Here is a 111634-nt window from a genome sequence, read left to right on the forward strand (position 1 = left end):
CGGCGCGGGCAACCAGGGTGGTGCGGGCGACCAGGGCGGCGCGGGCAACCAGGGTGGCGCGGGCGACCAGGGCGGCGCCGGTGACCAGGGTGGTGCGGGCGACCAGGGTGGTGCCGGTGACCAGGGCGGCGCGGGCAACCAGGGCGGCGCGGGCAACCAGGGCGGTACCGGCAACCAGGGCGGTGTGACCGGTGGTGACACCGGCTCCACCACTGGTAACGCCTCCTCCGGCACCACCGGTGGCGACACCAACACCTGCACCGTCGACCTCGACGGTGCGAACTGCGCGGACAACACCACCCCCGACTCGGCCGGCAACCAGCCGGTCGAGCAGGGCAAGGGCAAGGACGAACTCGCCGAGACCGGTGCCGCAGAGACCACGTTCCTGCTGGTCGGCGCCGCGACGATGATTGCCGGAGGCATCGGCTTCCGGATCCTGCCGCGCCTGATGAACGGCCGTACGGTCGCCTAAGGGCCGCCTGCGGTAACAGGTACGCACAGAGGGGCCCGGGACGCCTGTCGGCATCCCGGGCCCCTCTGCGTACACGTACACGCTCCTGCAGGCGGACGGACGGCCTCGACTACACGGTCTGGTGCGCCAGCAGCGCCAGCGCGCCCAGCAGCACCACCAGCAGGGCCACCAGCGTCACAGGGTTCAGCCCCGCGAACATTCCCTGCCCCTGTTCCTGCTGTAGCCGTGCGCGGCTGGCCCGGCACACAGGGCAACGGCCCTCGTTCACGGGCGCCGCGCAGTTTGCGCACACCAGTCGGTCATAGGTCATGCGCTTTCCTCCTCCCGCGCGGCGGAGCCGCATACGCCTTCACTCCGCACAACGCTCACGGAAACGCAACCGTTCCCCCTACCACTGTGCCAGCTCGCGCGGATTTCGGCGCGGCCCGCCGGACATCACCCGTTCCGTGGTGCTTCGGCCCCGCTTCCGACCGATCCCGTTCCGCCATAAATCACCCATCCCCGGACGCGCGCCTGCACGCGTCAGCCCGGTTCGCGTATGGTCACGCACACCTACTCCCGGCCGACCGTGGTGCATCCGTGATCCGATTCGACAACGTCTCCAAGACCTACCCGAAGCAGAGCCGTCCCGCTCTACGGGATGTGTCTCTCGATATCGAGAAGGGCGAGTTCGTCTTCCTGGTGGGCTCCTCCGGCTCCGGCAAGTCCACCTTCATGCGACTCATCCTCCGCGAAGAGCGCGCCAGCCAGGGCATGGTTCATGTCCTGGGCAAGGACCTCGCGCGCATGTCCAACTGGAAGGTGCCGCACATGCGCCGCCAGTTGGGCACGGTGTTCCAGGACTTCCGCCTCCTCCCCAACAAGACCGTTGCGGAGAACGTGGCGTTCGCGCAGGAGGTCATCGGCAAGCCGCGCGGTGAGATCCGCAAGGCGGTGCCCCAGGTTCTCGACCTGGTCGGCCTCGGCGGCAAGGAGGACCGGATGCCCGGTGAGCTCTCCGGTGGTGAGCAGCAGCGCGTGGCGATCGCGCGGGCTTTCGTGAACCGTCCGATGCTGCTGATCGCGGACGAGCCGACCGGCAACCTCGACCCGCAGACCTCCGTCGGCATCATGAAGCTGCTGGACCGGATCAACCGGACCGGCACCACTGTGATCATGGCGACTCACGACCAGAACATCGTCGACCAGATGCGCAAGCGCGTCATCGAGCTGGAGCAGGGCCGTCTCGTACGTGACCAGGCCCGCGGCGTCTACGGCTACCAGCACTGAGCACCGAGCACTGAAAGGACGCCATGCGCGCCCAGTTCGTCCTGTCGGAGATCGGCGTCGGCCTCCGTCGCAACCTCACGATGACCTTCGCCGTCGTCGTCTCCGTCGCCCTCTCGCTCGCCCTGTTCGGCGGCGCGCTGCTCATGCGCGAGCAGGTCAGCACGATGAAGGACTACTGGTACGACAAGGTCAACGTCTCGATCTTCCTGTGCAGCAAGAGTGATGTGACCTCGACGCCCAAGTGTGCCAAGGGCGCTGTCACCGCCGAGCAGAAGAAGGAGATCGAGGGCGATCTCAAGAAGATGGACGTCGTCCAGACCGTCACGTACGAGTCGGCCGACGAGGCGTACAAGCACTACCAGCAGCAGTTCGGCGACTCGCCCATGGCGAGCAACATCACGCCGGACCAGATGCAGGAGTCGTTCCGGGTCAAGCTCCACGACCCGAAGAAGTACAAGGTCGTCGCCACCGCCTTCGCCGGCCGTGACGGGGTGCAGTCCGTCCAGGACCAGAGATCCATCCTGGACAACCTCTTCCAGCTGATGAACGGCATGAATGTGGCCGCCCTTTTCGTGATGGCGCTGATGCTGGTCATTGCGCTCATGCTGATCGTGAACACCGTCCGGGTGTCCGCGTTCAGCAGGCGGCGCGAGACCGGCATCATGCGGCTCGTCGGCGCCTCGGGCTTCTACATCCAGATGCCGTTCATCATGGAGGCCGCGTTCGCCGGTCTCATCGGAGGTGTGCTCGCCTGCGTGATGTTGCTGGCCGGCCGGTACTTCCTGATCGACGGCGGTCTGGCACTGCAGAGCAAGCTGAATCTGATCGACTTCATCGGCTGGGACGCGGTCTTCACCAAGCTGCCCCTGGTCCTGGCAATCGGTCTGCTGATGCCCGCCGTTGCCGCTCTCTTCGCGCTCCGCAAGTACCTGAAGGTGTGACGAGCGCCCCTGTGGCGCACGGCCAACCGGCCGTGCGCCACAGGGGCGTTGTCCTAGACTCGACGCCATGTCGGGCCCCACGCAATGTTTCGGGCCCCGCGGCGTGCGCCGCGGGGCGGCCCTGACATTGGTCTTCGCGACCGTGCTGGCCACCGCGGCGGCCACCGGCTCGCTGCCGCACGGCGGTGCGAAGTCCTCGGACATAGCCGCCCGTTCCGTCGCCTCCACCGTCGACGGTGACGAGGTGGTCGAAGCCGCCGCCCGCGCCGTCGCCGACGGCAAGTCCGGCAAGGAGGCGGCCGAGGAGGCCGTCAGCCGCAGCGGCGACCGCTGGGGTGCGGTGTACGACGAGCGGCAGTACGAGGAGTTCGAGCAGGCCCTCGACGGCTCGTACACCGGTGTCGGGATCGCCGCGAAGCGCTCCGCGGACGGGCTGGTCGAGGTGGCCCGGGTCCAGCCGGGCGGCCCCGCCGACCGGGCCGGCATCGAGCCGGGCGATCTGCTCCGTACCATCGACGGTCACCGGATCGACAAGCGCCCCGTCGCCGAGGCCGTGGCCCTGCTGCGCGGAGACCGTACGGAGGCGGACGCGGGCACCACCGTCGTGCTGGGGGTCCAGCGGGGCGCCGCCCTTCGGACCGAGACGCTGCACCGGGCCAGACTCACCACCGAGGCCGTCACCGTGCGGCGCATCGGACCGGACCGTTCCGATTCCTCCGCGGCTGTACTGATCGAGGTCGACTCGTTCACCAGGGGCTCGGGTGCCAGGATCCGCGACGCGGTCCGGGACGCACCGGCGGGCGCCGGGGTGCTCCTCGATCTGCGCGGCAACTCGGGCGGCCTGGTCACCGAGGCCGTGACCGCCGCCTCCGCCTTCCTGAACGGCGGCCTGGTCGCCACGTACGACGTGCACGGCAAGCAGCGTGCCCTCTACGCGCAGCCGGGCGGCGACACGGTCCGCCCCCTCGTCGTCCTCGTCGACGGCGGAACGATGAGCGCCGCCGAGCTCCTCACCGGCGCGCTGCAGGACCGGGGTCGCGCCGTCACCGTCGGATCGCGCACCTTCGGCAAGGGGTCGGTCCAGATGCCCAGCAAGCTTCCGGGCGGCTCGGTGGCCGAGCTGACCGTCGGCCACTACCGCACCCCGGCGGGCCGCGGCGTCGACGGCCGCGGCATCACCCCGGACCTCGCGGTCGGCTCCGGGGCCGAGCAGCGGGCCGAGACGGTATTGAGTGGCCTCGGGGGTGGGTCGTAGTGCGAAAATGGTCTCACTATGGCTAAGGAAAAGGACACAGGGCGCAAGCTCATCGCGCAGAACAAGAAGGCGCGGCACGACTACCACATCCTCGACACCTACGAGTGCGGTCTCGTACTCATGGGTACCGAGGTCAAGTCGCTGCGTCTGGGCCGGGCCTCCCTGGTGGACGGCTTCGTCCAGATCGACGGGGGCGAGGCCTGGCTGCACAACATCCACGTCCCCGAGTACGTGCAGGGGACCTGGACCAACCACTCCGCCAAGCGGAAGCGCAAGCTGCTGCTGCACCGGGCGGAGATCGACAAGCTGGAGTCGAAGGCGGGCGAGACGGGTCACACGATCGTGCCGCTCGCGCTGTACTTCAAGGACAGCCGGGTCAAGGTCGAGATCGCGCTCGCCAAGGGCAAGAAGGAGTACGACAAGCGGCAGACCCTGCGCGAGAAGCAGGACCTGCGGGAGACCAACCGGGCGATCTCGGCAGCGCGGCGGCGCCAGCGCAGCGCGTAGCCGGGGAGCGTAGGGGCGGGCCGGCAGGAATAGGCTGGCATCGTCGTGCGTTGGTCACGTACGATGGCACTGCACCTCACAGCGGGTGCGTGTTTTGAGAGGTTGACAATTAAATACGCCAACATGGGGATGATCGGTTTCGACAGCGGATGTCGAAGCAGGGGAAGCGAGTCGAGGAAGCGGCAATGATCTCGTAAACCATATGTCGCAACCAATAATCGCCAATTCCAAGCGCGATTCCTCCGCCTTCGCCCTCGCTGCCTAATTAGCAGCTAAGCGAAGACTCTGCGGAGTGTCAGCCCGGGGTTGATCCCGACCCGGATCCTGACATCATCAAGGGATCTAAACTTCTGGACCCGGCCACGGGGCCCAGAAGGAAATCAAACAGTGGCTGGGCCCGTCGGCGGCTTGTCCGCGTGACTGCCGGGGCCGAGAAAAGCGCAGCGGACTGCACTCGGAGAAGCCCTGATTCTGCACCGTTGGACGCGGGTTCGATTCCCGCCATCTCCACAATTCCCATGTGAACGAGGACCCCGTTGCCCACCGGCATCGGGGTCCTCGTTTTTGTGCCGGTCATCAGTTCCGGGGGGCCCGGACCCCGGCCGCCGCGACGACCAGCGCCAGCCCGGCCGCGCACACCGGAACGACATAGCCCGTCACCTGCCCCATGTGCTCCACCATCCAGCCACCGGTCGCCGAACCCGCGGCGATCCCGCCCAGCAGCGCGGTCACGGCCAGGGTCATGCCTTCGTTCAACTGGCCCTCGGGGGTGAGGCGTTGCACCAGCGTCATGCCGGTGACCATGGTCGGGGCCGTCGCCGCACCGGCGAGCAGCAGCGCGCCCGCGAGGGCGAGCAGCGAATCCGTCGAGGAGGCGGCCAGGAGGGGCAGGGACATCAGCGCCGTCATTCCGGCCAGACAGCCCAGCAGTCGGCGCCGCATGTCCGCGGCCGGGCGCAGTGATCCGTACAGCAGCCCCGCCACACACGATCCGGCAGCCTGGAGGGCCAGGATCGCGCCCCCGGCGTGGGCGATCGTGACGACCTCCATCGTGCCGAAGACCGCGCCGGTGGCGAGGAAGGCGGCGAGCAGGGCGGGCATGCCCGGGGCGCGGAGGGGGGAGCCCGCGTGGGTGCGGGGCGCCACCGGCGGTTCGGTGGCGCGCTGGGCGGCGAAGATCAGCACGCCGGTCATCAGCAGGATCGCCCCGACGAGTGTTCCGGCCTCCGGGAAGAGCGCCGCGCACAGCAGGGCGGCGAGGGCCGGACCGAGCATGAAGCAGAGTTCGTCGGCGGCCTGTTCGAAGGAGTTCGCGGTGTGCAGGGCCGCCGGATCACCCCGGTGCAGATGTGCCCAGCGAGCCCGGGACATCCCGCCGGTGTTGGGGGTGGTGGCGGTCGCGGCGTAGGAGGCGAAGAGCGTCCAGGACGGGGCCCCGTAGTGCACGCAGAGCAGCAGTGCCAGCGATCCGAGCGCGGCGATCGCGGTGGCGGGTACGGCGACCCTGGCCTGCCCGTACCTGTCGACGAGCCGGGCCGTCCACGGCGCGACCACCGCCGTCGCGGCGAGGCCGGTCGCGGTCACGGCGCCGGCCAGCGCGTACGAGCCGCGCGAACCGGCGATCATGATCACCGCGCTGACACTGAACATGCCCATGGGAAGCCGGGCCAGGAGATTGCCCGCGGTGAAGGCGCGGGCACCCGGGGTGGCGAGCAGTCGGCGATAAGGGTTGGTGGGCGCCGGCCTGGCGGCGGCGGTGCGCGGGGCTATGACCAGCAGGTCCCCGGAGACGGCGAGCATGGGGTCGGTGTGCGGGGCTCTCTCGTACGGCATGGACCAACCCTCACGGCGCATGGCCCGTGGGGTCCAACACCTTCTCCGTACCGATTAACGCATCTGTGTTGTAAATTCCTGGGTGTGGCCTCCTCCGCCGCCGATACGGGCACCCAGACGCATACCCATACCGACCCTCGGCTGCTCCGTGCCTTCGTGGCCGTCGCCGAGGAGCTGCACTTCACCCGTGCCGCCGCCCGGCTCTACATCGCCCAGCAGGCACTGAGCCGGGACATCCGCCGGCTGGAGCGCGAGCTGGGTGCGGAACTGTTCGTACGCACCACCCGGCAGGTCGCCCTCACCGCCGACGGCGAACGGCTCCTCCCGCACGCCCGGCGGGTGCTGGAGGCGCACGCCGATCTTGCCGCGGCCTTCGCCGACCCCGCGGCCCGGCCGCTCTTCGTCGACCTCAACACCGACGGCATGACGGCCGCCCGCGTACTCGCCCGCGCACGGGAGCTGGCTCCGGCGTGCGAGCTGATGGCGCGCTTCGAGAGCGGACTCACCTGGGCCGCCGACGAGATACTCGCCGGGCGGCTCGACGTCTCCTTCGGCCGCGCCGCCGGACTCGACCCCGTGGTGCGGGCGCGGCTCGGCGTACAGCCGGTGCGGTACGAGCCGATGGCCGTTCTGCTCCCCGCGGATCACCCCCTCGCCGCGCACGAGGTCGTTGCACCGGACGACCTGGCCGGTGAGACCGTCTACGCGGGCGCCGGGAATCCGCGCACCGAGGAGTGGACGGACCTCGCCCGGCTGCTCTTCGCCGAGTGGGGCATCGAGCTGGCGCCGCCCGCCCCACTCGCGATCGGCGTGGCCGAATTTCAACGGGTCATGGCAAAGTCGCGGCACCCGGTTCTGTGCATCGTCGACTTCCCTCCGTTGCCGGGCACCGTGGTGCGCCCGCTGGGCCGGCCCGTACCGCTCTCCCCGCTCCTGATGGTCTGGCGCAAGGGGCTGCGCCACCCCGGCCTGGACGCATTGCGTAAAGCCGCAGCTCAACTGGGCTCCGAGGAGGGCTGGATGGTGCGGCCGGACGGAAGCTGGCTGCCCGAGATCGATGCATCCCTCATGTTGAAATCCACCTGATTGGGGGAAAGAAGTGACGTTTCCGTGCGCTACATTCATCGCCCGGGTGCAATGTGGTGGGGGCGCGGACAGGGTGGGGGCCCGGTCCGGAAGCACATAATCGGACAGTCGTGCGCACCCGATCCTTGAGTGGGGGAAGTGCGTACACCTGTGGAAACCTGGCGTGAAGGTGCCCGTTCGGGGCACACACATGAGCCGAACGAAGTCACGGTCCAGCTCGACGGTCTGGGCCGGCAGCTCTCCGAGCTGACCGCGCAGCCGAGCGAACCGGAAGGCTCGGACGGTCCCGTGTTCGTCGACGAGAGCGGCCGACGCAGCAAGACGTTCCGGCGTCTGGGCTGGATCCTCGCCGCAGCCTGTGCCTGCTATGCGGTGACGCTGGCCGTCGCGGTGCTCGGCGGCAGTTCGAGCGCGCCCTGGCTGCCGCTCTCCGGTCAGGAAGGGCACAAGAACGCGGACGTGGTCCGGGCGCCGCCCGCACCGACGGGCGGCGCCCGTGAGGAGCTCCCGCCCGGCAGCGCGCCCGCCCGCGCCACCACCGGCCCGACGCCCGGCAGCGCGGCGACGACCTCGGGCAGCGCAGCCGCCGAACCGGAAGGTTCGGACGGCCCCGGCAAGGACACCCCGGCATCCTCACGCGTCGTATCGCCCAAGGCGCACGACGACACCGGCGGCGGCCAGAAGCCCGGACCGGTGTCCTCGGCCCCCGTACCGCCCTTCGACACCGCGACTCCGTCCACCGGCACCTCGACTCCGTCCGCGGGCAGCACGACGCCGCCGGCCCAGTCCCCGGAACCTCCTGTGCAAGAGCGAGAAGGCACCGAGTAAATGACCTCCCCTGCCCCGCGGGGCAGGCGCAACGTCAGGAAGCAGAGCGGGCGGCGCAGATTTCCCATGCGTTATCTGCTGCCGTCACTGCTCCTCGTTGCCCTGCTCGCCATGTTGATGCTGCGCGGCTATGTGCACAGCGAAGTCCTCGCCGACCACCGGGTCCGGCCCCCGGCGGCCACCGACCGGGTGCCCGATCAGATCCTCGACGGTGGCCCGGTCATCGACGCCCGGAACACCATCGGGCCCGCCAGGTCGCTGAGCATCCCCGGCCACCGCATCGTCCTGACCTTCGACGACGGGCCAGACCCGGTGTGGACCCCGAAAGTGCTCGACGAGCTGAAGAAGCACCACGCGCACGGCGTCTTCTTCGTCACCGGAACCATGGCCTCGCGCTACCCGGAGCTCGTGCGGCGCATGGTCGACGAGGGGCACGAGGTCGGGCTGCACACCTTCGACCACCCCGACCTCTCCTACCGGTCCCACTCCCGCATCGACTGGGAACTCTCCCAGAACCAGCTGGCGTTGGCGGGCGCGGCCGGTATCCGTACGTCCCTGTTCCGCCCGCCGTACTCCTCGTTCGCCGACGCCATGGACAACAAGTCCTGGCCCGTCACCCGCTACGTCGGCAGCCGCGGCTATCTCACCGTCGTCAACAACACCGACAGCGAGGACTGGGAGCGCCCGGGCGTCCCCGCGATCATCGAGCGCGCCACTCCCAAGGGCGGCAGAGGCGCCGTCATCCTGATGCACGACTCCGGCGGCAACAGGTCCCAGACCGTCGCCGCCCTCGCGCGGTTCCTGCCGCGGATGCAGCAGCGGGGTTACGAGTTCACCAACCTCACCACCGCCCTCGATGCCCCCAGCGCGCACACTCCGGTCACCGGATTCGCGCTCTGGAAGGGCAAGGCGTTCGTCTATGCCGTGGGCCTCTCGGAGAACGTCACCGGCGTCCTGGTGGCCGGGCTCGCGGTGATCGGCGTACTCGTCCTCGTCCGCTTCGGGCTGATGCTGCTGCTGTCCTTCCTGCACGCCCGCAAGGTGCGGCGAAGACACTTCGGCCGGGGGCCGGAGCGGGCCCGCCCGGTCTCGGTGATCGTGCCCGCGTACAACGAACGCGAATGCATCGCCAACACCGTGCGTTCCCTGGTGGCGAGCGACCATCCCGTCGAGATCATCGTCATCGACGACGGCTCCACGGACGGAACAGCCGGCATCGTCGAGGCGATGCGGCTGCCGCAGGTGCGCGTCATCCGCCAGCGCAACGCCGGAAAGCCCGCCGCCCTCAACAACGGGATCGCGCACGCCCGTCACGACATCGTCGTGATGATGGACGGCGACACCGTCTTCGAACCCGCCACCGTCCGCGAACTGGTCCAGCCCTTCGCCGACCCGCGCGTCGGCGCCGTCGCCGGGAACGCCAAGGTCGGCAACCGCGACTCGCTGATCGGCGCGTGGCAGCACATCGAGTACGTGATGGGCTTCAACCTGGACCGCAGGATGTACGACATCCTGCGCTGCATGCCCACCATCCCCGGTGCGGTCGGCGCCTTCCGCCGGGAAGCACTGGACCGGATCGGCGGCATGAGCGAGGACACCCTCGCCGAGGACACCGACGTCACCATGGCCCTGCACCGCGACGGCTGGCAGGTCGTCTACGCGGAGAACGCCCGCGCCTGGACCGAGGCCCCGGAGACCGTGCAGCAGCTGTGGTCACAGCGCTACCGGTGGTCGTACGGCACCATGCAGGCGATCTGGAAGCACCGCCGCGCCGTCGTCGAACGCGGCCCGTCCGGCCGCTTCGGACGCGTCGGACTGCCCTTCGTGGCCCTGTTCATGGTTGTCGCCCCGCTGCTCGCCCCACTCATTGACGTCTTCCTGCTGTACGGACTCGTCTTCGGCCCCACCCGGAAGACCGTCCTCGCCTGGCTCGGCGTCCTGGCGGTACAGGGCATCTGTGCCGCGTACGCGTTCCGGCTCGACCGGGAACGCATGACGCATCTGATCTCGCTGCCCCTTCAGCAGATCCTCTACCGGCAGCTCATGTACGTGGTGCTGCTCCAGTCCTGGATCACGGCGCTCACCGGCGGGCGCCTGCGCTGGCAGAAGCTGCGCCGTACCGGCGTCGTGGAAGCGCCCGGCGTCACGCCGGGCCGGCGGCGGAGCAATGACCGGAGGCCCGTCGCATGAGCCACCCGAGACACCTCCCCACGCATCCGACCGGTGTGCGGCGGACCGTGCCGTTCCCGGTGCAGGGTCCCTCCGCGCCGCCGGTCGCGGAGGCCGCGGCGCCGCCCGCCGGCGCGTTGCCGGGCGGCCGGGACCGCTATCTCGACCTGCTGCGCGCCGTCGCTCTCGTGCGCGTCGTCGTCTTCCATGTGTTCGGCTGGGCCTGGCTGACCATCCTGTTCCCCTCCATGGGCGTCATGTTCGCGCTGGGCGGTTCGCTGATGGCGCGCTCGCTGGCCCGCCCGGCACGGGACGTCATCCGCGGCCGGCTCCGCCGGCTGCTGCCCCCGATGTGGGCGTTCGCCGCCGCTGTCGTCCCGGTGATGTTCCTGCTCGGCTGGAAGCCCGTGAAGGAGGAGGGCATCTGGTGGTTCATCAAGCTGGGCTGCTACCTCCTTCCGGTCGGCGCCCCTCCGTATCCCTGGGAGAACGGCTCGCCGAGCGGCCTCCTGGAGACGTCCTGGGCCGACCAGGCCGTGGGCCCGCTCTGGTACATCCGTGCCTACCTGTGGTTCGTGCTCGCTTCACCGCTCCTGCTGAAGGCCTTCCGCCGACTGCCCTGGCCGACGTTGCTCGCTCCGATCGGGCTCACCGCCGTGGTCGGAACCGGACCGGTCACCATTCCCGGCGAGACCGGTGAAGGGCTCGTCGACTTCGCGGTGTTCGGGTCCTGCTGGATCCTCGGCTTCGCCCACCACGACGGTCTCCTGAAGAAGGTCCCGCGCTATCTGACGGTCTCGCCGGCCGCGTTCGTCATGGCGTTCGGACTGTGGTGGGCCTCGGGGCACCTCACCGAGGAGGGCTGGAACCTCGACGAGATCCCGCTCGCCCAGGCGGCCTGGTCGTTCGGCTTCTGTGTGATCCTGCTCCAGTACGCACCGTCCTGGCGCCAACTGCCCGGCAGGCTGGCCCGGTGGGACGGGCCGATCACCCTCGCCAACAACCGTGCGGTGACGATCTACCTCTGGCACAACCTGCTGATCATGGCCACCGAGCCGGTCATCGACCAGCTGTGGAACATCCCGTACTTCGGCGACCGCTTCGGTACGTACATCGGCGCCTCGTACATGGCGCTGATGCTGCTCCTCGTCTGGCCGCTGATGGCGCTGACGATCCCGGCGATCGGCTGGGTCGAGGACGTAGCGGCGAAGCGCGCACCGAGGCTCTGGCCGAACGGCTCGCGGAAGCGGCCTGGGTGACCGGGGAACGGTATACCTTCGCCGGACCGGACCCCGTCCTGCCCGTGTCCGAGAATCCGCAGCCCAGCCGCACCGAGGCGCGATCGTGACCGATCGATGTCATCTGACGTAACGGGCGGGAAATATGGGTGAACCAGCTCTGTCACGCACTGTTGGCAGGCTCGGCCCCCGGCATCATCGGGCAGCAGCGGGACGAGAGCCGGGTAGACCACATGCACGAGGACAAACAGCACGGGCCCCTCGCGGGCTTCACCGTCGGGGTCACCGCCGCACGGCGCGCGGAGGAGTTCGGCGCGCTGCTCGAGCGACGGGGTGCCGCCGTTCTGCACGCGCCCGCCCTGCGGATCGTGCCGCTCGCCGACGACAGCGAACTCCTCGCCGCCACCCGGCGAATCGTCGACTCCGCCCCCGAAGTGGTCGTCGCCACCACCGCGGTCGGCTTCCGGGGCTGGATCGAGGCCGCCGACGGCTGGGGCCTCGGCGACCGGCTGCTGGAAACCCTGCGCGGCACCGAACTGCTGGCCCGCGGCCCCAAGGTCAAGGGCGCCGTCCGGGCCGCCGGGCTGACCGAGACATGGTCGCCCGCCTCCGAGTCCATGGCCGAGGTACTGGACCGGCTCCTGGACGAGGGCGTCGAGGGCCGCCGGATCGCCCTTCAACTGCACGGCGAACCCCTCCCCGGCTTCAGCGAGTCGCTCCGTGCCGCGGGCGCCGAAGTCGTCGCCGTACCCGTCTACCGCTGGGTGGACCCCGAGGACATCGCCCCGCTCGACCGGCTGCTGGACAGCACCCTGGCCCGGGGCCTGGACGCCCTCACCTTCACCAGTGCCCCGGCCGCCGCCTCGCTGCTCGGCCGGGCTGAGAAGCGGGGGCTGATCCCGGAGCTCCTGAGCGCCCTGCGGGACGACGTCCTCGTGGCCTGCGTCGGACCGGTCACCGCCCTGCCGCTGCGGGCCCGTGGCATCGACACCGTCCAGCCGGAGCGTTTCCGGCTCGCCCCGCTCGTCCAGCTGCTGTGTGACGAACTCCCCTCCAGGGCGCGCATGTTGCCGATCGCCGGGCACCGGGTGGAGATCCGCGGTCACGCCGCGATCGTCGACGGCGAACTGCGCACGGTGCCACCCGCCGGAATGGCCCTGCTGCACACCCTGGCCCGCCGGCCGGGCTGGGTGGTGGCGCGCGCCGACCTGCTGCGCGCGCTGCCCGGCAGCGGAACGGACGAACACGCGGTGGAGACGGCCATGGCGAGGCTGCGTTCGTCACTGGGCGCACCCCGCCTCATCCAGACGGTCGTCAAGCGCGGCTACCGGCTGGCGCTGGACCCGGCGGAGGACAGCGAGTACGGCGATTCCTGAGGAGGCCGCGGATACTGCCGCGCCGTCAGGAACGCGGCACGCAGGAGAAGCGCGAGTGCGGCCGTGCACAGGACGGCCCGGACGGCGTTCCAGGCCACCCACGCGTCCTCGAACCTCTCGCGCACGGCTCCGGGGTCGGCGATCCTGGCCGGATCCCCGGCGTGTGCAAGGGCGTTGTTCAGCGGGACGTTGACGCCCGAGGTGAGCAGGAAGGCGACGGCGTACACGGCGAGGGCGGCGAAGATCCACAGGCGCGGACCGGGGGACCGACGCTGCTGCCAGGCGGCGACCGCCGTGAGGATCAGTGCCCCGAAGAATCCGGCGAAGAAGACCGGATTCTCGATGACGTCGTTGATGTTCTGCATGACCTCGATGAAGGTCCGGTCGTCGCTGCGCCCGAGGGCCGGCATGACCGCGCAGGAGAACACGTAGAACGTGCCTGCGACCAGTCCGGTGGCGACGGCGGCACCACCGAGCACGAGGTGCTGCGGGGCGCGGGAGGGGCGCATGGGCCGAGTGGTTGTCATGTCTCCCAGTGAAGTGGCGGGGACGGTCCCGCTCCATCGTTCAGGCGCGCAGCTCCATGCGCGGGCGTCCAGGAGCGCACGGCACTCGGGCCGCCGTCGTCGGTGCGGCTCGCCGGAACGGAGCCCGTTGTCGCCGGTGGGGCTTGCTGGGACGGAACCCGGGCGTTGTCAGTGCGGCTTGCTGGAATGGCCGCAGGCACGGAACGACGACCGGAGGGGGCCCTGTGGGTACCTGGGGCAGTGGGAATTTCGACGACGACACGGCGGCGGATCATCTGTCGGGCATCACCGGGCGGCTTGTCTCGGAGATCGAGGAGGCGATGGCCGGCGACCCGGTCGGCCTGGAGCCCGACGACTACTGGGGCGTTGCCGTGCCGTGCAACGTCGAGCTGCTGTGTCTGATCGCCGAGCAGCACTACGTCGGTGCCATGGTGCCCGGGGCGGCGGTGGTCGAGCGCTGGAAGAGGACCTTCATGGACGTGTGGGAACGGGCCATCGACGGCCTCGAACCCGAACCGGAATACAAGGAGAGGAGGCGGGCGGAGCTGATCCGTACCTTCGACCGTCTGGCGGTCCTGTCCGGGCGGGAGGCGGCGTGACGGTGCGACGAGGCCGGGCGGAGGCGGCGTGATGACGCCGGGGTAGCGTGACGGGGTGATCGACGACATCCACCGGCTCGACGCGGAGGTACGGCTCCGTCCCGCCGCCCCGGCCGACGCCGCCTCCCTGGCTGTGTCCCTGACCCGCAGCCGCGCGTACATGCAGCCCTGGGAGCCGGATCGGCCCGACACCTTCTACACCGAGCAGGGGCAGCGGGAACGCCTGGCCGGAATGCTCGCGGACCGCGACGCGGGGCGGGTGATGCCGTGGGTGCTCGCCGATGAACAGGACCGCGTGGTGGGCGGGTTCAACCTCAACGGCATTGTGCTCGGGCCGTTCCGCAGCGGGGTTCTCGGATACTGGGTCGACGTCGAGTACGCGGGCCGCGGGCTGGCCACGGCCGCCGTCGAGCGGATCTGTGAGCTGGCCAGGGACGAACTGCGCCTGCACCGGGTCGAGGCAGGGACGGTGCTGGACAACGTGGCGTCGCAGCGGGTGCTCGCCAAGTGCGGCTTCGAGCAGTACGGGATGGCTCCGCGCTACCTGCACATCAACGGTGAGTGGCGCGACCACCGGCTGTTCCAGCGGATCCTGCACGATGGGCCGTTGACGGGGTGACCGTTGACTGTGGGAGCGTCCTCGAACGCCGGACGGGCTCGCTTTCGCCGTGCGGGCGTGAAAGCCGAGCGCTGCTCGGCGATTGAGGACAAGGACGGCTACCGGACACCCCCGGTACGCCCCCGCGCATGCCGGTGTCCGTCCAGCGTCCACGGCGGCCGTGCCGGAAGAACCTCCGCGAAGCCGTATCCGCTCTTCTCGGCAACCCGGCAGGAGGCCTCGTTGTTCATCTGATGCAGCAGGTCCAGCCGCACGAGCCCGTCCGCGGCGAACGCTTCGAACGCCCAGTCGGTGAGCGCCCCGAGCGCCCGCGGCGCGATTCCGCGGCCGCGTGCCCGCGCTGTCGTCCAGTAGCCGACCTCCGCGCTGTCGGAGCCCGGTGCGGGGTACTTGAGCGCCACATTGCCGACCAGTTCGTCGGAGCGATCGCGATCGACCACCGCGAAACTGAAGCGGCTGCCGGATTCCCGGCCCTCCTGCTGCACGTGCAGCCAGTGCTGAGCCTCCGCCACGTCCGTGACCAGTGTGCGCAGCATGGCGCGCATCGCAGGGTCGCGATACGCCTCGATCAGGGCCGGCCCGTCGTCGGGCAGCCACGGCCGGAGCAGGAGCGGGCCGGCCTCAAGGGTGGCGGTGCGGAGATCGTCGTCCATCAGGGCAGCGTACGGGTACGCGTGCACCGACCCGCGTGGCATCAGGGGTTCCGGGTCTGCCGCCCGAGGGGCACTCTGGGGGAGACCTCCACCGGAGACCCCGAGGCGGTGACATGCACATGGCGGCGGGCAAAGGCTCGTACGACTGGCGGTTCGACTCCGGCCGCCCCTGCCTGGATCTGGTGGCCACAGGAATCGGCACCTCCGGCGCATGCGAACTGCTCGACGGCGCCGAGCGGCTCGCCGACTGGCTGGTGGCCGCCGGACTCGTACCGAGCGGCACCCACCTCGGCGCGGTGGACGACACCTGGGTGGTGCGCTTCCGGCAGCTGAGGACCGGCGTCGACCGCCTGCTGACCGCCGAACTCGGCGGCCGCAGAGCAGAGAGCGCCCTGGAACGGGTCAACGCGCTCGCCGCGACCGCACCACCGGGACTGCGGGCCGTACGCGGAGGAAGCGGCACGCTGGTACGGACACTGAGCGCCGATCCGGAATGCGGGGCACTGCTGGCCGCCGTGGCCCGCGACGCCGTGGAACTCCTGACCGACCCCGTGGCGCGAGCCGGCCTGCGCCGCTGCGAGGCCGGCAACTGCCGCCGCCTCTACCTGGACACCTCGCGCGGCCGCCGGCGTCGCTGGTGCTCCAGCGAGGTGTGCGGGAACCGGGAGCGGGTGGCCCGGCACCGGCGCCGGGCGGCGGCCGTGGCGATCACGGACGCGGACGCGGGAGCGTCGTAAAGAATCTTGAAACCGGATTGAATGGATTGCGGTTCCCGCTCGTGTTCATGGTCAAGGAGCCCAACAGGGGCTCGACCGGGAGGTTCGGGTGCGCAAGGATGCGGCCGTGGCCGATGACCGTCCGCACAGGGCTCGACATCGCAGTGAGCCGCCTTTGTCCCCCTCCGATGTCCCCCACGAGGAGTTGATGCGGGCGCTCTACCACGAACATGCCGGACCTCTGCTCGCGTATGTGCTCCGCCTCGTCGCCGGCGACCGACAGCGCGCCGAGGACGTGGTGCAGGAAACGCTCATCCGTGCCTGGAAGAACGCCGGTCGGCTCGACCGGGCCGCCGGCTCCGTCCGCCCCTGGCTGGTGACGGTCGCCCGGCGCATCGTCATCGATGGCCACCGCAGCCGGCAGGCCCGGCCGCACGAGGTCGATCCGTCGCCGCTGGAGGTCATTCCCGCGGAGGACGAGATGGACAAGGCGTTGCGGCTGATGACGCTCTCGGACGCGCTCGACGATTTGACCCCCGCTCACCGGGAAGCGTTGGTCGAGACCTATTTCAAGGGCCGTACGGTCAATGAGGCGGCTGATGTGCTGGGCGTCCCCAGCGGGACGGTGCGGTCCCGGGTCTTCTACGCACTGCGCTCGATGAAGCTTGCTCTCGAAGAAAGGGGGATCACGGCATGAGCGACCACGAGTGGGAGCCTTTCGGGCCCCGGGCGGCCGGTCCCTCCGGCCCCCGAAACTCCGGCAGCCCCAGCGGCCCCCGCAGCCCCGGTGGCCACACAGCCTCGCGCGGAGCCGCCGAGGGGCCCGGGCACGACGCCGCCGGTGCGTATCTCCTCGGCATTCTGGACGATGCCGAGGCCTCCGCCTTCGAGGCGCATCTGGCCGACTGCGACCTGTGCGCCGCCCATCTCGACGAGTTCGCCGGCCTGGAACCCATGCTCGCGTTGCTCTCGGAGTCCCCGGCCGCCGTACCGGGCGCCCGCCCCGTCCCGCACGTCCCGCAGCCGCCCGCGCCCCGCATGCTCGACCGGCTGGTCGACGAGGTCGCGGTCGAACGGGCCGGACGCAGGCGCCGCTCCAGGTATCTGGTCGCGGCGGCAGCCGCGCTGATCATCGGCGGTCCGGCGGTCGCGGTCCTGGCGACCGGCAACGACGGTACCTCGGCGCGGGCGGCCGACCCGTACCCCACCAGCCCCGCCGAGGACGTCTTCTTCCACCACATGATGGAGAAGGTGCGGGCCACCGACCCCACCACCAAGGTCGACGCCACCATCGGCATGGAGAAGAAGGCATGGGGCACCCACACCGTGCTGGAGCTCAAGAACGTCACGGGTCCGGAGAAATGCAGCCTGGTCGCCGTGTCGAAGACCGGTGAGGAGGAGATCGTCACCTCCTGGTCCGTACCGAAGTGGGGATACGGCATCAAGGACTCCCCGCACCCGGCCTCGAAGTACCCGCTCTATGTCCACGGCGGCGCGGCGATGGACCGCGGCGACATCGACCATTTCGAGGTGCGTACGTTCGACGGCAGGCGACTGGTGGAGGTCGACGCCTGATCGAGACTCCGCCGTGCCATTTCGATACGCGCGGCAGGGTGCGCGGCGGCCCCCGCTTCGCATAGGGTTGACGGCTGCCCAATGCACGTCAGAAGGGGGCCTCGGTGGCCGCGCAGGATGCCGCTGTCGATTCGATGCGGGACCGGGAAATCGGTGTCGAGCAGGAACATCTCGACCGTGTTTATCACCGCCTCGAAGAGAAGATCCACGAGGCGGAATTTCTCATGAATGACGCCGTCAAGCGCGGCCAGGTCGGTACCCCCGGAGCGCTCGCCGAGCGCGACGCCCAGGTGTTCCGGGCCGGAATCCACCTCAACCGGCTGAACAGCGAGTTCGAGGACTTCCTCTTCGGAAGGATCGATCTGCTGCTCGGCAAGGACGGCGAACGGGGCCCGGACGGCGCGTACACCTCCGTCGAACCGGCCGACGACGCCGTACGCGACGACAACTCCGCCGATATCGCGGAGACGCTGCACATCGGCCGGATCGGGGTCCTCGACTCCGACTACGCGCCGCTGGTCATCGACTGGCGCGCACCGGCCGCCGCACCGTTCTACCGGTCGACGCCGAAGGAACCGGGCAGGGTGGTACGCCGCCGGGTCATCCGCTCCAAGGGCCGCAAGGTCCTCGGGGTCGAGGACGACCTGATGCGCCCCGAGCTCACCGCGTACCTGGGCGGCGACAAGCTCCCCGTCATCGGCGACGGCGCCCTGATGGCGGCGCTCGGCCAGGCCCGCAGCCACACCATGCGGGACATCGTCTCCTCCATCCAGGCCGAACAGGACCTGGTGATCCGGGCACCCGCCGCCTCCGTCACCGAGGTGTCCGGCGGCCCCGGCACCGGTAAGACCGCCGTCGCCCTGCACCGCGCCGCGTACCTCCTCTACCAGGACCGGCGGCGTTACGCGGGCGGCATCCTCGTCGTCTCGCCGACCCCGCTCCTTGTCGCGTACACCGAAGGCGTGCTGCCGTCGCTGGGCGAGGAAGGACAGGTCGCGATCCGTGCGGTCGGTTCGCTCTCCGACGAGGCGGCCGGGGTCGAGGGCGCCACCACGTACGACGAACCCGCCGTCGCCCGGATCAAGGGGTCCTCCCGGATGCTCCAGGTGCTGCGCAAGGCGGCACGCGGCGCACTGGAACAGCCCGGCACCCCCCGCAGGACGGAGGACCGGGACGGCCAGCTGTCCTTCGGCGACGGAGCCGACGAGGCCCCGGCCACCCCGACCCGGCTGCGGGTCGTCGCGTTCGGCGCCCGTGTCGAACTGAACGCCGACGAACTGCACCGCATCCGGCAGTCCGTCCTCGGCGGCACCGCCCCGGTCAACCTGCTGCGCCCGCGCGCCCGCAGACTGCTCCTGGACGCCCTGTGGAACAAGTCCTCGGGCCGGGGCCGCTACACCGACCCCGAGCTGGCCGCCGAACTGCGCTCCTCCTTCGACGAGGACGTCTCCACCGAGACGCCCTTCCTCGACTTCCTGAACGCCTGGTGGCCCGAACTCACCCCACGCGGGGTGCTCGCCGCGATGGCCGACGAGAAGCGGCTCGGCCGCTGGGCGCGCCGGGTCCTCAACCAGGGCGAGGTGCGCCGCTTCGCCCGCTCCCTGAAGCGGCTCGACAGCGAAGGGAACGGGCCGCTCTCCGTACACGACGTGGCGATCCTCGACGAGCTGCAGACGCTGCTCGGCACCCCGCACCGGCCGAAGAAGAAGCGCGAATTCGACCCGCTGGACCAGCTCTCCGGTCTGGAGGAGCTGATGCCGCAGCGCGAGGAGACCCAGCGCGAGCGGGCCGAGCGGCTGGCCGCGGAGCGTACGGAGTACGCGCATGTCATCGTCGACGAGGCGCAGGACCTCACCCCCATGCAGTGGCGCATGGTCGGCCGCCGTGGCCGCCATGCCACCTGGACGATCGTCGGAGACCCGGCGCAGTCCTCCTGGTCGGATCCGGACGAGGCGGCCCGGGCGCGCGACGAGGCACTCGGCAACCGGCCGCGCCGCCGCTTCACCCTCACGGTCAACTACCGCAACCCGGCCGAGATCGCCGAGCTGGCCTCGAAGGTCCTGGCGCTCGCGATGCCCGGAATGGAGTCACCGGCCGCGGTCCGTTCCACGGGTGTGAAGCCGCGCTTCGAGACCGTACGCGACGGCGATCTGGCCGCATCGGTGCGCGAGGAGGCGCGGCGGCTGCTGGCCGAGGTGGACGGCACGGTGGGTGTGGTCGTGGCGATGCACCGCCGGGCGCAGGCCCGCAACTGGCTCGCCGAGCTCGGCGAGCGGGTGGTGGCGCTGGGCAGCCTGGAGGCGAAGGGCCTGGAGTACGACGCCACGGTGGTCGTCTCGCCCGCGGAGATCGCGGACGAGTCCCCGGCCGGTCTGCGGGTGCTGTACGTGGCGCTGACGCGGGCGACGCAGCAGCTCACGGTGGTATCGGGGGAGCGGGACCTGCCCGACGAGGACGGCGTCCCGGACCTGCTGAGGGACTGAGACAAGGAGCAGAGGCGCCGCCGGCGAGGCAGATTTTCGAACCGACCTGTCCTGCGGGAATCACTTCTGTGGGGTCTTTGTTAGCCTGGTGTCGGCACCGGCTCGATCCAAGCCCCCGGGCCCAACCTTCGTCGCTTCGAGCGACCACTTGCCGCGAGGCGAGCATGGCGGGTCGGTGCCGTTGAACAAGAAGACAGACCCGCGTCACCTTCCGGTGGCGCGGGTCTGTTGTTGTTTGCGGACCTGGCGGCTTCTTGACGGGGCTTGGCGGTTTCCGGCCCCGCGGGGAGCGGTGGGGGGTTCCGCTGAAGCCGCTGTCTCTCGTATGGTGGAAAATACTTTCCGAAACGCGGCAGTCATTACCGGCTACCAGCCAGTAGGTGCGACGATCGGGAAGCGTGTCCGAGGCGAGCGCCCCGGCCGCGCGGCAATGAAGCTAAGGAAAGCGAAGGACTCGGCCATGGCAACGGCTCCCAGCGTCTCGTACTCGATGACGGTCAGGCTGGAGGTGCCCGCGAGCGGCACAGCAGTCTCCCAGCTGACCACGGCCGTGGAGTCCTCCGGCGGTTCGGTCACCGGCCTCGATGTGACCGCCTCCGGCCACGAGAAGCTGCGGATCGACGTCACCATCGCCGCCACTTCCACCTCGCACGCCGACGAGATCGTCGAAAACCTGCGCGGCATCGAGGGTGTCGTGCTCGGCAAGGTCTCCGACCGTACGTTCCTGATGCACCTCGGCGGCAAGATCGAGATGGCGTCCAAGCACCCCATCCGCAACCGTGACGACCTCTCGATGATCTACACCCCGGGTGTGGCCCGGGTCTGCATGGCGATCGCCGAGAACCCCGAGGACGCCCGCCGCCTCACCATCAAGCGCAACTCCGTCGCAGTTGTGACGGACGGCTCCGCCGTGCTCGGCCTCGGCAACATCGGTCCGATGGCCGCCCTCCCGGTGATGGAGGGCAAGGCGGCCCTCTTCAAGCGGTTCGCCGGCATCGACGCCTGGCCGATCTGCCTGGACACCCAGGACACCGACGCCATCGTCGAAATCGTCAAGGCGATCGCCCCCGGCTTCGCGGGCATCAACCTGGAGGACATCTCCGCACCCCGCTGCTTCGAGATCGAGGCACGGCTGCGCGAGGCCCTGGACATCCCCGTCTTCCACGACGACCAGCACGGCACCGCGATCGTGGTCCTGGCCGCGCTGACCAACGCACTGCGCGTGGTGGGCAAGGGAATCGGGGACGTGCGGGTCGTCATGTCCGGCGCCGGAGCAGCCGGTACGGCCATCCTGAAGCTCCTCATCGCCGCGGGCGTCAAGCACGCCGTCGTCGCCGACATCCACGGCGTGGTGCACGCGGGCCGCGAGGACCTGGTCTCCGCCGACGCCGACTCGCCGCTGCGCTGGATCGCCGACAACACCAACCCCGAATCCATCACCGGCACCCTCAAGCAGGCCGTCGTGGGTGCCGATGTCTTCATCGGCGTCTCCGCTCCGAACGTGCTGGACGGCGCCGATGTCGCCGCCATGGCCGACGATGCGATCGTGTTCGCGCTCGCGAACCCGGACCCCGAGGTCGACCCGGCAATCGCCCGCCAGACGGCGGCAGTTGTCGCCACCGGCCGCTCCGACTTCCCGAACCAGATCAACAACGTGCTGGTCTTCCCGGGTGTCTTCCGCGGTCTGCTGGACGCCCAGTCCCGCACCGTCAACACGGAGATGATGCTCGCCGCGGCGCGCGCCCTCGCCGATGTCGTCGCCGAGGACGAGGTGAACGCGAACTACATCATCCCGTCGGTCTTCAACGACAGGGTGGCGGGAGCGGTCGCCGGTGCCGTCCGGGAGGCCGCGAAGGCGGGGAGCGGCGCTGTGACGGGCTCGGGCGACCTCGACTGAACCGTTCACTCACAGAACCCGCCACGGCCCCTGTCGGCGTCGCCCACGGCCGTGGCGCCCCTCACGTTGGCCTGACGTACGGCGCGTCGCGGGTCGCGGCGCCACAAACGCCCCTTTAGGGTGGGCGGGCGGCGCGTCCCGCAGAGCCCCGCATCCGCTGCGGACCGCTTTCGGGGAGTCGACGGAACGTCACCACGACGAGGCAGTGGTGCTTTTCGTGTGACTCCGGAGGGTGCCGGATTGGCTTTCCCGCCGCAGGTGGGGGCAGGATGCGTAATCGGGCGCGAGGGTCTGACGACAGACCCGGGTCCGGGGACTGTCCGAGGGCCCTGGCAGCATCGGCTTCGATCTCACGCCTCACAGGCAAGAAGAACACGGGAGTAACAACATGAACCGCAGTGAGCTGGTGGCCGCCCTGGCCGACCGCGCCGAGGTGACTCGCAAGGACGCCGACGCCGTGCTGGCCGCGCTCGCCGAGACCGTCGGTGAGATCGTCGCCAAGGGCGACGAGAAGGTCACCATCCCCGGCTTCCTGACCTTCGAGCGCACCCACCGTGCCGCTCGCACCGCTCGTAACCCGCAGACCGGCGACCCGATCAACATCCCGGCCGGCTACAGCGTGAAGGTCTCCGCGGGCTCCAAGCTCAAGGAAGCCGCCAAGGGCAAGTAAGCCCCACAGGCGCGACGAAGGGCGGTCACCCGACCAGGGTGACCGCCCTTCGGTGCACCGGCCCCAGAGGGCCCGTTTCCGGGCTTCTGCCGCCATTGCGGACCAGGGGTGCGGGCCCGGCCCCTCCCGCAAACGGAGAACGGGGGCCCGGGGCAGCGCCCCGAACCCCCGTCAGCAACCCTCGGGCGCCGCGCCTCAGACCAGCGCCCCGCCCGGCAGCTCCACCTTCGCGCCGAGCTTCTCCAGCTTCTCCATGAAGTTCTCGTAGCCGCGGTTGATCAGGTCGATGCCGTGCACCCGCGACGTGCCCTGCGCCGCCAGCGCGGCGATCAGATACGAGAAACCGCCGCGCAGGTCCGGAATGACCAGATCCGCGCCCTGCAGCTTCGTCGGCCCGGACACGACCGCGGAGTGCAGGAAGTTGCGCTGACCGAAGCGGCAGTCGGAGCCGCCCAGGCACTCGCGGTAGAGCTGGATGTGCGCGCCCATCTGATTGAGCGCGGAGGTGAAGCCGAGCCGGGACTCGTACACCGTCTCGTGGACGATGGACAGGCCCGAGGCCTGCGTCAGGGCCACGACCAGCGGCTGCTGCCAGTCGGTCTGGAAGCCGGGGTGCACGTCCGTCTCCAGGGCGATGGCGTTCAACGCGCCGCCCGGGTGCCAGAAGCGGATGCCCTCGTCGTCGATCTCGAACGCCCCGCCGACCCGGCGGAAGGTGTTCAGGAACGTCATCATCGAGCGCTGCTGTGCGCCCCGCACGTAGATGTTGCCCTCGGTGGCCAGCGCCGCGGACGCCCAGGAGGCCGCCTCCAGACGGTCCGGGATCGCCCGGTGCGTATAACCGTCCAGCCGGTCGACACCGGTGATCCGGATCGTCCGGTCGGTGTCCATCGAGATGATCGCGCCCATCTTCTGCAGTACGCAGATGAGGTCCTCGATCTCCGGCTCCACGGCCGCGTTGGACAGCTCGGTGACGCCCTCGGCGAGCACGGCCGTCAGCAACACCTGCTCGGTGGAGCCCACCGACGGGTACGGCAGCCGGATCTTCGTGCCGCGCAGCCGCTGCGGGGCCTCCAGATACTGGCCGTCCGCCCGCTTCTCGATGGTCGCGCCGAACTGCCGCAGCACGTCGAAGTGGAAGTCGATCGGCCGGCCGCCGATGTCACAGCCGCCGAGCCCCGGGATGAACGCATGGCCCAGCCGGTGCAGCAGCGGGCCGCAGAAGAGGATCGGGATGCGCGACGAGCCCGCGTGGGCATCGATGTCGGCGACATTGGCGCTCTCGACATGGGTCGGGTCCAGGATCAGCTCGCCCGGTTCGTCACCCGGCCGGACCGTCACACCGTGCAACTGCAGCAGCCCCCGCACCACCCGCACGTCGCGGATGTCGGGCACATTGCGCAGCCGGCTGGGTCCGCTGCCGAGCAGCGCGGCGACCATTGCCTTCGGCACCAGGTTCTTGGCGCCTCTGACGCGGATCTCGCCCTCCAGCGGGGTTCCGCCGTGGACAAGCAGGACATCGTCTGTGCCGGTCATGAATCTCGCGTTCCGGAGTGGTCGGGCAGGGGGCCAACCGAAAGGGTAATGGCCCACAGCCCCCTCCGTAAGGGAGCGGGGGTGTGCGAACGTCATGAATTCGCCACAACACGCTCTGCTCCCCGACTCTTGCGGAGGGTTACCGTCCGCAACGCCCTCCGGGCGGCGCGCTCCCCGTGCATCCGTACGCCCTGAGCTGCGCCCGGTCCCCCTCGGCGACCGGGCGGCCCACTTGGTCCCCGCGGAGAGCGAAGATGCGGGATCATTTCTGCCATGACCGAGGTGTCCTCGCTCACAGGGCGACTGCTCGTGGCCACACCCGCGCTCGCGGACCCGAATTTCGACCGCGCGGTGGTGCTGCTCCTCGACCACGACGAGGAGGGCTCACTCGGCGTGGTCCTCAACCGCCCGACCCCCGTCGGCGTCGGCGACATCCTCACGTCCTGGGCCGGCCTGACCGGCGAACCCGACGTCGTCTTCCAGGGCGGCCCGGTCTCGCTCGACTCTGCGCTCGGCGTGGCCGTCATCCCCGGCGACGAGGGCCCGCTCGGCTGGCGCCGGGTGTACGGGGCGATCGGCCTGGTGGACCTGGAGGCCCCGCCGGAACTGCTGGCCGCGGCGCTCGGCTCGCTGCGGATCTTTGCCGGGTACGCCGGCTGGGGCCCCGGACAGCTGGAGACGGAACTCGGCGAGGGGGCCTGGTACGTCGTCGAGTCCGAGCCCGGAGACGTCTCCTCCCCGCGCCCCGAACACCTCTGGCGAGCGGTCCTGCGCCGCCAGCGCAGCGAACTGGCGATGATCGCCACCTATCCGGACGACCCTTCGCTGAACTGATGCTCCGGGCTTTCAGTACCCTTGGCGTTTATGAGCACTCTTGAGCCCGAGCGCGGGGCAGGTACGGGCACCCTCGTAGAGCCGACGCCGCAGGTGTCGAACGGCGACGGCGACCACGAGCGCTACGCCCATTACGTCCAGAAGGACAAGATCATGGCGAGTGCCCTGGAGGGCACCCCCGTGGTCGCACTGTGCGGCAAGGTCTGGGTCCCGGGTCGCGACCCGAAGAAGTATCCGGTCTGTCCCATGTGCAAGGAGATCTACGAGTCCATGGGTGCCGGCGGCGACAAGGACAAGGGCAAGGGCGGCAAGGACAAGAATTGACGATCCTCTCCCGGCTCCGAAGCCGGGAGATTCCCTTTGGCTACCCGAAGGTGGCCGGTTGGGTTTCACGCGTCCGCCTCCGCCGGAGGGCGGGACTCGGCACCAAAGGGCGCCTGTGCGTGCTGTTGTTGACCGAGCCACCCTCCCCCATAGCCCGAAGGGCATGGGAGGTTCCCCCCTGGCGGGCTCGGGCCTCGATCTCGACCGAGGCGTTGTGGTCAGCGTCGTCCTCGTGCCCGCAGTGCACGCACGCGAACAGTCGGCCGCAGCCTTTGCGGGACTGCGGATCCGTCCGGCCGCAGGCCGCGCAGGTCTGCGAGGTGTGAAACGGCGGCACCGGTCGCAGCTCGGAGCCGTACAGGAGGCATTTGTATTCCGGCTGCCGCCTGCGTTCACCGGGGCAGTTGTCGAGGATGGATCGGTTGAGTCCGGCCTTCTGCCTTACGTTGCGGCCGGGTTGCTTTGCGGCGCCTTTGGCGCTGGCGGTCATGTTCGTCACGCGCAGGTCCTCGATTTTTCGAGTTGGTCAGCTCGCTCAAGGCGGCTCCTCCCGTCGCCTGCGCCAGAAGTACTTCACCTCCAACCCGAAGGGCCGAGAACTGCGCATGAATCATCGGTAGCGGGTGCCGCTCTTCGCCGGTTGACGGGCGAAGGCCCCGGGCGCGTGCATCGGCGCTGATCGGGGACTGCTGCGCGCACTCGCCCGAGCAACCGACCTCACCGGGATGGCACTTCATCTGAGACGCTGAACCCATGGATCTGATCCCCGCGCCCGTCGCCGTCGAAGGCCTGGCCCCCGATGGTTTCCTGCTGGACCGGAGCACCACGCTTTACGCGGCGCCCGGCACAGAGACCACGGAGCGCTGGCTGCGTTCCATGGTTGGTCCTGCCCTCGGTCTGCAACTGCTGCCGGGAGATGAAAGGGCCAAGAATTCGGTCGCGCTGCACATCGACGACGCCCTGGAGCCCGAGGCGTACAAGCTCGGTGTGGTCCGGAGCCAGGGCATTGAGATCCGCGGCGGCAGCGCGGCTGGGGTTTTCTGGGGGGCCCAGACCCTGCGTCAGCTCCTTGGCCCCGACGCTTTCCGCCGCGCGCCTGTCCACTCCGACAAGAAGTGGGTCATCCCCTTCACGGAGATCGAGGACAGCCCCCGCTTCCCCTGGCGCGGCATGATGCTCGACGTGGCCCGGCACTTCCTGCCCAAGGACGACGTCCTGCGCTACCTCGACCTCCTTGCCGCGCACAAGCTGAACGTCTTCCACTTCCACCTCACCGACGACCAGGGCTGGCGCATCGAGATCACGCGCTACCCGCGTCTCACCGAGGTCGGCTCCTGGCGGTCCCGTACCAAGCACGGCCACCGGGCCTCCGAACTGTGGGACGAGACCCCGCACGGCGGCTACTACACGCAGGACGACATCCGCGAGATCGTCGCGTACGCCGCCGAGCGGCATATCCGCGTCGTCCCCGAGATCGACATCCCGGGCCACTCGCAGGCCGCCATCGCCGCGTACCCCGAACTGGGCAACACCGACGTCATCGACACCACCACCCTCTCCGTCTGGGACACCTGGGGCATCAACGCGAACGTACTCGCCCCCACTGACAACACCCTGCGCTTCTTCGAGGGAGTCCTCGAAGAGGTCCTCGATCTCTTCCCCGCCGCCACCTCGCCGTTCATCCACATCGGTGGCGACGAGTGCCGCAAGGACCAGTGGAAGGAGTCCCCGGCCGCCCAGGCCCGGATCGAGGAATTCGGCCTGGCCAACGAGGACGAGCTGCAGTCCTGGGTCATCCGGCACTTCGACACCTGGCTCACCGCACGCGGACGCCGGCTCATCGGCTGGGACGAAATCCTCGAAGGCGGCCTCCCGGCGGGCGCCGCCGTGTCGTCCTGGCGGGGGTACGGAGGAGGCATCGCCGCCGCCGAGGCCGGCCACGACGTGGTGATGTGCCCGGAGCAGCACGTGTACCTGGACCACCGTCAGGACGGCGGCGCCGACGAGCCGATGCCCATCGGCTTCGTCCGCACCCTGGAGGACGTCTACCGCTTCGAACCCGTACCTCCGGGCCTTTCCGAGGAGGCGGCCCGTCACATCCTCGGCACCCAGGCCAATGTCTGGACCGAGGTCATGCAGAACCGGGCCCGCGTCGACTACCAGGTCTTCCCACGCCTCGCGGCGTTCGCGGAGGTCGCCTGGTCGCCCCTGCCCGCCTCCGCCGAACGGGACTTCACCGACTTCGAACGCCGAATGACCACGCACTACGCCCGACTTGACGCGCTCGGCGTCGACTACCGGCCGCCGAGCGGCCCGTTGCCCCGGCAGCAGCGCCCGGGCGTCCTCGGGCGCCCCCTTGAGGGACCGCCCCCGAACGTGTGATGCCGGTCGCGCTCCGGCTCCGGCCGTCACCCTCCCCGGGAGCGTGACGGCCGGCGTTCGTTCCCCTGTGACGCACCCCGCCGGAACGGAATACCGGAACGCGTTCCGTCGGCACGGAGCAGCCGGAAGCGGCCACACTCGGACCGGAACGCGTCACCGCCGGACCGGAACGCGGCACCGCTGGACCGGAATGCGCCCCCGCCGGACCGGAACAGCCGTAACGGAACAAGCCGAACAAGGCTCGCCGAAGAGTGACAATTCGCGCTCTGTGTCGAAGCGGGGCGAATCGTGACCATCCCCCTGGTCGGGGACGGATGCGCCCTTCGCGGACCCTCGCGTCGGGTCGGTCGGAAGATGTGCCAGAGTTGCCACGTCCGGGCTTTGAGCACGTACCGTACGGCGAAACGAGCCGGACCGCCGGGACACCGGGAAGGGGCAGCTGGGTTGACCACGCACGCACCGCAGGCGACGCAGTCCGTGACACTGCCGGCCTCGCTCGACGAGGCCGTGGCGGCGCTGGGCGCCATGCCCGCCGCCGTTCCTGTGGCAGGCGGTACAGACCTGATGTCGGCCGTCAACAAGGGGCTGCTGCGCCCCTCGGGGCTGGTCGGGCTCGGCCGGATCAGCGAGCTCCGCGGCTGGCACTACCAGGACGGCCACGCCCTGCTCGGCGCCGGACTCACCCACGCACGCATGGGGCGGCCCGACTTCGCCGCCCTCATCCCCGCCCTGGCCGCGTCCGCACGTGCCGCGGGCCCGCCCCAGATCCGTAACGCCGGAACACTCGGTGGCAACATCGCCACCGCCGCCCCGACCGGTGACGCCCTGCCGGTGCTCGCCGCGCTGGAGGCCGAGCTCGTCATCGCGGGCCCCGGCGGCGCCCGCCGCGAGATCCCGGTCTCGCACCTGCTGGCCGGCCGCGACATGCTCGAACCCGCCGAACTGATCGGCTTCGTCCGGGTACCGCTGCTGCACGCCCCCCAGGTCTTCCTGAAGGCCACCGGCCGCACCGGTCCCGGCCGCGCCACCGCATCCGTCGCGATCGTCCTCGACCCGGCCCGGCGCGGAGTGCGCTGCGCGGTCGGCGCCATCGCGCCGATGCCGCTGCGGCCGCTGGAGGCCGAGCGCTGGATCGCCTCACTGATCGACTGGGACGGCGAACGGGGCCTGGCCCCCGATGCGCTGGCCGCCTTCGGCGAGTACGTCGCCGCGGCCTGCATCCCGGACCAGGCACCGCCCGCCGACGGGGGAGAGGCGCCACCGCTGCCCCCCGCCGTACTGCATCTGCGGCGAACCGTCGCCGCGCTGGCCCGACGAGCGCTGGGGAGGGCACTGTCGTGAGCAACGAGGACCACAACGATCAGCACGGGCAGCGGGAGCAGCCGCAGCACGGGGGCTGGCAGCCGACGCCGCAGGGCGGCGAGTACGACGCCGAGGCGACGGCCTTCGTCCATCTGCCGCCGGAGGACCTGGCGGACATCCCGCTGGCCGCGCCCGGCCACGGCTACGTACCGCCGATGATCCTGCCGCTGACCCCCGCGGCCGGGCTCGACCCGGCGGCCACGGGCAGCTGGGTCATGCAGACGCAGAGCCGGCAGGAGCGCGGGCCGGAAGCGGAGCAGCCGCCATCCGACGCGGTGCACTGGCCGGACCCGAACCAGCAGCAGCCGCAGTACGGGTACGAGTACCCGCAGCAGGAGCAGTACCGGGAGACGCCGGCCGCGACGGGCCAGTGGAACTTCGCCGAGTCCGCCGAGCCCACCGAGTTCGGTGAGTTCGGCGGTTACGCGGACCACAGTGGTCAGGCCGGACACGCTGCTCCGGCCGAGCACAGCGGTCAGTCCGGGCACGGCGGCCAGCCCGACCACAGCGGTCAGCCCGAGCACAGTGGTCAGTCCGGGCGCAGCGGTCATGCCGATCCCGCCGGACACACCGGCCAGTGGACGATTCCGGTCGCCGACGGTGACCTCCCGGAGGAGTCCGGCGAGTTCGCGGCGTCGGCTCTGGCCTCCCAGTGGTACGCGGACCGGACCCCGCCGGCCACGCTGCCGGGCGGTGCGCCGGCACCGTGGGCGACCCAGCAGCCGGTCGCGGACCCCGAGCCCGAGCTCGCGGTGGATCAGTCGGCACCCGGAGCGGACGTCGAGCCGGAGCACGCGTCGGGAGCCGACTCCGCGCCTGCGGTGGAGCCGTCCGCGTACGAAGACAGCACCCTCCAGGCTCCGGAGGCAGCACCGAGGACGGCTGCCGACGACGTACCCGTACCCGCTGCCGGAGACACCCCCGCTCTCGGGACGGACGTCGCACAGATCCCGGCCCCCGACACCGTTCCGGCGGCCGGCACCCCGGCCGAGCACCCGGTGGAGGCCACGCCCGAGCACCACCCGGCAGAGCCGTCGGTGGAGGCCACGCCCGAGCACCACCCGGCAGAGCCGCCGGCCGACACGGCACCCGGCCCCGAGCCGGAAACGGCCCCGGACGCACCATCACCGGACGCCCCGCCGGAAGCCTCACCGCTCCCCAGCGAGCACCCCGCCGCCTCCTACGTCCTGCATGTGAACGGCGCCGACCGCCCCGTCACCGACGCCTGGATCGGCGAGTCGCTCCTCTACGTACTCCGCGAGCGCCTCGGCCTCGCCGGTGCCAAGGACGGCTGCTCGCAGGGCGAGTGCGGTGCCTGCAACGTCCAGGTGGACGGCCGACTGGTCGCCTCCTGCCTGGTCCCCGCGGCGACCGCGGCCGGCAGCGAGGTCCGTACGGTCGAGGGTCTGGCCGTGGACGGCGAGCCGTCGGACGTCCAACGCGCCCTCGCCAAGTGCGGTGCCGTCCAGTGCGGCTTCTGCATCCCCGGCATGGCCATGACCATCCACGACCTGCTGGAGGGCAACCACGCCCCCAGCGAACTGGAGACGCGTCAGGCGCTCTGCGGCAACCTCTGCCGCTGCTCCGGCTACCGGGGTGTCCTCGACGCCGTGAACGAGGTCATCGCGGGCCGTGAGGCGATCACCGACCCCGCCTCGTCGGACTCCTCGTCCCCGGAGTCCGACGAGGCCCGCATCCCGCACCAGGCGGCCCCCGGCGCGGGTAGTGTTCAGCCGCACCTGCAGGACGGAGGCATGGCGTGAGCAACGACGCAGCCACCGCTGCCAACGCGACCAGCACACGGATCACCACACCGCCGGTCGAAGGCCCCGACACCGAGCCGCCCGCACTCGGCCTGGGCGTCTCCCTCCCGCCCGCCGACGCGCGCGCCAAGACCGAGGGCACCTTCCCGTACGCCGCCGACCTCTGGGCCGAGGGCTTGCTGTGGGCAGCCTTCCTCCGCTCCCCGCACCCGCACGCCCGCATCCTGTCCATCGACACCTCGGCCGCCGTCGAGATGCCGGGGGTACGGGCCGTCGTCACGCACGAGGACGTACCCGGGGAGAGCGCGTACGGGCGCACGGTCGTAGACCGCCCCGTCTTCGCCTCCGACCTGGCGCGCCACCACGGCGAGCCGATCGCCGCGGTCGCCGCCGACCACCCCGACACGGCCCGGCTCGCCGCCGCGGCCATTGCCGTCGAGTACGAGGTCCTCGAACCGGTCACCGACCCGGAGAAGGCATTCGAGGCCGAGCCCCTGCACCCCGACGGCAATCTGATCCGCCACATCCCGCTGCGCTACGGCGACCCGGATGTCACCGGCGAGGTCGTCGTCGAGGGCCTGTACCGCATCGGCCGTCAGGACCCGGCCCCGATCGGCGCCGAAGCCGGACTCGCCGTGCCCCGCCCCGACGGCGGAGTGGAGATCTACACCGCCTCCACCGACCCGCACACCGACCGCGATCTCGCCGCCGCCTGCTTCGGCCTCGAACCGGACCGGGTGAAGGTAGTCGTCACGGGCGTCCCCGGAGCGACCGGCGACCGGGAGGACCCCGGCTTCCAGCTCCCACTCGGGCTGCTCGCCCTACGCACCGGCTGCCCGGTCAAACTGGCCGCCACCCGCGAGGAGTCCTTCCTCGGCCACGCCCACCGCCACCCGACGCTGCTGCGTTACCGCCATCACGCGGACGCCGAGGGCCGGCTGGTGAAGGTCGAGGCACAGATCCTGCTCGACGCGGGCGCGTACGCCGACGCCTCGTCCGAGTCGCTGGCCGCAGCGGTCGCGTTCGCCTGTGGACCGTACGTCGTCCCGCACGCCTTCATCGAGGGCTGGGCGGTCCGTACGAACAACCCGCCGTCGGGTCATGTGCGCGGCGAGGGCGCGATGCAGGTCTGCGCGGCGTACGAGGGCCAGATGGACAAACTGGCCGCCAAGCTGGGCATCGACCCGGCCGAATTGCGCCTGCGCAACGCCCTGTCCACCGGGGACATCCTCCCCACCGGCCAGACGGTGACCTGCCCGGCACCGGTAGCCGAACTTCTTGACGCTGTACGGGACTTCCCCCTCCCCGACCTCCCCAAGGACGCCCCGGAGGACGACTGGCTGCTCCCCGGCGGCCCGGAGGGCGCGGGCGAGCCCGGTGCGGTGCGCCGAGGGGTCGGCTATGCGCTCGGCATGGTCCACATGCTCGGGGCGGAGGGCGCCGACGAGGTCTCCACGGCCACGGTCAGGGTCCACGACGGCATCGCGACGGTCATCTGCGCCGCGGTCGAAACGGGCCAGGGCTTCTCGACCCTCGCCCGTCAGGTGGTCCAGGAGACCCTGGGCATCGAAGAGGTCCACGTAGCGTCCGTCGACACCGACCAGCCCCCGGCGGGCCCGGCGACGCACGGCCGCCACACCTGGGTCTCGGCAGGAGCGGTGGAACGCGCCGCCAAGATGGTCCGCACCCAGCTTCTCCAGCCCCTGGCCCACAAGTTCGGCATGTCCACGGAGCTGCTGCAGATCTCCGACGGCAAGATCACCTCGTACGACGGGGTGCTGTCCACGACGGTCACGGAAGCGATGGACGGCAAGGAACTCTGGGCCACCGCCCAGTGCCGCCCCCACCCGACCGAGCCCCTGGACGAGTCGGGTCAGGGCGACGCCTTCGTCGGCCTCGCCTTCTGCGCGATCCGCGCGGTGGTGGACGTCGACATCGAACTCGGCTCCGTACGGGTCGTGGAGATGGCGATCGCCCAGGACGTCGGCCGGGTCCTCAACCCGTCCCAGCTGGCGACCCGTATCGAGGCGGGCATCACCCTGGGCATCGGCGCCGCCCTCACCGAGAACCTCCGCAGCGCCCGCGGCCTGATCCGCCACCCCGATCTCACCGGCTACGCACTCCCGACCGCCCTGGACGCACCGGACATTCGCATCGTCAAACTCATCGAAGAGCGCGACGTGGTGGCCCCCTTCGGCGCCAAGCCCGCGTCAGCCGTACCCGTGGTGACCTCCCCGGCAGCAGTGGCCGCAGCCGTGCGAGCGGCCACCGGCCGCCCGATCAACCGCCTCCCCATCAGGCCCCAGGCGGCGGTGGCGGCCCCCAAGTCCTGAGCCCTGCAAGGTTGGCGTGATCCGGGTTGCACATGCAACCCGGAGGTGCGCACTGTCACCGCTGCTGGCTAAGGTGAACCCCGAGGCTGAAGTCGAAGCGTCAATCGGCTGTTGCTAAACGGGGGAGGGTGTTGTGGGGCAGAGTGATCCGGGGGCGGAATCACCGGCGTATCCACTGAGTTTCGTGGGTGCCGTGGGCGGCATGGGGGCGGTGGCACCGGGCGCCGCGAGCGAACTGTTCACCGAGCTGTCGTCGTTCACCAAGTTCCGCGACCGCGTCGACGAGCTCCTGCGCAACCTCAAGGCGTCTCCGGCCGGGCCGGGGAAGGTCGGCGAGGACACGATGGGGCGCGAGCGGTTTGGTGGCGGCAAGGGTGAGTGGGTGGAGGCGGATGGCCTCCACGGCTCGTACTCCAAGGTCATCAAGGAGCTGGAGGGGCTGTCCCAGCTACTGTCCGACTCCATCGAAGGCATGAGCATCGCAGTCCTCGGGGCCCACAAGGGCTACGAGTCCGTCGACTTGGACGTTCGTCAGCGCATGCTCGCGATCAAGCACAGCACGGAGACCCACCACCAGGCAGAACAGGCCGCGGCGGACGCTGCGGCGAAGAACGCACACAAGCCTTCGGTCAAGTCGGAGGAGCCGGGGGACACGTCTGACAGCCGTGCCTATTGATACCGGTGGAGATGTTCTCTGCATGCGAAGGACGGGGACGAGGACGGGGAGAGGGGCGGCGTCATGGGTACGGATTTCGACAAGAAGACTCACGAGGAGATGCTGAAGTGGCTGGACCAGGCCAACAGTGGTGAGATCCAGGGGGCTGCTGATCGTCTGAAGAGCGCGGCGTCGGAGATTCGCAAGATTGCCGAGGACTTGAAGGTCCGCCCGCAGTGGGTGGAGTGGAAGGGCGAAGGGGCCAACGCGTTCCGCACGTGGAGTGCGGACCTGGCCAACGCGACGCTGCGCCTGGGGGATTACAGCGAGGGCGCCTCGAAGTGGCTCGGTGAGGCATCGAACGCGATCGCGTCGGCACAGGTGTCGATTCCTCGGACGGAGGCGGGCGCACAGGCGAATCTGGAGGCCGCCCTCGCCGCACGAAACGACCCTGATGCGTCGGCGGTGGCGAAGAAGTCAGCAGAGACGTTGATCGCGTCGAGGGAGAAGAACCGCGAAGAGGCGGCTGCGCAGATGCGGAGGTTGGCGCAGACGTACAGCTTCTCGTCGACGCAGATGGCGGGCCTGGAGAAGCCGGTGTTTCCGGCTATGCCAGAGGCGATCGCGCCGCAGGGTGCACAGAAGCACGACGGGGCACAAGACGGACACGTCGTGCTTGGAGGTGGATACGGGCCTGCTGCCAGCGGCGCGGGTTACACCACCACTGCATCGGGACATGAAACCGATGCAACAGTTGGTGTGACGGCGCCCGGGGGCATGGGCATGACCTCGCACACCGTGTCGCCCCCCGCCTCGAGACCGGTGGATATGGGGATTGATGGACTGGCCGTGCTGCCGGATGCTCCATCCACCCCGCCCGCCAACCCTGCGGTACCGCCGACCGGACCCAGGCAGGACACCGTCCTCCCGCCGACTGTGGGCGTACTTCCGCCTGTCCCCAGTGTCAACCCCTCCGCACCGCCCCGCACCAGTGGAGGGGGCAGAACGCTCGGGATGCCACGTCCGCCGGTGTCTGCCCCGGGTGTGAATCCGCTTGCCCCTGGGCCCGTGGGCCGTTCCACCGGGCCAGGGATCACCGGCGGGCGTGTTGTGCCCCCAACCTCAGGCCGTCCTGCGGTCGGTATTCCGCGTGGGATGGTCATGGGCACCGAGAACGCTCACGGCTCGGCACCCATGGGACGTGCTCCGGGCATGAGCGGTGGGATTGGTCCCGGCGTTTCTCCGAACTCAGCTGGCGGCGGACGTCGACTGGCCAGCGAGGCGGGTGGCGTGGTCGGGGGACGCCAGCAGCAGGGTCGACCGGGTGTGCGACCGTTCACGCCTGGAGGGTCAGGTCTGCTGAGAGGTGGCGCCTCGGGGGAATCCGAGCGCGGCGCAGGGCTGGCAGGACGGGGTGGTGGGATCGCTCCTCAAGGCTCTCGGACGCATGGGGCAGGGCGCGACGAGGGCGGCGAGCGGCCGGACTACCTGGTTGAAGACGATGAGACCTGGCAGCAGGGTGAACGACGGGTTGTCCCGCCGGTCATCGACTGATCAACACAGAACTGACAAGGGATTCGGATGCGCATCAGGAGCTGGGAACTTACACGACGGCGAACCGCGACGTCGGTCGCGTTGAGCCTGCTTCTGATGGGCGCCGCCGCCATGCCCGCGTCTGCCGACACCGCACGCTCCATGCAGTGGCACCTCGATGTCATGAAGGCCGAAGAGATGTGGAAGACGAGCACGGGCAAGGGAGTCGTTGTGGCCGTGCTCGACAGTGGTGTGGATCCATCGAACCCTGACCTTGGCGGACAGGTGCTCAAGGGAAAGGACTTGGAGCCGGATGCCGCGGGTGACGAGCACACCGACTACGACGGTCATGGTACGAGCATGGCAGGGCTGATCGCAGGGACGGGAAGAAGTAACGGAGGAAGAGGCGCGTTCGGGCTTGCGCCGGGGGCCAAGATTCTCCCAGTCCGCATGCCTGAGTCCGGAGTTGGCGCAAACCAGGCAGAGGGGGACGCCGAATTCAATCGGGTTGCTCCCGTGGCGATTCGGTACGCGGTCGACCGAGGCGCAAAGGTCATCAACATTTCCCTGGGCGCCCACGCAGGGTCGCAGGCCCTGACGGATGCCGTGAAGTACGCACTCGACAACGGATCGTTGATCTTTGCTGCCGCCGGCAACAGCGGTAAAGGGTCCAACATGCTGGAATACCCGGTCGGAACACCAGGGGTTGTCGGTGTTGGGGCCATCGACCAGGATGGGAAGAAGACCGACGAGTCCCAGTACGGGCCGCAGATCGATTTCACGGCGCCAGGCATTGACATGGTCCACCCCTGCACAGGCGGAACTCAGTTGTGCAAGACGAGCGGAACCAGTGATGCCACTGCCATCGCCTCCGCGTCTGCCGCCCTCATCTGGTCCAAGCACCCTGACTGGACCAACAATCAGGTCCTCCGCGTCATGCTGAATACGGCCGGTGGTCCGACCAGCGGTGCCAAGCGGAATGACTACGTGGGTTACGGCTCTGTCCGCCCCCGCATTGCCCTGAAGACCCCGGGCGACCCCGGCCCGGCCGACGCGTACCCGCTCCCCGACCTCGCGGCGGCCGAGAGCCCCAGCCCTTCTGCCGAGCCTTCCAAGGCGACCGGAAGTTCAAAGGACACTGACAAACCCGCCACAGCAGCCTCGGCATCCGGCGACACCAGCAGCAAGACCGGCCTCTGGATCGGCCTAGGTATCGGCGCAGTCGCGCTCATCGGCGCGGCGGCCGCCGCCTTGGCCGTCCGCTCCCGCCGCCGCAAGGCCGCCGCAGCCGCACCGCCCGCGTACCCGTACCAGCCTCCGCACCCCAACCCGTACCAGCAGCCCCAGGCGCAACATCAGCCCACGCCCCCGAGTTTCGGGCCCCCTCCCCCTGGCCACCCCGGCTTCAACTCGCCCTACGGCGACCCTCCGTACGGTGAAGGGCCAAGGAACTGATCAGGCGTTGAAGGACAACAAAGCCGGTCGGCCGCCAGACGGGACGACATTGTCGGCGGCCGCCCTGCTCCGCAGGCTTCCGGCCGGCCGACGAGCAGTCTTCCTCGCGGCACCGTCATCGGTGGCGAGGAACCCGCTCCGTCCGTGAGTCAATGGGGCGTGGCATGGGCGGCACGGTGGTGGTCGACGTCTGGCAGGTGAGACCGGTTGGGTGGCCGGTGGCCGCCCACAGCAGCCCGGACGCGCGAGCGCTCGCGCGTACGAACCAATCTTCGTATCTGTACCGGCCTTCTTGCCCTCAGCATGAGTTCACACCCCGGCGGCCTTCCGGCCCCCTCCCGCAGCCCCTCACGGCTCCAACTTGCCGCACGGCGGAGCTCCATAAGGTCGGCCGAGCAGTTGAGTTCGCATTCATGTCCCCTTTCCCGCGTCCCTGTGCTGCGCCGGGGATTTGGGGTGGGCAGGCGGGTTCCGTGCCGGCAAGGTCATTGACGGCGACTCGGTGCTTTTGGTCGCCTTGCGAGGGCGTAGAAATAACCAAGCACGAGAAGCAAGCCTAGTATGCCAAGCCCGACAAATGAGAGGATTTCACGCACTCCTGCCCCATTGGAAATGCCGGAAACTGTTCCCACGACACCCGCCAGGGTTCCCAGAATTCCCATAATGAAGATTCTGTGATTCCCGAAAATGCCATCGATCAAGAACCGCCCGCCTCGCCCCGACAGGCCTTCCCCTCTGTTCATTGCACGCCTCACTTCCAATGCACTCTCCCTGGGTCTCGGGGTGCCATTATTTTCGCGTCCGGCCGTTCCGAGGCGCTCTGTGCAGGGGTGTAATAGAAATCCAGCCCGGTGGCAACGACGCCGGCAGGAAAACCGAAGACCTTTCCGCCCAGCCCTCCGATCTTGTTCATCAGCGTCGGCTTTCGATGTAGCCCTCCACCGCCAGATGTTTCCACCAACCATGCCCCCATGCCAGCCGCATAGGCGGGCGTCCCGCCGATAAAATACGACCTGGCGCTGGCCCAGTCACGTTTCTGGATGCTGTCGGCGCTGTTTAGCCTTGGCCCCCGAGGCGACCGCGGCAACGTCCTGCACTGGTCCGCCTGACGCCTCCGCCACCAACGCCGAGCTGCTGAAACCCGCCACCTTAACGACCTGACGGACTCGACCTCGGTCACGTTCTCACTGGTCATCAATACATCTTCCATGACCGGGAGTTGCACCGAACGTTTTACAGTCCCGGAACGAGGGCCTCCAGTCTCAAGTTACGATCAGTTCTTTGCGGTGACTCTAGGATTTCGATCACGTGTATGACTTACTGAGGCCATGCCGTCCTAACGAGGGACGCCTAGGGGAAAGGTGCCTCGTGAGCATCATCAAACGGGGATCAGTAGGTTCCGTCATCGCGTTCGCTGTACTCGCCGGGATAGCGACGGCGCCCGCGTACGCGCGGCCGGCATCGGCTGTTTCAGCCGATGACCCGGAGCCGGTGGGCACCGCTCCGCCGATGGAGCCGGAAGAAGGCGATCTGGTCGACGCCACGGATCCCGAGCCCGAGCCGGAGGAGACTATTCCGCCGGGCAAGCCGGGTGACACGACGAACGGGGAGTATTGCGGTCCGACGCAGGCCGTCTACACACCCAAGACCAAGGGCACCAAGTACCACAAGGGTGTGGGACCGACGAACGCCAACTACAACGGGACATCACGCACCGCGCGTTCGACGTTCACCTCCGAGGTCACCGGTGAAGTCGGAGTCAGCATCACGGCAGGCCTGACGACCAGCATCGACGCGATGATCGCGAAGATCGAGGGCAAGTGGGAAGTCAACCTGAGCGCCAAGCTGACAGCGAAGATGGGCAACCAGATCTCGGTGGACACGCCTCCGAAGACGACGACGAACGCCAGCTACGGCGTCTACCGGCTCAAGAACACCGGCACGAGCTACAAGATCTACAGCAACTGCAAGACCTCAGCAGTAAAGACCATTACCAGCTACACACCCATGAAGGTGGGCTGGGCCCTGTGGGAGGGCTGAGCTTTCCGGTTCCTGCCCGTGTTTCTTCCTGCCTCGCTGCGACTGTCATGACCGCGCTGGCGCTGGCTGGATGCAGCGGGGAGAAGGAGCCCTCAGCAACCGAACCAACCACCTCGCGATCTGCACGGCCCAGCCCCTCCCAGATTAGTGACCGGGCCGAGCACATCGAAGGCGAGACGGTTTCCCGGGCGCCCAAGCCTGTCAATGACGGGCAGGTTCTGTTGTCCGTCACGTCCAAGCAAGGGAATGCTGAACTTCCTCTGACCAAGGAAATCGGCGCGGGAACGCTGGCCATCCAGGTCAATTGCCAAGGCAAGGGAATCCTTAACGTCAACGTCGACCCCGTGGGGCTCTCCTTTCCTCTGAACTGCGTCAACGAGGAAGTCAGTAGCACCTACAACGAAATCCATCTAAAAAGAGCGCGCAGCGAAGGCACCGTGCGGGTATCGGCCCCCTCGACGGTTCGCTGGGCCCTCACAGCCGAGCAATAGGCCTCACTCAGCAAGGAGGACGAGGCACGCTTGCGGGAAATGATGAAGGAAGCGTTCAGGGAAGAGCCGACGATCGCCTCCTGATCTCCGGATCGTACGAGAGAAGGCGACTGCCCGCGCCGCGCGCAGGGTGGTCGCCTTTCGTATGTGGGGACCCGGTGCAGATGCGGGTCGGTGGAAATCGCTTTATATGCATGGAGTTGAGTAGGTTCCCTGAGTGGCCCAGCGACTGCGGCGGGGGCGGCTCGCTTGCCGCTCGAGACGGTTCTCCGGCTGGAGGAGTTGCTGTTCCCGTCGATCACGGACGTGGCGGTGTTGTCGGTGGACGTGAACAGCGAGGCGATACGTGTCGAGGCCCGCAGGACCACGACCGGGGAGGCGAACGCCGGTTCCGGCTTGCGGTTTCCGCTGCGTCAACTCCTACGGTCGTCTGTGTGGCCGGACAGACCGGCCTGGCGATGGGAGGCACGGCAATGGCCTGGTCGATCGCGGATGTGGCCCGGATGTCCGGGGTGACGTCCCGGACGCTGCGGCATTACGACGAGATCGGTCTGCTGCCGCCTGCGTGGATCGGAAGCAATGGGCATCGCAACTACGAAGAGGCCGATCTGCTGCGGCTGCAGCAGATCTTGCTGATGCGGGAGTTGGACCTGGGGCTGCGCGAGATCCAGGCGGTTCTGGACAGTCAGGTCGACCGGGTGGCCGTGCTGCGCGAGCACCGCCGGCGGCTGCTCAGGGAGCATGACCGACTGGAGACGCTCGTCCGCACGGTTGAGCGGACCATCGCCGAACTGGAGGAAGGCAAGGACAACAACGACATGGAAAAGATCAACAGGCCGGAGAACCTGTTCGAGGGATTCGAGCCCTCCCCTGCTGAGGCCGAGGTGCGCGAGCGGTGGCCGAAGGCGTGGGAGCAGTCCCGGCAGGCCCTCGAGACGATGACCGCCGAGGACCAGGAGCAGTGGCAGCGTGAGGTGACGGCACAGATGATCCGCTTTGCGGAGTTCATGGTGGCCGGCACCCCGGTTGCCGATCCTGCGGTGCAGGTCGAAGTGGGCGCCCACCATCAGGGCATCTGCCGGTTCTGGACCCCGAACGCGGTTGCGTACAAGGGACTGGGCCGGACCTACGTCGACGACCCGCAGATCCGCGCGAACTACGACAAGATCGCCGACGGGCTGGCCGTCTACCTGCGCGACGCGATGGTCGTCTACGCCGATGCCCAGCTGAGCTGACCGACGGCTCACACTGCCGGGGGGCTGCAGACCCCCGGCGACAAGCAACTCTCCGCCGTGCTCAGAACACCCGACCCACCGGCCACGATCGCGGCGGCACGCCGGCTACTCCTACTCCTACTGCTCCTCCTCGTCGTACTCGTCGGAGTCGCCCAGCAGGTCGGAGAGGCGCTGGGTGGTGGGGTTGCCCAACTCATCTTCGGTGGAGAACAGTCCGTGCACGGCGCCCATCGGATAGATGGCCTCCTCCGTGTCTTCTCCGGGTACCCCCACGCAGGGGTCGTCGACGACCCCTGACGGATCCGCCTCCCCGAACAGGGACGGCAGTTCGGCGCCCTTCACGGCGAACGGCTCGAACTTCCACACCGCCCCCTGGGCGCGGCAGACCACTTCCCCGATGTACCAGCATGCCCCTTGAAGAAATGCGTCGCGTCGCGCTGCGAGGCTCTCCGTGTCGCCGTTGCACCGGCTGCGGATGAGGCCTTCCAGCGTGTCCAGGGACTGCGGGGAGAAGTCCCATGTCTCGGGGGTGCCGGTGGCCTCGGCCCAGTGCTCGAAGCTCTGGACGCGTTCGGTCAGCCACGCCGGCAGGTCGGGGTGAGTCTGCGGGGCGACGCCGGGGTCTGCGCGACCAGCCATGACACCCACTGTAGAGAGCCTCTCGGGTGGTAGGGGCGAACTGTCCTTCCTGTAAGCCCAGTTGACACGCCGATCCTCAACAACCCGAACGGCCCACGCTTCTCCTGTCGGTCCCTTCCAGTTGCAACTCACTTATGACTGAGGATAGTCGGGGCGCGCATCGGCCTGCGGAGTGTCTCTCATTTCGAGGGTGTCGGCGAGTCCTGGTGGGGTGCGGCGAGGAGTCGACGAACGGTAGGCATGGCTGCCCTTGGTTTCCATTTTATTCTGTTTCGCGAGAAAAGTGAGCACCTCCCGGGGTGCATCGGCTGAAACTGAGCGGCTAGCGTGAGCGTCGGTGAAAATGGCTTCGACGGCATCCAGGAATGGGTAACGGGGGAATTCGTGACGTTCGACGCAGAGTGGGCGGCACTTCGTGCGGAATCGACACAACGGGTCGATATGCGGCTCAACGGGGTCGAGGGCGGCACTGGTGGCCAAGCCGGCCCGGCCAACCCTGATCTGGCGGTCAATCAAGACCACTTGGGTGCCATTGGGCATGATGCGTACGGTTTGCGCACCCGGCTGTCCAAGGAGGGTGACCGCGCCCGGCCCGCGACCTTCGAAGCGGCGATCGCGCTTACCAATGGCAACTTCTCCAGTGGGACGGGACTGTTGAAGGTCCACGATCGGTGGAACACGCACCTGAAGACACTTCTTGATGCTTGCGCGCAGATTTCGAACCACCTTGATTACAGCAAGTCCGCCCATGCGAAGGACGATGTGCAGATCGGTGGCGATCTGATTTCTGTTTCCAAGCTCAACGAGTATCTGAAGTAGTGCGTGGGGGAACAGGGACATGCTGAAGTTCGAGGACATCGTCGATGCGCCCGTGGGCAAGCTGAAGACGGCAGCTGACGACTGGTCGAAGATGGTCACCGATCTGGACCGGCTGGCCGACGACGCTCAGGACGGCATGAAGGCCAAGGCGGACAAGGCCGAATGGGAGGGCGCCAACGCGGGCGTCACCAGGGGGTTCATCACCAAGACCGTCAATGAGTTCAAGGACGCCGCGGCCGAGGCCAAGGGTGTCAAGCAGATCCTCGAAGACGCCCACACGGCCATCAAGAAGGCCAAGGACGAACTGATCCGTATCCGCGACGACGAGGGGCCGGCGGCCGGAATCCATGTCGATGCCAAGGGCAAGGTGACAGCTCGGCACCCGCTGGAAAAATCCGGCATCTCACCCAACCAAGATCCCGACTACTTCGAAATTTTGGGCCAGCAGAAGAAGACGATCGAGGCATGGCAGAAGAAGATCGATCTCATCGTCGACAACTGCAACGACACCGACGTCGCCTTCAAGAACGCCCTTGAGGCCAACGTCACCGAGGGCCAAGACTTCAGTGCGCCGAAGTACAAGAACCTGGACCAGGAGGAGGCGGCCCGCGCCGCCGCGCTCGCTGCCAAGGGCCGCGACATCACACACACCGAACTCCAGGCCCTCAACGAGCTGCTTCACGACAACGGCAAGTCGCCCGAGTTCGCGAAGAACTTCTACGAGAAGCTCGGCCCGGAGAAGTCGCTCGCGTTCTTCGGTCAGCTCTCGACGGACACATATGAGTACGGAAAGGTCAACAAGGAACGGCTGAAGGACGTCCAGGACCTCCAGAAGAACCTGGGGCTCAACCTCGCCACCGCGTCCCACGACAAGAACTTCACCGCTGAGTGGGGTCCGGAGCTGCGCAAGCTCGGTACGGAGCGCATCCCGCTGGCCAAGCACGACAGCGGTGGGCCGTTCGGCTACCAGCTGCTGGGCGGGATCATGCGGTACGGGAACTACGACGCGAAGTTCCTGAACCCGATCGCCGAGCATGTGGCGCAGTTGCATCAGAAGGACCCGGACATGTTCGCCGACAGCAAGGTGGTGAACAGCCTGTTCAAGAACCCGTTCAACCCCTCCGGTGTCAACGGTTCCGGCTATGACCCGACGGTGTCCATGCTGGAGGCGCTCGGGAACAGCCCGGACGCGGCGAAGCACTTCTTCCACGACGACCCGACCGCGTACAACGAGGACGGCACCGTCAACGAGGGTGCCACGGCCGAACTCGGCAAGGACAAGGACGGGAAGGAGATCAAGAAATACCTCGACTTCTTCGGGGCCGAGAAGTGGGATACCTTCGGCGATGTCGACTCGCTCGACGAGAAGGAACTCAAGGCGTCCCTCAATTACATGCCGGATGCTCTCGGACATGCGCTGGAAGCGGCGACTCTCGGATATCCCGCAGGTCACCCCGACGCAAGCGTCGCGAGGGATGATGCCAATGCCGAGATCATGCGGAACGTGATGGAGAAGTACTCGGACGCCAAGCTGCTCAAGACCCAGGAATCATTGTCCGACAGCCTGGGCGCGATGGGCGCAGGGTATATCGATGACATCAACTGGGCGATGGACAAGAACAAGGAGGACAGCGTCTTCGCGCCTGGCGGGAACAGGGAGGGCCACCTCGACTTCTCCGACACCCTCGATTCCACCGGCGGCCGTGACATCGCCAGGAAATTCCTCGGCGCCCTGGGACATCACCCGGACGCCTATGCATCTTTGAGCGCCGCCGAGCAGGTCTACACGAGCAGCGCGCTTGAGGCGCAGGTGGGCAAGGACGGCGAAATCGACACGGGCGACGTCCGGCGGACAGTGAAGATCGGAGCCGAGGTTCAGGGAATGCTGGACCAGTCGCGTGCGGACCAGGTCGTGGCCGACGGTGTCAAGGCGCACGAGGACTTCGAGAAGGCTGCGGAGAAGCGTTCCGGCTGGATCGAGTTCGGTAGTACCGCCGCACTCGGGGCCGGAGTGGCAACGGCCGCCTTCTTTCTCCCTGCGGCGCCTGTCATCGGTGCCGGTGCGCTCCTGGTGCCGATGTTCACCGACGTGGGGACCGGGGCCCTTGAACAGGTCATCGGTGATGTGGTCGGCGGCATGGGGGAGGACGCGATCGACAAGAACAAGGAAAAGGTCGACGATCTCACCTCCGAGCAGCAGGCACTCATCTACTCGGCGGGAGAGAGCTATACGGAGACTCCGCTCGAGAGCTTCGTCGCTCGCCACCAGGACAAGATCGATGCGCTCGACGCTGAGACGCAGGGGGACTTGGCCGAGGACCTCGACGATTCGAGGATGCTCGGCTACGGGGACGGGAACCTTCGCGCGCGTGTCCAGGGTGTAGGCCCCGAGTCCTGATCGCCCGTGACGAAGGCCTGGGTGCCGAGGTGCTGGACGGGCGGAGGCGGCCCCGTGGTCGTTGCGGGGCGGAGTGGCGGCGGGCGGGAAGGTCCGGCGCCCGCATATATCGGCCGGCGGCCGACGAATCAGCTGATGACGAGAAGGGTTGGCGGGATGAGCGAAGTGGGTGTGCACGGGTGAGGCGATGGCTGATGGCCGCCGGCCTGGTGATGGCCTTGGGCGCCGGGAGCGTGGCGTGCGCTTCGGAGAAGAAGGAGGAGAAGACGTTCGTCGGGGCCGCGGAGGTCTGCGGCGACGTGTTTGCCGGTCCCCTGGCGGAGATGGTCGAGAAGGTGACGGGGGACAAACTCTTCTTCGCGAAGAGCCCGAAGGGCATGGAGAGAGTGGTCGCGGCACTCAAGGAAGGGTATGAGTCCGGGCGTCCATGGGCTGCGGGGGACGTGCTCTGCCTGTTGCATCCGAAGGACTCGGCTCAGACGGATGACGGGGGAGTGAAGTTCTCCATGTATGCGCCACAGGATGTCGAGGACGAAGGCCTCCCGGCCGGCTTCGAGTTGTACACCATGGGTGTGCAATCCTCGGTCGGGCGAGGCGGCGCGGGGCTCTATTTCGAGTGCGTCAGTCCCCAACTGAAAGGTTCGGACAAAACTCCACTGCGCATCCACGGCAGCTTCGGGCGTGGTGTGAGTGATGCACCGGACACGCGTGAGTACCGCAACCTGAACATGACCATCTTGCATGCCGTTTCCCTGAAGCTGGTCAAGGAACTCGACTGCGCGAACAACGGTGGCCTGCCTAAGTCTCCCGTACTCACGCCGAAGTAGCAGGTTCTGCGTCCGGCAACGACCGGGAGGACCGGCAGGGCAGCGACCCGGAGACCGGCTGATGGCGGGTGGAGGCCGTGGGCCGAAGCTATCGGTCCAAGCCGTCGCTGGACCCGGCATAAACCCAGAGCACAGCGGAACGGTGCACAGCGGAACGGCCGCCCCCGCACCGTGGGGGCGGCCGTTTCATCCATGTGGAGGCCGTGACCGGATTCGAACCGGTGTAACTCGAGTTGCAGTCGAGCCCCTGAACCACTCGGGCACACGGCCGTGTGTTCCTCGTCGTGGTCCGACCGTAGGGCCCGGTGTCCGCGCTGCTCAAGAGTGCGGGGCGGGCCGCAATGCGACTGCCATACCGCGTTCACGATCGGGGTCTGCCGCCGCCCGCGAGGCGCGTCGCGGTCCTACGACCAACGGACGAGCGGCGGACCGACTCGCGACAGGGGCGACATAAGATCTTGCCCCTTACTCTTGGGCTCATGAGTGCCCTGGAGCCACGAGACGCCGGTACCGGTACCGAGAGCAATGCCGGCACCGCTGTCGAAGCGGCGACACCGGTCCCGCCCGCCGAATCAGGAGGGGTGCTCGGGCGTACCTACCGGGCACTCAGTGTCGGCATAGTCTCCGTCGTGTTCCTGATCGCCTTCGAGGCGACGGCCGTGGGGACCGCGATGCCGGTCGCCGCCCGTGAGCTGCACGGCATCCCGCTCTACGCGTTCGCGTTCTCCGCGTACTTCACCACCAGCCTGTTCGCCATGGTCCTCTCCGGGCAGTGGGCGGACCGGCGCGGGCCGCTGGGGCCGCTGGCCACCGGGATCAGCGCGTTCGGGGCCGGGCTGCTGCTGTCGGGCACGGCGGGCAGCATGTGGATGTTCATCGCCGGGCGGGCCGTCCAGGGGCTCGGCGGCGGGCTGGTGATCGTGGCGCTGTACGTGGTGATCAGCCGGGCCTACCCGGAGCATCTGCGGCCGTCGATCATGGCCGCGTTCGCCGCGAGCTGGGTGATTCCGTCCGTCGTCGGGCCGCTCGCCGCCGGGAGTGTGACCGAGCACCTGGGGTGGCGGTGGGTCTTCATCGGCATTCCCGTACTGGTCGTGTTCCCGCTGGCGCTCGCGCTGCCCGCGATCCGGCGCCGGGCGTCGGGGCCGGCCGATCCGGCGGCGCCCGTCGAGCCGTACGACCGGCGCCGCATTGTCCTCGCGCTCGGGATCTCGGTGGGGGCGGGGCTGCTCCAGTACGCCGGGCAGGAGCGGAACTGGTTCGCGCTGCTTCCGGCCGTCGTAGGTGTTGCTCTGCTCGTTCCCGCCGTGCGCGGGCTGCTGCCCCCGGGCACGGGCCGGGCGGCGCGTGGGCTGCCCTCGGTGGTGCTGCTGCGCGGGGTGGCGGCCGGGTCGTTCATCGCCGCCGAGTCGTTCGTACCGTTGATGCTGGTGACCCAGCGCGGCCTGAGCCCGACGATGGCCGGGCTCTCGCTCGCGGCCGGGGGCGGGACCTGGGCGCTCGGTTCGTACGTACAGTCCCGGCCGCGCCTTGAGCCGTACCGGGAGCGTTTGATGGTGGGCGGCATGGTGCTGGTCGCCGCGGCGATCGCGGCCGCGCCGTCCGTGCTGATCGACTGGGTGCCGGTCTGGACCGTGGCGGTGGCCTGGGCCTTCGGGTGCTTCGGCATGGGCATGGTGATCGCGTCGACGAGTGTGCTGCTGCTGAAGCTGTCGGCGCCGGAGGAGGCGGGGGCGAACTCGGCCGCCCTCCAGATCTCCGACGGGCTGTCGAACGTCCTGTTGCTGGCCGCGGGCGGGGCGGCCTTCGCCGCGCTCGGTGGCGGTGCGGTGGGGGCCGTGCACGGGGCGGCGGAGGCGGGGGCCTCCGGATCTCATCCGGGGGCGTTCGCGGTGGTCTTCCTACCGATGGCGGGGGTGGCGCTGGTGGGGGCGTGGGTGGCGGCGCGGGTGCGGACAAAGCCTTAGTACCGCGTGGTACCACGCGGTACTATCCGTACATGGCTGGTCTGAATCTGCGGTTCACCGAAGAAGAGCTGGACGCACTGCGTGCACGCGCCGAGTCGGAGGGGCGGAGCATGCAGTCGTTCGCCCACGACGCGGTGATCACCGCCATAAACGAACACGCGCGCCTCTTCAACGAGGCTGCGGACCACGTGCTGAAGGTGAGTGAGGAGCTCAACCGGAGGCTCGCCTGATGAAGTACCTGACACTTCCCGAGCTGCTCAACCTCGCCGAGCGCCTCGGGGCTGCCGAGGTGCGCGACTACGGGCTGCTCGATTCGGCACTCGCCCGCCCGCAGGCGAGCGTGTTCGGCCAGGACGCCTATCCGGACGTGTGGCAGAAGGCCGCGGCGCTCATGGAGTCCCTGGCGCGCAATCATGCACTCGTCGACGGAAACAAGCGCATCGCCTGGTATGCCACCTGGGTCTTCCTGCACATCAACGGGCATCGCCTGAGTGCGGACTTCGATGTCGACGAGGCCGAGAAGTTCGTGCTGGACGTGTGCCAGGGGGCCCTCGACATGCCCAGGATCGCGGAAAGGCTCCCTCGATTCGCCGCGTAACGCTGTTCTGTGAAGAGGGTCTCAGCGGGGCCGAACCGCCGCTCGTCCGTACGGGGTTCCGCCCGGCCCCCCGGTAGGGTGGCCCGGTTGTCGTATCGCGTACGAGTCCGTCCCGGCCCGTACGGACAGCGCCCCACGTACCCGAGAGACCCGAACCGGAGACCGTGACTACTACCGCCTCCCACCACCTCTCACCCGCCTTTCCCGGCCGCGCCCCCTGGGGCACGGCCGGCAAGCTGCGAGCCTGGCAGCAGGGCGCCATGGAGAAGTACATCCAGGAGCAGCCGCGCGACTTCCTCGCGGTCGCCACCCCCGGCGCGGGGAAGACCACGTTCGCGCTGACCCTCGCGTCATGGCTGCTGCACCACCACGTGGTGCAGCAGGTCACCGTCGTCGCGCCGACCGAGCACCTGAAGAAGCAGTGGGCCGAGGCCGCGGCCCGGATAGGGATCAAGCTCGACCCCGAGTACAGTGCCGGCCCGCTGAGCAAGGAGTACGACGGCGTCGCCGTCACCTACGCGGGTGTCGGGGTCCGGCCGATGCTGCACCGCAACCGGTGCGAGCAGCGCAAGACCCTCGTGATCCTCGACGAGATCCACCACGCCGGTGACTCGAAGTCCTGGGGCGAGGCCTGCCAGGAGGCGTTCGACCCGGCCACCCGGCGCCTCGCGCTCACCGGTACGCCGTTCCGGTCCGACACCAACCCGATCCCCTTCGTCGTGTACGAGGAGGGGAACGACGGCATCCGGCGCTCCTCGGCCGACTACACCTACGGCTACGGCAACGCGCTCGCCGACGGCGTCGTCCGGCCCGTGATCTTCCTCAGCTACAGCGGCAACATGCGCTGGCGCACCAAGGCCGGTGACGAGATCGCCGCCCGGCTCGGCGAGCCGATGACCAAGGACGCCATCGGCCAGGCCTGGCGTACCGCTCTGTCGCCCACCGGGGACTGGATCCCCAATGTGCTGAGCGCCGCCGACAAGCGGCTGACCGAGGTGCGCAAGGGCATTCCGGATGCGGGTGGGCTCGTCATCGCCACCGATCAGGAGTCGGCGCGCGAGTACGCCAAGATCCTCAAGAGGGTCACGGGTGAGAAAGCCACCGTGGTCCTCTCCGACGAGAAGGCCGCGTCGAAGAAGATCGACCGGTTCAGCGAGGACGAATCGCGCTGGATGGTCGCGGTCCGCATGGTGTCCGAGGGCGTCGACGTGCCGCGCCTCGCCGTGGGCGTGTACGCCACCACCATTTCCACACCGCTCTTCTTCGCGCAGGCCGTCGGCCGTTTCGTGCGCTCGCGCAGGCGTGGCGAAACCGCTTCCGTCTTCGTACCGACCATCCCGATGCTCCTCGACTTCGCCAACGAGATGGAGGTCGAACGGGACCACGTCCTCGACAAGCCCAAGAAGGGCAGCGACGAGGAGAACCCGTTCGCGGAGGAGGACAAGCTCCTCGCCGACGCCGAGAAGCTGGAGGACGAGGAGACCGAGGACCAGCTGCCCTTCGAGGCTCTCGAATCCGACGCGGTCTTCGACCGGGTGCTGTACGACGGTGCCGAATTCGGCATGCAGGCACACCCGGGAAGCGAGGAGGAGCAGGACTACCTGGGGATTCCGGGGCTCCTGGAACCCGATCAGGTGCAGTTGCTGCTCCAGAAGCGGCAGACCCGGCAGATCGCGCACAGCCGCCAGAAGCCGGCCGCGGATGCCGATCTGCTGGAGAAGCCGGCCGAGGCGCGGCCGGTGGTCACGCACAAGCAGCTGCTGGGGCTGCGCAAGCAGCTCAACACGATGGTGTCGGCGTACACGCATCAGAGCGGCAAGCCCCACGGTGTGATCCACACCGAGCTGCGGCGGGTGTGCGGCGGGCCGCCGAGTGCGGAGGCCACGGCCGGGCAGATCCAGCAGCGGATCCAGAAGGTGCAGGAGTGGGCGACGCGTATGACGTGAGGGCGCTCTCGTGGGGTGCCGGCCCGGGGCGGGGACAGCGGTCCTCGCCCCGGGCCGGCGTCGTCGGCGCGGATCAGATGCGGATCAGGCTCGGCTGCCGGGTGCGGATCGGGTGCGGTCGCCGGGTGCGGTTGCCGGGTGCGGGTCGGGCGTCGTTGCCGGGTGGGTGGATGTCGTACGTACGGCTACCAGACGAACGCTGCGGACTGGTTGACCGTGGCCACGCACGGAACCGTGGCCGACGTCGGGGACGACGCCACGATCTGCAGTGACCAGTTGGTGGCGCTCGGCGGACCGGACAGCACCACGGAATTCGTGGTGTCACCCGCCGCCAGGGTGCCGGAAGTGAGCTTCAGCGGTCCCAGAGTGATCGGGTTGGGGCTGGTCATGCCGGGGTTGGTCTTCCCGGAGAACTGCACCTGACTGGTGACGCCGCCCGAGGTCTTGGTGAGCTTGAGCGTCGTCGTGATGCTGTTCGGGTCGGCACTGGTGCCGGTCGGCATGGTGATCGCGGTGGAGTTGATCTTGATGGTCTTGGACGTGCCCGAGTCGGCGGCGGTCAGGGTGGCGAGACCGCTGCCCCAGGTGCCGCAGTCGTACGTGGCCGTCGCGGTGAGCGGGGTCACCGCCTGGGCCGACGGCGCCAGGGCGAGCGCGGCGGCCGCGGAGCAGGCCGCGGCGAGCACGAGCGGGACGCGGACGCGTCTTCGGTTCGACGGCCTTGCAGAAGTGATCGACATGACGGGAGAGACTCCTTCCGGTTGAATTCCGCAGATTCGAAGAAATCGCCGTATGCGATCTTCTTGCGGATCTGCGTGCCGGGCCCGGCATGTCGGATGCAGTGAAACTGTGATCTTCGGAGATGTCAATAGATGTCAACAGGTGCGTGGAAAGTGCTTGTAGAAATGCTTTTCGGGCATTTCAGATGACGATCATTCTCCGGATAAGGATCAGTCAATTCTCTCTTGACTTCTCTGCGTGTGACCTCCTCAATGTGCGCAAATCAATGGGCCATGGAGGGGTGTCTGGTGATCCGACGACGAAGACCCGGTGTGACCGGTCTGCTCGCTGCCTGCTTCGTACTGTCCCTGAGCTGCGTCGGGGCCACCGCCCAGTCCGCGCCACCGGCCGGACGCCAGGCGGCCGGTACGGTCACCCCGACCGTTCACTGCACCCTGCCCGCCGGTCAGGGTGAGGCGACCGGGCCGCAGCAGATGACCGTCGAGCTGTCGCCCGCGGTCGTCGCCCCGGGCGGCAAGGTGCACGCGAAGGTCACGCTCGGCCCGTCCCCCGCCACCAGCGCTCTCGCGCTGGACGATGTGCCGACCATCCCCAGCCTCGACCTCGCCATGTCCGGCGGGGCCACCGGAACCGTCACCGTGCGGGGCGCCGAGTTCACGATGGACATCCCGGCCGGGACGCCCATCGAACTCCCGCCGTACGAGGGCGACTTCCTGGTACCGGCGGACGCCTCCGGCGACATCTCGTTCGCCCCGGTCCGTACGCTGACGCAGACCAAGGTGCTCGGATCGGTCTTCGAGACGCCCTGTGACGTGGTCGGCGGGGGCGGCTCCATCGGCACCGTCACGGTGGAGGGCACCGGCTCCGAGCCCGCCACACTGACCGCCCCCGCCGATCCCGTACGCCCCAACACCCCTGTGGCGCTGGGTGGTTCGGGATGGACGTCGGGCGGCGCACCCGTGCCTTCGCTCTGTGCGGTGGGCGGTGGCGGCTGCGATCCGCTGAAGTTCAAGGGCCACACCCTCACCATCGACAGCTACGGAACGCTGCACGGCACGGCCACCCTCGCGGAGGCCGGGGCGGTGCCGGACGGCGCGTACGAGGTGAAGGTCAACGACGGTACGAAGGAAGCCACCGCTCCCCTCACCGTCAAGGCCGTCACGGCCGGCGACCGCGAGATCTCGCTCTCGCAGAACAGTGGACCTGTCGGCAGTGTGATCACGGTCAGCGGCAGGAACTACAACCCGGACCGCTGGATCAATGTCATCGGCCTCGACGCGACGGGCACCGGGCTCGACGACAGCGCGGTCTACGTCAAGAGCGGCTCGGACGGCACCTTCGCCGTCGAGTTCACCGTGATCTCCGATGCCGTCGTCGCCGTCCAGGCCGACGAGGGCAACGATCCGGCGACCGTACGGACCGCCCCGTTCACCGTCTCCACGGGCGGGGAGGGGGCGGCGGCACCGCCGACCAGAAGCTGAACACCTCGGTCAGGGCAGGGACACTGTCCATGGTCCAGGACGGCGACACCGTCGACTTCGGTACGACGGTCCTGGGCACCGGCAGCGGTGTGCAGCGCTCCCGGCTCAACCGGGTCGAGGTGGAGGACGCCCGCGGCGTCAACAGCGGCTGGTCCCTGACCGCCACCCTCACCGGCTTCACCAGCGCCGACGGGGGCACCATCCCGGCGGGTGCAGTCCGGTGGACACCCAAGTGCACGGCGCAGAACGGGAGTGTGGGGGTACCGGTGGCCGGGTCGCCCGCCGCGCTCGGGAGCGAGGCGGCGAGTCTCTGCCGAATGAATCCGGACGGATCCCGTCCGTTCACCGGCGGCCGATTCGACGCCGACGCCGATCTCACACTGACGGTTCCCGGATTCACCCGGCCCGGAGATTACAGCGCCACCCTGACACTCACTCTTCTCTGAGAGCCGTCAGGGGAAGGACCCGGAGACGCCCGCCTGCTCCGTATCGCAAGGGAGCAGGCGGGCGTCGCCATTTCGAATTCGGAGAAATCCCGTAGCCATGGAGGAGTCGCATGTTCGTACGGCCGAGATCGAGAAGACCGGACGGATCGAGAAGACCGGAAAGGCCGGGTGCGGTGTTACGCCGCGCCGTCGCCCTCACCGCCGGGGCCGTGCTCGCCTGGACAGGCGGAACCGTCGCATTCGCCCCCGTCGCCCACGCCGGCACGGTGACCCCGACCGTCCACTGCACCCTGCCCGCCGGGCAGGGCGAGGCCACCGGGCCGCAGCAGATGAGCGTCGACCTCTCGCCGGCCGTCGTCGACCCGGGCGGCAAGGTCCACGCCAAGGTCACCCTCGGCCCGTCCCCCGCCACCAGCGGACTCAGCCTGAGCGATGTGCCCACCACCCCCAGCATCGACTTCGCCATGTCGGGCGGTGCGACCGGCACGGTCACCGTCACCGGACCCCAGATCAACCTCGACATCCCGTCCGGGAAGCCGATCGAGATCCCGCCGTACGAAGGGGACTTCATCATCCCCGCCAGTGCGAAGGGGCCGATCTCCTTCACCCCGGTACGCAATCTGACGCGTACGAAGGTGCTCGGCTCCACCTATGAGACCCCGTGCGACGTGACCGGTGGCGGCGGCTCCATCGGCACCGTCACCGCCGAGGGCACCGCGGGCCTGCCCGCCACCCTGGCCGCCCCCACCACCGCCGTCCGGCCGTCCACCGCGGTCGCCCTGACGGGCAGCCTGTGGACCGCCGGCGCCACCCCCGTGCCCTCTCTGTGCGCGGCGGACGGCGGTGGCTGCGACACCGGAAAGTTCGTCTCCAGCACCCTTGCGATCAGCGGCTCGGGGGAGCTGACCGGAAGCGCGGTCCTCGCCCCCGCGGGCACGGTGCCGGACGGCTCGTACCTGGTGAAGGTCGGCGACGGTACGAAGGAGGCGACCGCGCCCCTGACCGTCAAGGCGTATGTCCCCGGCGGGCCGCGGGCCATCGCGCTCTCCCGCGCCGGTGCGCCGGTCGGCAGCGTCGTGCAGGTCACCGGCAGCAACTACTTCCAGGACCGCTGGATCAACACCGTCGGCCTGGACGCGAGCGGGGCGACACTCGACGACACCGCCGTCTATGTGAAGAGCACCCCCGACGGCACGTTCAGCGTCGACTTCACCGTCTCCGACCCGGCCATCGCCTCGATCCAGGTCGACGAGGGCAACGATCCGGCCACCGTGCTGACCACGCCGTTCACCGTGACCGACGCCTCCGCGACGCTCTCCGCGGGCGCGGCGAAGGTCAAACCCGGCGGGACGATCACCCTCTCCGGCGGCGACTGGCCGACCGGCACCACGCCCACCGCCGCGCTCTGCGCGGCCGACGGCAGCGCCTGCGACAGTGCGCGGATCAGCGGCTCCACCCTCCGGATCAACGCCGACGGAACGCTCGCCGGTACGGTCACCGTCGCCGGATCCACCCCGCGCGCCGTGTACGCGCTCCAGGTCACCGCGGGAGGAGCGCAGGCCCTCACCCCGCTGACCGTCGCCCCGACCTTTGTCGTTCTCACCCCGTCGGCCGGGCCGAAGGGCACCGCCGTCACCGTCCTCGGGCAGGGGTTCGCGAAGGTCGCCACCGTATCCGTCGTCGGGCTGCGGGCCGACGGATCGCAGACGTCCGACCCGGTGAGGACGAAGGTGGTCGGGCTGGACGGGGCGTTCTCGCAGACCTTCACGGTCAACGCCACCGACACCGTCGCGATCCGGGTCCGGGAGGTCCTCGTCAACCCGCGCACCGAGACGGCGGCGTTCACCGTCCAGGACGGGACCGTCCCCGCCGGACCGTCCTTCGCGCTCTCGCCGTCCGAGGGGCCCGTCGGCACGGTGGTCCAGGTGACCGGCCGGGGCTTCGCGCCCGTCGCCACGGTCTCGGTGACCGGCCGCACCGCGGACGGGAAGCAGACCTCGGACTCGTACGTCACCCGGGTCATCGGACTCGACGGCACCTTCGCCCTCAACTTCGCCGTCCGCGACCCGGCGACGAGGGCGATCAGAGCCTGCGAGGTGCTCGTGAACGGAAAAATTGTGCAACAGTCGTTCACGGTGAGTTAACGCCCGTTCACGTCCGGTATGCGGACGTGTCGCCGAGGCGTCGGCCGACCTGGACGCGCGTAGACGTCCAGATTTCGGCCGACGCCGCGCTGACCGGCGCTTATCCTTCTTCACCGCACCTCCACTTCCGCTGACGCCCGGATTCTGGACGAGGTCTTCCGCTGAGCGGACTGGCTCGCTACTGTCCAAAAAAATGCACGCCCCGTGGCAGCGCCGCCGCGGAGCGCAGCCGGTTGCCTTGGCCAGGCCGGCGGCCTCTCCGTGCGTCGCCGCTGGGACCGGTGGCACACATCCCGTGGGGACAAGCCGCCGCCGCTCACCAAAGAGGAGAGGGCGTCGTGACCGCGGAGACCTCCCAGACGCTCGACCGGGGACTACGGGTCCTCAAGCTGCTTGCCGACACCGACCACGGTCTGACCGTCACCGAGTTGTCCAACAAACTCGGCGTCAACCGAACCGTGGTCTACCGCCTGCTGGCCACTCTGGAACAACACGCCCTGGTACGCCGCGATCTGGGCGGCCGGGCCAGGGTGGGCCTCGGCGTGCTGCGTCTGGGCCGCCAGGTGCATCCGCTCGTACGGGAAGCCGCGCTGCCCGCGCTGCGGTCCCTCGCCGAGGACATCGGGGCCACCGCCCATCTCACGCTGGTCGACGGCAGCGACGCGCTGGCGGTCGCGGTCGTCGAGCCGACCTGGACCGACTACCACGTGGCCTACCGGGCCGGCTTCCGTCACCCGCTGGACCGGGGTGCCGCGGGCCGGGCGATCCTCGCCGCCCGCCAGAAGCCGGTGGGTGAGACCGCCTTCACCCTCACCCACGGCGAACTGGAAGCCGGGGCGAGCGGGGCGGCGGCCGCGCTGATGGGGGTGACGGGGGTCGAGGGGAGCGTCGGCGTGGTGATGCTCGCGGACTCCGTACCCGAACGTGTCGGCCCCCGGGTCGTGGACGCGGCCCGCGAGGTCGCGGACGCGCTCCGCTAGTGCTGCGACCGGAAAGGTTCACGGGCTCGCGACGCCCGGCACGGCATCTCGCCGCGTTGTCGCATCACCCGAGTACATCCAGTACGCGGGCAATGCTCCGCCTTGCGATGCACCGCACCGGACGCCGCGAGCTTTCCGGCAAACCTTTCCGGTCACAGCACTGGGCAGTTCAAACCCGTCCGGCGGTTGAGGACGAAGCGGCCGACCGGACGCCCCGGCCCCTCGTGGGAGCGCGGGCGGCCGGGCGGGCCGGGGCGCCCCACCAGCCGGGTCGCTCCACCACCTGGCCCGTGCCGGCGCCCCGGCGGTTAGATTGGGCGGGTGCTCACTCGTCTCTCGCGCTCCCGCACCCGCACTCTCGCCCTGTGCGCCCTGCCCGTCCTCGCCCTTTTCGGCGTGGCCGCCTTCGCGCCGCTGCCGTTCACGCTGGCGCAGCCCGGCACGACCGCGAACGTGCTCGGGAACGATCACGGCACTCCCGTGATCAGCATCAAGGGCGCGCCCACCCGCACCCCCAAGGGCGAGCTGCGGATGACGACGATCGTCGCGACCGGGCCCACCGCCGATGTCGGCATCGGTGATGTGGTCGACAGCTGGTTCCGTACGGACCGGGCGGTTCTGCCCCGCAACTCCGTCTACCCGACGGGCGGCTCCGAGAAGGAGATCGAGAAGCACAACCTGGAGGACATGAGGAAGTCGCAGAACTCCGCCGTCGACGCGGCCCTGAACTACCTCGGCAAGCCCAAGGGATCGGTCGACGTCACCCTGCACCTCGCCGATGTCGGAGGTCCCAGCGCGGGCCTGTTCTTCGCGCTCGGCATCGTCGACAAGCTCGACGGCGACGGCTCCGGTGGCGATCTCACCGGTGGCCGCACCATCGCGGGCACCGGAACGATCCAGGCGAACGGTGCGGTCGGCGCGGTCGGCGGGGTGTCGCTCAAGACTCAGGCCGCGCACCGCGACGGTGCGACCGTCTTCCTCGTCCCGAAGGCCGAGTGCAGGGAGGCGGGTGCCGAGCTCCCCAAGGGGCTCCGGCTGATCCCGGTCACGACTCTGAAGAGCGCGGTGTCCTCGCTTCAGGCGCTGGAGCAGGGGCGCACGGTCCCGAGCTGCTGACCTCGGTGGATGGTGATGGTACGGAGGCCTCCGCCGCCGTGCCCCCGGACCCGGACCCGGCCGCGTCCATCGTGCGCCACGCCGGGAACACCAACGGGCTCAGCGTCGCCAGCAGGTACACCGTGCCCATCGCCAGCAGGGCGCCTCGCGCGCCTGCGCTCTCCACCAGCAGGCCGGCCGCGAGACCGCCCACCGGCATGGCCAGTTCGCCGCCCGCCGTGAGCACACCGGAGACCCGGCTGCGCAGCTCGTCGGGCACGCTCCCGTAGATCACCGTCGTCAGGATCGGGTTCAGCACCCCGCCCGCGATGCCGCTCAGCGCCATGGTCACGGCGAGCGGCAGCGTCGTCCCGGTCAGTGCCGCGACCGCATACCTGGGCGCGCCGCACAGCACCACGCACACCGTGAAGACGGCCCGCCGCGAGAAACGGTGCCCGAACGCTCCGTACAGCAGCGCCCCGGTCAGCCCGCCCGCGCCGAACAGTGCGGTGAGCAGCCCGATGTCCCTGGCCCCGCCCAGTTCGGCGGAGGCGTGCACCGGCAGCAGGACGGCGTTCCAGCCCTGATCGGTGCCGTTCATGAAGAGGACCATCACCACGACGGCCAGCAGCAGCCGGTTGCTCAGCAAGTAGGTGTATCCCTCGCGCAGTTCGGCGCGGTACGCCCGCAGCGAGACGGGCGTCGCGGCCTTGCGGGGCTCGGCCGCGCGTACCCCCCGCACCCCGGCCGCGATCAGCAGCGCGGAGGTCAGGAACGTCGCGGCATCCAGCAGCAGTACGGTCTCCGCGCCGACCAGTGCGATCAGTACGCCGGCCAGTGCCGCCCCGACCATCCGGGCGCCGCGCGAGACGGCGTCGAAGAGGCTGGCGGCGCGGGCGAGGGTGGTGCCGGCGTGCTCGGCGAGATCCGGTACGAGGACGTAGCGGGCCGTGTTGCCCGGGGTGTGCAGGAGTCCGCCGACCGCCATCAGCGCGCACAGCATCCAGAAGGCCAGGGCGTTCGCGTAGTGCAGCAGCGGGATGGCGGCTACGGAGACGCCGCACACCAGGTCGGAGGCGACGGAGACCCGGCGGCGTCCGATCCGGTCGATGACGGGTCCGCCGATCAGTGCGGAGACGACGATCGGCAGAGTCGCGCAGAAGGCGACGACGCCGGCCCGTCCCGCGCTGCCCGTGGTCTCCAGGACGAACCACGGGACACCGATGAGGGTGAGTGAAGTACCGGCCGTGGATATGGAGTTGGCGGACAGTACGGCGATGAGCGGGGTGCGGTTCCGGTCCCCCCGGCCGTTCATGCCGTACCGGGTGCGACGGAGGCGCGGCCGGGGTGGCGGGGCAGGACGCGCAGTCCCAGGTCGACGAGGGCCCAGCCCAGCCGGGTGCGCAGCCCGGTGTGCGAGGCGGCCGGTGCGAGGCCGAACTCCGTTGCGGGCCGTCGCAGTTCGGCGGAGCGCAGGCTGTGCAGCAGCAGATGGGTGTCGGAGTGCATGACGGTGTCCTTCCGGTCGGGAGGGGCTGGCTACTCCGCGGGGCGCGGGAAGAGGTGCACATGGCTGCGGACGTTGGCCGATCCCTCGGTGCCCTCCGGTACCCGGCCCCGGTAGCTCTCGATGAGTTCGTGGATCTTCTCGATCAGCTCCTCGGAGAGATCCGGGGTGAGGCGCACCTGGAAGTCGCTGATGTCCCAGCCTTCCTGGCGCCATGCGTCGGGCCATTCGCGCATGGTGCCGATCCAGGTGCTCAGCTCCTGGGAGTGTGTGGTGGCGGTCTCGTGGAGTACGACGTCGACCGCACCGCGCACCTCGGGATCCGGGTGGCTCAGGAATCTGCTGCTGTCGAAGACGGTGCCCCGGTGTGCGGCCCGCCACCAGCGCTCGCGGCCCTTGCCGCGTTCCGGGTCGTCCTCGACGAAGCCGTACGCCGCCAGCTGCCTGAGGTGGTAGCTGGTGGCGCCGCTGGACTCGCCGAGCCGGTCGGCGAGACCGGAGGCGGTGGCGGGGCCGTACTCCCGCAGGGCGGCCAGCAGGCGCAGCCGCAGGGGGTGGGCGAGCCCGCGCAGGGTGCGGGCATCGACCTTGTGGATGTTTTCGGCCTCGGCGGGGGTCTCGGCGCCGTCCTCTGGTGCGGGCATGGGTAAACCGTAGAGTTGCAAAGCTCTCTTTGCAACAGGTTCTTTGCATTAGATTCTTTGCAACGGAATCCTTGTAAGACCGACCGGCAAATGGGGGGCGATGCCCGGGGGAGGGCCGCGGCGCAGGCTTCCCGGCTCATCCCTTCTTGATGAACCCCTCCTTGATCAGCCAGTCCTTCGCCACCTCGTGCGGGTCCTGCCCGTCGACATCCACCTTCGCGTTGAGCACCTGGGCGACCTCCGTCGTGAGCTTCCTGCTCAGCGGGTCGAGCAGCCCCGCGATCTGCGGATACTTCTCAAAGGTCCTGGTGTGGATGACGGGCGCCGCGTTGTAGTTGGGGAAGAAGTGCTTGTCGTCCACGAGCACATCGAGGTCCATGGCCTTGATCCGGCCGTCCGTGGTGAACACCTCGCCCAGCAGGCAGGAGTTGGACTTCGAGACCTGGGTGTAGATGATCCCGGCGTCCATCTTCTTGATGTTGGCGGCCGGGATCGACATCCCGTACGCCTTCTCCATGCCCGGCAGCCCGTCGTCGCGCGAGGCGAACTCGTTCTCCACGCAGATCGTCACCGCCGACGGGTCCATCTTCGCCAGCGCGGCAACATCGGAGAGCGTCCTCAAGTGGTACTCCGCGTTGTTCTTCCTGCTGATGGCGAGCGCGTAGGTGTTGTTGAGGGTGGACGGCGTCAGCCAGGTCACCCCGTTCTTCCGGTCCTCGTCGCGGACCGCCTTCCACTGCGCCAACGGGTCGGCGATCGGCTTCGCATGGCCCAGATAGGTGATCCAGCCGGTGCCCGTGTACTCGTACATCGCGTCCGCGCCGCCCTTGATGATCGCCTCGCGCGCACTGATCGAACCGGGCAGGTTCGTCCGGTCCAGGACCTCCGCGCCGGCGGCCTTGAAGACCAGGCCGATCATCTGGCCGAGGACGATGTTCTCGCTGAAGTTCTTCGAGGTGACGGTCAGCGAAGCACCGTCCAGCGGCTTCCCCTGACCCACGGAGCCCGGGACCACGTCGTCCACCATCGGCGAGCCGCTCTTCAGACCGCACCCGGAGAGCGTCAGAGCCAGGGCGACCGCCCCCACGAGTCCGGCACGCACCTGCCGCCGGCGCATCTCACCCCACCTCCAGTCCGCGCGGCATCAACGCCACCTCGACCAGCGAGGCCAGCCAGTCCACCAGCAGCGCCAGCACCACCGTCAGTACGGAACCGAGCACCAGCACCGGCATCCGCTGGGTCTGGATGCCCGAGGTGATCAGGTCCCCGAGGCCGCCACCGCCGACGAACGTGGCCAGGGTCGCCGTACCGACGTTGAGCACCAGCGCCGTCCGTACACCGGCCAGGATCAGCGGGACGGCGAGCGGCAGTTCGACCTTGGCGAGCGTCCCCATCGCCGACATGCCGATGCCGCGCGAAGCCTCGACCAGGCTCGGTTCGATCGCCTTGAGACCGGCCACCGTGTTGGAGAACACCGGCAGCACCGCGTAGATCACCATGCCGATGACCGCCGTCGACGGGCCGATGCCCAGCCAGATGACCAGAAGCGCCAGCAGACCGATCGCGGGAGTCGCCTGCCCGATGTTGGCGAGGGCCGTGACCACCGGGGCGCCCTTGCGCAACCGGCGCCGGGTCAGTGCGATCCCCAGCGGGATGGCGATGATCAGAACCCAGAACGTCGAGATCGCGGTCAGTTTCACATGCTGCCACCAGCGCAGCTGCACATTGCCGCCGGTGAGCGAATTCCTGGCGATCGAGTCGAGGTGGGTGTTGGTGATCCACAGATAGGTGATGGCCAGGACGATCGCGAGCGCGGCCGGCAGCAGTACCAGCTTGCGCCAGGTGATCCGGCGCCGCGGCCCCGCCGGTGGCGGTGGGGGTTCCTCCTCCTCGTCGCGGAAGGCAAGGCCCATGACGTCGTGTTCGCCGGGCGGGCGGTCCTTGTCGGACGCGGGCGCCGGGCGGGGGGAGCGCGGAGTCCGCGCCGATTCGGGATTCCGCGAGGAGTCGGGATTCATGCGCCCGCACCGCCCTCCAGCTCCTGTTCGGTCTGGTGGGCGCGCGTTTCCTCCAGGTCGTGCTGGTGCTCGACGGCGGCGAGCCGGTCGGCCTCCAGCAGTTCCTGGACGGAGTTCATCAGGGTGTGCATGTCGACGACCCCGATGAACTCGCCGCGCCGGCCGGTCACCGCGACCCGCCCGCCGCTGTCGGTGAGCACCGCCTCCAGTGCGTCGTGCAGCGTGCCGTCCCGCGTCACCGTGTCATGGACCAGCTGCCCGGCACGTGCCAGCGAACCCCGCGCCCGCATCAGGTCGCCGCGCCGCAGCCACTTGTACGGGCGGTTCCTGCGGTCCAGCATCAGGAGCTCGTTGTGCGGGCCGCTGCGCAGCTTGTTGAAGATCGACTGGAGCGGGTCGTCGACCGTCACCGTCGGGAACTGGGCCATCTCCACATCCCGGACGCGGGTGAGGTTGAGCCGCTTCAGCGCGGCCCCGGCACCGACGAAACCCGAGACGAAGTCGTCCGTCGGGTTGGTGAGAATCGCCTCCGGGGTGTCGAACTGCGCGATGTGCGAACGCTCCCGCAGTACCGCGATCCGGTCCCCCAGCTTGATCGCCTCGTCGAAGTCGTGGGTGACGAAGACGATCGTCTTGTGCAGCTCGTGCTGGAGCCGGATCAGCTCGTCCTGCAGGTGGTCGCGGGTGATCGGGTCGACCGCGCCGAACGGCTCGTCCATCAGCAGCACCGGCGGATCGGCCGCCAGGGCCCGCGCCACGCCCACCCGCTGCTGCTGTCCGCCGGAGAGCGCCCGCGGGTAGCGCCCGTGGAACTCCCGGGGGTCGAGGCCGACCAGATCGAGCATCTCCTCGACCCGGTCCTTCACCTTCGACTTCGACCAGCCGGCCATCCTCGGTACGAGGGCGATGTTCTCGGCGACCGTCATGTGCGGGAAGAGCCCGGACGACTGGATCGCGTAACCGATCTTGCGGCGCAGCTTCACCGGGTCGATGTCGGTGACGTCCTCGTCGTTGATCCTGATCCGCCCGGACGTCGGCTCGATCAGCCGGTTGATCATCTTCAGGGTGGTGGACTTCCCGCAGCCGGACGGGCCGACGAAGATCACCGTCTCACCGGCCTTGATGTCCATCGTGACGTTGTCCACCGCCGGGCTCGGACTGCCCGGATAGCGCTTGGTCAGATTGTCCAGATGGATGGTGGCGCCGGAAGCGGCCTTCGTCGACCCGGCGCTGTCGGCGGCCGTGCTCCCGTCGGCGGTATCGGAGCCGGTGTTCCCGGCACCGGCGGTCTCAGACACGGATCCCCCTGGGAATGGTGAGCCGCCCGAGCAGTACGTACGCGGCGTCGAAGAGCAGGGCGAGGATGACGATGCCGAGCGTGCCCGCGAGCACCTGATTGAGCGCGTTGGCGCTGCCCAGCGAGGCGATGCCGCGGAAGATCTCATTGCCCAGGCCGGGGCCCGACGCGTAGGCGGCGATGGCGGCGATGCCCATCAGCATCTGTGTGGAGACCCTGATGCCGGTGAGGATCGGCGGCCAGGCGAGCGGCAGCTCCACCCGGCACAGCCGGGCCGGCCGCGACATCCCGATGCCCTTCGCCGCGTCGACGAGCGACGGATCGACGCCGCGCAGCCCCACGATCGAGTTACGGACGACCGGCAGCAGCCCGTACAGCGTCAGAGTGATCACCGTGGGCGCGACCCCGAGCCCGACCAGCGGGATGAGCAGACCGATCGCGGCGAGGGAGGGAATGGTGAGGATCGTCGCCGTCGACGTGATCGCCAGCGACCCCGCCCATCCGCTGCGGTAGGTGACGACCCCGATCAGGACACCCAGCACGGTGGCGATGACCATGCACTGGAATACGGCACTGACGTGCTGATACGCGTCGGTGAGCAGCTGTTGATGCCGGTTGCCCAGGTACTCCCAGAAGCTCACACGCCACTCCTCGGCTCAGTCGTTGTCCCCTGCGGCCTGCTCGACGAGCGGGATGATGCGCAGCGGAACCGGGTTCTCCATGACGATGGCCGTGGAGGCCCGGACGATGCCATCAAAACCGACAACCCGGTCGATCACCCGTTGAAGATCGGCGTTGGAACGCGCGACGAGACGGCAGAGCATGTCGCCGTGCCCGGTGGTGGTGTGCAGCTCCAGCACTTCCGGAACACCGGCCAAGTGGGCCCGTACATCGGCGCCTTGACCCTGTTTGATCTCCAGCGTCGCGAACGCGGTGACGGGGTAGCCGAGCGCCGCCGGATCGACGGTCGGGCCGAATCCGCGGATGACTCCATTCGACTGAAGCCGGTCGAGGCGCGCCTGCACCGTCCCGCGCGCCACGCCGAGCCGGCGCGACGCCTCCAGGACGCCGATACGGGGCTCGCGGGCCAGCAGTACGATGAGCCGCCCGTCCAGGTGATCGATCGCCATGGTGCGCCTCCGGGGGGTCGCTGTGATGGTCATCATGTACAGATAGCCCGGCCATCATCGCTATCGGCTGTGCAGATTGCCCAGCGGATTCGCGAACTGTTGCGCACCTTGCGAAGCGGCGAGAGCCTTCGACCATGACTGAGACTCTGCACACCACCCCCGACACAGCCCGGCAGGCCGACCCCTTCCCGGTCAAGGGAATGGACGCGGTCGTCTTCGCCGTCGGCAATGCCAAGCAGGCCGCTCACTACTACTCGACGGCCTTCGGCATGAAGCTGGTCGCCTACTCCGGACCGGAGAACGGCAGCCGCGAGACGGCGAGTTACGTCCTGACCAATGGCTCCGCCCGTTTCGTCTTCACCTCCGTCATCAAGGCGTCCACCGACCACGGCCGCTTCCTCGCCGACCACGTCACCGAGCACGGCGACGGCGTCGTCGACCTGGCCATCGAGGTGCCGGACGCCCGCGCGGCCTACGCGTACGCGGTCGAGCACGGCGCCCTCGGCCTCGCCGAGCCGCACGAGGCCAAGGATGAGCACGGCACGGTCGTACTGGCCGCCATCGCCACCTACGGCAAGACCCGTCACACCCTCGTCGAGCGCACCGGCTACGACGGCCCGTACCTGCCCGGCTACGTCGCCGCGGCCCCCATCGTCGAGCCGCCGGCCAAGCGGACCTTCCAGGCCATCGACCACTGCGTCGGCAATGTGGAACTCGGCCGGATGAACGAGTGGGTCGGCTTCTACAACAAGGTCATGGGCTTCACCAACATGAAGGAGTTCGTGGGCGACGACATCGCCACCGAGTACTCCGCCCTCATGTCGAAGGTCGTCGCCGACGGCACCCTGAAGGTGAAGTTCCCGATCAACGAACCGGCGATCGCCAAGAAGAAGTCCCAGATCGACGAGTATCTGGAGTTCTACGGCGGCGCGGGCGTCCAGCACATCGCGCTCGCCACGAACGACATCGTCGCCTCGGTGCGCGCGATGCGGGCGGCCGGCGTCCAGTTCCTGGACACCCCCGACTCGTACTACGACACCCTCGGCGAGTGGGCGGGCGAGACCCGCGTCCCCGTGGAGACCCTGCGCGAACTGAAGATCCTCGTCGACCGCGACGAGGACGGCTACCTGCTGCAGATCTTCACCAAGCCGGTCCAGGACCGCCCGACCGTCTTCTTCGAGATGATCGAGCGCCATGGCTCGATGGGCTTCGGCAAGGGCAACTTCAAGGCCCTGTTCGAGGCGATCGAGCGCGAGCAGGAGAAGCGCGGCAACCTCTGAGCTCCCAGAGCGTGAACGCGGGGCCCCGGCGAACCCGGGGCCCCGCCTCATGCGCCCAGGGCCTCGACCCCCTCCAAAGGACCGGGGCCGAGGCCCACGCCACCCTGCGCCGGTGGACGGTTCGGGCAGCGAGGGAATTCGCCGGACGGCCCGCTATGTGCGGGCGGTCCGGCGACCGGACCGACGAGGAACCCGGACGAAGTACCGCCTGCCCCGTCAGCGGCTGCTCAGCACATGCGAGGCCGGGGCCTCGGCGGGTGCGTGTCGCTGCGGCGCCGGTGCGACGGGCCGCGGCTTCGCCGCCGACGCGGGGCCCCGGGCCGGCTGCGGGACGTCAGCCGGAGGGCCGCCCAGGGCATCCAGGGCCTTCTGGGCCGCCGGGCCTTCCAGCGGCGAGAAGTGCGGGTTGATGAGCAGGGCCTCCGCCAGATTGCGGCGTGCCGGACCGTAGTCCTTCAACGCCTGCTGGATCGCGCCCAGATGGGACATGTACGGGGCGCTCTGCCCATCCGTGGCGACCGCCCGCGTCGCGTACTGCAGCGCGGCGGACGAGTCCCCGGAGCGATGCAGCGCCCAGCCCAGCGCGTCCGCCACCGCCGCGCTGCGGTGCGACCGGTCCCATTCCGCCTTCAGCAGCTTCACCGCCGCGGCCGGGTCCCCGTGATCCGTCTCGAAACGGCCGCGCAGAGTCGCGTTGTCCACGCCCTCGCCGGCGTCACGCGTGAGAGCCGTGCCGAGCTGTGCGTACTGGCTCCGCGCATCTTCGTCCCGGCCCAGCGACTCGTACAACTCGCCCAGCTCCAACATGTATTCGGGCCGGGGGAGGCCGGCCAGCGCCGCCTTGTAGTCGCGCTCGGCCTCGTCCGTACGGCCGAGCGCCACCATCGCCCTGGCCCGGCCCGCGAGCGACGGATGGGCACGGTCGGTCCGCAGCGCCGCGCTGTACTGCGCCACCGCCTTGTCGGGCTCGCCACGCTCCCAGGCCAGTTCGCCCAGCAGATACAGGCATTCCGCCTTCTGTGCCGGTGTGGTGGCCCGGTCCGCCGCGGCCTGCGCGTCGGCCCGCGCGTCCTCGCGCCGGCCGAGGTCCCGGTACCTCTGCGCCGTCCGGAGGAGCGCCGGGGCGCCGGAGTGCAGCGCCGTGAACTTCTCCACCGCCGTGTTCGCGGACCTGTAGTCACCGAGGCCGTTGTACGCGTCGATCAGGGCCGGATACACGTTCCACTGTTTCGGCTGCCGTGCCCGTACCGTCTCGCCCCACTTCTTCGCCGTGACGAAGTCGTGCCGGGCATTGGCGAGCGTCGCGAGCCCCACCCAGGCCGCCGTGTTCCCGTTCTCACCCGGCTGGATGTCCAGCGAACGCTTCAGCGCCTGTTCGGCCCGGCCGTAGTACGCCGCGTCCGCGGAACGCTGCCCCCACTCCACAAAGGCCGTACCGAGCAACGCCCACGACGGCGCGTCGGACGGATGCGTGCCCACCCACTGCTGCCGGTCCCCGATCAGCGCCGTCAGATCGGAGAGCGAGGCGGGGGAGCCCATGTCCCGGGCCTTCAGGGCCCGCGAAACCGGACCGGGCGCGGGCGGCGGCGCGGACTTCTTCTCGTCGTCCGGCACGGCCACCACCGCACCCGTCACCAGTACCGCAGCCGCCACCGCACCCATGGCCGCCCTGCGCAGCGTCGTACGCAGCGAAAGGGGCGGCAGCTCGGCCGGGTCCGGGTCCGGAGGGGCGGGGCCGGTTTCGGGGGGCTCAAGGGGAGGCTCGGTCGAATCGGGGGACTCCGGAGGCTGCTGCGGCATGACATCCATGCCGATCACTCTGCGTCAGTACGAAGAGCACACCGCGTCTTGCGGAGGCTGCGGCAGACGGGTTCACACCAATGGGCCCGAGTGCCACGCTTGGATCATGAACGGTCTTCTCGAACAACTGCGTGCGGGTCTGCCCGCCGAGGCCCTGATCACCGATCCGGACGTCACCGCCTCCTACGCCCACGACATGGCGAGCTTCTGCGATGCGGGCACGCCGGCCGTCGTCGTGCTCCCGCGCACGGTCGAGCAGGTCCAGCACGTGATGCGCACAGCCACGGCCCTGCGTGTCCCGGTCGTCCCGCAGGGAGCCCGTACCGGTCTGTCGGGCGCGGCCAACGCCTCCGACGACTGCATCGTGCTGTCCCTGGTGAAGATGGACCGGATCCTGGAGATCAGCCCCGTCGACCGGATCGCCGTCGTCGAACCGGGCGTCATCAACGCGGTGCTGTCCCGGGCGGTCAACGAGCACGGTCTCTACTACCCGCCGGACCCCTCCAGCTGGGAGATGTGCACCATCGGCGGCAACATCGGCACCGCGTCCGGCGGTCTGTGCTGCGTGAAGTACGGGGTCACCGCCGAATACGTACTCGGCCTGGAGGTCGTCCTCGCCGACGGGCGGCTGCTCACCACCGGCCGCCGTACCGCGAAGGGCGTCGCCGGATACGACCTCACACGGCTCTTCGTCGGCTCGGAGGGCAGCCTCGGCATCGTCGTCAAGGCCGTGCTCGCGCTGAAGCCCCAGCCGCCGCAGCAGCTGGTTCTGGCTGCCGAGTTCCCGAGCGCGGCCACCGCCTGCGAGGCGATCTGCCGGATCATGGAGCGCGGTCACACCCCGTCACTCCTCGAACTGATGGACCGTACAACAGTGCATGCCGTCAACCGGATGGCCAACATGGGCCTCCCCGACACCACCGAGGCGCTGCTGCTCGCCGCCTTCGACACCCCGGACCCGTCGGCCGACCTGGCCGCCGTCGCCGAGCTGTGCACCGCGGCGGGCGCCACCGAGGTGGTCCCCGCGGAGGACGCCGCCGAGTCGGAAATGCTGCTCCAGGCCCGGCGGATGTCGCTCACCGCACTGGAGACGGTCAAGTCGGCCACGATGATCGACGACGTCTGCGTACCGCGCTCGAAGCTCGGCGCGATGCTCGAAGGCACCGCCGCCGTCGCCGAGAAGTACGACCTCACCATCGGCGTCTGCGCGCACGCGGGCGATGGCAACACCCACCCCGTCGTCTGCTTCGACCACACCGACGCCGACGAGTCCCGGCGGGCCCGGGAATCCTTCGACGAGATCATGGCGCTCGGCCTGGAACTCGGCGGCACGATCACTGGTGAACACGGCGTCGGTGTCCTGAAGAAGGAATGGCTCGCGCGCGAGCTCGGCGAGGTGAGCGTCGAACTGCACCGGGGCATCAAGCAGGCGTTCGACCCGCTCGGGCTGCTCAACCCGGGCAAGGTGTTCTGACGGCCGGCCAGGACCGCACCCGCTCACGCGTCGCCGTCCTGCCACTCGTCCGACGCCCACGGGTCGCTCAGCCACAGGTCGTCGGCCGGCAGCGGCGCGAGCAGCTCGGCGAGAGCCTCGTCGATGCCGAGCCGCTCGGTCTCCGTACCCGGCGGAACCAGTCGCAGAGTCCGCTCCACCCAGGCGGCCACCACGACGGACGGCACCTCCAGAAGGGCGTCGCCGTCGGGCGAGGTCAGGGCCACGAAGATGACGTTGCGCCGGTCGACCTTGGTGGGCCAGATCCGTACGTCCCCCTGGCCGCACGGCCGGAACACGCCCTCGACCAGCAGATCGCGGGCGAACGTCCAGTGGACGGGGAAGTCGGAGCCGATGTGAAAGGCGACGTGCACGGCGTACGGGTCCTCCGTGCGGTACGTCAGCCGGGCAGGGACGGGGATGCTGCGCTCGGGCGACAGAACCAGCTTGAGCTCCAGCTCGCGTTCCACGACGGTGTGCATGAGTGCGTCCTTTCGGTGCCTGTGGGCCGGTCCCGCGACCGGTCCGCACAGGGAGAGAGCGCCTTCCCCGCCCTCTATTACGCGACTTCCGGAAAAATTTCCGCGTGACCGGAAAGTGGCCCAAACCCCTGGACTGGCCCAGGGGTGCGCGGGCGTCTGGTAGATGTGGACCCGTTGTATTGAGGCCTCGAAGAGATACGGGACCACGGTGATGAGCGCCCCAACCCCGGCACCCGGTGACGAAAGCCCCCGCGAGGGGTACTACCCCGACCCGTCCATTCCCGGATATGTCCGGTACTGGAACGGTGCTTCGTGGGTGCCCGGCACGAGCCGGCCCGCCCCTCAACAGGGCGAGCCGATGCCCGAGACGTCGTCCGGAGCGGCGGCCGAACCGCAGCCGCAGCCGCAGCCATCGGCCCCGGCGCCCGCGCCGGTGGACGAGACCGGTCCGGTCTTCCTCGACGAGGAGCCGTACGCGGACAACCGCCCCGAACCGGCCACCGCTTGGCAGGCCGACGCCTCCCGGCAGACCGGCTTCGGCGGCGAACGCGACCGGCGGGTCTCCTGGGGCGGCGCCGGGCAACCCGGCGGACAGGGCGAGCAGAGCCGGCCGCCGTCGGGGCCGGAGTCCGGGGCGGGGTCCGGCTCGGGACCGGAGTCCGGCCGGGATCCGCGTACGTCTGCGGACCGGACCCCGGCCGACCGTGTCCCTGCGGTCCGGGAACCCGTCGATCGGGCCCCTGCGGTCCGGGAACCGGTTGATCGGGCCCCTGCGGTCCGGGAACCGGTTGATCGGGCCCCTGCGGTCCGGGGACCTGTTGATCGGGCCCCTGCGGTCCGGGAACCCGTCGACCGTGCTCCCGTGGACCCGCGCCGGCCGGCCTCCCCGGATCGGACGGGCGGTGCGCTGCCGGGCATGCGTGACGGCAGGAGCCAGGCCCCCGAGAACACGGTCGCGATCCGTGCCGTGGGCCGGGGCGGCCGTCCGTCGGCTCCCCGGATGATGGAACAGGAGCCTGCGGACGGGACGATGGCGATCCGTGCGATCGCCCCCGGGACCGACGCGCAGCCCCCCGCACAGGCCCAGGCGCAGCCCCCCGCACAGCCCCCCGCCCCGGCCCAGAGCCAGCCCTCCGCCCCGGTAACCCCGGTACAGGCCCCCGCCCCGGCTCCCGCCGAGCTCAACAGTCCTCTCACCCCGGGCCCCGGCGGCGGTGTCGCCTCCTGGGCGCAGCAGGTCCACCAACTCGCCCAGCCCGACCAGGCAGCCCGCCCGCAGTCCCAGCAACACCAGCCCCACCTCCCGCTCCAGGGGCAGCAGTCTCCCTCGCAGCCCGGTGCGCACGGTGGACAGCCGGACCAGCCCGTCGTGCCCTGGAAGCCCCCGGTCAACGACCCCTTCCAGCAGCTCGCGCAGGCCCAGGCATCGGCCAGGCCCGCCGGACTCGGCAGGAGGTTCGCCGCTCGGCTCGTCGACACGGTGGTGCTGGCGGCGCTCGTCGGCGCGATCGGCTTCCCGCTCGTCTCGCGGGCGATGGACCACATCGACGAGAAGATCAGCGCGGCGAAGCTGTCCGGTGAGACGGTCACCGTCTGGCTGGTGGACTCCACCACGGCCGGTCTGTTCGGTGGGGTGCTCGGCGCGTTCCTCGTGCTCGGCGTCCTGCTGGAGGCGCTGCCGACCGCCAAGTGGGGCCGTACGCTCGGCAAGAAGCTCTGCGGTCTCGAAGTGCGGGGCATCGAGTCCCACGAGGTCCCGTCCTTCGGCGCCGCGCTGCGCCGCTGGCTGGTCTACGGCGTGCTGGGCATCCTGGTGGTCGGGGTGGTCAATGTGCTCTGGTGTCTGTTCGACCGGCCGTGGCGCCAGTGCTGGCACGACAAGGCGGCGCACACCTTCGTAGCGGGCTGATTCCGCGCGAGGGCCCGCGGAGGCCACTCCTCCGGCTGACGGCTCATCGGGGGAGTGGCCTTCGGGGGACGTGCCGTTCCCCCGAACGCACCTGAGCCGTTGCGGGCGCCCGTGGGCCGGGGTGCACTGCCCCCATGAGCAACGATCAGCCGACGTCCGGTCAGCCGCCCGAGGACGACCCGTTCCTCAAGAAGCCGCAGGAACCGCAGGGGCCGGAGCCGCAGGGGCCGCAGGGGCCACAGGGGCCGCCGTCGGGTTCGCCCTACGACAGCGCTCCGCCTCCTCCTCCGCCGCCGTACGATTCCGGTCCCTACGGCGGCGGTGGTCCGTACGGGGGCGTGGATCCGCTGGCCGGTATGCCGCCGCTCGGCGAGCCCGGCAAGCGGATTCTGGCCCGGCTGATCGACTTCCTGATCATCTCGATCCCGCTGTATCTGATCTCGTTGCCGTGGGGCGGCGCGGTCGAGATGCGCGACAACACCAGCAGCAACAGCAACTTCAGCGATGTCTTCAGCCAGACGTACAGCGCGCACCAGCTGCTCTGGTCGCTGATCGGTCTGGTGGTCTACGTCGGGTACGACACGTACTTCACACACAAGGACGGCCGGACCATCGGCAAGCGGCTGCTGAAGCTGCGGGTCGCGATGCTCAACGACGGCCGGGTACCGGACACCAGTGCGTCGTTCCTGCGGGCCGTGGTGCTGTGGCTGCCGGCGCTGCTGTGCTGCCCGTGCCTGTGGTGGCTGATCAACATCGTGCTCATGTTCACGGACAAGCCCTACCGGCAGGGCCTCCACGACAAGGCGGCGAAGACGGTGGTCGTCCAGACCGACTAGGGGTGCCGGACGCTCCTGGGTCCCTCCTGCGCCATACGGCCTCGGTCTCCGTACAGACTCGAAAGCCATGTCTGTACGGAGACCGAGGCCGTATGCGTCAGCGCCGCAGGGAGTGCTCGCCCAGCAGCTCGTCGACACGCGCTGTGGCGCGCTGCTCGGCCGTGCGGGCTGCCGGGATCGAGGCCTGGACTCCGTCGCGGGCGAGGCCTTCGGCCTCGACGGCGGCCGAGACCGCGTCCTGGTTCGTACGAACTGCGGCACCGGCCTTCGCCGACTTCGCTGTTTTCGCCCGGGACGGGTGGGGTACGGTCACGGCCACCAGCAGGCCGAGCGCAAGCGCCGCGGTCCCGATGACGGCGATGCCGAGGCCCGAACCCGTACGGGAGAGCAGCAGCATGGCGAGGGTCGAGAAGACGACGGTGACCGAACCGTAGGAAAGCTGTGCGGCAGTGATACGCGGCATGTCGGTATCCGTCCTCGGGGCATCGGATGGGCAGTCTCTCAACACGGTCGCACTGTCGAGCGACTCTACGACGGTGGATGCCCGTGAGGAACCGGTAGTAAGCGTCACCTAACCCGCGGTACCGGTGCACGGGGGGCGCACGGAGTCATTCCGCTCCCCAACCGCGTTCCTTGACGCGCTGGTTGCCTGCAGGGTGAACGTCCGGATAACGGAAATGTGCTCCTGCATAGTGCACTTGGCCTGTTCAAGTCAAGGTCTGTCTTTTCTCGCGTAACTCCGGTCGAATGTCGTCACTTGTGACGCGTATCCGCGCGCGGCCCCTTCACACCACCCCAGGCCGCAGCCGCGGACGCCGGGGAGGACTGCATCAAGTGACCACTAACAGACGGGCGCTTCGCGCCGCAGCGGTTGTCGTGGCCATGGCCGCCACTGCCGCCACGGCGTCGGCTTTCGCCACTGCCCAGGCGGATGAACACACATCGGGGGCGAAGGCGTCGGTAGTCGACCGCCGCGACCCGGGGTCGGCCAAGGGCAACGAGCACGACCTGCAGGGCCCCTTCAGCAAGCAGCAGGACGCCCAGCGTCAGGCCGCTCTGGAACAGGTCATATCGGGCGACAAGAAGATAACGAAGCGGGGCGGCTCCCAGGTCGTCAAGCTCGACGACAAGAAGTACGTCGAGCTCGGCCGCGAGAAGACCGACAAGATCTTCACGGTCCTGGTGGAGTTCGGCGACAAGGTCGACAACACGACCATGTTCGACCCGGACGGCGACGGCCCGAAGCCGGCCGTCCCGAAGTACGGCGGCACGCCCGGACCGGCGCACAACAAGATAGCCAAGCCGGACCCCAAGAAGGACAACAGCACCGCCTGGCAGGCCGACTACAACCAGGCACACTTCCAGGACCTCTACTTCGGTACGGGCGCCGGCAAGAACTCCCTGAAGACGTACTACGAGAAGACGTCCTCCGGACGCTACTCGGTCGACGGCGAGGTCTCCGACTGGGTCAAGGTGCCGTACAACGAGGCCCGTTACGGGTCCAACTACTGCGGCTCGACCAACTGCGCCAACGCCTGGGACATGATCAAGGACGGCGTGAACGCCTGGGCCGCCGACCAGAAGGCCAAGGGCCGTACTCCCGAGCAGATCAAGACGGACCTCGCGAAGTACGACCAGTGGGACCGCTACGACTACGACAACGACGGCAACTTCAACGAGCCCGACGGCTACATCGACCACTTCCAGATCGTCCACGCCGGTGAGGACGAGTCCGCGGGCGGCGGCGCCGAGGGCAAGAACGCCATCTGGGCGCACCGCTGGTACGCGTACGGCACCAACGCCGGTGCGACCGGCCCGGCCGACAACAAGGCCGGCGGCACCGAGATCGGTGACACCGGCATCTGGGTCGGCGACTACACCGCGCAGCCCGAGAACGGCGGCCTGGGCGTCTTCGCCCACGAGTACGGCCACGACCTGGGCCTGCCCGACCTGTACGACACCACCAACACCGCCGAGAACTCGGTCGGTTTCTGGTCCCTGATGTCGGCCGGCTCCTGGCTCGGTACCGGCAAGAACCAGATCGGTGACCTGCCCGGCGACATGACCGCCTGGGACAAGCTCCAGCTGGGCTGGCTGAACTACGCCGAGGCCAAGGCCGCGACGAACTCGACCCACAAGCTGGGCGTGTCCGAGTACAACACCAAGGACAAGCAGGCGCTCCTCGTCACGCTGCCCGACAAGCCCGTCACCACCGCTGTCACGAAGCCCGCCGAGGGCTCCAAGCAGTGGTGGAGCGACATGGGTGACAACCTCAACAACACCCTGTCCCGTTCGGTCGACCTGACCGGCAAGTCCAAGGCGTCCCTCGACCTTTCGGGCTGGTGGGACATCGAGAAGGACTACGACTACCTCTACACCGAGGTGTCGGAGAACGGTGGCACCAGCTGGACCGCGATCGACGGCACGGCCGACGGCAAGGCGATCCCGCGCGACGCCAGTGACAAGCCGGCCCTGACCGACGTCTCCGGCACGTACCAGAAGCTCTCGTACCCGCTGGACGCCTACGCGGGCAAGAAGATCGACATCCGCTTCCGTTACGCCACCGACGGCGGCGCGGGCGGCGTCGGCTTCGCGGCCGACACCATCTCGGTCAACGCCGACGGTGCCGCGCTCTTCACGGACAACGCCGAGGGCGACGACAACGGCTGGACCGCCAAGGGCTTCTCCCGCGTCGGCGAGTCGTTCACCAAGGACTACCCGCAGTTCTACATCGCGGAGAACCGCCAGTACGTCAGCTACGACCAGACGCTCAAGGTCGGCCCGTACAACTTCGGCTTCTCCAAGTCCCGTCCGGACTGGGTCGAGCACTACCCGTACCAGAACGGTCTGCTCATCTGGCTCTGGGACACCTCCCAGAAGGACAACAACGTCTCGACCCACCCGGGCAAGGGCCTGATCCTGCCGATCGACGCGCACGCCAAGCCGCTGAAGTGGGCGGACGGCACGGTCATCCGCAACAAGATCCAGCCCTTCGACGCGCCCTTCAGCCGGTACGCGACCGACGGCTTCACCCTGCACAACGCCGATGTGCCGGTGCAGATCAAGCCGCAGCTCGGCATCCCGGTCTTCGACGACCACAAGGGAACCTACTGGTACAGCGAGAACAAGACCGGAAGTGTTCAGGTCACTGACACGAACACCCGGATCACGGTCGTCAGCGAGCCGCGCGACGGCTCGACGATGATCGTCAAGGTGGGATCCTCGCACAAGTAATCCCGCATCACCGCAGGTCAGAGCTTGATCGGCCGTCGCCCCCTAGCGGGCGGCGGCCGATCGTGTTTAGGTGCGTCTTGTTCAGATCCTTATTGACACGACGTCTCACGGGGGAGCGCGGAGCATGGCAGGCGGAGGGTTCAGCAAGTTGCCGAACGGCAGTGTGGTGGTGGCGATCACCCTGACCGGTCCGACGGACGGAACGGGTCCGGGCACCCCGGTCCGGGTCCTGGTGCACGCCGCCAACCGGGCCCGCGCGCTGACCCGGCTGCGCAATCTGGGGCTGCGCGCCGTCTACCTCCGCGGTAACGCCGAGCCGCCCACACCGGACGAGATCACCGCCGTGCTGCACCACCCGGACGGGATGCTCTGGCGAGCGAGACCGGAGCGGGCCCAGGAGCTCTGGCATCCGATCCGAGCGCTGCTCCGCCCACGCACGGCCTGAGGCGCGGGGCCGGGGCCGGTCACGGGCGTGAGTGGGTGAGAGCGGTGAGGAATCGCGGCGGCTCTCGCCCGACTACGCCACGACGGGCTTGCCGGAAAGCTTCACGCCCGCCCTGCGGAGCTCCTCCAGCGCCCGCTCCGTGGTCTCCTCGGCGACCCCTGCGGTCAGATCGAGCAGCACGTGCGTCGTGAGGCCTGCCCGGACCGCATCCAGCGCCGTTGCCCGCACGCAGTGGTCGGTCGCGATGCCGACCACGTCGACCTCGGTGACCCCGCGGTCCCGCAGCCAGTCGGCCAGCCCCACACCGTTCTCGTCGAGGCCCTCGAAGCCGCTGTACGCCGCGGCATAGGCACCCTTGTCGAACACCGCGTCGATCGCCCCCGAGGCGACCGCAGGGGCGAAATTGGGGTGGAAGCCCACCCCTTCCGTACCGGCGACACAGTGCGCCGGCCAGGTGTGCTCGTAGTCCGGCTGCTCGGAGAAGTGGTTGCCCGGGTCGACATGGTGGTCACGGGTGGCCACCACATGGCGGTATCCGGGCTGGGCCTCGCCGATCAGGTCGGTGATGGCGGCGGCGACATCGGAGCCCCCCGCCACGGCGAGGCTGCCGCCCTCGCAGAAGTCGTTCTGGACGTCCACGACGATCAAGGCGCGGTGCATGGCGGGTGTCCTTCGGTGGGGGACGGTCGGCGGTCATGAGGGGCGTATTCGAGCCTAGAGACTCCGGAGCGGCTTAGGGAGGGGACGTCATCAAGCCCGCCGAGGGGCCCCTCCCGCGCGCTTCGGGCCATGGGGGAGATCGAGGGCGGAGCGGTGACCGGGCGCCCCGGTCTTCGCCCCGCCGCCCCCGTCATATGTACTCCGTGGGAATCACCGGCTCCCCGCGGGACAACTGCATCGCCGACATCGGCAGCACCGACCGCGCCGCCATGTGCCGCTCGCGCGCCGCGTCCAACGGCTCACGGGCGATCACCTCACCACCCCTGACCAGCTCGGCCAGCAGCTGCCGGTCGGCCAGCTCGGCCGGTACGGGGCCGGTGCCGACCACCTCGGCCTCGGCCACCCCGTTCTCGTCCAGTCGGCGCGCGGCCCACTTGCGACCGCCCGTGGACGTCTTCGCGCCGAGCGACTTCTTGGCGACCGGACGCACCGGCTCCGCGGGGTCGGCGGACACGGCGCGGGCGACCAGCTTGTAGACCATCGAGCAGGTGGGCTGCCCGCTGCCGGTCACCAGCTGCGTGCCCACCCCGTAGGCGTCGACCGGCGCCGCGGCCAGCGACGCGATCGCGTACTCGTCCAGATCCGACGTCACCACGATCTTCGTCCCGGTGGCGCCCAGCTCGTCCAGCTGCTGCCGCACCCGGTGCGCGACCAGCAGCAGGTCCCCGGAGTCGATCCTCACCGCACCCAGCCCGGTACCCGCGACCTCGACCGCCGTACGGACCGCCTCGGCGACGTCGTACGTGTCGACCAGCAGCGTCGTGCCCCGGCCCAGCGAGTCGACCTGGGCCCGGAACGCGTCCCGCTCGGTGTCGTGCAGCAGCGTGAAGGCGTGGGCGCTCGTCCCGACGGTCGGGATGTTGTAGCGGAAGCCCGCGGCCAGGTCGGATGTGGTGTCGAAGCCGCCGATGTACGCGGCACGCGCCGACGCCACCGCCGACAGTTCATGGGTGCGTCGCGCACCCATCTCGATCAGCCCGCGCCCGCCTGCCGCGGCGGACATCCGCGACGCCGCCGCGGCGATCGCCGAGTCGTGGTTGAGGATCGAAAGGATCACCGTTTCCAGCAGCACGCACTCGGCGAAGGAGCCCTCGACCCGCAGGATCGGCGAGCCGGGAAAGTACACCTCGCCCTCGGGGTAGCCCCAGATGTCACCGCTGAAGCGGTAGTCGGCCAGCCATGCGAGCGTGGGCCCGTCGACGACGTTCTGTTCGCGCAGGAAGGTGAGCATCTCGTCGTCGAAGTGGAAGTTCTCCACCGCGTCCAGTACCCGTCCGATGCCCGCGACGACGCCGTAGCGCCGTCCCTCCGGCAGGCGGCGGGTGAACGCCTCGAAGACCGAGCGCCGGTCGGCCGTGCCGGCCTTCAGGGCGGCCTGCACCATCGTGAGCTCGTACTGGTCGGTGAAGAGCGCGGTCGACGGCACACCGACCCGTCGCCCAAGGTCCGCAGAGTTCATGTTCCGGATGCTACCTCTATGTCGTCAGAGTGACGAGATCTCGGGTCGTTTGTGCGATGACCCCTCCCGGGTGGCAGCATGGGGTGGGTGAGTGTCGCCCCCACTGAGATCGAGCGTCCCGAATCGGCCGAGGAGAGTCTTGTCGTCCCCGAGCCCGACGTCCCCTGGGTGACGCTGGTCCACAACGACCCGGTCAACCTCATGAGCTATGTGACCTATGTCTTCCAGGCCTACTTCGGCTACTCCAAGGACAAGGCCCACAAGCTGATGCTGGACGTCCACCACAAGGGCCGCGCCGTCGTCTCCAGCGGCAGTCGCGAGGAGATGGAACGCGACGTCCAGGCCATGCACGGCTACGGGCTGTGGGCCACCCTCACGCAGGACCGCAACTAGACCGATCCTCCTCTGCCCCGCCCGACCCACCATCGGAGAAAACCCATGGCCGGCCACTTCGAGGCCACCCCCGGCGGCGGCGCGGCCGTCGCGCTCGACGAGGTGGAGATCGCAATCCTGCGCTCCCTCGCCGTCCAGCTGCTGGAACTGATCGGCCCCGGCGACGAGCCCGCCGAGGGCGCGGACCCGCTCGCCGCCCTCTTCGCCGAGGGGCCCAGCGAACCGCCCACCGACCCCGCCCTGGCCCGCCTCTTCCCCGAGGCGTACGGCGACGAGGACAGCGAACTGCGCGCCGCTTCCGCCGAGTTCCGCCGCTTCACCGAGAACGATCTGCGCAGCCGCAAGCGCGACGATGCCCTCACTGTCGTGCGCACCCTGGATGCCCTCTCCATCACCGAGGACGGCGACGCCGTACTGGAGCTCACCGGCGACGAATGCCGCAATTGGCTCGGCGCGCTCAATGATCTCCGGCTGACCATCGGTACCCGCCTCGAGGTCTCCGACGACGACGAGGGTGAGGCCGGCTCGCTCTACCGGCTCCCCGACAGCGACCCGCGCAAGCCGATGGTCATGGCCTATCTCTGGCTCGGCGCGCTCCAGGAAACCCTCGTGGAAACCCTGATGCCGTAGTTCCCGCATGCGGAGTTCCCGATCACTCGTTTGCGGACTTTCCGAGCACTCTTTTGCGGACTTCCCGTCCGGTCATGCATGGTGTTCGCTCAAAGGACGCTCAAATTCGAATAACGATCCCGTCACCTGAACGGTCTCTTTTGCGGCGACTGGAAACACTTGTCCGCTTTTTCCTGTGGTGTGCCCCACATAATGTCCGATGATCCGCCCATGTGACCGTGATAAATCTTCACGACCACTCGAGGACACCACCCATGCTCCCGAGGGCGCTACAGGCCGGCGACCGCCGGCGGCACTCCATCCATATCCGGGGGGATCAGGACCTGATCCGCAGCCTCAACGGCGCGGATCAGCGTGGAGAAAGGCGCAGCACATGACATCGGCGCAGGTCGACAAGGGACAAGACGGCCGCAAGGTCGCAGCGGTCGCGGATGCCGGCACGGCGGGCGAGGGGTACCAGCGAGCCCTCGGTGCCCGTCAGATCCAGATGATCGCCATCGGCGGCGCCATCGGCACCGGCCTCTTCCTCGGTGCGGGAAAGGCGATCGCCAAGGCCGGGCCCAGCCTCATCCTGGCCTATGCCATCGCGGGCCTGGTGATCTTCTTCATCATGCGGGCCCTGGGTGAACTCCTCATGTACCGCCCCGTGTCGGGCTCATTCTCCGAGTACGCCCGCGAATTCATCGGCCCCTTCGCCGGCTTTGTCACCGGCTGGACCTACTGGCTGTTCTGGGTCGTCACCGGAATCACCGAAGTCACCGCGGCCGCCCAGTACATGACGTTCTGGTTCGACATTCCTCAATGGGTGTCGGCACTGATCTTCACGATCATCCTGTACGGCGTGAACCTGATCTCCGTAAAGCTCTTCGGGGAACTCGAATTCTGGTTCTCGATGGTCAAGGTGACCGCCATCGTCGGCATGATCCTCATCTGCGCCGGAATTCTCACCCTCGGCTTCTCCGACGCCGGGGACAGCGCGTCCGTCACCCACCTCTGGGCCGACGGCGGCTTCTTCCCGCACGGCATCAAGGGCACCTTGCTGACCCTGCAGATCGTGATGTTCGCCTTCCTCGCCGTGGAACTCGTCGGCGTCACCGCGGGCGAGTCGAAGGACCCGAAGACCGTCCTGCCCAAGGCCATCAACACCGTGCCGTGGCGCATCGCCGTCTTCTACGTCGGCGCCCTCATCATGATCCTTTCCGTGGTCCCGTGGACCGAGTTCCAGCCCGGCATCTCGCCGTTCGTCGCCGCCTTCCAGAAGATGGGCCTCGGCATCGGCGCCGGCATCGTCAACTTCGTCGTGCTGACCGCGGCCCTCTCCTCCTGCAACTCCGGCATGTACTCCACCGGCCGCATGCTCCGCGACCTCGCCCTCAACGGCCAGGGCCCGAAGTTCTTCACCAGGCTGACGAAGACCGGCACCCCGCTCATCGGCACCACCTTCTCCGCCGCCCTGATGCTCGTCGGCGTCTGGATCAACTACCAGTGGCCCGGCGACGCCTTCACCTACGTCGTCTCCTTCGCCACCATCTCCGGCATGTGGGCCTGGATCATGATCCTCATCTGTCAGATCCGCTACCGCGGCCTCGCGGACCGCGGCGTGCTCCCGCAGTCCACGTTCCGGGCCCCCGGCGCCCCGTTCACCAGCGTCTTCGCGCTGGCCTTCATCGCCATGGTCATCGTGATGATGGGCATCGACAAGGACGCCAGGATCTCGCTGTACTGCGCCCCGCTCTGGGCGGCCGTCCTCGGCGTCTCGTACCTGGTGCTCAAGGCCCGTAACCCCGAGAACAAGGCCTTCGCGAAGAGCTGAGGCCACTCCGTACGAACCCCGAACCATCCCCGGACAGTCGCGGCCCCAACGGGCGCGTCCACCATGCGGGCCCCTGCGTACCACCGCTCGGTACGCGGGGGCCCGCCTGCGAAGGCGGGCCCGCCTATCCTGGCGCCATGCTGACCATCACCCAGGTGCTCTACGACCAGATCGTCGCGCACTCCCGCGCCGACCACCCCGACGAGGCGTGCGGCGTGGTCGCGGGGCCGGCCGGAACCGGCCGCGCCGAACGGTACATCCCCATGCTCAACGCCGCCCGCTCGCCCACCTTCTACGAGTTCGACTCGGGCGACCTCCTCAAGCTCTACCGAGAGATGGACGACCGCGACGAGGAGCCGGTGATCATCTACCACTCCCACACCGCGACCGAGGCCTACCCGTCCCGCACCGACGTCACGTACGCCAACGAACCCGGCGCCCACTACGTGCTCGTCTCCACCGCGGACACCGACGACGCGGGCCCCTTCCAGTTCCGCTCGTACCGGATCGTGGACGGCGAGATCACCGAGGAGGACGTCGAGGTCGTCGAGGCGTACGAAGCCGCCTGACCTCCTCGCACAGCCCGACCCCGGCACTCCACCGGCCGGACGGGACCGGGCCCACCACGGTCCCGTCCACCTGTCGAACACCGACCTTCCATCAGGTGAGATCACATTCCGGGTCACGGACCGGGAATCGATACGATGACCGCATGGTTCCCCATGACGTGAGCGACAAGACGCCGGGCATGCTGCTCGTTGCGCGGCTGCACGTCGACCTGTGCAGGCTCTCCAGCGCGATCTGTACGAGCCGCCTGCCCGCCGGCCGCGAGGCCTGAGCCGGGCTCGCGGCCTGAGCACCCATTCGTCACGCACCAACCCCTGCGCGGGGGCAGAGCCGCGCGCCCCACGCCACCTCCCCGCTTTCGACAGGAGCCCACGCCATGGCCATCGAGGTCCGCATCCCGACCATCCTCCGCACCTACACCGACGGCGCCAAGGCTGTCGAGGGCAACGGGGAGACCCTCGCCGACCTCTTCACGGACCTGGACAGCCGCCATAACGGCATCCGTGAGCGCATCGTCGACGGTGACCAGCTCCGTCGCTTCGTGAACGTCTACCTCAACGACGAGGACGTCCGCTTCCTCGACGGCATCTCCACCAAGCTCAGCGACGGTGACAGCGTCACCATCCTCCCGGCCGTCGCCGGAGGAGCCGCCGGGGCGAAGCCCCGTCCGGCCGGGGTGGCGGTCGGGCGACGGGCGGGCATGAACTGATGCGGTACGACAGCCCGCTCGCCGCGGTGGGCAACACCCCGCTCGTCCGCCTGCCGCGGCTGTCACCGTCGGACGACGTCCGCATCTGGGCCAAGCTGGAGGACCGCAACCCCACCGGCTCGATCAAGGACCGCCCCGCGCTCCACATGGTCGAACAGGCCGAGAAGGACGGCCGGCTGACCCCCGGCTGCACCATCCTGGAACCCACCAGCGGCAACACCGGCATCTCGCTCGCCATGGCGGCCAAGCTCAAGGGCTACCGCATCGTGTGCGTCATGCCGGAGAACACCTCCCAGGAACGGCGCGACCTGCTCGCCATGTGGGGCGCCGAGATCATCTCCTCCCCGGCGGCGGGCGGCTCCAACACGGCCGTACGCGTCGCCAAGGAGCTGGCCGCCGAGCACCCCGACTGGGTCATGCTCTACCAGTACGGCAACCCGGACAACGCGGGCGCCCACTACGCCACCACCGGCCCGGAGATCCTTACCGACCTCCCGTCCATCACCCACTTCGTGGCGGGCCTCGGCACCACCGGCACGCTCATGGGCGTCGGCCGCTACCTGCGCGAACACAAGCCCGACGTCAAGATCGTCGCCGCCGAGCCGCGCTACGACGACCTGGTCTACGGGCTCCGCAACCTCGACGAGGGCTTCGTCCCCGAGCTCTACGACGCCTCCGTCCTCACCACCCGCTTCTCCGTCGGCTCCGCGGACGCCGTCACCCGTACCCGCGAACTCCTCCAGCAGGAGGGCATCTTCGCGGGCGTCTCCACCGGCGCCGCACTCCACGCCGCGATCGGAGTGGGAAACAAGGCCGTCAAGGCGGGGGAGTCGGCCGACATCGTCTTCGTCGTCGCGGACGGCGGCTGGAAGTACCTGTCGACGGGCGTCTACACGGCCCCGACAACAGAAGCGGCCATCGAAACGCTGCACGGCCAGCTCTGGGCGTAGCCCGTCCCGATTCGCCGGACGAGCTGAACGTCCAGCCCGTCCGGCGATGGGGGACATCTCTCGGCCTCGCCGGTCTTTGAGGCGCGAGGCCCGCGGCGGAGCCCCGGTGCACACCCCAGCCTCTCCGGCGCTTGAGGAGCAGGGCCCGGGAGGGGCCCCGGTTCCGGGAAGGAGCGGGTAGGGGAACAGGCCCGCCGCAGGCACCCCCGCCGCGGCCACGCCTCCACGGTCACCCGCGCCCCGCCGTAGGTGCCCGCCTCACCCAAGCCCCCGCACCCGCTCCCACACCGCCGGATCCACCACCCCCACCCGCCGTCGGAACCCCCGCACGGCAACCTCCCGCAACTCATCCGTCTCCAGGAAGCTCTCCCGCCCCCGCGCATCCCCCACCGTTCCCGCGGGCAGCGCTATCACCCCGGGCCGCTCCTCGTGATACTTGCTGGTGATCTTCGCGACGAGTGCCGAGTCACCCCGTACCGACAGCACCAGACAGGGCCGGTCCTTCGCCCCGGGCCTGTCCTCGTACGGCACCTCGGCCCACCAGATCTCACCCGGCCGCGGCCTGCGCTCCGGCCCCGGCCCACGCCCCGGCCCCGCCGGCGGACGCGTCCGCCCGCCCGGACGCCCGCCGGAGCGCGTACCCACCGACCTGCCGGAGCGGCCCCGGGGCCGTTGCCCGCCCCGCCCCCGCCCATCGGCGACCGCCACGACGAGCGCGAGCAGGACGACAACGGCAAGCGCGATCCACCACCAGGACATGTCCATGCCCCGACCGTACCGGCGTCCCCGACTCTTCCATCGAACCGGTGACAGAGCAGGTGAGTTCCCCCACAACGGACGGCCATGGAGGAGCGACCGGCTGTTTCGCGCTTTACGCTCGACAAACCGCTCAACAGACCGCACGAACCCTCCCCGTTCCCACGTCTCGGAGGTTCACGCTCCATGAAGCTCACCGTCGTCGGCTGCTCCGGCTCGTTCCCGTCCGCGGGATCAGCATGCTCGAGCTACCTCGTAGAGGCCGACGGCTTCAGGCTGCTCCTCGACATGGGCAACGGTGCCCTCGGCGAGCTGCAGCGCCATGTCGGTCTCTACGACCTCGACGCCATCTTCCTCAGTCACCTCCATGTCGATCACTGCATCGACATGTGCGCGTACTTCGTCGTCCGCTACTACCGGCACGACGGCGGCCGTCCCGCCCCGATCCCGGTCTACGGTCCCGACGGCACCGAGCAGCGGCTGACCACCGCCCATGCCGACACCCCGTCCGAGCGGGCGATGAGCGAGGTCTTCGACTTCCACACGCTGAAGCCGGGCTCGTTCGAGATCGGCCCCTTCTCGGTCCGTACGGAGAAGGTCTGCCACCCCGTCGACTCCTACGCCATCCGGATCGAGCACGGCGGCCGCTCGCTCACGTACTCCGGCGACACGGGTGCCTGCGAGGCCCTGGACGAACTCGCCGAGGGCGTCGACCTGTTCCTCTGCGAAGCATCGTTCGTCCATGGCAAGGAGGACATCCCGGACCTCCACCTCAATGGCCGCGAGGCCGGCGACATCGCCGCCCGCGCCGGGGTGGGGCGGCTCGTCCTCACCCACATCCCGCCGTGGACCGACGCCGACCGCAACCTGGCCGATGCCCGCCTGCTCTACGGCGGGCCGGTGGAGGTGGCGGCACCCGGCGCGGTCTATGAGATCTAGTGCTGTGACCGGAAAGGCACAGCACCGGCCGTCCCGCACATCCGGCACGACGAAGCCCTCACCTCCTGCGGCGGAAGGTGAGGGCTTCGTCGTGCGCCGGGGTGAGGCCCGCGGTGGGGCCTACTTCGCCTCGGCCTTGAGGAGCTCGGCAAGCTCCTCGTCGGACTCGCGGCCCGGAGTCGGCAGGTTGAACTTGGTGATCGCGAAGCGGAAGACCACGTAGTAGACCACCGCGAAGCAGAGGCCGACCAGGACCAGCATCCACGGCTTGCTCGCGATGCCGAGGTTCAGGCCGAAGTCGACCAGGCCGGCCGAGAAGCCGAAGCCGTCCTTCATGCCGAGCGCCCAGGTCAGGGCCATGGACACGCCCGTAAGGACCGCGTGGATCGCGTACAGCACCGGGGCGATGAACATGAACGTGAACTCGATCGGCTCGGTCACACCGGTGACGAACGAGGTGAGCGCGAGGGAGAACATCATGCCGCCGACGACCTTGCGGCGCTCGGGGCGGGCACAGTGGACCATCGCGAGGCAGGCCGCCGGGAGGGCGAACATCATGATCGGGAAGAAGCCGGTCATGAACTGTCCGGCCTGCGGGTCACCGGCCAGGAACCGGGCGATGTCGCCGTGGGCGCCGTTGTAGTCGCCCGCCTGGAACCACGGGAACGAGTTCAGCAGGTGGTGCATGCCGACCGGGATCAGCGCACGGTTGGCGACACCGAAGATGCCCGCGCCGACAGCGCCGGAACCGACCAGCCACTCACCGAAGTTGTGCAGACCGGTGCCGAGGACCGGCCAGATCAGACCGAAGACGATGCCGATGATCAGACCCGCGAAGGCCGACAGGATCGGGACGAGGCGACGGCCGCTGAAGAAGCCCGCCCAGTCGGGCAGCTTCGTCCGGTAGAACCGCTGATAGATCAGGGCCACGACTATGCCCATCACGACGCCGCCGAGCACACCGGCGTTGACCGGTGCGTCGTTCATGACGATCTTGCCGTCCACGACGCTCGCGACCTGGGGCAGGTTGCTGTCGGTGAAGGTGGCGAGCACCTTCTGGAAGACCAGGTAGCCGGTGACCGCGGCGAGGGCCGTCGAACCGTCCGACTTCTTGGCGAAACCGATCGCGATACCCACGGCGAACAGCAGCGCCATGTTGTCGAGAATGGCACCGCCGCCCGCGGACATGTAGCCGGCGAGCTTCGTGATGAACGTCGGGAACGAGTCGCGGCCGAGCATGTCCGCGTTGCCGAGCCGGACCAGCAGTGCGGCCGCGGGCAGCACCGCGACCGGCAGCATGAGGCTGCGGCCGATGCGCTGCATGACCGCCATCACGCCGGCGCCCTTCTTCTTGGTGACCGCGGGTGCGGTGTCTGCCGTGGACATCAACTTCCTCCATTGGACAAGGCGCCGCCCAGGTCGTTGACGGGGGGAGGCGGCGACTCGAGAAACGCGGCAGAACGCACGCGGTCTGGACCACTCAGTGGTGTAGACCAGTTGTAGCACGGTGTGGGTTGGATAAGGAACCTGCAATTCCCGACTACTTCGCATGAGCTATCACCCACGCTCGGTCACACGGCGAAGGCCCCCGGGCCGCAAGGGTCCAAGGGCCTGCTCAGGCCGGGCCGAAAGCCCGCCTGAAGTGCTACTTCGTGAGGTTCCTCTCGATCTCCTCCTCCAGCTCATCGGGCTCCCGGCCCGGAGTCTGGAGATTGAATTCGGTGATCGCGAACCGGAAGATCACGTAATACACGACGGCGAAGGCCAGGCCGAGCGGAATGATCAGCCAGGGTTTGGTCGCCAGGTGCCAGTTGATGACGTAGTCGATCAGCCCGGCGGAGAAGCTGAAGCCGTCCTTGACCCCGAGCGCCCACGTCACGGCCATCGAGACGCCGGTGAGCACCGCGTGGATCGCGTAGAGCAGCGGTGCGACGAAGAGGAACGAGTACTCGATCGGTTCGGTGATTCCCGTCACGAACGACGTCAGGCCGACCGAGAGCATCATGCCGCCGACCGCCTTCCGGCGGTGCGGCTTGGCGCAGTGGTAGATCGCCAGCGCCGCCGCCGGGAGGGCGAACATCATGATCGGGAAGAAGCCCGAGGTGAACTGACCGGCCGTCGGGTCGCCCTGCAGGAACCGGTTGATGTCACCGTGCACGACCGTCCCGTCCGGCTTGGTGAAGTCGCCGAACTGGAACCAGACGAAAGTGTTCAGGAACTGGTGGAGGCCGATGACCAGCAGCGCGCGGTTGGCGACACCGAAGATGCCGGAGCCCGCCCAGTCCAGGTCCACCAGCCACTTGGAGAAGCTGGTCAGGCCGTCGCCGATCGGCTGCCAGAGCCACGCGCACAGCGCCCCGAGGAGGAGGCCGACGAACGCCATGATGATCGGGACGAGCCGGCGGCCGTTGAAGAAGCCCAGCCAGTCCACCAGCTTGACCCGGTGGTACCGCTGCCAGAACCAGGCGGACAGCAGACCCATCACGATGCCGCCGAACACCCCGGGGTTCTGGTACTCCGCGGCCGTGACCTTGGCATCGCCGGTGACGCAGGTGCCGAACCAGGTGCCGCCCGAAGTGAACGTGGAACCGGGCGCGCAGTCCACCGGGAAGGCGTGCAGCACCGCGTAATAGACGAGGAAACCGGTGACTGCGGCGAGCGCGGTCGAACCGTCCGACTTCTTCGCCATGCCGATGGCGACACCGACGCAGAACAGCAGCGGAAGGCCGAGCCCCGAGTCGAGCAGCGCTCCGCCCGCGGCCGCGAACACCTTGGCGACATTGCCCCAACGCAGGCCCTTGTCGCCGAATACGTCCGGCTGGCCCAGCCGGTTGAGAATGCCTGCCGCCGGCAGAACGGCGATCGGGAGCTGGAGGCTGCGGCCCATCTTCTGCAGGCCCTGGAAGAGGCCGCTCCACCATGCCTTCTGTGGAACCGCGGCGCTGCTCGAGCTCATCGGCATCCTCCCGGAACAAGACGCGTTCGGCGGTCGTTGCACACTGGTGTAGACCAGTTGAGGTACGGTGCGTAACCCGCCTGGAAGACAGGGCACCGGTGATCGTCATCATTGGGGAGGGGGCGATGGCCCGCTCGCGAAGCTGGGCCAAACGTGCGTTACGGTGACGAAACGGACCCATGGTGGGCCGTCGCATGCATGGGAACAACCAGGGAGAAGGCCATGGCCAGCAAGGCTGAGAAGATCGTCGCCGGGCTCGGCGGTATCGAGAACATCGACGAGATCGAAGGCTGCATCACGCGCCTCCGTACCGAGGTCCACGACCCCAGCAAGGTCGACGAAGCCGCGCTCAAGGCCGCCGGAGCCCACGGTGTCGTCAAGATGGGCACCGCGATCCAGGTCGTCATCGGCACCGACGCCGACCCCATCGCCGCCGACATCGAAGACATGATGTGACCAGCCGCCGAACCCCCCGCTGAGCCCGACCACTCAGCACCACGCAGGCCCTGCCCACCCGGACGGGGCCTGCGGTGCACCCGAACGGCCGCCACCCCGCACCCGATAAAGTCGACACCATGTCTCGTATCGACGGCCGCACCCCCGAACAGCTCCGCCCCGTCACCATCGAACGCGGATGGAGCAAGCACGCCGAAGGCTCCGTACTCATCTCCTTCGGCGACACCAAGGTCTTCTGCACCGCCTCCGTCACCGAAGGCGTCCCCCGCTGGCGCAAGGGCAGCGGCGAAGGCTGGGTCACCGCCGAATACTCCATGCTGCCCCGCTCCACCAACACCCGCGGCGACCGCGAATCCGTACGCGGCAAGATCGGCGGCCGCACCCACGAGATCAGCCGCCTCATCGGCCGCTCCCTGCGCGCCGTCGTCGACTACAAGGCCCTCGGCGAGAACACCATCGTCCTCGACTGCGACGTCCTCCAGGCCGACGGCGGCACCCGCACCGCCGCCATCACCGGCGCCTACGTCGCCCTCGCCGACGCCGTCACCTGGGCCCAGCGCAAGAAGCTCGTCAAGCACGGCCGCAAGCCGCTGACCGACACCGTCTCGGCGATCAGCGTCGGCATCGTCGACGGCACCCCCCTCCTCGACCTCTGCTACGAGGAGGACGTCCGCGCCGAGACCGACATGAACGTCGTCTGCACCGGCGACGGCCGCTTCGTCGAGGTCCAGGGCACCGCCGAGGCCACCCCCTTCGACCGCAAGGAACTGGGCGCCCTCCTCGACCTCGCCACCGTCGGCTGCGCAGACCTCACCGTCTTCCAGAACGAGGCCCTGGCCCGCACGCTGAGCGAGTAAAGAAGCAACCCAATACGCACCACAACGCGTCATTACGAACACGGGCGCACGGTCGAACCGTGCGCCCGTCCGCGTATCCGCACCTGGAGAGGAACCGCACCATGGCCAAGGCCACCCGCCACCGCCGCATCACCGTCGCGCTGACCCTGACCGCCCTCGCCCTCACCGCGACAGCCGGCTGCAGTGGCCTCGACAAGACAGTCGACTGCGTCCGCACCGTCGACGCCATCACCACCAGCGTCGACAACCTCCAACAGGCCGTCTCCAACGCCTCGAACGACCCCACCCAGGCATCCGAAGCCCTCGACGACATCGAGAAGGAACTCGGCAACCTCGGCGACAAGACCGACAACGCCGACCTCGGCAAGGCCGTCGACGACCTGCAGTCCGGCGTCGGCAACGTCCGCGACTCCATCGACAAGGGCGACGCCACCCCCGACATCAGCCCGGTCACCGACGCCGCCGAGGAGATCGGCAAGGTCTGCATGCCCTGACAGCCCCGATACTGGGTGACATGACCCGCCTCATCCTCGCCACCCGCAACGCCGGGAAGATCACCGAACTCCATGCGATCCTCGCCGACGCAGGCCTCGACCACGAGCTCGTCGGCGCGGACGCGTACCCCCACATTCCCGACGTCAAGGAAACCGGCGTCACCTTCGCCGAGAACGCCCTCCTCAAGGCCCACGCCCTCGCGAAGGCCACCGGCCACCCCGCCATCGCCGACGACTCCGGCCTCTGCGTCGACGTACTCGGCGGCGCCCCCGGCATCTTCTCCGCCCGCTGGGCCGGCACCCACGGCGACGACCGGGCCAACCTGGACCTGCTCCTGGCCCAGCTCTCCGACATCGACACCCCGCACCGCGCCGCCCACTTCGCCTGCGCGGCAGCCCTGGCCCTCCCCGACGGCACGGAACGCGTGGTCGAGGGCCGACTGCTGGGCACCCTGCGCCACACCCCGTCCGGCACGAACGGCTTCGGCTACGACCCGATCCTCCAGCCGGACGGCGAAACCCGCACCTGCGCGGAACTGACCCCGACGGAGAAGAACGCGATCAGCCACCGCGGCAAGGCGTTCCGGGCACTGGTGCCGGTGGTGCGGGAACTGGTGAGCCAGGCGTAACGGGTACGAGAACGGCCTGCGCACCAAGTACCTTGATTCGCAGGCCGTTTACTGTGCGGCGGAAGGGATTCGAACCCTCAAGCCGTTTCACGGGCCACAGATCCTAAGTCTGCTGTGTCGCCATTGCACCACCGCCGCCAGCCGTCAGACATGCTACCGGGATGTGCCGACGGGCCGGCGGGTACGGGGTCAGAACTTCGGATCCGGCGTCCGGGCCGCGGCCAGTTGAAGAGGGCCGGGAGGGCGGTGGTTTCGATGCTGTCGGCGGCCTCTGTTGCGTGGGCGGCGCCCCCTTCCGGTTTCTGGGAGGCGGGGGTTTCGTCGAGGCGCAGTCGCAGGCAGAGGCCGAGGGGGCCCGCGACGAGGAACGGTATGCGCCGGCCGTAGTCGTCCATCTGGCCGGAGTCGAGGATCGCGGTCAGCGCGGTGACGAGTCCGGCGGCGCCGATGTGGCCGGCCAGGGGTGGGGTGGCGTTTGACCGCTCCCGGATCGGCCGCCTGATGGGGGTCGGGGGCCGCCATGGCCGGGTCCTTTCCTCGGTGGGTGTTCAAGGAAGGGCTTCTGCGCGGTCATGGCGGCTGCAAACCGAATCGATGGCCGAATGGGATGTCCCTCACATCTTCGCGGCCGTCCGAGGCGGTCCTCGACGTGCTCGGCTCAGATGCCGAGGTCCTTGATGATCTTGGCGACATGGCCGGTGGCCTTGACGTTGTAGAGGGCTCGTTCGACCTTGCCCTCTTCGTCCACGACGACCGTGGAGCGGATGACGCCCGTCACCGTTTTGCCGTAGAGCTTCTTCTCGCCGAAGGCGCCGTATGCCTCAAGAGTCTCCTTGGTGGGGTCGCCGACCAGGGTGACCTTGAGGTTTTCCTTCTCGCGGAACTTGGCGAGCTTCTCGGGCTTGTCGGGGGAGACGCCGATGACGTCGTATCCGGCGCCGGCGAGCAGGTCCAGGTTGTCGGTGAAGTCGCAGGCCTGCTTGGTGCAGCCGGGGGTGAGGGCGGCCGGGTAGAAGTAGACGATGACCTTGCGGCCCTTGTGGTCGGCGAGCGAGATCTCGTTGCCGTCGGCGTCGGGGAGGGTGAAGGCGGGGGCGGTGTCGCCGGGCTGGAGTCGCTCGCTCATGGTTCTCCTCAGGTGGCACGTGGGGTGTACGGGACCGAGCGTAATAGGGGTGCCGCCGGGTGCACGGGCGGTCGAGCTGACAGACTGTCGATGAAGGTTTACCGGACGAGGACCACGGAGGCGGCGCAGTGTCGGATGCCAGGACCCCTGCGCAGATCGAGGCGGACATCATCGGCAGGCGTGAGCAGCTTGCGGTGGTGCTCGATGAGATCGGGGTGCGGGTGCACCCGAAGACGATCATGGGTGATGCGAAGGCCAAGGCCGCCGAGGCCGTGGACCGGACGGCCGGGCGGGCTTTTGTGGCGGTGAACCGGACGGTGTCGGACGTGAAGGCGCAGTTTGTGTCCGAGGACGGCGCCCCGCGTCTGGAGCGGGTGATTCCGGCGGCGTTGCTCGCGGTGGGCGTCGTGGGTCTGCTCGCGGTGTCGAAGCGGCGGCGGAAGAAGTGATGCCGCGGTCCGTGTACCCCGGAGGCGTGCGGAGCTGCGGCGGACAGGTAGGTTGCGGGGCGTGAGCGAGAACACCGACGACAAGCTGCCCATCCGCATGCTCCATGACCGTGTGCTGGTCCGGTCCGATACGCCGGAGGGCGAGCGGCGCTCGGGTGGCGGCATTCTGATTCCGGCGACGGCTGCGGTCGGCCGTCGGCTGGCCTGGGCCGTGGTGGTCGCGGTGGGTCAGAACGTGCGGACGGTGGAGCCGGGTGACCGGGTGCTGTACGACCCCGAGGACCGGGCGGAGGTCGAGGTGCGCGGTGTGGCGTATGTGCTGATGCGCGAGCGGGATCTGCATGCGGTGGCGGCGGACCGGTTCGAGGGGTCGGTGGATTCGACCGGGCTGTATCTGTAGGCGGCAGCAGTTGCGAGTGGGGCCTGGTGACCGATGTCACCAGGCCCTTTGCATGTTCTTTGCTACGGTGGGGTGACCCCGACGAGACGCGCCGTACCGGGTTCTGCAAAGACGACGCACCCCGTGTTGTTCGCGTTTTCTGTCTCGTCGGAGGTTCCGTCATGGCGTGGGTTCTGCTGGTTGTCGCCGGTCTGCTCGAAGTGGGCTGGTCGATAGGGATGAAGTACACCGAGGGGTTCACCCGGCTGTGGCCGAGTGTGTTCACAGGCCTCGGGATCGTGATGAGCATGGTGCTGCTGTCCCATGCGGCGAAGACGCTGCCGATCGGTACGGCGTACGGCGTGTGGGTCGGTATCGGTGCGGCCGGTGCGGCGGTTCTCGGCATGGTGGTGCTGGGTGAGCCGGTGACCGCCGCCCGGATCTTCTTCGTCTCTCTGCTGCTGGTGGCCGTGGTGGGGCTGAAGGCGACCTCGGGTCACTGACGCGGCGCCGGGGCGCTCTGCGGTGCCGGGGCGCTCTGGGGTGCCGGGGCGCTCTGGGGTGCCGGGGCGGTCTGCGGTGCCGGGGTGCCGGGGGCGCCCGGGAGGAAGTCGTAGCGGTCCCGGTCACCGCTGTCCGCGCCGCCGTTCTCCGCGCCGCCGATTTCCGTTCCGCCGCCGGTCGGCGTGCCGGTGTCCGGGCCGCCGGTGGCGGGTTCGCTGTTCCAGGGGCCCGGCAGGAGGCTCCCGGGGCTGCTGGGCAGTGTGCCGGAGGGGGTCTCCGACGGTGTTCCGGTGGTGCCGGGGCTGGAGTTCTCCTCGGTGGGCTCGATGGTTTCCTCGGCGCCGCTCTCGAGGCTGAGGTCGAAGTTCTCGACCGTGGTGCCGCGCAGCGCGGCCTCGGTGTACTGGGCCCAGGTCTGGGCGGGCGCGCCCGCGCCGTTGATGCGGGCCAGGCCGAGTGCTCCGTAGAGCGGTTTCTGTGCGCCGGTGTCGGGGTCCTGGCCCATGACGGCGATGACGGTCGTGAGGTCGGGGGTGTAGCCGGCGAACCAGGCGGCCCTGTCCTCTTCGGCGGTGCCGGTCTTGCCCGCTGCGGGGCGGCCGGCGCCCTGGGCGGCGATGCCGGAGCCGCTCTCGACGACGCTCTGGAGGACGGCGGTGGTGGTGTCGGCGGCTTCGCGGCTGACGGCCTGTTCGATGTTCCTGCTGGGGAGTTCCAGGTCCTCGCCGCCCTTGGTGATCTTGTCGACGAGGGTGTACGCGCCGTGCCTGCCGTGGTTGGCGAGGGTGGCGTACGCCTCGGTCATGTCGAGGACGCTGGCGGTGGCGACGCCGAGCGCGATGGACGGGTAGGGGGTGAGATCGGGGGTGCTCCTGGGGATACCGAGGTCGATGGCGGTCTGCTCGACCTTGTCGGGGCCGACGTCCTCGGCCATCTGGGCGTAGACGGCGTTGACGGATTTGTCGGTGGCGACGCGGACGGTGATGGGCCCGTAGCTGATGTCGTCCTCGTTGGAGGGGGCGTATCCGGTGGGTCCGTTCGGTCCCTGGACCATGCGTTTGTTGGTGCCGTCGTACACGGTGTTGGGGGTGATGCGCCGGCCGTCCTGGGTGGTGGAGCCACCCGCGACGGCGGAGGTGAAGACGAAGGGCTTGAAGGTGGAGCCGACCTGGTAGTCGCGGCGGGTCGCGTTGTTCACGTACTGCTTGGTGTAGTCGACGCCGCCGTACATGGCGACGACCCGGCCGGTGCCGGTGTCGATGGAGGCGCCGCCGACGCGGACATTGCGGTCGGCCTCGCGCTCTGTGCTCGTCTGGGACATGACGTTGTCGTCGACGGCTTTGACGAGCGCGTTCTGTTTCTCCTTCTCCAGTGTGGTGGTGATCCGGTAGCCGCCGGTGGCCAGGGTGTTCTCGTCGATGACCTCGTTGTCGGTGAGGTAGTCCTCGACGGTCTGGACGATGTAGCCGCGCTGTCCGGACAGCCCGGTGGACGGCTTGACCTTGCCTGGTACGGGGAACTTCATGGTGGCGCGTTCGCCGGCGGCGAGCCACTTCTCCTTGACCATGCCGTCGAGTACGTAGTTCCAGCGCGCGAGGGCCGCGGCCTTGTTCTGGGGGTGGACGACGACGTCGTAGGCGCTGGGGGCGTTGAGCAGGGAGGCGAGGTAGGCGCCCTCGGCGGTGGTGATGTCGCCGATGTCCTTGCCGTAGTAGGCCTGCGCGGCGGCTTGGATGCCGTAGGCGTTGCGGCCGAAGTAGCTGGTGTTGAGGTAGCCCTCGAAGATCTGGTTCTTGGACTCCTCGCGGTTGAGTTTGACCGCGATGAAGAACTCCTTGATCTTGCGGATGACGGTCTGTTCCTGGCCGAGGTAGTAGTTCTTGACGTACTGCTGGGTGATGGTCGAGCCGCCTTGTCTGCCCTTGCCGGCGAGGGTGTTCCAGGCGGCGCGGACCATGGCTGTGAGGTCGATGGCCCGTTCGGAGTAGAAGTCGCGGTCCTCGGCGGCGAGGACGGCGTGCTGGACGTCGAGCGGGACCTGGGCGAGCTTGACGTTCTCCCGGTTGACCTCGCCGGAGCGGGCGATGACGCTGCCGTCCTTGTACAGGTAGACGTTGGACTGCGCGGTGGCGCTGGCGTTGGCGGGCGGGATGTCGACGAGCTGGTATCCGGCGATGAAGCCGCCGATCAGGAGCAGGGCGACGACGACGGCTGCGCCGACGGTCATCCGCCAGGTGGGGAGGGCGCGCCGCCAGCCGGTGCGCTTGGGGCGCGCGGGCTTCTTCGCCCGCCCGGCTTCGCCGCTCTGATCTGCGCTGTTGCCGCTGTTGCTGCCGTGGGCGGACGGGTCCCTGGGGCCCCGGCCCCGGGGTTCGTGTTCCCCGTTCGGCTGCTGTGGCTCGTCGCTCATGTCCGTGCAGACTCCTCGGCCGCGGTCAGTTCCCCCATAGTGCCCTTTTCTGTGGAATAAGCCCTGGATCGACCCCTGAAAAGCGGTCGCGGCGGCCGTCTTCGTTGGACTAGGGTCGTGCGCTTTGGTGTCCAACGCCGTTGGGCACCCGGGCGATGGGGGGTGGTGCAGTGCGGCTGTACGCGGTGGTGGCGGCGGGTGGGTTCCGGCGCTATGCCACTTACCGGACCGCGACGGCGGCGGGGGTGTTCACCAACACCGTCTTCGGTTTCATCATGGCGTACACCTATGTGGCGCTGTGGGACGAGCGTCCGCAGCTCGGCGGTTACGACATGCCCCAGGCGCTCACCTATGTGTGGCTGGGGCAGGCGCTGCTGATGACCTGCGCCATGATGGGCGGCGGATTCGAGGACGAGCTGATCGAGCGGATCCGCACGGGCGATGTGGCGGTGGATCTCTATCGGCCGGCGGACCTCCAACTCTGGTGGCTGGCAGGCGACTTGGGGCGGGCCGCATTCCATCTGCTGGGCCGCGGCATCGTGCCGATGCTGCTGGGGTCGCTCGCCTTCGATCTGGCGCTGCCCGCCTCGCCGGGGGTCTGGCTGGCCTTCCTCGTCTCGGTGGCCCTCGGCGTCGTGGTCAGTTTCGCGATCCGCTATCTGGTGGCGCTCTCCGCCTTCTGGCTGCTGGACGGGGCGGGGGTGTCGCAGATGACGTCCTTGGCCGGGATGTTCTTCTCCGGGATGCTGCTGCCGCTGACGCTGTTCCCCGGGGTGCTGGGCGACGTGGCGCGGGTGCTGCCGTGGTCGTCGCTGCTCCAGGTGCCGGCCGATGTGCTGCTCGGCAAGAGCACGGGGTGGGGGCTGGTGGAGGCGTACGCCTTCCAGGGCGGCTGGGCGCTGACGTTGCTGTTGGTGGGGCGGTTGGTTCAGTCGGTGGCGACGAGGAGGGTGGTGGTTCAGGGTGGCTGAGACGGCCGGTGCGGTGAAGGTGGCCGGGGCGGCGGACACACCCGAGGTGGTGTTCGTCGAGCGGTCGAGGCTCGTCGAGGGGGTCCGGGCGTACGGGCTGATCGCGACGATGTGGCTGCGCTCGACGATGGCGTACCGCGCCTCGTTCGCGATGACGGCGTTCGGGAACTTCGCGGTGACCGCCTTCGACTTCGTCGCGATCCTGCTGATGTTCCAGCACGTGGATGCGCTGGGCGGATACACGTTGCCGGAGATCGCGCTGCTGTACGGGGCCTCGGGTACCGCGTTCGGTCTCGCCGACCTGGTGATGGGCTCGATGGACCGGCTGGGTCGGCGGGTGCGCGACGGCACGCTGGACACGTTGCTGGTACGGCCGGTGCCAGTGCTCGCCCAGGTCGCGGCCGACCGGTTCGCGCTGCGCAGGATGGGGCGGATCACCCAGGGGGCGCTGGTCCTCGGCTACGCGCTGGTGACGCTGGACATCGGGTGGACACCGCTGAAGGTGGCGATGATTCCGCTGATGCTGCTCAGCGGGGCGGCGATCTTCGCGGCGGTGTTCGTGGCCGGGGCGGCGTTCCAGTTCGTCGCGCAGGACGCCTCCGAGGTGCAGAACTCCTTCACGTACGGCGGGAACACGCTGCTCCAGTACCCGCCGTCGATCTTCGCGAAGGACCTGGTGCGCGGCGTCACGTTCGTGGTGCCGCTGGCCTTCGTGAACTGGCTGCCCGCGCTGTATGTGCTGGGCCGGGACTATCCGCTGGGCCTGCCGGACTGGGTGGCGTTCCTGCCTCCGGTGGTGGCGGGCCTGTGCTGGCTGCTCGCGGGCCTGGCCTGGCGCTCGGGCCTGCGCGCGTACCGCAGCACAGGCAGTTGACGAGAACATCGAGCAGGGCGAGGGCAAGGGCGAGGGCATCGGACATGAACGCAGAGACCCACACGGAGAACGGCACCGATACCGGCACCGATACCGGCACCGGCACCGGCACCGGCACCGGCACCGGCACCAGTACGGACACCGACTTCATCGAGCTCGACAACGTCGAAAAGGTCTTCGACGTGCGCCGCAAGACCGGCTTCATGCGCAGTGAGCGCCGCCAGGTGCGAGCGGTCGACTCCATCAGCTTCCGCGTTGCGCGCGGCGAGATGGTCGGCTACATCGGCCCGAACGGTGCCGGGAAGTCGACCACGATCAAGATGCTGACCGGCATCCTCACCCCGAGCGGCGGCCGGCTGCGGGTGGCGGGCATCGACCCGTCCAGGGAGCGTACGAGGCTGGCTCACCGCATCGGTGTGGTGTTCGGCCAGCGCACCACGCTCTGGTGGGACCTGCCGCTGCGCGACTCGTACCGGCTGATGCACCGGATGTACCGGATTCCTGACGCCCGCTACCGCGAGAATCTGGACCGCTGCATCGAACTCCTGGATCTGGGCGAGCTGCTGGACGTACCCGTACGGCAGCTTTCGCTGGGGCAGCGGATGCGCGGCGACATCGCGGCGGCGCTGCTGCACGATCCCGAGGTGCTGTACCTGGACGAGCCGACGATCGGCCTGGACGTCGTCTCCAAGGCCAAAGTCCGTGGATTCCTGCGGGACTTGAATGCCGAACGCGGCACGACCGTGCTGCTCACCACGCACGATCTGACGGACATCGAGCAGCTCTGCAAGCGTGTGATGGTGATCGACCACGGCCGTCTGATGTACGACGGGGCGCTCGACGGACTGCATGAGGTGGGCGAGAGTGAACGGATGCTGGTGGTCGACCTGGAGCGTCAGCTCCCGCCGATCCGGCTGGAGTCCGCGCCTTCGGTCCGTACGGTGAAGGTGGAGGGGCCGCGTCAGTGGCTGGCCTTCCCGGCCTCGGAGTCGGCCGCACCGCTGGTCGCCCGGATCGCGGCGGACTACCCGCTGGTCGACCTGTCGGTGCGGGAGCCCGACATCGAGGCCGTGATCGCGAAGATGTACGCGTCGGCCGGGGGCATGTAGATCGGTGACGGGAGCGTACGAATAGGCTGAGCGGTATGACAAGTGACCTTCCGGAAATGCGTGCCTCCGATGCCGAGCGTGAGCGTGTCGCCGAGACCCTGCGCGAGGCGGTGGCCGAGGGCCGGCTGGAGATGGAGGAGTTCGAGCTTCGGCTCGAAGCGGCCTACAGGGCGCGTACGCATGGGGAGTTGGAACCACTCCTCCGAGACCTTCCGTCACCGGGCACGGCAGTTGACCCGGTGGGTGCGGCCCCGGTACCGACCAGCTCGGCGGTGCGCTGGGCGGACCGTATCGGCAAGCCCGCCACGTCGCGCGGCGCGTTCGCGGTCTGGGGAGGGTTCGGCCGCCGGGGAAACTGGACGGTGGGCCGGAAGTTCACCGCGTTCACGATGTGGGGCGGTGGCGAGATCGATCTGCGCGAGGCGAACTTCGAGGACCGCGAGGTGGTCATCCGCTGCTTCACGATCATGGGTGGTATGCGCGTGACGGTCCCCCCGGAGCTGAACGCCGAGGTCACGGGCATCGGCATCATGGGCGGCTTCGGCGAGCGCTCGAAGGACGCGGGAGTTCAGTCGCCGGATTCCCCGCGGGTGCGGATCACCGGGCTCGCGTTGATGGGCGGAGTCGGCGTGGAGCACAAGCGGAGCAAGGCGCAGAAGCAGCGGCTGAGGGACGCGGAACGGGCGCGGGAGCTGGACCGGGAGCGCGGGCGCGAGCGGGGGCGGCTGGAGAAGGGCCGGGGGGCGTCGGACCGCTTCGAGGACTGAGCCCGAGACGTCCTCCGGCCTTCCGCCGGCCCCGGCCCCGCCGTCAGAACCGGTCGGAGACGGGCCGGTCGTGCTGCAGGGCCGACAGGTCGACCAGTGAGCCCAGCCGCTGGTAGCCCGTGTCGTTCAGGTGGAGATGGTCGCCGCAGTCGTAGGCGGGCAGCAGCCGGGCCGGGTGGTGCGGGTCGCGGGCCGCCTTGTCGAAGTCGATGACCGAGTCGAAGATCCCGCCGGCCCGGATCAGCTCGTTGACCTGCTCCCGTACGGCGTTCCGCGCGGGTGTCCAGGTGCGGAACCCCTCGTACGGCATCAGCGTCGCCCCGACGACCCGCAGCCCGCGTGCGTGGGCGCGCCGGGTCATGGACCGCAGCGCGTCCGTGATGCGCTGCGGGTCGGTCTCCTGCGGGAACTGCTGCACATCGTTGATGCCGAGTGCGATGACGACCGTCTTCACCCCGGCGACGTCCAGTACGTCGCGGTCGAAGCGGGCGCTCGCCCGTACGCCGCGGCCGTCGCGCAGGATGCGATTGCCCGCGATGCCGGCGTTGACCACTCCGTACCGGCCGCGCAGCCGGTCGGCGAGCACGTCGGGCCAGCGGCTGTTCGCGTCGAGAGTGGAGCCGGTGCCCGCGGTGAGCGAGTCGCCGATCACCGCGATCGTTCCGGCGGCGGTCTCGTTGTGCACGTCGACGGCGGTGAGGTAGCGCCAGTCGGTGGTGCGCCGGGTGCCCCGCCCGTCCTCCACGTACGACGTCTGGTGGGTGCCCGGGTGGATGGTGACGGGGCCCTCGGCGGTGGGGGTGCGCAGGGTGACGACGAGATCGGCGTCGGCGGCGACCGGGACGAGGACCGGGTCGCTGACGATCTGTCCGCCCGCGGCGACGGTCACGGCGGCGGCGCCCCGGAAGGTCACGGGGCGGGTGTTGACCGTGGCGTGGTCCACGACCAGCGGGTGCGTGCCGAAGAGGTTGGAGAGGGTGATGCGGGCCGCGTCGCCGCCGATGCTGGTGTGCACGACATCACGGATGGTGCGCCGGGTCAGGTCGCCGCCGTTGTACGTGTCGATCACCCCGGTGGTGGGGGCCGCCGCCCAGGTGCCGAGCCAGAGGCCGGTGGAGTGGGCCGGTGCGGCGGGCGTACGGGCCACGGACCGCGGGTCGGGTGCGGCGGCCTGCTGCGGCCGGGTGCCGGAGCCGGAGAAGAGGAGGGAGCCGGCGAATGCCACGCCGGCGGCGAGCGCTGCGGTGCCCGCCACGAGGGCGATGAGCAGGGCGTACCCCTGGCGCCTGGGCATGGACGGTGTGTCTCCTGGTTAATCGGACTGATCCCATGATGGGGCAAGGTGTCGGGAACTCGACGTGCGGCCCGGGAGTAGGTCAGGTAAGGACAATGCGTACGGGACACCGGGGGCGATGCGTACGCGGACGGGTGGAGCGGATGGAACGGATCGATGGGACCGGACCCGGCGAACGGGGTGCGGGGCAGCCGGAGCGTGCCCGGGAGCAGGTGGCGGGCGCGGCCCGTCCCGCAAGCGGCGGCCACCCGGCCCCTCTCGCCTCGTTCGCGTACACCGCAGCCGACGAGGAGAAGCGCCGCGGCGTACGCCGGATGAAGACCACGGCCACGGGCCTCCTTCTGCTGGTCGCGCTCGTGTACGTCCTCGCCACCTGGGCGAAGAACGCGGGGGTGGGCGGCTGGCCCGGCTTCGTCGCCGCGGCCGCCGAGGCGGGGATGGTGGGTGCGCTGGCCGACTGGTTCGCCGTCACGGCGCTGTTCAAGCGCCCGCTCGGCCTGCCGATCCCGCACACCGCCATCATCCCCACCAAGAAGGACCAGCTGGGAGCCTCGCTGGGTTCCTTCGTCGGCGAGAACTTTCTCTCCGGCGATGTCGTACGCAGCCGTATCAACGCCCTGGGTGTCGGTGGCCGGCTCGGCGCCTGGCTGGCCGAGCCGGAACACGCCGACCGGGTGACCGCCGAGCTGTCGACCGCGCTGCGCGGTGCGCTGACGGTGCTGCGGGACTCCGATGTGCAGGCCGTGGTGGGTGAGGCGATCACCCGGCGGGCCAATGCGGCGGAGATCGCTCCAGGTCTCGGCAAGATGCTGGAGAAGATCGTCGCGGACGGCGGCCACCGCAGGATGGTGGACCTGATCTGTGTGCGCGCCCATGACTGGCTGGTGCTGCACGGCGATTCGGTGATGGACGCGGTGCAGGGCGGGGCACCGGGCTGGACGCCGCGGTTCGTCGACAAGCGGGTGGGGGAGCGGGTCTACAAGGAACTGCTGCGCTTCATCACGGAGATGCGGGACATGCCGGGGCACCCGGCGCGCGGTTCGATCGACACGTTCCTGACGGACTTCGCGGCCGACCTCCAGACGGACTCGGACACCCGGGCACGGGTGGAGCGGCTGAAGTCGGAGATCCTGGGGCGCGGCGAGGTCCAGGAGGTCATCGCGTCGGCCTGGTCGTCGGTGCGCACGATGATGATCGCGGCTGCGGACGACGAGCAGAGCGAGTTGCGGCTGCGCGCACGGGCCTCACTGCTGACGTTCGGTGCGCGGCTGGCGACGGACGGGCGGATGCAGGCCAAGCTGGAGGGCTGGCTGGAGGACGCGGCGGTCTATGTCGTCACGACGTACCGCGCGGAGATCACCTCGCTGATCAGTGACACGGTCGCGAGCTGGGACGCGGACCAGACGTCGAAGAAGATCGAGGCGCACATCGGCCGCGACCTGCAGTTCATCCGGATCAACGGCACGGTGGTGGGTGCGCTGGCGGGGCTGCTCATCTACACGGTGTCGCAGGCGCTGGGGGCGTAGGGCCCGGGGTTCCGGCTCGTCGGAGCCGGAGCCTCGGGGGTTCCGGGTGCGTACCCGTCCTGTCGTACGGATACGCACCCGGCTCACGCGGGGGAGCGCCCTTGAACACGTACATGGTCCCGCCCGCGTTCAGCGCGTCCGGAAGATGATCACCGGCTGATCACCGGCAATCCGTCCGCGATTCAGGCGGCCCGGCGGGTGACCGCCCACGACGCGGCGGCCACACTGCCCGCCACGGCGAAGACGGCGGGCCAGGCGCCGACCTTCTTGGCCAGCGGATGCGAACCGGCGAACGCGGCGACATACGCGGTGGTCAGCCCGACGGCCGCGCGCGGCCCGGCCTGCCGGTTCCACTCGTACGCGGCGACGGTGCCCGCGGCGGCGAGAGCGACCCCGCCCAGCGGCCGCTTCTTGGTCCACCGTGCGACGGCGTACCCGCCGACCAGCCCGCTCGCCGCCACCGCCGCTGCCGGAACCTTCGCCATCGCAGCCACCTTCGCCTTCTTGTCTGAGTTGTCCGGGCCCGGAGCCCGGGTCTTCGAGGCTAACGCGGTGTGCGGACTTCCTGTCGCCGAGGGGGTGCACAAGCGTTTACCCTTGGGGGTGAACGAGCGTGCACCCCTGCGCGAAGTCCCTGCCGACGAGCACCGTACGGAGAGCCATGCCCGCGGACATACCTGCCTCGACCGCCGCCACGGATGAGGCCCCGCATCCCCGTTTCGCCGTGGGCGTCCTCGCGTTCTGCGGTGTCGTGGTCGCGGTCATGCAGACGATCGTCGTCCCGCTCCTCCCGCACATCCCGGCCCTCACCGGCGCGACCCCCGCAGCCGCGAGCTGGCTGGTCACCGTCACCCTCCTGACCGGCGCCGTCTTCACGCCCGTCCTGGGCCGGGTCGGCGACATGTACGGCAAGCGCCGGGTGCTCGTCGCGTCGCTCACGGTGCTGGTGGTGGGCTCGGTCCTGTGCGCGGTCAGCTCCCACATCGGGGTGCTGATCACCGGCCGCGCCCTGCAGGGTGCGGCGCTCGCCGTCGTACCGCTGGGCATCAGCATCCTGCGCGAGGAACTCCCGCCCGAGCGGGTGCTGTCCGCCGTGGCGCTGATGAGCTCCACGCTCGGCATCGGCGCGGCGGTCGGGCTGCCGGTCGCCGCCCTCGTCGTCGAGAACTTCGACTGGCACACGATGTTCTGGGTCTCGGGGGTGATCGGCGTCATCGACATCGTGCTGGTGCTGTGGTGCGTACCGGAATCCCCGCTCCGCACCCGCGGCCGTTTCGACGCAGTCGGCGCGCTGGGACTGTCCGGGGCCCTGGTCTGTCTGCTGCTCGCGGTCACCCAGGGCGCCGACTGGGGCTGGACGTCCGGGCGGACGGTCGGTCTGCTGGTGGCCGCCGTCGTCATCGCGCTGGTCTGGGGTGCGTACGAGCTCCGCGTCCCGACACCCATGGTCGATCTGCGGGTCTCGGCCCGCCCGGCCGTCCTGCTCACCAACGTCGCCGCACTGCTGATCGGCTTCGCCTTCTATGCGAATTCCCTGGTCACCGCGCAGATGGTGCAGGAGCCGAAGGCGACGGGGTACGGGCTCGGTGCCTCACTCGTCGTCAGCGGGCTGTGCCTGCTGCCGGGCGGCGTGATGATGGTGGCGCTCTCGCCGGTCTCGGCGCGGATCTCCGCGAAGTACGGTCCGAAGGTGAGCCTGGCGCTGGCGGCGGGCGTGATCGCGGCCGGCTACGTGGTGCGGTACTTCACCAGCCACAGCCTCTGGATGATCAACGCCGGTGCGACGGTCGTCGCCTCGGGCACGGCCATCGCGTACTCGGCGCTGCCCGCGCTGGTCATGCGCGGCGTACCGGTCGGCGAGACGGGCGCGGCCAACGGTCTCAACACCTTGATGAGGTCGATCGGGCAGGCATTCTGCAGCGCGACGGTGGCCGCGGTCCTGGCCAACATCACGTTCCTGGTGGGCGGCCGGACGGCCCCGACGCTCCACGCCTACCAGGTGGTCTTCCTGATCGCGGCGGGCGCGGCGCTCGCCGCGATGCTGGTCACGCTGTGCCTGCCGGGCGGCCGCACGCCCACGGCGGGTACGGTCGAAGAGAGCCGCAACGCCCCGGGCGACCGGGAGGACGGTGTGCGGACGATGCCGATCCAGGAGGGCGCATGACCAGCCGCCAGGCCACCGTTCCGGCCCCGGCCCCAGCCCCAGCCCCGGGACCGGAGCCGGCCGCTGTCGATCCGGGCACGGGCCGGGACGCGATCCTGCGCGCCGCCCGCCGGGCGTTCACACAGCGCCCCTACGCCGAGGTGACCATAAGGGGGATCGCGGCCGACGCCGGAGTGAGTCCGTCCCTGGTCGTCAAGCACTTCGGCCGCAAGGAAGAACTCTTCAACACCGTCGCCGACTTCGGCCCCGCAGCCGCCGAACTCTTCGACGCCCCGCTCGACATGCTGGGCCGCCACATGGTGGTGACGCTGGTGCGCCGCCGCCGCGAACTGCAGTCCGACCCACTGCTGCGGGTCGTCTTCTCCCTCGGCAACCGCGACGAACGCTCCCTGTTGCGCGACCGCTTCCACGAACAGGTCACCGATTCCCTGGCCGCCCGCCTCACCGGCCCCGAAAGCACCCTGCGCGCCGAACTGATCGCCGGCCACCTCCTCGGCCTCGGCGCCACCCTCAGCCTCCACCACCAGGGCGCGGGCGCGGACGCCACCCCCGAACACATCGCGGACCTGTACGCGCCCGCGCTGCAGACCCTGATCACGGGGTGAGCAACGGGGGCGAGGCCGGGCCGGAGATGTAGGGTCTGGCCCAACCGGAAGAGGGGGGCCTCATGTCTGTCCGCACCAACGCGCGCGGCGCTGCAACGGCCGTGGCCGCGGCAGCGGTTCTCGGAGCGTTCCTGGTGGGCTGCACCAGCGTCTCCACGTCGCAGGGGCCGGGTGCCGACGTTCCCTATGTGGCGCCGTCCGCGAACGCGTCGGCCATGGCCAAGGCGGCCGACGACGCCGCGGCGGCGAAGAGCGCCTCGGACGAGGCAAGTGCGGAAGCGGAGGCGGCCGAGGCGGCCGAGGTCGCCAGGAACACGCCGGAGGCCGTACGCGATGCCTTCGCGGGTCTCCAGGCCACACTGAATGACACCTGCGCCCCGGGATCGGCGAACTGCGCCTACTTCCTGGGCCGGGTCAACGACGAACTGGCGCGCCTGGACAAGGCCATGAAGGCGGACGCTCAGGGCCCCGGCCACTTCAAGGAGCCGCTGGCCTGGATCAGCGCCCTGCGCACGACGCTGAACGGTGACACCTCCACGGCCAACCTGGAGAAGCACCGCTCCGAACTGATCGGCACCCGCGACCGCATCAACACCTGGATGCAGGGCCACCCGGAGGACTACCGCTGACGGTCGCCGCGCCGCATCGGGTGGGCCGCAGCTGCATCGCCCTGTCCGCGCTCGATCTGCGCGGCCCGCCCCGTCAGCAGCCCGAGCACCTGCCCGAGCTGCTCGCGGGCGCCCGGATCGGTGATGATCCCCTCCGCGTCGACCGCTTTCCGGTCCACGGTGATCCGTACGCAGGCCGGCTCCACGATGTCCGCACCGGTGTAGCCGAGCACCGTCCGCAGCGTGGCCTCCGCGCCCTGGCCGCGACCGGGGGCTGCGGCGTTCACCCACGCGGTCGGCTTGTCGCAGATCTCGGTGCCACCGACCGTCCAGTCCAACAGATTCTTGAACGCCCCCGGCAGGGTCCCCGCGTACTCCGGCGTACAGACGAGAACGGCATCCGCCTCGTCGATCGCCGCACGCAACGCGGCCACCGGCTCCGGCAGCGGCTCGGCGTCGTCATCGGGATTGAAGTGCGGGAGCGTCGCGAGGCCGCCGTAGAGAACGGTTCGTACACCCGCAGGCGCCACGGACTGCACGGTGCGCAGCACGGTCTCGTTGGTGGAACCCCTGCGCAGGCTTCCGGACAGCAGAAGGATCACACGGCGCGTCGACATGTCCGGTCAACCAGCGACGGCAGGGCCTCATTCCCGTAACGACGCCACCCCGGCACGAGCGCGGCTGGCTCGTACCGGGGTGGGCGGTCGGACGGTGCCGACGGGATCAGCTGAAGGCGACGGAACGGAGCTTCAGCCGGCTGGAGGCGTGGCCACCGTTCGGCCGGAGGAGGAAGAACTCGCCCTCGCAGTCGACGCCGGTGAAGACGACGGCGGTCGCGTCGGTGTTGTTCCGCGGAGAGTGGGCGGGGCTCGATGAACCGGGGTCGGCGACCTCGGGCAGGGTGATGCACACCCTGCTCGGCGGGTCGATCAGGAAGGCGACCTGCGGGGAGCCGTCGAGACCGCTGTACGTGTAGCTGAAGTCTCCGGAGGCCGCATCGGCCGAGGACGGCACGGCCACGATGAGCGCGAGCGCGCCGAGGGCGGCAGCCACGGTGGAACGAAGACGCATGAAGGGCACTCCTTGTGCGGGAAAAAAGATCGGAACCGACCCAAGTCTGTGCCGCTGACCTGCGGTTACTGTCAGATATGGGGTTCCGTCACCCGGACGGGAGCTGCCGAATCGGTTCTGCCGACGGCCATGTGGGTCATGTACCGCGCTCGCCGAGTTGACCGCCGCCGCGGCTGGATCACGACAGCACGGGCGGCGCTTCGGAGGCGGGGTCCGGTCGTTTGGTTGCACGTACGGTGTGCCGCGTCCCTGGTGAGCATCTGGATCACGGGGGCCGCGATCAGCCGGCGACTGCGTACCCTCACCATTGCGTCCGTACTGCTCGTTGCCGCTGCGGCCGCCGTCCTGGCGGTGCCGGCCGGCAGCCCCGCTCTCGTGGCTGAGCACCAGCGCGCTCGGGCCGCTGCCGCGTTGCCCGACTCGGCAACGGGAGCAACTCGAAGGTGCTCTGCGAGGCGTGGAGGGCCTGACCGAGGAGGGCGAGCAGTCACAGTGTTCCCACTCCGGCAACAGCTCCGAGTGGGCCCTCGCACACAGCCGACTGCTCGGAACTCTCACTCCGCGGCACGGCCCCTATGCGTATCGATCAGGAGCGTCGAGGGGCGCCTCACGCACTCCTGACGAGCAGGGATACCCGCACGTCGAAGCGAGCGAGTACCAACATCTTGGTGATCTCAATCGTGTTGATCATCACGCCGTGCTAACTGAACGTATGAGCTAGCGTTCCGAAAGTGATCAACACCGCACTCCTCTCTGACCAGGCATCTTCGACCGCCGCCGCGCTGACGCGGGCGCTCTTCGGCGAACGGATGGATCAGCTCCACGAGCCCTGGCGCAAGCTGTTCAGTACTGAGCCGTTCAGCTTCAGAGAAGGGCTGTCACCCGATGAACGTGCCGCACTGTCCTACGAGCGTTTACACCTGATCAACGAAGCACTCGACAGACCCGAGGACTTCGTGGCCGATGTGGAACGACTCACGGCACTCCATGAATGGGTCGGCCCGGTGGACGCGGGATTGGGAACAGTGGCGAGCATCCACTACAACCTCTTTCTCGGAAGCCTCCTCGAACACACGTCGGGCCCGGACCGCGATCTGCGGGAGTTCTTCGAGCTGCGGCGTACAGGAACGTTTCTGTGCACGGAGGCCGGGCACGGCAACAGCGCCTCCCAACTGGAGACGACCGCCACGTACGACCGAACCGCGGGCGAGTTCGTGCTGAACACTCCCAGTCCGGCCGCCCGCAAGTTCATGCCGAACACCAGCTCCACCGGCGGTCCCAAAACCGCTGTCGTCGCCGCCCGCCTCATCACGGACGGCAAGGACCAGGGCGTCTTCCTGTTTCTCACTCCGCTCAGCGACGAGACCGGGCGACCGATGCCAGGAGTCGAGATACGCAGGCTGCCGCAGACGGCCACCGCCCCTGTCGACCACTGCGTCACATCCTTCGACAACGTCCGTCTGCCACAGGAAGCGCTTCTGCAGTCCGACCACGGACGCCTCACACCGGACGGCGTCTTCACGAGTTCGATCGGCAGCCCCCGCAAGCGCTTCCTGCACTCCATCGGCCGCGTCACCGCCGGCAAGCTCTGTATGAGCGCCTACAGTCTCGGCGTCACGCGCCACGCGCTCGCTGTGGCCGTGCGGCACGCCCACGCGAGGCAGACTTCCGGCGTGACAGCCGGCGGCAACGTTCCGCTGTTCGCTCACCGCAGCCACCACGCTCCGCTCCTCGACGCCATCGCCACCACCTACGCCGCGACCCTCCTGCACCGCGCCGCGGTACGACAGTGGGCGCAGGCAACGGAGCCGGAGCGGGAGAACGGCGAGCGGTTCGCAGCCATAGCCAAGGGCTGGATCACCTGGCGGGCCCGCGCTGTCATGACCGAGTGCCGTGAACGCTGCGGTGCACAGGGGCTCTTCCTGGCCAACGGAATCGCGGGCCAGCTGGCAGCCAACGAGGGAACCATCACAGCGGAGGGGGACAACCTCGTCATCTGGGTCAAGGCCGCCGGCGAGATGCTTCTTGGACACTTCACTCCGAAGGAGCCCCATGATGCGCCGCCCGAGGCTCGCGACCTGGACGATCCGGCCTTCCTCCAAGATCTGTTGGCGGACATCGAACGCATCTGGCACCAACGCGCACGTACGCGCCTGCGCAACGCACCGGCCGGCAATCCCCTCAACCGGTGGAACACCACTGTCACACCGGCTCTGGAACTGGTCGACGCCTACGCGCACAGCCAGGCCGCCCAAGCTCTTCTGGACGCCGCCGAACAGGCTCCTCACCCCGAAGCGCAGCGCCAGTTGCGTTTGCTGCACCGTCTGTTCACCCTGCGCCGTGTGGCGGCTCACAGCGGAGACCTGCTTGCGGAGGGGTACCTCACCAGCGCTCAGGTGAGACGGCTCCCCGACGCGGCCGAGAGTGTCGTCGTGGACCTCGCACCCGAGGCCTTGACCCTCACGAACGGATTCGCCGTCGTGGAGGACGTTCTCCTCGATCATCCCATCAACCATCCTGATGCCTTCGATGGCATCGAGGGCAGCCTGCTGGCCCGGTGAGAGCATCGGAGTGGGATCCCCGAGCCGTGAACGCCCGGCGGCGTCGTGTCGGCAAAGGGCGTGTCACCCGGGGGACACGGGCCTAGAGTGGCGCGGTGATGACGCGGATGATCGTGCTCAACGGTGGTTCCAGCTCGGGGAAGTCCGGGATCGCTCGGTGCCTGCAGGCGGTCCTGCCGGACCCCTGGCTGGCCTTCGGGGTCGACACACTGATCCAGGCGATGCCCGCGCCCATGCGGGCGTCGGACGCGGGCATCGAGTTCGCTCCGGACGGCGAGGTGATCGTCGGCCCCGAGTTCCGTACGTTGGAGTCGGCGTGGATCGAGGGTGTCGCCACGATGGCCCGGGCCGGAGCCAGGATCATCGTCGACGAGGTCTTCCTCGGCGGGGCGGCGTCCCAGCAGCGATGGCAGAAGGCGCTCGACGGAGTGCGGGTGTTGTGGGTCGGCGTCCGGTGCGAGAGTGAGGTTGCCGCGGCCCGTGAGATCGCGCGCGGTGACCGGGTCACGGGAATGGCGGCGTCGCAGGCGGACGTGGTCCACCGGGGCGTGATCTACGACCTGGAGGTGGACACGACGGCGAGCGAGTCCCTGGAGTGCGCGCGGATCATCGCCGACCGCATCGAGTGATCCGTTGGGTTGTTGTGGCCACTTCCGGCCACAGCACTACACATCACCGAGCTCCAGCTCACCGACGACCTGGTCCCCGCTCATTTCCCCGGTGAGCCGGAAACCGAGCTTCAGATAGAACTTCTCGGGCCCGTGCGACCCGGGAACCCAGCTCACGGTCGTACGCGTCTGCCCGCGCCGCCGTATCTCCTCGCACACTGCCTCCACGGCGAAGCGACCGTAACCGCGCCCCTGTTCATCAGCGGCGATGTTCAGCCGCCAGAGCCCGGAGCGGAGCCTGTCATCCGGCTTGTCCGGATAGAACCGGACATCGAAGAAGGCCATGACGAAGCCCACGAGATGCTCACCGTCGAAGATCAGCCGGGGCCAGGCGACCTCGGGTGCGGCATACGCCTGAGCCAGCGACCAGGCGACCGGCTTCACGAGCCCGTCCTGGTCGGGGCGTACTTTCAACAGGCAGGCGGCCTCGACGTTGTCGGGCGTGACCTTTTCGAGGCGAAGTGATGAAGACATGTCTGCAACCTACAGAGCGTGCTGAGAAGTCACGGGATCAGCCGTCGGCACACGATGCAGGAGCGCCTTCGCCCCCGCTACGGCCATCGGGCCGTGGCGGGGGCGTCTGAACAGATTCCCTTGCAGGAAGCGTCAGTTGGCGGGTGCCTGGTACAGGCCTCGGCCGGCGCGGTGCGCCCGGGAGGTGCCGACGAGGCGGTCCAGGGTGCTGCGAACGGTGTTGATGCTGTTGGGGGTGAGCTCACGCCCCAGGGCCTTCGTGACCTCACGGGCACGGACAGGTGTGTCGCCGAACGTGGACAGCACCTTCATGGCCATCTCGGTGAGGCTGCCGCTGTCGTCGACGACAGGCGCGGCAGGCGCTGCCTTCTTCGACGCCGCGGACTTTGCGGTCTTGGCGGGCTTGGCGGCCTTGGCAGGCGCGGTGGCCTTCGCGGGCGCGGCGGCCTTCGCCGGCTTGGCGGACTTGGTTGCGACGGCCTTCTTGGCCTGCCCGCGCTCGGTCTTCGGCTTGGCGGGAGCCTGCTTGCGGCCCTTGGGCGCAGAAGTCTTCCGGGCGGTGCGGCGCGCGGGGGCGGCCGCTGCCGGCTCCTGCGGGACCTCCGCCGGGACGGCGGAGTCGATGGAGCCCTGAGCCTGCTGCGGAATCCTGGGAGCGGCAACGCTCTCGGTCTCCGCCTCCGCCTTGACGCCCTCGGCTTCCGCCGTGGCGTCCGCTGCCTTGACGTCCTGCGCCTCCGTGTTCGAGGAGGGAACAGGGGAAGTGGACAGCGAGCGCAGGGCCGTCAGTGCGGTCCGCACCGATTCCAGGCGCTCGGTGACGGTCGCGAGCTCCTTTTCCAGGGTTTGCTGGTGCTGTTCCAGACGCGGAAGTTCCGCCTGCAACAAGGCAGTTGTGGCATCGATGGTGCCGAGTGTGTTGGTCTCGGAGGTCATGTTGTCGCCCTTCTCTCCCGGCCGACCGATGGTGACCGATGTGTTGCAGCGTACGGGGCGTTGTGTTGTGGCCGGAAATCGACCTTCGGTGCGAACTGTCAGGAGACACCTTCAGCACTGACTGCCAGTCTCCTGAAAATCCCTGTCGCGCGTCCGGGAGATGGTCTGATCGGCACTCATTTGGCCGCACATGCTTCACCGGAGCCGGCCACCTCCAGCCCCACCTCCAGCCCCACCTCCAGCTCCTTCCGCACCCGGTCATCTGCCGTCAGCCGTCGTCGGCCACACCGCCCCCGCGCGAGGCGGCCTCAGCCATGCGGGCCGTAGTGCTGGCACCGTCCAGCGCCTCGCGGATGATGTCCGCGTGCCCACTGTGGTGCGCGATCTCCCGGAAAACATGCAACAGTACGTGGCGGACGGTCCAGGTGATCGGTTCCGGCGGCGACCACGGGTACTGCGGGAGAGTCACGAGGCGGTCGAGGTCGGGCTCCTGCCGGACCGTGCGATCGAACTCCGCTGCCGCCGCGTGGAAGGAATCGAGCAGCCCGGCCAGGGTCTCGCCCTTGGTCATCCGGGTGCCGTCGGGGTCGAGGTCGGCCCGGTCGACCTTGCCCGGCGCCGTACCGTCGACCACCGCGAGCCATGTGCGTTGTACCTCGCCGAGATGCTTGAGCAGGCCGCCGAGCGTCAGCTCGCTGACGGTGGTGGCGAGGCCGGCCTGCTCATCGCCGACGCCCGCGAGGGTATAGAGAAAGTTGGTGCGCTGATCAGCAACGAGCGCGAGCAGATCCTCGCGCTCACCGCCCTGTAAGCCGTTCGCGCTCGTCGTCCCCATGGGGCATGGCCCTCCTGGTCGGCTCGTGGGAGCCACACTAGGACGCCTTCCGCGCAGGCGGGCGGAGCGGAGGCGGATGGGTACGGCCGGAGCCGGGTCGGGCGGAGGGCCGAACGGCACCCTGTCCAAGGACGGTTGCCGGTGGTCGAAGGGCGGTCCGTCGGCGCCCGTTCCGATGAGCGGCCCGGGGGAGTCCCGATGACCGGCTCCTGTCGTCTCAGCTCCGAACGTCCCCGAGTGTCCGCACCGCCTGGCCGGTGGGCGGCGCCTGCCGCGCACCGGTGCGGTCCAGTCCCAGCCGCAGAGCCATGACAACCAGTGCGGCGACCGCGAACCCGCTTCCCGCCCAGGCGAGTTGACGAGCTCCGTACTCGGCCAGGACCCAGCCCCCGACCGCGGTTCCGACGGTGATGCCGAGGTTCGAGAACGAGATGAAGAGGCTGTTGCCGAACTCGGGCGCGTCGACGGCGTCCCTCCCCAGCCAGCTCTGGCTCACGATGAGCCCGCCCGAGTGCACGGCCCCCCAGACCAGTACGGCCAGAACCATCGGCGCGAACAGCGGGCCGACGGCGTACAGGAGCACGTAGACGAGCAGACACAGGACGGGGTAGGCGACCACCGTACGGATCAGGTTGCGCCGCAGCAGTCCACCGAAGACGAAATTCCCGAGGATCATGATGACGCCGAACGCCATCAGCATGGCGCTGACCCAGGTGCCGTCCATGTGCGTGACCTGGCCGAGGTACTCGGCGAAGTAGCCGTAGACCGAGAACATCGCCGCGAAGACGAGGACGACCGACGTGATGGTCAGCCACATCCGCGACTGCTTGAGAACGCTCAACTGGGCACCATAGGACACCCGTTGCCCGACAGGCATCGACGGTACGAATCGCAGGATGCCGAGGAAGGCGATCAGGTTGACGAGCGCGCCGAACCAGAACGCCGACGCCAGGGACACATGCTCGGCGAGGTGCGAGGTCAGCGGCACGCCGAAGGCGAAGCCGACGGTGACTCCGCCGAACACGGTCGTCGTGGCCCGGGTCGCGTCTGCGGCGGGCACCAGCCGTGCGGCGGTCGCGAGCGCTACCGCGAAGAACACCGGATGGAAGAGGGCGGGAACGATACGGAAGGCCAGCATCACCTCGTACTGCGTGGTGAGCGCGT

At 69.2% G+C, this 111634-nt stretch carries 107 protein-coding genes, 2 tRNA genes, 1 other RNA gene, 1 pseudogene and 1 riboswitch (1 of these 112 cut by a window edge); of the genes and pseudogenes, 74 read left to right on the forward strand and 37 right to left on the reverse strand.

Going from position 1 to position 111634, the window contains the following annotated elements:
• Nucleotides 1-472 (forward strand): LPXTG cell wall anchor domain-containing protein (locus GA0115254_RS40365; protein ID WP_256103042.1); only part of this gene is annotated, 472 nt, incomplete at its 5' end.
• Between the two features lie 109 nt (nt 473-581).
• Here the strand turns inward: GA0115254_RS40365 and GA0115254_RS40370 are convergent.
• On the reverse strand, nt 582-782 hold the full coding sequence (locus GA0115254_RS40370) for a hypothetical protein (RefSeq protein WP_093900237.1): 201 nt from the start codon (nt 780-782) through the stop codon (nt 582-584).
• 269 nt (nt 783-1051) lie between these two features.
• On the opposite strand from GA0115254_RS40370, the gene ftsE reads away from it, so the two are divergent.
• The 5 genes from ftsE to ssrA all read left to right on the forward strand — a co-directional run bounded on the left by ftsE (nt 1052) and on the right by ssrA (nt 4957).
• Entirely contained in the window at nt 1052-1741 is a 690-nt protein-coding gene (gene ftsE / locus GA0115254_RS40375) for a cell division ATP-binding protein FtsE (protein WP_024489199.1), read from the forward strand.
• A 23-nt stretch (nt 1742-1764) separates the two neighbouring features.
• On the forward strand, nt 1765-2682 hold the full coding sequence (gene ftsX / locus GA0115254_RS40380) for a permease-like cell division protein FtsX (protein ID WP_093900238.1): 918 nt from the start codon (nt 1765-1767) through the stop codon (nt 2680-2682).
• Nucleotides 2683-2749: 67 nt separating this feature from the next.
• Nucleotides 2750-3937, forward strand: coding sequence for a S41 family peptidase (locus tag GA0115254_RS40385; RefSeq protein ID WP_093900239.1), 1188 nt, complete (start codon nt 2750-2752; stop codon nt 3935-3937).
• Between the two features lie 18 nt (nt 3938-3955).
• A complete protein-coding gene (smpB, locus tag GA0115254_RS40390) occupies nt 3956-4444 on the forward strand; it encodes an SsrA-binding protein SmpB (RefSeq protein WP_093900240.1) in 489 nt (162 codons plus the stop codon).
• 125 nt (nt 4445-4569) lie between these two features.
• Nucleotides 4570-4957: a transfer-messenger RNA gene (ssrA, locus tag GA0115254_RS40395) on the forward strand.
• Nucleotides 4958-5020: 63 nt separating this feature from the next.
• On the opposite strand, the gene GA0115254_RS40400 is transcribed toward ssrA, so the two are convergent.
• On the reverse strand, nt 5021-6277 hold the full coding sequence (locus GA0115254_RS40400) for an MFS transporter (RefSeq protein ID WP_256103045.1): 1257 nt from the start codon (nt 6275-6277) through the stop codon (nt 5021-5023).
• 84 nt (nt 6278-6361) lie between these two features.
• Here GA0115254_RS40400 and GA0115254_RS40405 point away from each other — a divergent pair, with 84 nt between their 5' ends.
• From GA0115254_RS40405 to GA0115254_RS40425, 5 genes are all read left to right on the forward strand, one after another.
• On the forward strand, nt 6362-7363 hold the full coding sequence (locus tag GA0115254_RS40405; protein WP_093900241.1) for a LysR family transcriptional regulator: 1002 nt from the start codon (nt 6362-6364) through the stop codon (nt 7361-7363).
• Nucleotides 7364-7501: 138 nt separating this feature from the next.
• A complete protein-coding gene (locus GA0115254_RS40410; protein ID WP_256103046.1) occupies nt 7502-8191 on the forward strand; it encodes a hypothetical protein in 690 nt (229 codons plus the stop codon).
• Entirely contained in the window at nt 8192-10381 is a 2190-nt protein-coding gene (locus GA0115254_RS40415) for a bifunctional polysaccharide deacetylase/glycosyltransferase family 2 protein (RefSeq protein ID WP_093900243.1), read from the forward strand. It abuts the gene before it with no gap.
• Complete coding sequence (locus GA0115254_RS40420) at nt 10378-11619, forward strand: acyltransferase family protein (RefSeq protein ID WP_093900244.1); 1242 nt, start codon at nt 10378-10380, stop codon at nt 11617-11619. The genes GA0115254_RS40415 and GA0115254_RS40420 overlap by 4 nt, the downstream gene beginning before the upstream one ends.
• 212 nt (nt 11620-11831) lie before the next feature.
• Nucleotides 11832-12974: a uroporphyrinogen-III synthase gene (locus GA0115254_RS40425; protein ID WP_093900416.1), complete on the forward strand. Its 1143-nt coding sequence runs from the start codon at nt 11832-11834 to the stop codon at nt 12972-12974.
• Here the strand turns inward: GA0115254_RS40425 and GA0115254_RS40430 are convergent.
• Entirely contained in the window at nt 12923-13501 is a 579-nt protein-coding gene (locus GA0115254_RS40430) for an anthrone oxygenase family protein (RefSeq protein WP_093900245.1), read from the reverse strand. The genes GA0115254_RS40425 and GA0115254_RS40430 overlap by 52 nt on opposite strands.
• Before the next feature lie 224 nt (nt 13502-13725).
• On the opposite strand from GA0115254_RS40430, the gene GA0115254_RS40435 reads away from it, so the two are divergent.
• Together GA0115254_RS40435 and GA0115254_RS40440 are read left to right on the forward strand one after the other, a co-directional pair.
• Entirely contained in the window at nt 13726-14100 is a 375-nt protein-coding gene (locus tag GA0115254_RS40435) for a DUF4259 domain-containing protein (protein WP_093900246.1), read from the forward strand.
• A gap of 55 nt (nt 14101-14155) precedes the next feature.
• On the forward strand, nt 14156-14719 hold the full coding sequence (locus tag GA0115254_RS40440; RefSeq protein ID WP_093900247.1) for a GNAT family N-acetyltransferase: 564 nt from the start codon (nt 14156-14158) through the stop codon (nt 14717-14719).
• A 98-nt stretch (nt 14720-14817) separates the two neighbouring features.
• On the opposite strand, the gene GA0115254_RS40445 is transcribed toward GA0115254_RS40440, so the two are convergent.
• Nucleotides 14818-15372 (reverse strand): GNAT family N-acetyltransferase, encoded by a 555-nt coding sequence (locus GA0115254_RS40445; protein WP_093900417.1) that lies wholly within the window; start codon nt 15370-15372, stop codon nt 14818-14820.
• A 119-nt stretch (nt 15373-15491) separates the two neighbouring features.
• On the opposite strand from GA0115254_RS40445, the gene GA0115254_RS40450 reads away from it, so the two are divergent.
• The 6 genes from GA0115254_RS40450 (at nt 15492) to GA0115254_RS40475 (ending at nt 22713) form a co-directional block, all read left to right on the forward strand.
• Nucleotides 15492-16109: a CGNR zinc finger domain-containing protein gene (locus GA0115254_RS40450; RefSeq protein WP_093900418.1), complete on the forward strand. Its 618-nt coding sequence runs from the start codon at nt 15492-15494 to the stop codon at nt 16107-16109.
• Between the two features lie 88 nt (nt 16110-16197).
• Nucleotides 16198-16785, forward strand: coding sequence for a sigma-70 family RNA polymerase sigma factor (locus tag GA0115254_RS40455; protein ID WP_093900248.1), 588 nt, complete (start codon nt 16198-16200; stop codon nt 16783-16785).
• Entirely contained in the window at nt 16782-17663 is an 882-nt protein-coding gene (locus tag GA0115254_RS40460; protein WP_093900249.1) for an anti-sigma factor family protein, read from the forward strand. The genes GA0115254_RS40455 and GA0115254_RS40460 overlap by 4 nt, the downstream gene beginning before the upstream one ends.
• A gap of 104 nt (nt 17664-17767) precedes the next feature.
• A complete protein-coding gene (locus GA0115254_RS40465; RefSeq protein ID WP_176740496.1) occupies nt 17768-20146 on the forward strand; it encodes a HelD family protein in 2379 nt (792 codons plus the stop codon).
• A gap of 460 nt (nt 20147-20606) precedes the next feature.
• Nucleotides 20607-22043, forward strand: a complete 1437-nt coding sequence (locus GA0115254_RS40470; RefSeq protein WP_093900251.1) for an NAD-dependent malic enzyme — start codon at nt 20607-20609, stop codon at nt 22041-22043.
• 388 nt (nt 22044-22431) lie between these two features.
• Entirely contained in the window at nt 22432-22713 is a 282-nt protein-coding gene (locus tag GA0115254_RS40475) for an HU family DNA-binding protein (RefSeq protein ID WP_003968811.1), read from the forward strand.
• 195 nt (nt 22714-22908) lie between these two features.
• On the opposite strand, the gene murA is transcribed toward GA0115254_RS40475, so the two are convergent.
• Nucleotides 22909-24249: a UDP-N-acetylglucosamine 1-carboxyvinyltransferase gene (gene murA, locus GA0115254_RS40480; protein WP_093900252.1), complete on the reverse strand. Its 1341-nt coding sequence runs from the start codon at nt 24247-24249 to the stop codon at nt 22909-22911.
• Nucleotides 24250-24522: 273 nt separating this feature from the next.
• On the opposite strand from murA, the gene GA0115254_RS40485 reads away from it, so the two are divergent.
• Both GA0115254_RS40485 and GA0115254_RS40490 read left to right on the forward strand, forming a co-directional pair.
• On the forward strand, nt 24523-25083 hold the full coding sequence (locus GA0115254_RS40485) for a YqgE/AlgH family protein (RefSeq protein WP_093900253.1): 561 nt from the start codon (nt 24523-24525) through the stop codon (nt 25081-25083).
• Between the two features lie 30 nt (nt 25084-25113).
• Nucleotides 25114-25407: a DUF3039 domain-containing protein gene (locus GA0115254_RS40490; protein ID WP_093900254.1), complete on the forward strand. Its 294-nt coding sequence runs from the start codon at nt 25114-25116 to the stop codon at nt 25405-25407.
• Between the two features lie 40 nt (nt 25408-25447).
• Here the strand turns inward: GA0115254_RS40490 and GA0115254_RS40495 are convergent, their stop codons facing one another.
• Nucleotides 25448-25897, reverse strand: coding sequence for a transposase (locus GA0115254_RS40495; protein WP_256103085.1), 450 nt, complete (start codon nt 25895-25897; stop codon nt 25448-25450).
• Nucleotides 25898-26160: 263 nt separating this feature from the next.
• Here GA0115254_RS40495 and GA0115254_RS40500 point away from each other — a divergent pair, with 263 nt between their 5' ends.
• The 10 genes from GA0115254_RS40500 (at nt 26161) to GA0115254_RS40545 (ending at nt 40656) form a co-directional block, all read left to right on the forward strand.
• A complete protein-coding gene (locus GA0115254_RS40500) occupies nt 26161-27789 on the forward strand; it encodes a beta-N-acetylhexosaminidase (RefSeq protein WP_093900255.1) in 1629 nt (542 codons plus the stop codon).
• A 444-nt stretch (nt 27790-28233) separates the two neighbouring features.
• Nucleotides 28234-29130 carry an FAD binding domain-containing protein gene (locus tag GA0115254_RS40505; protein WP_072484141.1) on the forward strand — a complete coding sequence of 299 codons (897 nt, stop codon included), beginning with the start codon at nt 28234-28236 and terminating at the stop codon, nt 29128-29130.
• Entirely contained in the window at nt 29127-30914 is a 1788-nt protein-coding gene (locus tag GA0115254_RS40510; protein ID WP_093900256.1) for a 2Fe-2S iron-sulfur cluster-binding protein, read from the forward strand. Before GA0115254_RS40505 ends, GA0115254_RS40510 begins: the two co-directional genes overlap by 4 nt.
• Nucleotides 30911-33247, forward strand: coding sequence for a xanthine dehydrogenase family protein molybdopterin-binding subunit (locus tag GA0115254_RS40515; protein WP_093900257.1), 2337 nt, complete (start codon nt 30911-30913; stop codon nt 33245-33247). Before GA0115254_RS40510 ends, GA0115254_RS40515 begins: the two co-directional genes overlap by 4 nt.
• 184 nt (nt 33248-33431) lie before the next feature.
• Nucleotides 33432-33923, forward strand: a complete 492-nt coding sequence (locus GA0115254_RS40520) for a hypothetical protein (RefSeq protein WP_141720995.1) — start codon at nt 33432-33434, stop codon at nt 33921-33923.
• 63 nt (nt 33924-33986) lie between these two features.
• On the forward strand, nt 33987-35456 hold the full coding sequence (locus GA0115254_RS44050; RefSeq protein ID WP_141720996.1) for a WXG100 family type VII secretion target: 1470 nt from the start codon (nt 33987-33989) through the stop codon (nt 35454-35456).
• A gap of 27 nt (nt 35457-35483) precedes the next feature.
• The gene (gene mycP, locus GA0115254_RS40525) at nt 35484-36890 is read left to right on the forward strand and encodes a type VII secretion-associated serine protease mycosin (RefSeq protein WP_093900259.1); all 1407 of its coding nucleotides are present in this window, start codon (nt 35484-35486) and stop codon (nt 36888-36890) included.
• A gap of 1509 nt (nt 36891-38399) precedes the next feature.
• Nucleotides 38400-38930, forward strand: coding sequence for a hypothetical protein (locus GA0115254_RS40530; protein WP_093900260.1), 531 nt, complete (start codon nt 38400-38402; stop codon nt 38928-38930).
• A gap of 47 nt (nt 38931-38977) precedes the next feature.
• Nucleotides 38978-39421 carry a hypothetical protein gene (locus tag GA0115254_RS47075; protein ID WP_256103049.1) on the forward strand — a complete coding sequence of 148 codons (444 nt, stop codon included), beginning with the start codon at nt 38978-38980 and terminating at the stop codon, nt 39419-39421.
• A 473-nt stretch (nt 39422-39894) separates the two neighbouring features.
• Nucleotides 39895-40656: a MerR family transcriptional regulator gene (locus GA0115254_RS40545; RefSeq protein WP_093900262.1), complete on the forward strand. Its 762-nt coding sequence runs from the start codon at nt 39895-39897 to the stop codon at nt 40654-40656.
• 117 nt (nt 40657-40773) lie between these two features.
• Here the strand turns inward: GA0115254_RS40545 and GA0115254_RS40550 are convergent, their stop codons facing one another.
• Nucleotides 40774-41295 carry a hypothetical protein gene (locus GA0115254_RS40550; RefSeq protein WP_141720997.1) on the reverse strand — a complete coding sequence of 174 codons (522 nt, stop codon included), beginning with the start codon at nt 41293-41295 and terminating at the stop codon, nt 40774-40776.
• A gap of 384 nt (nt 41296-41679) precedes the next feature.
• Here GA0115254_RS40550 and GA0115254_RS40555 point away from each other — a divergent pair, with 384 nt between their 5' ends.
• The 3 genes from GA0115254_RS40555 to GA0115254_RS40565 all read left to right on the forward strand — a co-directional run bounded on the left by GA0115254_RS40555 (nt 41680) and on the right by GA0115254_RS40565 (nt 45339).
• The gene (locus GA0115254_RS40555) at nt 41680-42114 is read left to right on the forward strand and encodes a hypothetical protein (protein ID WP_093900421.1); all 435 of its coding nucleotides are present in this window, start codon (nt 41680-41682) and stop codon (nt 42112-42114) included.
• A 19-nt stretch (nt 42115-42133) separates the two neighbouring features.
• A complete protein-coding gene (locus tag GA0115254_RS40560) occupies nt 42134-44512 on the forward strand; it encodes a hypothetical protein (RefSeq protein WP_093900264.1) in 2379 nt (792 codons plus the stop codon).
• 194 nt (nt 44513-44706) lie between these two features.
• Nucleotides 44707-45339 carry a hypothetical protein gene (locus tag GA0115254_RS40565; RefSeq protein WP_176740497.1) on the forward strand — a complete coding sequence of 211 codons (633 nt, stop codon included), beginning with the start codon at nt 44707-44709 and terminating at the stop codon, nt 45337-45339.
• 195 nt (nt 45340-45534) lie between these two features.
• Here the strand turns inward: GA0115254_RS40565 and GA0115254_RS40570 are convergent.
• Nucleotides 45535-45609 (reverse strand) — tRNA-Cys (locus GA0115254_RS40570).
• A 209-nt stretch (nt 45610-45818) separates the two neighbouring features.
• Here GA0115254_RS40570 and GA0115254_RS40575 point away from each other — a divergent pair.
• The 4 genes from GA0115254_RS40575 to GA0115254_RS40590 all read left to right on the forward strand — a co-directional run bounded on the left by GA0115254_RS40575 (nt 45819) and on the right by GA0115254_RS40590 (nt 49850).
• The gene (locus GA0115254_RS40575; RefSeq protein WP_093900266.1) at nt 45819-47306 is read left to right on the forward strand and encodes an MFS transporter; all 1488 of its coding nucleotides are present in this window, start codon (nt 45819-45821) and stop codon (nt 47304-47306) included.
• 32 nt (nt 47307-47338) lie between these two features.
• Nucleotides 47339-47536, forward strand: a complete 198-nt coding sequence (locus GA0115254_RS40580; RefSeq protein ID WP_093900267.1) for an Arc family DNA-binding protein — start codon at nt 47339-47341, stop codon at nt 47534-47536.
• A complete protein-coding gene (locus tag GA0115254_RS40585; protein ID WP_093900268.1) occupies nt 47536-47904 on the forward strand; it encodes a type II toxin-antitoxin system death-on-curing family toxin in 369 nt (122 codons plus the stop codon). The genes GA0115254_RS40580 and GA0115254_RS40585 overlap by 1 nt, the downstream gene beginning before the upstream one ends.
• Nucleotides 47905-48068: 164 nt before the next feature.
• Nucleotides 48069-49850, forward strand: coding sequence for a DEAD/DEAH box helicase (locus tag GA0115254_RS40590; RefSeq protein WP_093900269.1), 1782 nt, complete (start codon nt 48069-48071; stop codon nt 49848-49850).
• Between the two features lie 185 nt (nt 49851-50035).
• Here GA0115254_RS40590 and GA0115254_RS40595 read toward each other — a convergent pair whose 3' ends face one another.
• Nucleotides 50036-50590, reverse strand: coding sequence for a hypothetical protein (locus tag GA0115254_RS40595; protein WP_256103050.1), 555 nt, complete (start codon nt 50588-50590; stop codon nt 50036-50038).
• Nucleotides 50591-50878: 288 nt separating this feature from the next.
• Between GA0115254_RS40595 and GA0115254_RS45060 the strand changes: the two genes are divergently transcribed.
• The 5 genes from GA0115254_RS45060 (at nt 50879) to GA0115254_RS40620 (ending at nt 56758) form a co-directional block, all read left to right on the forward strand.
• The gene (locus GA0115254_RS45060; RefSeq protein ID WP_176740498.1) at nt 50879-52072 is read left to right on the forward strand and encodes a hypothetical protein; all 1194 of its coding nucleotides are present in this window, start codon (nt 50879-50881) and stop codon (nt 52070-52072) included.
• 29 nt (nt 52073-52101) lie between these two features.
• Complete coding sequence (locus GA0115254_RS45065; RefSeq protein WP_093900271.1) at nt 52102-52518, forward strand: WxL domain-containing protein; 417 nt, start codon at nt 52102-52104, stop codon at nt 52516-52518.
• 173 nt (nt 52519-52691) lie between these two features.
• Entirely contained in the window at nt 52692-54662 is a 1971-nt protein-coding gene (locus GA0115254_RS40610) for a hypothetical protein (protein ID WP_093900272.1), read from the forward strand.
• Nucleotides 54663-55000: 338 nt separating this feature from the next.
• Nucleotides 55001-55642 carry an IclR family transcriptional regulator gene (locus GA0115254_RS40615; RefSeq protein WP_093900273.1) on the forward strand — a complete coding sequence of 214 codons (642 nt, stop codon included), beginning with the start codon at nt 55001-55003 and terminating at the stop codon, nt 55640-55642.
• A 321-nt stretch (nt 55643-55963) separates the two neighbouring features.
• Complete coding sequence (locus tag GA0115254_RS40620; protein WP_093900274.1) at nt 55964-56758, forward strand: S16 family serine protease; 795 nt, start codon at nt 55964-55966, stop codon at nt 56756-56758.
• On the opposite strand, the gene GA0115254_RS40625 is transcribed toward GA0115254_RS40620, so the two are convergent.
• The 8 genes from GA0115254_RS40625 to GA0115254_RS40660 all read right to left on the reverse strand — a co-directional run bounded on the left by GA0115254_RS40625 (nt 56688) and on the right by GA0115254_RS40660 (nt 63333).
• Complete coding sequence (locus GA0115254_RS40625; RefSeq protein ID WP_093900275.1) at nt 56688-58052, reverse strand: MFS transporter; 1365 nt, start codon at nt 58050-58052, stop codon at nt 56688-56690. The genes GA0115254_RS40620 and GA0115254_RS40625 overlap by 71 nt on opposite strands.
• The gene (locus tag GA0115254_RS40630; protein WP_093900276.1) at nt 58049-58246 is read right to left on the reverse strand and encodes a hypothetical protein; all 198 of its coding nucleotides are present in this window, start codon (nt 58244-58246) and stop codon (nt 58049-58051) included. The genes GA0115254_RS40625 and GA0115254_RS40630 overlap by 4 nt, the downstream gene beginning before the upstream one ends.
• A 30-nt stretch (nt 58247-58276) precedes the next feature.
• A complete protein-coding gene (locus GA0115254_RS40635; RefSeq protein WP_093900277.1) occupies nt 58277-58888 on the reverse strand; it encodes a winged helix-turn-helix domain-containing protein in 612 nt (203 codons plus the stop codon).
• A 136-nt stretch (nt 58889-59024) separates the two neighbouring features.
• Nucleotides 59025-60005: a glycine betaine ABC transporter substrate-binding protein gene (locus GA0115254_RS40640; protein WP_093900278.1), complete on the reverse strand. Its 981-nt coding sequence runs from the start codon at nt 60003-60005 to the stop codon at nt 59025-59027.
• Between the two features lies 1 nt (nt 60006).
• Nucleotides 60007-60801 (reverse strand): ABC transporter permease, encoded by a 795-nt coding sequence (locus tag GA0115254_RS40645; protein WP_256103086.1) that lies wholly within the window; start codon nt 60799-60801, stop codon nt 60007-60009.
• Nucleotides 60802-60902: 101 nt separating this feature from the next.
• On the reverse strand, nt 60903-62102 hold the full coding sequence (locus GA0115254_RS40650) for an ABC transporter ATP-binding protein (protein WP_093900423.1): 1200 nt from the start codon (nt 62100-62102) through the stop codon (nt 60903-60905).
• A 94-nt stretch (nt 62103-62196) separates the two neighbouring features.
• Nucleotides 62197-62844, reverse strand: coding sequence for an ABC transporter permease (locus GA0115254_RS40655; protein ID WP_093900280.1), 648 nt, complete (start codon nt 62842-62844; stop codon nt 62197-62199).
• Between the two features lie 15 nt (nt 62845-62859).
• Complete coding sequence (locus GA0115254_RS40660; RefSeq protein WP_093900281.1) at nt 62860-63333, reverse strand: Lrp/AsnC family transcriptional regulator; 474 nt, start codon at nt 63331-63333, stop codon at nt 62860-62862.
• Nucleotides 63334-63467: 134 nt separating this feature from the next.
• Here GA0115254_RS40660 and hppD point away from each other — a divergent pair, with 134 nt between their 5' ends.
• Entirely contained in the window at nt 63468-64613 is a 1146-nt protein-coding gene (gene hppD / locus GA0115254_RS40665) for a 4-hydroxyphenylpyruvate dioxygenase (protein ID WP_093900282.1), read from the forward strand.
• A 216-nt stretch (nt 64614-64829) separates the two neighbouring features.
• On the opposite strand, the gene GA0115254_RS40670 is transcribed toward hppD, so the two are convergent.
• Nucleotides 64830-66422, reverse strand: coding sequence for a tetratricopeptide repeat protein (locus tag GA0115254_RS40670; RefSeq protein WP_093900424.1), 1593 nt, complete (start codon nt 66420-66422; stop codon nt 64830-64832).
• 97 nt (nt 66423-66519) lie between these two features.
• Between GA0115254_RS40670 and GA0115254_RS40675 the strand changes: the two genes are divergently transcribed.
• Entirely contained in the window at nt 66520-67887 is a 1368-nt protein-coding gene (locus GA0115254_RS40675) for an FAD-binding oxidoreductase (protein WP_093900283.1), read from the forward strand.
• A 23-nt stretch (nt 67888-67910) separates the two neighbouring features.
• Here the strand turns inward: GA0115254_RS40675 and GA0115254_RS40680 are convergent, their stop codons facing one another.
• Nucleotides 67911-68387 carry an SsgA family sporulation/cell division regulator gene (locus tag GA0115254_RS40680; protein ID WP_093900284.1) on the reverse strand — a complete coding sequence of 159 codons (477 nt, stop codon included), beginning with the start codon at nt 68385-68387 and terminating at the stop codon, nt 67911-67913.
• A 211-nt stretch (nt 68388-68598) separates the two neighbouring features.
• On the opposite strand from GA0115254_RS40680, the gene GA0115254_RS40685 reads away from it, so the two are divergent.
• Together GA0115254_RS40685 and GA0115254_RS40690 are read left to right on the forward strand one after the other, a co-directional pair.
• Nucleotides 68599-70296, forward strand: a complete 1698-nt coding sequence (locus tag GA0115254_RS40685) for an RDD family protein (protein WP_093900285.1) — start codon at nt 68599-68601, stop codon at nt 70294-70296.
• A gap of 134 nt (nt 70297-70430) precedes the next feature.
• The gene (locus tag GA0115254_RS40690; RefSeq protein WP_093900286.1) at nt 70431-71132 is read left to right on the forward strand and encodes an RDD family protein; all 702 of its coding nucleotides are present in this window, start codon (nt 70431-70433) and stop codon (nt 71130-71132) included.
• A gap of 97 nt (nt 71133-71229) precedes the next feature.
• On the opposite strand, the gene GA0115254_RS40695 is transcribed toward GA0115254_RS40690, so the two are convergent.
• Nucleotides 71230-71595: a hypothetical protein gene (locus GA0115254_RS40695; RefSeq protein WP_093900287.1), complete on the reverse strand. Its 366-nt coding sequence runs from the start codon at nt 71593-71595 to the stop codon at nt 71230-71232.
• A 371-nt stretch (nt 71596-71966) separates the two neighbouring features.
• On the opposite strand from GA0115254_RS40695, the gene GA0115254_RS40700 reads away from it, so the two are divergent.
• Both GA0115254_RS40700 and GA0115254_RS40705 read left to right on the forward strand, forming a co-directional pair.
• Nucleotides 71967-74366, forward strand: a complete 2400-nt coding sequence (locus GA0115254_RS40700) for an immune inhibitor A domain-containing protein (RefSeq protein ID WP_176740499.1) — start codon at nt 71967-71969, stop codon at nt 74364-74366.
• Between the two features lie 124 nt (nt 74367-74490).
• Nucleotides 74491-74811 (forward strand): hypothetical protein, encoded by a 321-nt coding sequence (locus GA0115254_RS40705; RefSeq protein WP_176740500.1) that lies wholly within the window; start codon nt 74491-74493, stop codon nt 74809-74811.
• Nucleotides 74812-74883: 72 nt separating this feature from the next.
• Here the strand turns inward: GA0115254_RS40705 and GA0115254_RS40710 are convergent, their stop codons facing one another.
• Both GA0115254_RS40710 and GA0115254_RS40715 read right to left on the reverse strand, forming a co-directional pair.
• A complete protein-coding gene (locus GA0115254_RS40710) occupies nt 74884-75471 on the reverse strand; it encodes a nicotinamidase (protein ID WP_093900289.1) in 588 nt (195 codons plus the stop codon).
• Between the two features lie 190 nt (nt 75472-75661).
• Entirely contained in the window at nt 75662-76990 is a 1329-nt protein-coding gene (locus GA0115254_RS40715; RefSeq protein ID WP_093900290.1) for a nicotinate phosphoribosyltransferase, read from the reverse strand.
• A 78-nt stretch (nt 76991-77068) separates the two neighbouring features.
• Between GA0115254_RS40715 and clpS the strand changes: the two genes are divergently transcribed.
• The 7 genes from clpS to GA0115254_RS40750 all read left to right on the forward strand — a co-directional run bounded on the left by clpS (nt 77069) and on the right by GA0115254_RS40750 (nt 82052).
• Nucleotides 77069-77383 (forward strand): ATP-dependent Clp protease adapter ClpS, encoded by a 315-nt coding sequence (clpS, locus tag GA0115254_RS40720; RefSeq protein ID WP_093900291.1) that lies wholly within the window; start codon nt 77069-77071, stop codon nt 77381-77383.
• Nucleotides 77384-77428: 45 nt separating this feature from the next.
• Complete coding sequence (locus GA0115254_RS40725) at nt 77429-78013, forward strand: DUF2017 domain-containing protein (RefSeq protein ID WP_093900292.1); 585 nt, start codon at nt 77429-77431, stop codon at nt 78011-78013.
• A gap of 373 nt (nt 78014-78386) precedes the next feature.
• Nucleotides 78387-79826 carry an amino acid permease gene (locus GA0115254_RS40730; RefSeq protein ID WP_093900293.1) on the forward strand — a complete coding sequence of 480 codons (1440 nt, stop codon included), beginning with the start codon at nt 78387-78389 and terminating at the stop codon, nt 79824-79826.
• A gap of 137 nt (nt 79827-79963) precedes the next feature.
• Complete coding sequence (locus GA0115254_RS40735) at nt 79964-80395, forward strand: M67 family metallopeptidase (protein WP_093900294.1); 432 nt, start codon at nt 79964-79966, stop codon at nt 80393-80395.
• 143 nt (nt 80396-80538) lie between these two features.
• Complete coding sequence (locus tag GA0115254_RS47080) at nt 80539-80664, forward strand: putative leader peptide (protein WP_256103089.1); 126 nt, start codon at nt 80539-80541, stop codon at nt 80662-80664.
• 105 nt (nt 80665-80769) lie between these two features.
• Nucleotides 80770-81102: a MoaD/ThiS family protein gene (locus GA0115254_RS40745; RefSeq protein ID WP_093900296.1), complete on the forward strand. Its 333-nt coding sequence runs from the start codon at nt 80770-80772 to the stop codon at nt 81100-81102.
• Nucleotides 81102-82052 (forward strand): PLP-dependent cysteine synthase family protein, encoded by a 951-nt coding sequence (locus tag GA0115254_RS40750; protein WP_093900297.1) that lies wholly within the window; start codon nt 81102-81104, stop codon nt 82050-82052. The genes GA0115254_RS40745 and GA0115254_RS40750 overlap by 1 nt, the downstream gene beginning before the upstream one ends.
• 258 nt (nt 82053-82310) lie before the next feature.
• Here the strand turns inward: GA0115254_RS40750 and GA0115254_RS40755 are convergent, their stop codons facing one another.
• Nucleotides 82311-82817: a type II toxin-antitoxin system PemK/MazF family toxin gene (locus GA0115254_RS40755; RefSeq protein ID WP_093900298.1), complete on the reverse strand. Its 507-nt coding sequence runs from the start codon at nt 82815-82817 to the stop codon at nt 82311-82313.
• Nucleotides 82818-82994: 177 nt separating this feature from the next.
• Here GA0115254_RS40755 and GA0115254_RS40760 point away from each other — a divergent pair, with 177 nt between their 5' ends.
• On the forward strand, nt 82995-83747 hold the full coding sequence (locus tag GA0115254_RS40760; RefSeq protein WP_093900299.1) for an MBL fold metallo-hydrolase: 753 nt from the start codon (nt 82995-82997) through the stop codon (nt 83745-83747).
• Nucleotides 83748-83867: 120 nt separating this feature from the next.
• Here GA0115254_RS40760 and GA0115254_RS40765 read toward each other — a convergent pair whose 3' ends face one another.
• A complete protein-coding gene (locus GA0115254_RS40765; protein WP_093900300.1) occupies nt 83868-85133 on the reverse strand; it encodes a PTS transporter subunit EIIC in 1266 nt (421 codons plus the stop codon).
• 259 nt (nt 85134-85392) lie between these two features.
• Complete coding sequence (locus GA0115254_RS40770; RefSeq protein WP_093900301.1) at nt 85393-86703, reverse strand: PTS transporter subunit EIIC; 1311 nt, start codon at nt 86701-86703, stop codon at nt 85393-85395.
• Between the two features lie 222 nt (nt 86704-86925).
• Here GA0115254_RS40770 and GA0115254_RS40775 point away from each other — a divergent pair, with 222 nt between their 5' ends.
• From GA0115254_RS40775 to rdgB, 4 genes are all read left to right on the forward strand, one after another.
• Entirely contained in the window at nt 86926-87159 is a 234-nt protein-coding gene (locus tag GA0115254_RS40775; protein WP_014156020.1) for a PTS sugar transporter subunit IIB, read from the forward strand.
• 119 nt (nt 87160-87278) lie between these two features.
• Nucleotides 87279-88016 carry a ribonuclease PH gene (gene rph / locus GA0115254_RS40780; protein WP_093900302.1) on the forward strand — a complete coding sequence of 246 codons (738 nt, stop codon included), beginning with the start codon at nt 87279-87281 and terminating at the stop codon, nt 88014-88016.
• A gap of 101 nt (nt 88017-88117) precedes the next feature.
• Nucleotides 88118-88510, forward strand: a complete 393-nt coding sequence (locus GA0115254_RS40785; protein ID WP_093900303.1) for a hypothetical protein — start codon at nt 88118-88120, stop codon at nt 88508-88510.
• A gap of 20 nt (nt 88511-88530) precedes the next feature.
• The gene (gene rdgB / locus GA0115254_RS40790) at nt 88531-89139 is read left to right on the forward strand and encodes an RdgB/HAM1 family non-canonical purine NTP pyrophosphatase (RefSeq protein WP_093900304.1); all 609 of its coding nucleotides are present in this window, start codon (nt 88531-88533) and stop codon (nt 89137-89139) included.
• Nucleotides 89140-89193: 54 nt separating this feature from the next.
• On the opposite strand, the gene GA0115254_RS40795 is transcribed toward rdgB, so the two are convergent.
• The 3 genes and pseudogenes from GA0115254_RS40795 to bcp all read right to left on the reverse strand — a co-directional run bounded on the left by GA0115254_RS40795 (nt 89194) and on the right by bcp (nt 90265).
• Nucleotides 89194-89277: transfer RNA gene (locus GA0115254_RS40795), tRNA-Leu, on the reverse strand.
• 104 nt (nt 89278-89381) lie between these two features.
• A pseudogene (locus GA0115254_RS47085) lies at nt 89382-89600 on the reverse strand (MFS transporter); the annotation flags it as partial.
• A gap of 197 nt (nt 89601-89797) precedes the next feature.
• Nucleotides 89798-90265 carry a thioredoxin-dependent thiol peroxidase gene (gene bcp / locus GA0115254_RS40805; protein WP_093900305.1) on the reverse strand — a complete coding sequence of 156 codons (468 nt, stop codon included), beginning with the start codon at nt 90263-90265 and terminating at the stop codon, nt 89798-89800.
• 128 nt (nt 90266-90393) lie between these two features.
• Here bcp and GA0115254_RS40810 point away from each other — a divergent pair, with 128 nt between their 5' ends.
• From GA0115254_RS40810 to GA0115254_RS40820, 3 genes are all read left to right on the forward strand, one after another.
• Nucleotides 90394-90714 carry a DUF3618 domain-containing protein gene (locus tag GA0115254_RS40810; RefSeq protein ID WP_093900306.1) on the forward strand — a complete coding sequence of 107 codons (321 nt, stop codon included), beginning with the start codon at nt 90394-90396 and terminating at the stop codon, nt 90712-90714.
• Between the two features lie 61 nt (nt 90715-90775).
• Entirely contained in the window at nt 90776-91114 is a 339-nt protein-coding gene (locus GA0115254_RS40815) for a GroES family chaperonin (protein WP_030923137.1), read from the forward strand.
• Between the two features lie 56 nt (nt 91115-91170).
• Nucleotides 91171-91235: riboswitch (guanidine-III (ykkC-III) riboswitch) on the forward strand.
• Between the two features lie 40 nt (nt 91236-91275).
• Complete coding sequence (locus tag GA0115254_RS40820; RefSeq protein WP_093900307.1) at nt 91276-91596, forward strand: DMT family transporter; 321 nt, start codon at nt 91276-91278, stop codon at nt 91594-91596.
• Here the strand turns inward: GA0115254_RS40820 and GA0115254_RS40825 are convergent.
• Nucleotides 91590-94007: a transglycosylase domain-containing protein gene (locus GA0115254_RS40825; protein WP_093900308.1), complete on the reverse strand. Its 2418-nt coding sequence runs from the start codon at nt 94005-94007 to the stop codon at nt 91590-91592. The two genes, GA0115254_RS40820 and GA0115254_RS40825, sit on opposite strands and share 7 nt — an antisense overlap.
• Nucleotides 94008-94177: 170 nt before the next feature.
• On the opposite strand from GA0115254_RS40825, the gene GA0115254_RS40830 reads away from it, so the two are divergent.
• The 4 genes from GA0115254_RS40830 to GA0115254_RS40845 are packed head-to-tail and all read left to right on the forward strand — an operon-like array spanning nt 94178 to nt 97728.
• A complete protein-coding gene (locus tag GA0115254_RS40830) occupies nt 94178-94978 on the forward strand; it encodes an ABC transporter permease (RefSeq protein ID WP_093900309.1) in 801 nt (266 codons plus the stop codon).
• Nucleotides 94971-95852: an ABC transporter permease gene (locus GA0115254_RS40835; RefSeq protein WP_370741024.1), complete on the forward strand. Its 882-nt coding sequence runs from the start codon at nt 94971-94973 to the stop codon at nt 95850-95852. The genes GA0115254_RS40830 and GA0115254_RS40835 overlap by 8 nt, the downstream gene beginning before the upstream one ends.
• A 44-nt stretch (nt 95853-95896) precedes the next feature.
• Nucleotides 95897-96961, forward strand: a complete 1065-nt coding sequence (locus GA0115254_RS40840) for an ABC transporter ATP-binding protein (RefSeq protein ID WP_256103066.1) — start codon at nt 95897-95899, stop codon at nt 96959-96961.
• Nucleotides 96962-96996: 35 nt separating this feature from the next.
• The gene (locus GA0115254_RS40845; protein ID WP_093900310.1) at nt 96997-97728 is read left to right on the forward strand and encodes a DUF1707 SHOCT-like domain-containing protein; all 732 of its coding nucleotides are present in this window, start codon (nt 96997-96999) and stop codon (nt 97726-97728) included.
• A 43-nt stretch (nt 97729-97771) separates the two neighbouring features.
• On the opposite strand, the gene GA0115254_RS40850 is transcribed toward GA0115254_RS40845, so the two are convergent.
• Nucleotides 97772-99022 carry an SGNH/GDSL hydrolase family protein gene (locus GA0115254_RS40850; RefSeq protein ID WP_093900311.1) on the reverse strand — a complete coding sequence of 417 codons (1251 nt, stop codon included), beginning with the start codon at nt 99020-99022 and terminating at the stop codon, nt 97772-97774.
• A 143-nt stretch (nt 99023-99165) separates the two neighbouring features.
• On the opposite strand from GA0115254_RS40850, the gene GA0115254_RS40855 reads away from it, so the two are divergent.
• The gene (locus GA0115254_RS40855) at nt 99166-100548 is read left to right on the forward strand and encodes a DUF445 domain-containing protein (RefSeq protein ID WP_176740502.1); all 1383 of its coding nucleotides are present in this window, start codon (nt 99166-99168) and stop codon (nt 100546-100548) included.
• A 182-nt stretch (nt 100549-100730) separates the two neighbouring features.
• Here the strand turns inward: GA0115254_RS40855 and GA0115254_RS40860 are convergent, their stop codons facing one another.
• A complete protein-coding gene (locus GA0115254_RS40860; RefSeq protein WP_093900313.1) occupies nt 100731-101033 on the reverse strand; it encodes a hypothetical protein in 303 nt (100 codons plus the stop codon).
• Nucleotides 101034-101209: 176 nt separating this feature from the next.
• Between GA0115254_RS40860 and GA0115254_RS40865 the strand changes: the two genes are divergently transcribed.
• From GA0115254_RS40865 to GA0115254_RS40875, 3 genes are all read left to right on the forward strand, one after another.
• Nucleotides 101210-102712, forward strand: a complete 1503-nt coding sequence (locus tag GA0115254_RS40865) for an MFS transporter (RefSeq protein WP_093900314.1) — start codon at nt 101210-101212, stop codon at nt 102710-102712.
• Nucleotides 102709-103317, forward strand: a complete 609-nt coding sequence (locus GA0115254_RS40870; RefSeq protein ID WP_093900315.1) for a TetR/AcrR family transcriptional regulator — start codon at nt 102709-102711, stop codon at nt 103315-103317. Before GA0115254_RS40865 ends, GA0115254_RS40870 begins: the two co-directional genes overlap by 4 nt.
• A 62-nt stretch (nt 103318-103379) precedes the next feature.
• Nucleotides 103380-103946, forward strand: coding sequence for a hypothetical protein (locus GA0115254_RS40875; RefSeq protein ID WP_093900316.1), 567 nt, complete (start codon nt 103380-103382; stop codon nt 103944-103946).
• Here the strand turns inward: GA0115254_RS40875 and GA0115254_RS40880 are convergent.
• Entirely contained in the window at nt 103937-104542 is a 606-nt protein-coding gene (locus GA0115254_RS40880) for an NADPH-dependent FMN reductase (RefSeq protein WP_093900317.1), read from the reverse strand. The genes GA0115254_RS40875 and GA0115254_RS40880 overlap by 10 nt on opposite strands.
• Before the next feature lie 106 nt (nt 104543-104648).
• The gene (locus tag GA0115254_RS40885; RefSeq protein WP_093900318.1) at nt 104649-104996 is read right to left on the reverse strand and encodes a hypothetical protein; all 348 of its coding nucleotides are present in this window, start codon (nt 104994-104996) and stop codon (nt 104649-104651) included.
• An 809-nt stretch (nt 104997-105805) separates the two neighbouring features.
• Here GA0115254_RS40885 and GA0115254_RS40895 point away from each other — a divergent pair.
• Together GA0115254_RS40895 and cpt are read left to right on the forward strand one after the other, a co-directional pair.
• The gene (locus GA0115254_RS40895; RefSeq protein ID WP_093900428.1) at nt 105806-107557 is read left to right on the forward strand and encodes an acyl-CoA dehydrogenase family protein; all 1752 of its coding nucleotides are present in this window, start codon (nt 105806-105808) and stop codon (nt 107555-107557) included.
• Nucleotides 107558-107664: 107 nt separating this feature from the next.
• A complete protein-coding gene (cpt, locus tag GA0115254_RS40900; protein ID WP_093900320.1) occupies nt 107665-108186 on the forward strand; it encodes a chloramphenicol phosphotransferase CPT in 522 nt (173 codons plus the stop codon).
• A gap of 36 nt (nt 108187-108222) precedes the next feature.
• On the opposite strand, the gene GA0115254_RS40905 is transcribed toward cpt, so the two are convergent.
• From GA0115254_RS40905 to GA0115254_RS40920, 4 genes are all read right to left on the reverse strand, one after another.
• Nucleotides 108223-108699 (reverse strand): GNAT family N-acetyltransferase, encoded by a 477-nt coding sequence (locus GA0115254_RS40905; protein WP_093900321.1) that lies wholly within the window; start codon nt 108697-108699, stop codon nt 108223-108225.
• Nucleotides 108700-108831: 132 nt separating this feature from the next.
• Nucleotides 108832-109635: a hypothetical protein gene (locus tag GA0115254_RS45075; protein ID WP_093900322.1), complete on the reverse strand. Its 804-nt coding sequence runs from the start codon at nt 109633-109635 to the stop codon at nt 108832-108834.
• A gap of 268 nt (nt 109636-109903) precedes the next feature.
• Entirely contained in the window at nt 109904-110470 is a 567-nt protein-coding gene (locus GA0115254_RS40915) for a DinB family protein (protein ID WP_093900323.1), read from the reverse strand.
• Nucleotides 110471-110687: 217 nt separating this feature from the next.
• Nucleotides 110688-111634, reverse strand: the 3' portion of a protein-coding gene (locus tag GA0115254_RS40920) for an MFS transporter (protein ID WP_093900324.1). Its footprint extends 262 nt past the window's final position; 947 of the gene's 1209 nt are visible here — the last part of the coding sequence; its start codon lies beyond the right edge, outside the window — the gene reads right to left on this strand; its stop codon occupies nt 110688-110690.

The organism is Streptomyces sp. Ncost-T10-10d, from assembly GCF_900091955.1.
In the GTDB taxonomy this organism is placed as follows: domain Bacteria; phylum Actinomycetota; class Actinomycetes; order Streptomycetales; family Streptomycetaceae; genus Streptomyces.

Bases quoted from the DNA above. Each gene is read 5' to 3' on its own strand.
- GA0115254_RS40370 (WP_093900237.1), bottom strand. From the start codon at position 782: ATGACCTATGACCGACTGGTGTGCGCAAACTGCGCGGCGCCCGTGAAC.
- ftsX (WP_093900238.1), top strand. From the start codon at position 1,765: ATGCGCGCCCAGTTCGTCCTGTCGGAGATCGGCGTCGGCCTCCGTCGC.
- GA0115254_RS40385 (WP_093900239.1), top strand. From the start codon at position 2,750: ATGTCGGGCCCCACGCAATGTTTCGGGCCCCGCGGCGTGCGCCGCGGG.
- smpB (WP_093900240.1), top strand. From the start codon at position 3,956: ATGGCTAAGGAAAAGGACACAGGGCGCAAGCTCATCGCGCAGAACAAG.
- GA0115254_RS40400 (WP_256103045.1), bottom strand. From the start codon at position 6,277: ATGCCGTACGAGAGAGCCCCGCACACCGACCCCATGCTCGCCGTCTCC.
- GA0115254_RS40415 (WP_093900243.1), top strand. From the start codon at position 8,192: ATGACCTCCCCTGCCCCGCGGGGCAGGCGCAACGTCAGGAAGCAGAGC.
- GA0115254_RS40420 (WP_093900244.1), top strand. From the start codon at position 10,378: ATGAGCCACCCGAGACACCTCCCCACGCATCCGACCGGTGTGCGGCGG.
- GA0115254_RS40425 (WP_093900416.1), top strand. From the start codon at position 11,832: ATGCACGAGGACAAACAGCACGGGCCCCTCGCGGGCTTCACCGTCGGG.
- GA0115254_RS40430 (WP_093900245.1), bottom strand. From the start codon at position 13,501: ATGACAACCACTCGGCCCATGCGCCCCTCCCGCGCCCCGCAGCACCTC.
- GA0115254_RS40445 (WP_093900417.1), bottom strand. From the start codon at position 15,372: ATGGACGACGATCTCCGCACCGCCACCCTTGAGGCCGGCCCGCTCCTG.
- GA0115254_RS40450 (WP_093900418.1), top strand. From the start codon at position 15,492: ATGGCGGCGGGCAAAGGCTCGTACGACTGGCGGTTCGACTCCGGCCGC.
- GA0115254_RS40460 (WP_093900249.1), top strand. From the start codon at position 16,782: ATGAGCGACCACGAGTGGGAGCCTTTCGGGCCCCGGGCGGCCGGTCCC.
- GA0115254_RS40470 (WP_093900251.1), top strand. From the start codon at position 20,607: ATGGCAACGGCTCCCAGCGTCTCGTACTCGATGACGGTCAGGCTGGAG.
- GA0115254_RS40475 (WP_003968811.1), top strand. From the start codon at position 22,432: ATGAACCGCAGTGAGCTGGTGGCCGCCCTGGCCGACCGCGCCGAGGTG.
- murA (WP_093900252.1), bottom strand. From the start codon at position 24,249: ATGACCGGCACAGACGATGTCCTGCTTGTCCACGGCGGAACCCCGCTG.
- GA0115254_RS40485 (WP_093900253.1), top strand. From the start codon at position 24,523: ATGACCGAGGTGTCCTCGCTCACAGGGCGACTGCTCGTGGCCACACCC.
- GA0115254_RS40490 (WP_093900254.1), top strand. From the start codon at position 25,114: ATGAGCACTCTTGAGCCCGAGCGCGGGGCAGGTACGGGCACCCTCGTA.
- GA0115254_RS40495 (WP_256103085.1), bottom strand. From the start codon at position 25,897: ATGACCGCCAGCGCCAAAGGCGCCGCAAAGCAACCCGGCCGCAACGTA.
- GA0115254_RS40500 (WP_093900255.1), top strand. From the start codon at position 26,161: ATGGATCTGATCCCCGCGCCCGTCGCCGTCGAAGGCCTGGCCCCCGAT.
- GA0115254_RS44050 (WP_141720996.1), top strand. From the start codon at position 33,987: ATGGGTACGGATTTCGACAAGAAGACTCACGAGGAGATGCTGAAGTGG.
- mycP (WP_093900259.1), top strand. From the start codon at position 35,484: ATGCGCATCAGGAGCTGGGAACTTACACGACGGCGAACCGCGACGTCG.
- GA0115254_RS40530 (WP_093900260.1), top strand. From the start codon at position 38,400: ATGGAGCCGGAAGAAGGCGATCTGGTCGACGCCACGGATCCCGAGCCC.
- GA0115254_RS47075 (WP_256103049.1), top strand. From the start codon at position 38,978: ATGACCGCGCTGGCGCTGGCTGGATGCAGCGGGGAGAAGGAGCCCTCA.
- GA0115254_RS40545 (WP_093900262.1), top strand. From the start codon at position 39,895: ATGGCCTGGTCGATCGCGGATGTGGCCCGGATGTCCGGGGTGACGTCC.
- GA0115254_RS40550 (WP_141720997.1), bottom strand. From the start codon at position 41,295: ATGGCTGGTCGCGCAGACCCCGGCGTCGCCCCGCAGACTCACCCCGAC.
- GA0115254_RS40560 (WP_093900264.1), top strand. From the start codon at position 42,134: ATGCTGAAGTTCGAGGACATCGTCGATGCGCCCGTGGGCAAGCTGAAG.
- GA0115254_RS40565 (WP_176740497.1), top strand. From the start codon at position 44,707: ATGGCCGCCGGCCTGGTGATGGCCTTGGGCGCCGGGAGCGTGGCGTGC.
- GA0115254_RS40575 (WP_093900266.1), top strand. From the start codon at position 45,819: ATGAGTGCCCTGGAGCCACGAGACGCCGGTACCGGTACCGAGAGCAAT.
- GA0115254_RS40580 (WP_093900267.1), top strand. From the start codon at position 47,339: ATGGCTGGTCTGAATCTGCGGTTCACCGAAGAAGAGCTGGACGCACTG.
- GA0115254_RS40585 (WP_093900268.1), top strand. From the start codon at position 47,536: ATGAAGTACCTGACACTTCCCGAGCTGCTCAACCTCGCCGAGCGCCTC.
- GA0115254_RS40595 (WP_256103050.1), bottom strand. From the start codon at position 50,590: ATGTCGATCACTTCTGCAAGGCCGTCGAACCGAAGACGCGTCCGCGTC.
- GA0115254_RS45065 (WP_093900271.1), top strand. From the start codon at position 52,102: ATGGTCCAGGACGGCGACACCGTCGACTTCGGTACGACGGTCCTGGGC.
- GA0115254_RS40625 (WP_093900275.1), bottom strand. From the start codon at position 58,052: ATGAACGGCCGGGGGGACCGGAACCGCACCCCGCTCATCGCCGTACTG.
- GA0115254_RS40630 (WP_093900276.1), bottom strand. From the start codon at position 58,246: ATGCACTCCGACACCCATCTGCTGCTGCACAGCCTGCGCTCCGCCGAA.
- GA0115254_RS40635 (WP_093900277.1), bottom strand. From the start codon at position 58,888: ATGCCCGCACCAGAGGACGGCGCCGAGACCCCCGCCGAGGCCGAAAAC.
- GA0115254_RS40640 (WP_093900278.1), bottom strand. From the start codon at position 60,005: ATGCGCCGGCGGCAGGTGCGTGCCGGACTCGTGGGGGCGGTCGCCCTG.
- GA0115254_RS40645 (WP_256103086.1), bottom strand. From the start codon at position 60,801: ATGGGCCTTGCCTTCCGCGACGAGGAGGAGGAACCCCCACCGCCACCG.
- GA0115254_RS40660 (WP_093900281.1), bottom strand. From the start codon at position 63,333: ATGGCGATCGATCACCTGGACGGGCGGCTCATCGTACTGCTGGCCCGC.
- hppD (WP_093900282.1), top strand. From the start codon at position 63,468: ATGACTGAGACTCTGCACACCACCCCCGACACAGCCCGGCAGGCCGAC.
- GA0115254_RS40670 (WP_093900424.1), bottom strand. From the start codon at position 66,422: ATGGATGTCATGCCGCAGCAGCCTCCGGAGTCCCCCGATTCGACCGAG.
- GA0115254_RS40675 (WP_093900283.1), top strand. From the start codon at position 66,520: ATGAACGGTCTTCTCGAACAACTGCGTGCGGGTCTGCCCGCCGAGGCC.
- GA0115254_RS40680 (WP_093900284.1), bottom strand. From the start codon at position 68,387: ATGCACACCGTCGTGGAACGCGAGCTGGAGCTCAAGCTGGTTCTGTCG.
- GA0115254_RS40685 (WP_093900285.1), top strand. From the start codon at position 68,599: ATGAGCGCCCCAACCCCGGCACCCGGTGACGAAAGCCCCCGCGAGGGG.
- GA0115254_RS40690 (WP_093900286.1), top strand. From the start codon at position 70,431: ATGAGCAACGATCAGCCGACGTCCGGTCAGCCGCCCGAGGACGACCCG.
- GA0115254_RS40695 (WP_093900287.1), bottom strand. From the start codon at position 71,595: ATGCCGCGTATCACTGCCGCACAGCTTTCCTACGGTTCGGTCACCGTC.
- GA0115254_RS40705 (WP_176740500.1), top strand. From the start codon at position 74,491: ATGGCAGGCGGAGGGTTCAGCAAGTTGCCGAACGGCAGTGTGGTGGTG.
- GA0115254_RS40710 (WP_093900289.1), bottom strand. From the start codon at position 75,471: ATGCACCGCGCCTTGATCGTCGTGGACGTCCAGAACGACTTCTGCGAG.
- GA0115254_RS40715 (WP_093900290.1), bottom strand. From the start codon at position 76,990: ATGAACTCTGCGGACCTTGGGCGACGGGTCGGTGTGCCGTCGACCGCG.
- clpS (WP_093900291.1), top strand. From the start codon at position 77,069: ATGGGGTGGGTGAGTGTCGCCCCCACTGAGATCGAGCGTCCCGAATCG.
- GA0115254_RS40725 (WP_093900292.1), top strand. From the start codon at position 77,429: ATGGCCGGCCACTTCGAGGCCACCCCCGGCGGCGGCGCGGCCGTCGCG.
- GA0115254_RS40730 (WP_093900293.1), top strand. From the start codon at position 78,387: ATGACATCGGCGCAGGTCGACAAGGGACAAGACGGCCGCAAGGTCGCA.
- GA0115254_RS40735 (WP_093900294.1), top strand. From the start codon at position 79,964: ATGCTGACCATCACCCAGGTGCTCTACGACCAGATCGTCGCGCACTCC.
- GA0115254_RS47080 (WP_256103089.1), top strand. From the start codon at position 80,539: ATGGTTCCCCATGACGTGAGCGACAAGACGCCGGGCATGCTGCTCGTT.
- GA0115254_RS40745 (WP_093900296.1), top strand. From the start codon at position 80,770: ATGGCCATCGAGGTCCGCATCCCGACCATCCTCCGCACCTACACCGAC.
- GA0115254_RS40750 (WP_093900297.1), top strand. From the start codon at position 81,102: ATGCGGTACGACAGCCCGCTCGCCGCGGTGGGCAACACCCCGCTCGTC.
- GA0115254_RS40755 (WP_093900298.1), bottom strand. From the start codon at position 82,817: ATGGACATGTCCTGGTGGTGGATCGCGCTTGCCGTTGTCGTCCTGCTC.
- GA0115254_RS40760 (WP_093900299.1), top strand. From the start codon at position 82,995: ATGAAGCTCACCGTCGTCGGCTGCTCCGGCTCGTTCCCGTCCGCGGGA.
- GA0115254_RS40765 (WP_093900300.1), bottom strand. From the start codon at position 85,133: ATGTCCACGGCAGACACCGCACCCGCGGTCACCAAGAAGAAGGGCGCC.
- GA0115254_RS40770 (WP_093900301.1), bottom strand. From the start codon at position 86,703: ATGAGCTCGAGCAGCGCCGCGGTTCCACAGAAGGCATGGTGGAGCGGC.
- GA0115254_RS40775 (WP_014156020.1), top strand. From the start codon at position 86,926: ATGGCCAGCAAGGCTGAGAAGATCGTCGCCGGGCTCGGCGGTATCGAG.
- rph (WP_093900302.1), top strand. From the start codon at position 87,279: ATGTCTCGTATCGACGGCCGCACCCCCGAACAGCTCCGCCCCGTCACC.
- GA0115254_RS40785 (WP_093900303.1), top strand. From the start codon at position 88,118: ATGGCCAAGGCCACCCGCCACCGCCGCATCACCGTCGCGCTGACCCTG.
- rdgB (WP_093900304.1), top strand. From the start codon at position 88,531: ATGACCCGCCTCATCCTCGCCACCCGCAACGCCGGGAAGATCACCGAA.
- bcp (WP_093900305.1), bottom strand. From the start codon at position 90,265: ATGAGCGAGCGACTCCAGCCCGGCGACACCGCCCCCGCCTTCACCCTC.
- GA0115254_RS40820 (WP_093900307.1), top strand. From the start codon at position 91,276: ATGGCGTGGGTTCTGCTGGTTGTCGCCGGTCTGCTCGAAGTGGGCTGG.
- GA0115254_RS40825 (WP_093900308.1), bottom strand. From the start codon at position 94,007: ATGAGCGACGAGCCACAGCAGCCGAACGGGGAACACGAACCCCGGGGC.
- GA0115254_RS40840 (WP_256103066.1), top strand. From the start codon at position 95,897: ATGAACGCAGAGACCCACACGGAGAACGGCACCGATACCGGCACCGAT.
- GA0115254_RS40845 (WP_093900310.1), top strand. From the start codon at position 96,997: ATGACAAGTGACCTTCCGGAAATGCGTGCCTCCGATGCCGAGCGTGAG.
- GA0115254_RS40850 (WP_093900311.1), bottom strand. From the start codon at position 99,022: ATGCCCAGGCGCCAGGGGTACGCCCTGCTCATCGCCCTCGTGGCGGGC.
- GA0115254_RS40855 (WP_176740502.1), top strand. From the start codon at position 99,166: ATGGAACGGATCGATGGGACCGGACCCGGCGAACGGGGTGCGGGGCAG.
- GA0115254_RS40860 (WP_093900313.1), bottom strand. From the start codon at position 101,033: ATGGCGAAGGTTCCGGCAGCGGCGGTGGCGGCGAGCGGGCTGGTCGGC.
- GA0115254_RS40865 (WP_093900314.1), top strand. From the start codon at position 101,210: ATGCCCGCGGACATACCTGCCTCGACCGCCGCCACGGATGAGGCCCCG.
- GA0115254_RS40870 (WP_093900315.1), top strand. From the start codon at position 102,709: ATGACCAGCCGCCAGGCCACCGTTCCGGCCCCGGCCCCAGCCCCAGCC.
- GA0115254_RS40875 (WP_093900316.1), top strand. From the start codon at position 103,380: ATGTCTGTCCGCACCAACGCGCGCGGCGCTGCAACGGCCGTGGCCGCG.
- GA0115254_RS40880 (WP_093900317.1), bottom strand. From the start codon at position 104,542: ATGTCGACGCGCCGTGTGATCCTTCTGCTGTCCGGAAGCCTGCGCAGG.
- GA0115254_RS40885 (WP_093900318.1), bottom strand. From the start codon at position 104,996: ATGCGTCTTCGTTCCACCGTGGCTGCCGCCCTCGGCGCGCTCGCGCTC.
- GA0115254_RS40895 (WP_093900428.1), top strand. From the start codon at position 105,806: ATGGATCAGCTCCACGAGCCCTGGCGCAAGCTGTTCAGTACTGAGCCG.
- cpt (WP_093900320.1), top strand. From the start codon at position 107,665: ATGATCGTGCTCAACGGTGGTTCCAGCTCGGGGAAGTCCGGGATCGCT.
- GA0115254_RS40905 (WP_093900321.1), bottom strand. From the start codon at position 108,699: ATGTCTTCATCACTTCGCCTCGAAAAGGTCACGCCCGACAACGTCGAG.
- GA0115254_RS45075 (WP_093900322.1), bottom strand. From the start codon at position 109,635: ATGACCTCCGAGACCAACACACTCGGCACCATCGATGCCACAACTGCC.
- GA0115254_RS40915 (WP_093900323.1), bottom strand. From the start codon at position 110,470: ATGGGGACGACGAGCGCGAACGGCTTACAGGGCGGTGAGCGCGAGGAT.